Annotated in this window: 97 protein-coding genes and 2 pseudogenes (1 of these 99 running past the window's edge); 42 read left to right on the top strand and 57 right to left on the bottom strand. The window is 61.2% G+C overall.

The window, feature by feature from the left end; translation table 11 throughout:
* Positions 1-846, bottom strand: partial view of an alpha/beta hydrolase gene (locus P3C29_RS22780; protein WP_201125263.1) — the 5' portion only. The gene continues 174 nt to the left of window position 1, outside the view; 846 of the gene's 1,020 nt are visible here — the first part of the coding sequence; the start codon lies at positions 844-846; its stop codon lies off the left edge, out of view.
* A gap of 205 nt (positions 847-1,051) precedes the next feature.
* Between P3C29_RS22780 and P3C29_RS22775 the strand changes: the two genes are divergently transcribed.
* Positions 1,052-6,667: a DUF6543 domain-containing protein gene (locus tag P3C29_RS22775; RefSeq protein ID WP_275965502.1), complete on the top strand. Its 5,616-nt coding sequence runs from the start codon at positions 1,052-1,054 to the stop codon at positions 6,665-6,667.
* A 135-nt stretch (positions 6,668-6,802) separates the two neighbouring features.
* Entirely contained in the window at positions 6,803-7,720 is a 918-nt protein-coding gene (gene metR / locus P3C29_RS22770) for a transcriptional regulator MetR (protein ID WP_010170229.1), read from the top strand.
* Positions 7,721-7,768: 48 nt separating this feature from the next.
* Here the strand turns inward: metR and P3C29_RS22765 are convergent, their stop codons facing one another.
* Positions 7,769-8,179 carry an NUDIX domain-containing protein gene (locus P3C29_RS22765; RefSeq protein ID WP_177116181.1) on the bottom strand — a complete coding sequence of 137 codons (411 nt, stop codon included), beginning with the start codon at positions 8,177-8,179 and terminating at the stop codon, positions 7,769-7,771.
* Between the two features lie 48 nt (positions 8,180-8,227).
* On the bottom strand, positions 8,228-9,574 hold the full coding sequence (locus tag P3C29_RS22760) for an HD domain-containing phosphohydrolase (protein ID WP_275965501.1): 1,347 nt from the start codon (positions 9,572-9,574) through the stop codon (positions 8,228-8,230).
* Between the two features lie 258 nt (positions 9,575-9,832).
* Here P3C29_RS22760 and P3C29_RS22755 point away from each other — a divergent pair, with 258 nt between their 5' ends.
* From P3C29_RS22755 to P3C29_RS22740, 4 genes are all read left to right on the top strand, one after another.
* Positions 9,833-11,707 (top strand): GGDEF and EAL domain-containing protein, encoded by a 1,875-nt coding sequence (locus tag P3C29_RS22755; protein ID WP_275965500.1) that lies wholly within the window; start codon positions 9,833-9,835, stop codon positions 11,705-11,707.
* Between the two features lie 81 nt (positions 11,708-11,788).
* Positions 11,789-12,721, top strand: a complete 933-nt coding sequence (locus tag P3C29_RS22750; RefSeq protein ID WP_275965505.1) for a cytochrome c peroxidase — start codon at positions 11,789-11,791, stop codon at positions 12,719-12,721.
* Positions 12,718-14,523: a DAHL domain-containing protein gene (locus P3C29_RS22745; protein ID WP_275965499.1), complete on the top strand. Its 1,806-nt coding sequence runs from the start codon at positions 12,718-12,720 to the stop codon at positions 14,521-14,523. The genes P3C29_RS22750 and P3C29_RS22745 overlap by 4 nt, the downstream gene beginning before the upstream one ends.
* A gap of 2 nt (positions 14,524-14,525) precedes the next feature.
* Positions 14,526-15,932 carry an ATP-binding protein gene (locus tag P3C29_RS22740; protein ID WP_275965498.1) on the top strand — a complete coding sequence of 469 codons (1,407 nt, stop codon included), beginning with the start codon at positions 14,526-14,528 and terminating at the stop codon, positions 15,930-15,932.
* A gap of 25 nt (positions 15,933-15,957) precedes the next feature.
* Here P3C29_RS22740 and P3C29_RS22735 read toward each other — a convergent pair whose 3' ends face one another.
* From P3C29_RS22735 to P3C29_RS22725, 3 genes are all read right to left on the bottom strand, one after another.
* Positions 15,958-16,230, bottom strand: coding sequence for a type B 50S ribosomal protein L31 (locus tag P3C29_RS22735; protein WP_010170240.1), 273 nt, complete (start codon positions 16,228-16,230; stop codon positions 15,958-15,960).
* Between the two features lie 100 nt (positions 16,231-16,330).
* Positions 16,331-17,656: an APC family permease gene (locus P3C29_RS22730; RefSeq protein WP_275965497.1), complete on the bottom strand. Its 1,326-nt coding sequence runs from the start codon at positions 17,654-17,656 to the stop codon at positions 16,331-16,333.
* A gap of 156 nt (positions 17,657-17,812) precedes the next feature.
* Positions 17,813-18,634 carry a carbon-nitrogen hydrolase family protein gene (locus P3C29_RS22725; protein ID WP_201125270.1) on the bottom strand — a complete coding sequence of 274 codons (822 nt, stop codon included), beginning with the start codon at positions 18,632-18,634 and terminating at the stop codon, positions 17,813-17,815.
* A 94-nt stretch (positions 18,635-18,728) separates the two neighbouring features.
* Between P3C29_RS22725 and P3C29_RS22720 the strand changes: the two genes are divergently transcribed.
* Positions 18,729-19,493 (top strand): LuxR C-terminal-related transcriptional regulator, encoded by a 765-nt coding sequence (locus tag P3C29_RS22720; protein ID WP_275965496.1) that lies wholly within the window; start codon positions 18,729-18,731, stop codon positions 19,491-19,493.
* Here the strand turns inward: P3C29_RS22720 and P3C29_RS22715 are convergent.
* On the bottom strand, positions 19,441-19,881 hold the full coding sequence (locus P3C29_RS22715; protein ID WP_275965495.1) for a hypothetical protein: 441 nt from the start codon (positions 19,879-19,881) through the stop codon (positions 19,441-19,443). The two genes, P3C29_RS22720 and P3C29_RS22715, sit on opposite strands and share 53 nt — an antisense overlap.
* 192 nt (positions 19,882-20,073) lie before the next feature.
* On the opposite strand from P3C29_RS22715, the gene P3C29_RS22710 reads away from it, so the two are divergent.
* From P3C29_RS22710 to P3C29_RS22700, 3 genes are all read left to right on the top strand, one after another.
* Positions 20,074-21,693: an FMN-binding glutamate synthase family protein gene (locus tag P3C29_RS22710; protein ID WP_169386217.1), complete on the top strand. Its 1,620-nt coding sequence runs from the start codon at positions 20,074-20,076 to the stop codon at positions 21,691-21,693.
* 68 nt (positions 21,694-21,761) lie between these two features.
* Positions 21,762-22,058, top strand: coding sequence for a cupin domain-containing protein (locus tag P3C29_RS22705; RefSeq protein ID WP_201125273.1), 297 nt, complete (start codon positions 21,762-21,764; stop codon positions 22,056-22,058).
* A 142-nt stretch (positions 22,059-22,200) separates the two neighbouring features.
* The gene (locus P3C29_RS22700; RefSeq protein WP_275965494.1) at positions 22,201-23,325 is read left to right on the top strand and encodes an OpgC domain-containing protein; all 1,125 of its coding nucleotides are present in this window, start codon (positions 22,201-22,203) and stop codon (positions 23,323-23,325) included.
* A gap of 45 nt (positions 23,326-23,370) precedes the next feature.
* On the opposite strand, the gene P3C29_RS22695 is transcribed toward P3C29_RS22700, so the two are convergent.
* Positions 23,371-24,783: an amino acid permease gene (locus P3C29_RS22695; protein WP_275965493.1), complete on the bottom strand. Its 1,413-nt coding sequence runs from the start codon at positions 24,781-24,783 to the stop codon at positions 23,371-23,373.
* A 618-nt stretch (positions 24,784-25,401) separates the two neighbouring features.
* Here P3C29_RS22695 and P3C29_RS22690 point away from each other — a divergent pair.
* Positions 25,402-25,860, top strand: a complete 459-nt coding sequence (locus P3C29_RS22690) for a transposase (protein WP_275965492.1) — start codon at positions 25,402-25,404, stop codon at positions 25,858-25,860.
* A gap of 167 nt (positions 25,861-26,027) precedes the next feature.
* On the top strand, positions 26,028-29,138 hold the full coding sequence (locus tag P3C29_RS22685; RefSeq protein ID WP_275965491.1) for a transglycosylase domain-containing protein: 3,111 nt from the start codon (positions 26,028-26,030) through the stop codon (positions 29,136-29,138).
* Between the two features lie 85 nt (positions 29,139-29,223).
* Here P3C29_RS22685 and P3C29_RS22680 read toward each other — a convergent pair whose 3' ends face one another.
* The 9 genes from P3C29_RS22680 to P3C29_RS22640 are packed head-to-tail and all read right to left on the bottom strand — an operon-like array spanning position 29,224 to position 36,927.
* On the bottom strand, positions 29,224-30,198 hold the full coding sequence (locus P3C29_RS22680) for a fimbrial protein (RefSeq protein ID WP_275965490.1): 975 nt from the start codon (positions 30,196-30,198) through the stop codon (positions 29,224-29,226).
* Between the two features lie 41 nt (positions 30,199-30,239).
* Positions 30,240-30,788, bottom strand: coding sequence for a fimbrial protein (locus tag P3C29_RS22675; protein WP_275965489.1), 549 nt, complete (start codon positions 30,786-30,788; stop codon positions 30,240-30,242).
* 11 nt (positions 30,789-30,799) lie between these two features.
* On the bottom strand, positions 30,800-31,279 hold the full coding sequence (locus P3C29_RS22670) for a fimbrial protein (RefSeq protein WP_010170269.1): 480 nt from the start codon (positions 31,277-31,279) through the stop codon (positions 30,800-30,802).
* Positions 31,280-31,292: 13 nt separating this feature from the next.
* Positions 31,293-31,790 (bottom strand): fimbrial protein, encoded by a 498-nt coding sequence (locus P3C29_RS22665; protein ID WP_275965488.1) that lies wholly within the window; start codon positions 31,788-31,790, stop codon positions 31,293-31,295.
* A gap of 10 nt (positions 31,791-31,800) precedes the next feature.
* Positions 31,801-32,382 carry a fimbrial protein gene (locus P3C29_RS22660; protein ID WP_275965487.1) on the bottom strand — a complete coding sequence of 194 codons (582 nt, stop codon included), beginning with the start codon at positions 32,380-32,382 and terminating at the stop codon, positions 31,801-31,803.
* A 21-nt stretch (positions 32,383-32,403) separates the two neighbouring features.
* Positions 32,404-33,165, bottom strand: coding sequence for a fimbria/pilus periplasmic chaperone (locus P3C29_RS22655; protein ID WP_275965486.1), 762 nt, complete (start codon positions 33,163-33,165; stop codon positions 32,404-32,406).
* A complete protein-coding gene (locus P3C29_RS22650; protein WP_275965485.1) occupies positions 33,162-35,774 on the bottom strand; it encodes an outer membrane usher protein in 2,613 nt (870 codons plus the stop codon). Before P3C29_RS22650 ends, P3C29_RS22655 begins: the two co-directional genes overlap by 4 nt.
* Positions 35,775-35,793: 19 nt before the next feature.
* Positions 35,794-36,354 carry a fimbrial protein gene (locus P3C29_RS22645; RefSeq protein ID WP_275965484.1) on the bottom strand — a complete coding sequence of 187 codons (561 nt, stop codon included), beginning with the start codon at positions 36,352-36,354 and terminating at the stop codon, positions 35,794-35,796.
* Positions 36,355-36,405: 51 nt separating this feature from the next.
* Positions 36,406-36,927, bottom strand: coding sequence for a fimbrial protein (locus tag P3C29_RS22640; protein ID WP_275965483.1), 522 nt, complete (start codon positions 36,925-36,927; stop codon positions 36,406-36,408).
* A 530-nt stretch (positions 36,928-37,457) separates the two neighbouring features.
* Here P3C29_RS22640 and P3C29_RS22635 point away from each other — a divergent pair.
* Both P3C29_RS22635 and P3C29_RS22630 read left to right on the top strand, forming a co-directional pair.
* Positions 37,458-38,021, top strand: a complete 564-nt coding sequence (locus tag P3C29_RS22635; protein WP_010170285.1) for a PadR family transcriptional regulator — start codon at positions 37,458-37,460, stop codon at positions 38,019-38,021.
* A complete protein-coding gene (locus P3C29_RS22630; protein ID WP_275965482.1) occupies positions 38,018-38,791 on the top strand; it encodes a siderophore-interacting protein in 774 nt (257 codons plus the stop codon). Before P3C29_RS22635 ends, P3C29_RS22630 begins: the two co-directional genes overlap by 4 nt.
* Before the next feature lie 3 nt (positions 38,792-38,794).
* Here the strand turns inward: P3C29_RS22630 and P3C29_RS22625 are convergent, their stop codons facing one another.
* Together P3C29_RS22625 and P3C29_RS22620 are read right to left on the bottom strand one after the other, a co-directional pair.
* A complete protein-coding gene (locus P3C29_RS22625) occupies positions 38,795-39,421 on the bottom strand; it encodes a Pr6Pr family membrane protein (protein ID WP_275965481.1) in 627 nt (208 codons plus the stop codon).
* A gap of 1 nt (position 39,422) precedes the next feature.
* Complete coding sequence (locus P3C29_RS22620; RefSeq protein WP_003216406.1) at positions 39,423-39,659, bottom strand: VF530 family protein; 237 nt, start codon at positions 39,657-39,659, stop codon at positions 39,423-39,425.
* Positions 39,660-40,034: 375 nt separating this feature from the next.
* On the opposite strand from P3C29_RS22620, the gene P3C29_RS22615 reads away from it, so the two are divergent.
* Positions 40,035-42,053, top strand: coding sequence for a TonB-dependent receptor (locus P3C29_RS22615; protein ID WP_275965480.1), 2,019 nt, complete (start codon positions 40,035-40,037; stop codon positions 42,051-42,053).
* Between the two features lie 142 nt (positions 42,054-42,195).
* Here the strand turns inward: P3C29_RS22615 and P3C29_RS22610 are convergent, their stop codons facing one another.
* The 3 genes from P3C29_RS22610 to P3C29_RS22600 all read right to left on the bottom strand — a co-directional run bounded on the left by P3C29_RS22610 (position 42,196) and on the right by P3C29_RS22600 (position 47,121).
* A complete protein-coding gene (locus tag P3C29_RS22610) occupies positions 42,196-44,220 on the bottom strand; it encodes a c-type cytochrome (protein ID WP_275965479.1) in 2,025 nt (674 codons plus the stop codon).
* Between the two features lie 286 nt (positions 44,221-44,506).
* Positions 44,507-46,114: a 5-guanidino-2-oxopentanoate decarboxylase gene (locus P3C29_RS22605; protein WP_275965478.1), complete on the bottom strand. Its 1,608-nt coding sequence runs from the start codon at positions 46,112-46,114 to the stop codon at positions 44,507-44,509.
* Positions 46,115-46,230: 116 nt separating this feature from the next.
* Entirely contained in the window at positions 46,231-47,121 is an 891-nt protein-coding gene (locus P3C29_RS22600; protein WP_275965477.1) for a LysR substrate-binding domain-containing protein, read from the bottom strand.
* A gap of 245 nt (positions 47,122-47,366) precedes the next feature.
* Between P3C29_RS22600 and P3C29_RS22595 the strand changes: the two are divergent.
* From P3C29_RS22595 to P3C29_RS22550, 10 genes and pseudogenes are all read left to right on the top strand, one after another.
* A pseudogene (locus P3C29_RS22595) lies at positions 47,367-48,131 on the top strand (ATP-binding cassette domain-containing protein); the annotation flags it as partial.
* Between the two features lie 46 nt (positions 48,132-48,177).
* Positions 48,178-48,951: a transporter substrate-binding domain-containing protein gene (locus P3C29_RS22590; protein WP_010170304.1), complete on the top strand. Its 774-nt coding sequence runs from the start codon at positions 48,178-48,180 to the stop codon at positions 48,949-48,951.
* A gap of 18 nt (positions 48,952-48,969) precedes the next feature.
* Positions 48,970-49,683, top strand: a complete 714-nt coding sequence (locus P3C29_RS22585) for an ABC transporter permease subunit (protein ID WP_010170306.1) — start codon at positions 48,970-48,972, stop codon at positions 49,681-49,683.
* A 12-nt stretch (positions 49,684-49,695) separates the two neighbouring features.
* Complete coding sequence (locus tag P3C29_RS22580) at positions 49,696-50,385, top strand: ABC transporter permease subunit (protein WP_010170308.1); 690 nt, start codon at positions 49,696-49,698, stop codon at positions 50,383-50,385.
* A 27-nt stretch (positions 50,386-50,412) separates the two neighbouring features.
* Positions 50,413-51,594, top strand: a complete 1,182-nt coding sequence (locus tag P3C29_RS22575) for an aminotransferase class I/II-fold pyridoxal phosphate-dependent enzyme (protein ID WP_010170310.1) — start codon at positions 50,413-50,415, stop codon at positions 51,592-51,594.
* A gap of 162 nt (positions 51,595-51,756) precedes the next feature.
* On the top strand, positions 51,757-53,493 hold the full coding sequence (locus P3C29_RS22570; RefSeq protein WP_275965476.1) for an amidohydrolase: 1,737 nt from the start codon (positions 51,757-51,759) through the stop codon (positions 53,491-53,493).
* Positions 53,490-54,407 carry a GTP-binding protein gene (locus P3C29_RS22565; protein WP_275965475.1) on the top strand — a complete coding sequence of 306 codons (918 nt, stop codon included), beginning with the start codon at positions 53,490-53,492 and terminating at the stop codon, positions 54,405-54,407. The genes P3C29_RS22570 and P3C29_RS22565 overlap by 4 nt, the downstream gene beginning before the upstream one ends.
* A 58-nt stretch (positions 54,408-54,465) precedes the next feature.
* Positions 54,466-54,951 (top strand): GNAT family N-acetyltransferase, encoded by a 486-nt coding sequence (locus tag P3C29_RS22560; RefSeq protein WP_275965474.1) that lies wholly within the window; start codon positions 54,466-54,468, stop codon positions 54,949-54,951.
* 69 nt (positions 54,952-55,020) lie between these two features.
* The gene (locus P3C29_RS22555) at positions 55,021-55,518 is read left to right on the top strand and encodes a hypothetical protein (RefSeq protein ID WP_201125294.1); all 498 of its coding nucleotides are present in this window, start codon (positions 55,021-55,023) and stop codon (positions 55,516-55,518) included.
* A 73-nt stretch (positions 55,519-55,591) separates the two neighbouring features.
* Complete coding sequence (locus tag P3C29_RS22550; RefSeq protein WP_169386239.1) at positions 55,592-56,296, top strand: hypothetical protein; 705 nt, start codon at positions 55,592-55,594, stop codon at positions 56,294-56,296.
* A 121-nt stretch (positions 56,297-56,417) separates the two neighbouring features.
* Here P3C29_RS22550 and P3C29_RS22545 read toward each other — a convergent pair whose 3' ends face one another.
* From P3C29_RS22545 to P3C29_RS22525, 5 genes are all read right to left on the bottom strand, one after another.
* Positions 56,418-57,503, bottom strand: coding sequence for a pyridoxal phosphate-dependent aminotransferase (locus P3C29_RS22545; RefSeq protein ID WP_275965473.1), 1,086 nt, complete (start codon positions 57,501-57,503; stop codon positions 56,418-56,420).
* A 149-nt stretch (positions 57,504-57,652) separates the two neighbouring features.
* Positions 57,653-59,095: a c-type cytochrome gene (locus P3C29_RS22540; protein WP_275965472.1), complete on the bottom strand. Its 1,443-nt coding sequence runs from the start codon at positions 59,093-59,095 to the stop codon at positions 57,653-57,655.
* Positions 59,096-59,098: 3 nt separating this feature from the next.
* Entirely contained in the window at positions 59,099-60,688 is a 1,590-nt protein-coding gene (locus P3C29_RS22535; protein ID WP_169386242.1) for a GMC family oxidoreductase, read from the bottom strand.
* Positions 60,689-60,702: 14 nt separating this feature from the next.
* On the bottom strand, positions 60,703-61,254 hold the full coding sequence (locus P3C29_RS22530; RefSeq protein ID WP_032881916.1) for a sugar dehydrogenase complex small subunit: 552 nt from the start codon (positions 61,252-61,254) through the stop codon (positions 60,703-60,705).
* 241 nt (positions 61,255-61,495) lie between these two features.
* A complete protein-coding gene (locus P3C29_RS22525; RefSeq protein WP_275965504.1) occupies positions 61,496-62,851 on the bottom strand; it encodes a serine hydroxymethyltransferase in 1,356 nt (451 codons plus the stop codon).
* A 277-nt stretch (positions 62,852-63,128) separates the two neighbouring features.
* Between P3C29_RS22525 and P3C29_RS22520 the strand changes: the two genes are divergently transcribed.
* Positions 63,129-63,734 carry a helix-turn-helix transcriptional regulator gene (locus tag P3C29_RS22520; RefSeq protein WP_010170334.1) on the top strand — a complete coding sequence of 202 codons (606 nt, stop codon included), beginning with the start codon at positions 63,129-63,131 and terminating at the stop codon, positions 63,732-63,734.
* Positions 63,721-64,617, top strand: coding sequence for a queuosine precursor transporter (locus tag P3C29_RS22515; protein ID WP_169386244.1), 897 nt, complete (start codon positions 63,721-63,723; stop codon positions 64,615-64,617). Before P3C29_RS22520 ends, P3C29_RS22515 begins: the two co-directional genes overlap by 14 nt.
* 40 nt (positions 64,618-64,657) lie before the next feature.
* Here P3C29_RS22515 and queC read toward each other — a convergent pair whose 3' ends face one another.
* The 6 genes from queC to cyoA all read right to left on the bottom strand — a co-directional run bounded on the left by queC (position 64,658) and on the right by cyoA (position 70,280).
* Positions 64,658-65,350 (bottom strand): 7-cyano-7-deazaguanine synthase QueC, encoded by a 693-nt coding sequence (queC, locus tag P3C29_RS22510; RefSeq protein ID WP_010170336.1) that lies wholly within the window; start codon positions 65,348-65,350, stop codon positions 64,658-64,660.
* A gap of 102 nt (positions 65,351-65,452) precedes the next feature.
* The gene (cyoE, locus tag P3C29_RS22505) at positions 65,453-66,340 is read right to left on the bottom strand and encodes a heme o synthase (protein WP_275965471.1); all 888 of its coding nucleotides are present in this window, start codon (positions 66,338-66,340) and stop codon (positions 65,453-65,455) included.
* 11 nt (positions 66,341-66,351) lie between these two features.
* Positions 66,352-66,687 (bottom strand): cytochrome o ubiquinol oxidase subunit IV, encoded by a 336-nt coding sequence (cyoD, locus tag P3C29_RS22500; RefSeq protein ID WP_003216374.1) that lies wholly within the window; start codon positions 66,685-66,687, stop codon positions 66,352-66,354.
* Positions 66,687-67,313, bottom strand: a complete 627-nt coding sequence (locus P3C29_RS22495; RefSeq protein WP_008435616.1) for a cytochrome o ubiquinol oxidase subunit III — start codon at positions 67,311-67,313, stop codon at positions 66,687-66,689. The genes cyoD and P3C29_RS22495 overlap by 1 nt, the downstream gene beginning before the upstream one ends.
* 3 nt (positions 67,314-67,316) lie before the next feature.
* Positions 67,317-69,335: a cytochrome o ubiquinol oxidase subunit I gene (gene cyoB / locus P3C29_RS22490; RefSeq protein WP_010170338.1), complete on the bottom strand. Its 2,019-nt coding sequence runs from the start codon at positions 69,333-69,335 to the stop codon at positions 67,317-67,319.
* A gap of 3 nt (positions 69,336-69,338) precedes the next feature.
* Complete coding sequence (gene cyoA / locus P3C29_RS22485; RefSeq protein ID WP_275965470.1) at positions 69,339-70,280, bottom strand: ubiquinol oxidase subunit II; 942 nt, start codon at positions 70,278-70,280, stop codon at positions 69,339-69,341.
* 27 nt (positions 70,281-70,307) lie between these two features.
* Here cyoA and P3C29_RS32635 point away from each other — a divergent pair.
* Positions 70,308-70,522, top strand: a pseudogene (locus P3C29_RS32635) (hypothetical protein).
* Positions 70,523-71,079: 557 nt separating this feature from the next.
* Here P3C29_RS32635 and P3C29_RS22480 read toward each other — a convergent pair.
* Together P3C29_RS22480 and hmpA are read right to left on the bottom strand one after the other, a co-directional pair.
* Positions 71,080-71,586, bottom strand: a complete 507-nt coding sequence (locus P3C29_RS22480; RefSeq protein WP_275965469.1) for a disulfide bond formation protein B — start codon at positions 71,584-71,586, stop codon at positions 71,080-71,082.
* 246 nt (positions 71,587-71,832) lie between these two features.
* Positions 71,833-73,014 carry an NO-inducible flavohemoprotein gene (hmpA, locus tag P3C29_RS22475; RefSeq protein WP_275965468.1) on the bottom strand — a complete coding sequence of 394 codons (1,182 nt, stop codon included), beginning with the start codon at positions 73,012-73,014 and terminating at the stop codon, positions 71,833-71,835.
* A 147-nt stretch (positions 73,015-73,161) separates the two neighbouring features.
* Here hmpA and norR point away from each other — a divergent pair, with 147 nt between their 5' ends.
* On the top strand, positions 73,162-74,706 hold the full coding sequence (norR, locus tag P3C29_RS22470) for a nitric oxide reductase transcriptional regulator NorR (protein ID WP_275965467.1): 1,545 nt from the start codon (positions 73,162-73,164) through the stop codon (positions 74,704-74,706).
* 125 nt (positions 74,707-74,831) lie between these two features.
* On the opposite strand, the gene P3C29_RS22465 is transcribed toward norR, so the two are convergent.
* Positions 74,832-75,743, bottom strand: coding sequence for a DMT family transporter (locus P3C29_RS22465; RefSeq protein WP_010170346.1), 912 nt, complete (start codon positions 75,741-75,743; stop codon positions 74,832-74,834).
* A 138-nt stretch (positions 75,744-75,881) separates the two neighbouring features.
* On the opposite strand from P3C29_RS22465, the gene P3C29_RS22460 reads away from it, so the two are divergent.
* Positions 75,882-76,757, top strand: a complete 876-nt coding sequence (locus tag P3C29_RS22460) for an AraC family transcriptional regulator (protein ID WP_010170348.1) — start codon at positions 75,882-75,884, stop codon at positions 76,755-76,757.
* A 170-nt stretch (positions 76,758-76,927) separates the two neighbouring features.
* Here the strand turns inward: P3C29_RS22460 and dacB are convergent, their stop codons facing one another.
* The 7 genes from dacB to P3C29_RS22425 all read right to left on the bottom strand — a co-directional run bounded on the left by dacB (position 76,928) and on the right by P3C29_RS22425 (position 84,572).
* A complete protein-coding gene (gene dacB, locus P3C29_RS22455) occupies positions 76,928-78,385 on the bottom strand; it encodes a D-alanyl-D-alanine carboxypeptidase/D-alanyl-D-alanine-endopeptidase (protein WP_201125301.1) in 1,458 nt (485 codons plus the stop codon).
* Positions 78,386-78,486: 101 nt separating this feature from the next.
* A complete protein-coding gene (locus P3C29_RS22450; protein WP_050543206.1) occupies positions 78,487-80,913 on the bottom strand; it encodes a TonB-dependent receptor in 2,427 nt (808 codons plus the stop codon).
* A 110-nt stretch (positions 80,914-81,023) separates the two neighbouring features.
* On the bottom strand, positions 81,024-81,959 hold the full coding sequence (locus tag P3C29_RS22445; protein ID WP_201125302.1) for a glutathione S-transferase family protein: 936 nt from the start codon (positions 81,957-81,959) through the stop codon (positions 81,024-81,026).
* A gap of 75 nt (positions 81,960-82,034) precedes the next feature.
* Complete coding sequence (locus tag P3C29_RS22440) at positions 82,035-82,310, bottom strand: GIY-YIG nuclease family protein (protein WP_010170353.1); 276 nt, start codon at positions 82,308-82,310, stop codon at positions 82,035-82,037.
* A gap of 36 nt (positions 82,311-82,346) precedes the next feature.
* On the bottom strand, positions 82,347-82,817 hold the full coding sequence (locus tag P3C29_RS22435; protein ID WP_275965466.1) for a nuclear transport factor 2 family protein: 471 nt from the start codon (positions 82,815-82,817) through the stop codon (positions 82,347-82,349).
* A gap of 99 nt (positions 82,818-82,916) precedes the next feature.
* Positions 82,917-83,552, bottom strand: coding sequence for a response regulator transcription factor (locus P3C29_RS22430; protein WP_029615874.1), 636 nt, complete (start codon positions 83,550-83,552; stop codon positions 82,917-82,919).
* Positions 83,553-83,753: 201 nt separating this feature from the next.
* Complete coding sequence (locus P3C29_RS22425; RefSeq protein WP_275965465.1) at positions 83,754-84,572, bottom strand: response regulator; 819 nt, start codon at positions 84,570-84,572, stop codon at positions 83,754-83,756.
* A gap of 387 nt (positions 84,573-84,959) precedes the next feature.
* Here P3C29_RS22425 and P3C29_RS22420 point away from each other — a divergent pair, with 387 nt between their 5' ends.
* From P3C29_RS22420 to P3C29_RS22390, 7 genes are all read left to right on the top strand, one after another.
* Positions 84,960-85,571 (top strand): DUF1120 domain-containing protein, encoded by a 612-nt coding sequence (locus tag P3C29_RS22420; protein ID WP_201125304.1) that lies wholly within the window; start codon positions 84,960-84,962, stop codon positions 85,569-85,571.
* A 45-nt stretch (positions 85,572-85,616) separates the two neighbouring features.
* Positions 85,617-86,237 carry a DUF1120 domain-containing protein gene (locus tag P3C29_RS22415; RefSeq protein WP_201125305.1) on the top strand — a complete coding sequence of 207 codons (621 nt, stop codon included), beginning with the start codon at positions 85,617-85,619 and terminating at the stop codon, positions 86,235-86,237.
* Positions 86,238-86,273: 36 nt separating this feature from the next.
* Positions 86,274-86,894 (top strand): DUF1120 domain-containing protein, encoded by a 621-nt coding sequence (locus tag P3C29_RS22410; protein ID WP_201125306.1) that lies wholly within the window; start codon positions 86,274-86,276, stop codon positions 86,892-86,894.
* A gap of 69 nt (positions 86,895-86,963) precedes the next feature.
* Complete coding sequence (locus tag P3C29_RS22405) at positions 86,964-87,704, top strand: fimbria/pilus chaperone family protein (protein ID WP_010170366.1); 741 nt, start codon at positions 86,964-86,966, stop codon at positions 87,702-87,704.
* A 93-nt stretch (positions 87,705-87,797) separates the two neighbouring features.
* Positions 87,798-90,254 carry a fimbria/pilus outer membrane usher protein gene (locus P3C29_RS22400; RefSeq protein ID WP_275965464.1) on the top strand — a complete coding sequence of 819 codons (2,457 nt, stop codon included), beginning with the start codon at positions 87,798-87,800 and terminating at the stop codon, positions 90,252-90,254.
* Positions 90,255-90,264: 10 nt separating this feature from the next.
* Entirely contained in the window at positions 90,265-91,404 is a 1,140-nt protein-coding gene (locus P3C29_RS22395; RefSeq protein WP_201125308.1) for a DUF1120 domain-containing protein, read from the top strand.
* Between the two features lie 20 nt (positions 91,405-91,424).
* A complete protein-coding gene (locus P3C29_RS22390; RefSeq protein ID WP_275965463.1) occupies positions 91,425-92,072 on the top strand; it encodes a DUF1120 domain-containing protein in 648 nt (215 codons plus the stop codon).
* Between the two features lie 9 nt (positions 92,073-92,081).
* On the opposite strand, the gene P3C29_RS22385 is transcribed toward P3C29_RS22390, so the two are convergent.
* Both P3C29_RS22385 and P3C29_RS22380 read right to left on the bottom strand, forming a co-directional pair.
* Positions 92,082-93,362: a CynX/NimT family MFS transporter gene (locus P3C29_RS22385; protein WP_201125310.1), complete on the bottom strand. Its 1,281-nt coding sequence runs from the start codon at positions 93,360-93,362 to the stop codon at positions 92,082-92,084.
* Positions 93,352-94,011 carry a FadR/GntR family transcriptional regulator gene (locus P3C29_RS22380; protein WP_275965462.1) on the bottom strand — a complete coding sequence of 220 codons (660 nt, stop codon included), beginning with the start codon at positions 94,009-94,011 and terminating at the stop codon, positions 93,352-93,354. Before P3C29_RS22380 ends, P3C29_RS22385 begins: the two co-directional genes overlap by 11 nt.
* Positions 94,012-94,170: 159 nt before the next feature.
* Between P3C29_RS22380 and P3C29_RS22375 the strand changes: the two genes are divergently transcribed.
* Both P3C29_RS22375 and P3C29_RS22370 read left to right on the top strand, forming a co-directional pair.
* Complete coding sequence (locus P3C29_RS22375) at positions 94,171-94,482, top strand: type II toxin-antitoxin system MqsR family toxin (protein WP_275965461.1); 312 nt, start codon at positions 94,171-94,173, stop codon at positions 94,480-94,482.
* Positions 94,479-94,964: a type II TA system antitoxin MqsA family protein gene (locus P3C29_RS22370; RefSeq protein ID WP_275965460.1), complete on the top strand. Its 486-nt coding sequence runs from the start codon at positions 94,479-94,481 to the stop codon at positions 94,962-94,964. Before P3C29_RS22375 ends, P3C29_RS22370 begins: the two co-directional genes overlap by 4 nt.
* 53 nt (positions 94,965-95,017) lie before the next feature.
* On the opposite strand, the gene P3C29_RS22365 is transcribed toward P3C29_RS22370, so the two are convergent.
* The 4 genes from P3C29_RS22365 to P3C29_RS22350 form a co-directional block, all read right to left on the bottom strand.
* Entirely contained in the window at positions 95,018-95,782 is a 765-nt protein-coding gene (locus P3C29_RS22365; RefSeq protein ID WP_003171943.1) for an amino acid ABC transporter ATP-binding protein, read from the bottom strand.
* 10 nt (positions 95,783-95,792) lie between these two features.
* Complete coding sequence (locus tag P3C29_RS22360; RefSeq protein ID WP_003216325.1) at positions 95,793-96,890, bottom strand: amino acid ABC transporter permease; 1,098 nt, start codon at positions 96,888-96,890, stop codon at positions 95,793-95,795.
* A gap of 10 nt (positions 96,891-96,900) precedes the next feature.
* Positions 96,901-98,082, bottom strand: coding sequence for an amino acid ABC transporter permease (locus P3C29_RS22355; RefSeq protein ID WP_177088555.1), 1,182 nt, complete (start codon positions 98,080-98,082; stop codon positions 96,901-96,903).
* A 72-nt stretch (positions 98,083-98,154) separates the two neighbouring features.
* Positions 98,155-99,186: an amino acid ABC transporter substrate-binding protein gene (locus tag P3C29_RS22350; RefSeq protein WP_010170392.1), complete on the bottom strand. Its 1,032-nt coding sequence runs from the start codon at positions 99,184-99,186 to the stop codon at positions 98,155-98,157.
* Positions 99,187-99,533: 347 nt separating this feature from the next.
* Here P3C29_RS22350 and P3C29_RS22345 point away from each other — a divergent pair, with 347 nt between their 5' ends.
* The 3 genes from P3C29_RS22345 to P3C29_RS22335 all read left to right on the top strand — a co-directional run bounded on the left by P3C29_RS22345 (position 99,534) and on the right by P3C29_RS22335 (position 103,083).
* A complete protein-coding gene (locus tag P3C29_RS22345; RefSeq protein ID WP_010170394.1) occupies positions 99,534-100,190 on the top strand; it encodes a carboxylesterase in 657 nt (218 codons plus the stop codon).
* Positions 100,191-100,286: 96 nt separating this feature from the next.
* The gene (gene rhlB, locus P3C29_RS22340; protein WP_275965459.1) at positions 100,287-101,762 is read left to right on the top strand and encodes an ATP-dependent RNA helicase RhlB; all 1,476 of its coding nucleotides are present in this window, start codon (positions 100,287-100,289) and stop codon (positions 101,760-101,762) included.
* A gap of 175 nt (positions 101,763-101,937) precedes the next feature.
* Entirely contained in the window at positions 101,938-103,083 is a 1,146-nt protein-coding gene (locus tag P3C29_RS22335; protein WP_275965458.1) for an FAD-binding oxidoreductase, read from the top strand.
* On the opposite strand, the gene P3C29_RS22330 is transcribed toward P3C29_RS22335, so the two are convergent.
* The 8 genes from P3C29_RS22330 to P3C29_RS22295 form a co-directional block, all read right to left on the bottom strand.
* Positions 103,070-107,860, bottom strand: coding sequence for an RHS repeat-associated core domain-containing protein (locus P3C29_RS22330; protein WP_275965457.1), 4,791 nt, complete (start codon positions 107,858-107,860; stop codon positions 103,070-103,072). The two genes, P3C29_RS22335 and P3C29_RS22330, sit on opposite strands and share 14 nt — an antisense overlap.
* A gap of 69 nt (positions 107,861-107,929) precedes the next feature.
* Positions 107,930-109,900: a hypothetical protein gene (locus tag P3C29_RS22325; protein ID WP_275965456.1), complete on the bottom strand. Its 1,971-nt coding sequence runs from the start codon at positions 109,898-109,900 to the stop codon at positions 107,930-107,932.
* 270 nt (positions 109,901-110,170) lie between these two features.
* Positions 110,171-110,623 (bottom strand): molybdopterin synthase catalytic subunit MoaE, encoded by a 453-nt coding sequence (gene moaE / locus P3C29_RS22320; RefSeq protein ID WP_275965455.1) that lies wholly within the window; start codon positions 110,621-110,623, stop codon positions 110,171-110,173.
* A gap of 2 nt (positions 110,624-110,625) precedes the next feature.
* Positions 110,626-110,868: a molybdopterin converting factor subunit 1 gene (gene moaD, locus P3C29_RS22315; protein WP_275965454.1), complete on the bottom strand. Its 243-nt coding sequence runs from the start codon at positions 110,866-110,868 to the stop codon at positions 110,626-110,628.
* Positions 110,865-111,338: a cyclic pyranopterin monophosphate synthase MoaC gene (moaC, locus tag P3C29_RS22310; protein WP_275965453.1), complete on the bottom strand. Its 474-nt coding sequence runs from the start codon at positions 111,336-111,338 to the stop codon at positions 110,865-110,867. The genes moaD and moaC overlap by 4 nt, the downstream gene beginning before the upstream one ends.
* Before the next feature lie 142 nt (positions 111,339-111,480).
* Positions 111,481-112,875 (bottom strand): PhoH family protein, encoded by a 1,395-nt coding sequence (locus tag P3C29_RS22305; protein WP_010170407.1) that lies wholly within the window; start codon positions 112,873-112,875, stop codon positions 111,481-111,483.
* A 348-nt stretch (positions 112,876-113,223) separates the two neighbouring features.
* Positions 113,224-114,348, bottom strand: coding sequence for a polysaccharide deacetylase family protein (locus P3C29_RS22300; protein WP_201125318.1), 1,125 nt, complete (start codon positions 114,346-114,348; stop codon positions 113,224-113,226).
* Between the two features lie 811 nt (positions 114,349-115,159).
* On the bottom strand, positions 115,160-115,343 hold a 184-nt coding region (locus tag P3C29_RS22295), incomplete at its 5' end, for a hypothetical protein (protein WP_275965452.1).

The following is a 115,343-nucleotide window of genomic DNA, read 5'->3' as shown; positions in this document are numbered from 1 at the left end:
CAGATGCACGCCGTGCATCACCGGCAACAGCGGGTCGGCGGTGCCGTGCACCACCAGCGTCGGCACCCGCAGCTGGTTCAGCAACGGCACCCGGCTGGGCTCGGCAAGGATCGCCATGATCTGGCGCTTTACACCGTCGGGGTTGAACGCCCGGTCGTAAGACTGCGCCGCCTGTTGCAACAGCACCTTGCGGTCATCCTTCACATAAGGGCTGCCCAACGCGGCCAGCAGGTCGGCCTGTTGTTCCAGGGCCACTTCGCGATTGGGTGCGCTGCGCCGCGACAACAGTTGCACCAGGGCCGCACTGGGGGCGGGCAGGCCTTCGGCGCCGGAGCTGGTCATGATCAGCGTCAGGCTTTCCACCCGCTGCGGCGCCATGGCCGCCAGGTGCTGGGCGATCATCCCGCCCATGCTTGCGCCCAATACGTGGAATTGCTGGATGTGCAGGCCGTCCATCAGCCCCAGCGCGTCGTCGGCCATGTCCGTCAAAGTGTAGGGCGCCGCCACCGGCAGGCCGAGTTTGTAGCGCAGCACTTCGAAGGTCAGGTTGGCGCTGGCGGGCGCCTGGCGCCAGGTGGACAGGCCGACATCGCGGTTGTCATAACGAATCACCCGAAAACCCTGCTCGCACAGGGCAACCACCACTTCGTCCGGCCAGTGGATCAACTGCCCGCCCAGGCCCATCACCAGCAGCAAGGCAGGGTCGGACGCACGCCCGATACTCTGGTAGGCGATGCTTACCTGAGCCAGGTCGACCGTTTGGGTCGGGACATTGACATCACATCGAGACGCCGCAAAAGACGGCAGGCCGAACAGTAAAGCGGCCAGTAAAAACAACACGCGCATGAAAAACACCGAAACGCAGAACCCCAGTAGAGCGCGAGTCTGATGAAGTTTGTTCAAGCGCGCTGCCACAGTTCCATGACAGTTTGATGAAGAGTGCCCAGCGGTCATTGCGACATCGGGATACCACTTCATGCCCTGCGCACTCACGTGTAATCGCAGGCTTGAAGAGGAGCATCCCGCCCCTCCCCACGTAACCCATCTCACTATGACTGACGAACACAACACAACAGAGCGCTTCGCGCGCATCGACGAGTTCAACTATTCAAGCCACCTGGGGCGCCTGTGGGTCGATGAAAGCCTGTTGCTTTCGGCGACCCAACGCTGGGCCGACTGCCAGCAGGCAATGCTCGACCTGATGGCGGGTATTCCCGACACCCCGGGCCTGGTCACGCGCCTGCTCAGGGAGCAACTGGACGTAGATGGCAATACCGCCGGCCTGCGCGGCACCAACAACGCGTTTATCAGCTTGAGCAATGCACTGGTCTTTGTGCAGCAGAACCCGATGCTGCCTGCCTCGCTTGACCAGGATTACATCGTGGTCGGCCTGGACCGAAAACACCGACTGTTTGAGCTGTCCCCGCGGCAACTGCTCGACCACCTGAAGACCGCTGACCTGAACCGCTTCGTCGCTGAGCACTGGGACCGCTACTGGAACGCACGGGCACCGCACACGCCGGTTTCGCGTCGGACCCGAGTCAACCAACTGTATAAAAGCCACTTCGAAGCCGCTGCCCAGGTGGCCTTTGCGCTTGGGCAGCTGAGTACCGATCAACTCAAGCCCGTCCTCACGATGCTGGACCTGCCCAACGCCCCTGACCGCACCGTGTATGCCGAGCGGCTGAGCTTCAAATCGGCCGATGGCCGGGCCCTGCCCCTGCACACCGCGCTGGTACTGAGCATCGACACCGTGCCCTTGACCGCCCAGTTGCTGTACACGCCCTTCAGGCAACCGGTGTTCCAGCTCTTCAGCGAACGCACCGAGTTGGAAAGCTGGTTGATTGCGCAACAGGATGAGCTCCTGGGATCGACCCCAAAAAAACCGGCCAGTGAAATCGACTACACACTGACCACCGCCCACCTCACCGACGCCATGGACGCCTGGCTTGCCGAACGCGGCTCCCGGCTACAAGCAGCGCTGAGCGAAAACACTGGCACTGACCTGGCCACCCATGGCCCCACAGCCCTGGACGCCGCCGACCAGCGCTACCGCAACCTGCGCGTAGAGGGATTTTTCACGGCAGTGCCGTCCTCCCCCACTCCGATAACGGAAGACCCAGACACTACCCCGCAACCCTTTGGCCTGCTCAATGCCGACCTGCCGCTCAACGTGCGTCTGGCCACACTCAGGCAGCAGCGCCTGGCCCTGGAAGCCCTGCTGGACCCTGAACACGCCGACCCATTGCACAACCTGAAACCGCATCTGGACACCTTGAGCGCGGCACAAAATGCCGCCGAAACCGCCGCCACTTTGCTCCTGAAAAACAAAACCGGCCTGCAGCTGCGACAGCTGCGCCACACCCTCGAACCGGCCTACCACGCGCTCCACGCAGCGCGCCTGGAGGGTGTGCGCGCCGAAGCCGAGATCCAGCAACTGCTCGGCCAAATCAGCCACGACGAATACCTGCGACTCAAGGCCGTACTGGATTACCCCAATCGCCGGGATCGCAGCCTGCCGGTGGCCGCCTGCCGCGTGGTGCTCAGCCAGAGCACACGCAGCGTTGATCACGGCAGTACCGTCGTGCGCAGCCAGGATCTCAATGGCCCGCTGGCGATCATCGACGCATCCGCGCTGATCGAGCCCGTGGCAGACGTGGCGTTATTGCTCTACTGGCCAGGCCAGGCGGGCGGCCTGCAACGTTTTGCCTCGCTGCAGGCGTTGCAAGCCAAGCTGTTCGGCATTCACGGCGACGATGATGTGCTCAGCTTGCACCTCGCGGAGGTGCTCACCGAACCGTTCGACTACAGCCTGCAAAGCCAGCTGCAGGATTGCGCGCAAAAAGCCGTGCAGATCATGGCCCTGCACCCTGACGCAACCCAGCAGTCCCAACAAACCGCCGCGCTGAACGCGCTGGTGGAAAAAAGTCTCCCGGAATGGCAAGTACACCGTCACGCCGCACGGGAGCTGGCGTACACACAACTGCTGGAGCAACAACGCAGCGTCGAACTGGCCCGTCAACGTCCGCAATGGGTCAGTGCACTGTCCAATGACCAGGTGGCCGAACTCAAGCCGGCGATCGCCGCCAGTGTTGATGCCATGCGCCACTCCCAACAGTTGTTTCAGCGAGACCTGCCCTCCGCCAAAAGTTTCAGCCAGCAGCAGGTGGATCAACGCCTGCGCCGGGACTTTTCCCTCAAGCAAAACTTTACGCTCACGCTGGACCTGCCGGAAAAGGTTGAACAGCAGGTACTCGTGGGCAAAGGCGCACCCGGTTCTTTTTCACCACGAACCGTGAACAAACCAAGTGCCGCGCGCAGCAAGGTCAAGCTCCACGAACTGGCACTGTTTACCGTCGACAAAGCCTTGCAGGATCGCCTGGAGTTCATGAAAGTCGAAGTCACCAGCACCGATGAAGCCGAGCGCCAACGCCTGCTCAGAGGAGTCGACGCGCCGTACGCAAGACGGCTGATTTCGGAGCTGGACGTCGCTCAACAATACGAAGACCGGATCGTCGCGACCTTCCTCGGCCGCCCCGGCCAGTCCACTTTCAGCGACGAATACCAAGCGCAAACACTGCTGGAGAACTGGCGCTTGCTGCTCCAGTTGCAAAGCCGTATCGCGCAGGTGCGTGGCCACCTCAATGCCGACGCACTGCAGATCCTGGGCATCGCCATCGACGCCAACTCCCCTGAAGCCTGGAACGCAGGTAACCGCCGGATCGTGCTCAAACCGGCGTCTCTCACCGTCGGCGGCAGCGACACTGGGAGCTACAGTGCCACGTTGCTCGGCGTGACCTTTATCGAAGAACAGACCAGCGGCGTCACCCTCCTGTATTTGCCGGACCGCATCGACGGCCAGTTTTTTTATCGTTTCGACAACCTGGAATCGGCCCGCAAAGCCCTGTTCAACTGGTGCCTGCGCGACGAAATGAGTCAGTACCTGGCAGGTCGGGCACTGGGCGGCGAGGTAGAGAAACATGCCCACCGTATCAAACAGGCCGTGCTCAGAAATTACGATGCAATCATGGGTGTTGGCGTCCCCTGGCCCGCCTCGACCTCGCTGGCGAAAAACCTGCTCAACGTCCACATGGGTCAAGTACTGGAAGCCCATCGCGCAACGTCGCGTTCCAACAGCACGCAACTGATGCGCGAGCTGGCGGGCAGCGGCGCCCAGGCGGTGTACTTCATCAAGCTGGCCATGGGTTTCGTGCCGTTTATCGGCACCGCCATTGGTCTTTACGATGCGTGGGTGATGGCGAACCTGGCCGTGGCGGCGTTCCTGCGCGGCGAGTTGCAGGACGGTTTTGACGCCCTGGCTTCGTGCCTGCACGCGCTGATCGACGCCGGCGTCGACCTCGGCACCGGGATGGGCGTCGCCCAAAACGCCAGCAAATCCCGCGTGCGCCTGCGCCAATTGGAAGGGCTGAGCCAGAGCGCGGGCGCCTTGTCCCCGCCTTCGTTGCGCAAGTCGTTAAACATCGCTGGACGCTTCGCCGGGTACGAATACGAACAACCGATCTCCCTGCACGGCCTGCAACCTCACCACGAAGGCATCTACCGCAACGTTTATCGGCACCCTCAGGGGGATTTCATTCTCAGCCAGGGCCGTGTCTTCGAGGTGCAACTGGATGTCGACCTGCACACCCTGCGCATGAAAGGCACCCGCACCCGCAGCTACAAACAGCCGATCGTGCTTGACGAGGCCGGCGAGTGGAACACCCACGGTGCGGTGTACGGCACCCTGGTCAACGGTGGCCTCGCCGGTGGCGGTGGCGTGCTCGGGCACCTGGCGGACCGGCTTGATCCGATCTGGCCGCTGGCGATTCGTGAGCGGTTGCCGGTCTGGTGGACGGATCGCGCCTGGCGCCAGCAGTTGCGTCTGCAGGACGAAGCCATGGCTCTGGGTAATGAGCTAAGCAACCGGATCCAGCGGGCGAAGCGACTGGAATTGATTTACCTGAATGCAGAACCGCAAAACAAACCGACTGCCCGGAACGAACTGTACGAGTCCTTGCGCGCTGCGAATGATGTGGCGATCCGTCACGATCGTGCCGTAGAACAACTGCCCAGGCCGGTCGGCCGGGAGGCGATCAATGGACGACAGGGCCTGCGCCAGGCCAATGCCGCAATCATCGTGAGAAACAGCATTGAGCTTGCCAAAGGTGCTCGCCGCGACCTGCAGGTGCAAGTCACGCAATTCGGCGCACTGACCATCGACAGGATCGACACCGCCAGCGTGATCAACCTCCTCAAACAACGCAAAACCATCAGCATCAAGGTTCGCGAGACGCTCGATGACCTGGAGCAACACGCTCAAACGGCCAACGCCTGGCACGATAAAATCAGAAACGAGCGGGAGTTCCAGTACACCGAAACCGATCACACGCGCTTGCCAGACCACCGCAGATCCCATACCGAGCTGAGCGCTGATCTGGCAGAGTTGAACACCAATTTCGGCGCGGATTATCGCCGCTACCTCAGGTTCAGTTTCAGCCTCGAAACGCTTCACCACTTCGAAACTATCAGCGAATTTTCCTGGTTCTATTTGCGCCAACAGACACTACAACGCCATATCGAAGTCGCACGCACCCTCTATGTCCACTACACACTGGACCGCTCCAACGCGACCCGCTCTCAACGTGTCACCCTCCTGGAAGGCTGCATCCAGGGCTATGAGACATTCAGCCGCGACCTGAAAACCTGGAACCTGGGTTATCCGCAACATTTCGACCAACCGCGCCTCATCGAACTGCTCACCGACCTGGAAAAAATGGTCGAGCTGGCCCACCGAGACATGGGCCTCACGCCCACCCGGCCGCGAAACGCCACGTTCAATGTATTTACCACCGACGAAAACCAATTGCTGATCGGCACCGAAACAACGCCCCCGAATAGCAGAACGCGCCAATTCACCATCGAAAATCCTGCGGGCCCGATCGAAACCTGGAACGTTGACCCACAGAGCAACCGCGCACGCCTGGATGCTCCTCCCCCTCGGCAATCCGCGCCGACCACCGACAGCAGCCTTGCACGCAGCACCCTGGTCAATGAAGCGCAATCCCGGCTCAATGGCCTGGACGGTTACAAACACAAGATCCAGAACTATGCGCAGCAGAACACGGCACCTGTGGACCTGGAGTACATGCTGGTCAGCGAAGCCGGCGAGCTGACGGTGCGCGCCAACCGTATCCAGCGCGTGGCGCCCGACGAAGCCATCATTGGTCAACTGCGCAGCAAAGCCCAAGAGCTGACAGCGGCCGGGCGCAGCCTGCGTATTCAGCAGTCGATGATCAGTCAAACACCGACCGGCGCGTACCTGGACCACCTGCTTACGCCCCATCCGACGGACCCAAAGCGCTATGTACGCCTGAACAAACTGGGTGAACGTATCGCCAACGGAAGACGCCAGGACGGACGCCCGGACTTTTACCAGGAGTACGCCGTACATGACCTCACCCAAACCGGCGAGCCAGTGCTGTGGTACGCCCACGCCCATTACGACTCGGCGAGCACGCCGTTCGACACCGTGGTCAAAGCCCACCTGAAACTGCCGGAGCAGCGCAACCTGGGCCTGGAATGGCAAAAGCAACAACCCGCCCACAACCCGATTTGGCGCGGTGATATCAGCCGCACGCTGTTCATCAAACACTTCGCCAACCTCTAAACCTGCATGCACCACGCCGCCCTCCCGGGCGGCGCGGTCGCCATTTAAACAACCGCTCCACTGTCGACAGGCATCGCAACATGAGACAAACTCACCCTATTCGAATTTGTCACAAGTTATATTCATGGAGAGCCCGTGCTCGAAATCCGTCATCTCAAGACCCTGCACGCCCTGCGCGAAGCCGACAGCCTGGTGGAAGCCGCTGAACGCCTGCACCTGACCCAGTCCGCGCTTTCCCACCAGTTCAAGGAGCTTGAGGAACGCCTGGGCATGCCGTTGTTTGTGCGCAAGACCAAGCCGCTGCGCTTCACCAGCGCCGGGCTGCGCCTGCTGCAACTGGCGGACGCCACCCTGCCCCTGCTGCGCGGCGCCGAGCGTGACATCGCACGCCTGGCCGGCGGCACGGCCGGTCGCTTGCACATGGCCATCGAGTGCCACAGTTGCTTCCAGTGGCTGATGCCGACCATCGACCAGTTCCGCGACGCCTGGCCGGAAGTCGAGCTGGACCTGGCCTCCGGCTTCGCCTTCGCGCCGTTGCCGGCCCTGGCCCGTGGCGACCTGGACCTGGTGGTGACCTCCGACCCGCTGGAGCTGCCGGGCATCACCTATGTGCCGTTGTTCACCTACGAGGCCATGCTCGCGGTGGCCAACCAGCACCCGCTGGCGAACAAGCCGTACATCGTGCCCGAAGACCTGATCAGCGAAACCCTGATCACCTACCCGGTGGAGCGCGACCGCCTGGACATCTTCACCCGCTTCCTGGAACCGGCCGATGTGGAACCGGCCCAGGTGCGCACCTCGGAGCTGACGGTGATGATGATGCAGTTGGTGGCCAGCGGTCGCGGTGTGTGCGGCATGCCCCATTGGGCACTGCATGAATACAGCTCCCGGGGGTATGTGAAAGCCAAGCGGCTGGGAGAGAAAGGCCTGTTTGCCACGCTGTACGCCGGGATTCGCGCCGACATGCTCGACGCGCCGTACATGCGCGACTTTTTGCTGACGGCCAAGGACACCTCGTTCTCGACCCTGGATGGGGTCAGCGCCGTACGCTGATGAACAGCGGGTACCTGTGGTGAGGGAGCTTGCTCCCTCACCACAGTTTCACGCACCCGTTAGAGACGCGCGGTAGAACGGCAGGATCAGGTCCCGGGTCAGGGGCGCAAGGTGCAAATCGCCGTCGCCGGCCGGGTCGATCCAGCGCACCTCTTCAATCTCGGCGGCCGGGGTCACCGGCACGTCGATGTGCACCTGGAACAACTCGGCCTGCACCACAAACCCCGGCTCATTCGCCGCCGGGGCCGAGAACTGGCCCAGGTACACCGCCGCCGCCGGATCAATCCGCAGGCCCAGTTCTTCGTGCAGCTCGCGGGCCAGGGCCTCGGCAGGTTGCTCGCCGGCGTCGATCTTGCCGCCCGGCTGCATAAAGGCCTGGGTGCCGCGCTTGCGCACCAGCAGGGTCTGGCCGTCGCTGCCGATCAGCAGGGCGGCGGCGATGCGAATGGTGGAGGTCATGGGAGGGTCGCCTTCGATACAAAGGCGCAAGGATCCCATGAACCGGCCTCAACCCGAAAGCAGCGCCTCATCCGGCGCTTTGATAAACACGCTGTACTTCGCCCCCTCCATGGCCTCGAACGCAATCAGCTTGTCCACCAGCGGCAGGTTCAGCACCTTGCCGGCGTTGAGCAGCAACATGCCGTTGTCGGCGTTGAGATTACGCGCCAGTACCATGCCTTCGGCCAGCTCGCGGGTGGTCAGGACTTTCACGGTCGGGTCGCCCAGGGTCACGTCGCTGAGGAATGCGGCGCAGGCCTGGACAAAGTCTTCCACCATGTCCGGGTCGTAAAGACGCCCGGCGTATTTGCGGATGTAGAGCAGCGCTTCGTCGCTGTTCATTTGCCGCTCCAGGATCAGGCCGCGTTGCAGTTCGATAAAGTCCACCGCCAGCTTCAACAGGCGCGAGCCGAACGGAATCGCGTCACCCTTGAGGTGGTCGGGAAAGCCGCTGCCGTCCCAGCGCTCCTGGTGATGGCGGATCAGGCGCGCGGCATCTTTCATCGGCTCCAGGGTCATCAGCAACGATTCACTCTGAGCCGGGTACGCGCGGTAGCGTTCACGGTCGGTGCTGTGCAGCAGGTCGGAGGGCGACACCATCATGCTGTCGCTCCAACTCAGCTTGCCGATGTTATAGAGCGCGGCGGCCATGGTCAGGTCGCGCGCGCTGGCTTCGTCCATGGGCTGGAACTTGCAGTACACGCGGATCAGTTCGATCAATTGGCGGTTGGTCTGTTTTTCCTTGGGCAGCCGCAGGTTGGCCAGCAGCGAAAACACCTCGGTACCGGTCACGTAGCTGCGCTTGAGCTCATCGTAGGCCAGGTCGAGCATGTCGGCGGTCTGCTGCAGCTCGGAGGTGCGCGCCACGACGCGTTTTTCGAGGGTCGCATTGAGGGCTTTCAGCTGGTCGTTCTGCTCGCGGGTCAACTGTTCAAGGCGCAGCCGCTCACGCTCGGAATGCTGGTGCTCCAGGGACTGGCGCAAGGTCAGGAGCATTTCCTCGTCGTTCCAGGGTTTGCTGATGTAGCGGTGGATCTGCCCTTCGTTGATCGCCTTGATCATCATGCTCATGTCGGCGTAGCCGGTCAGCAGGATGCGCGTGGTGGCCGGGTACAGCCGGTGGGTCTCGGCCAGCAGCATCGCACCGTCCATGGCCGGCATGCGGGCGTCGGTCATGATCAGGTCGATGGGCCGGGCCGCCATGATTTCCAGGGCCTGGGCGCCGCTGCCGGCCAGCAGCACGTCATAGGGTTGGCCACGCAGCAGGCGGCGCAGGCTGTTGAGGATCGACTCTTCGTCATCGACCAGAAGAATCGTGGGGGTGTAGGGGGCAGTCGTAGCAAGTTGCTCGTCCATGGCGACACCTCCTCTCAATGACACAAAATTGCACCATTGCGCCCCGGTCATCATCAATCGCTGTACTTGCAGGTGCATTGAGCGCTAGATGAAGACGGGGGTAACTGGCGTTGATTTGACGCCAACTGGCCGACTTATTCAAGGGAGCCAACTATGCTTGTGGCATGAAGCCCATGACCGCCCCTGTTTACCGATGCACTCAAGGTAAGGAAGCCACATGCGCCAGAAAATGCAGTTGAGCGCCTCCCGGAACCGCTCGTGAACCCGCGCTCCACACGGGCCAACCGGCGAATCCTGATCGTCGACGACACCGCGTCGATCCACGAAGACTTCCGCAAGATCCTCGAGGCCGACGCCAACGGCGGCCAGTCCCTGGACAGCATCGAAGAGACCCTGTTCGGCACCGCCCCGGCGGTGCGCCAGACGTTCCTGCTGGACTCGGCCTACCAGGGCCAGGAAGCGCTGGCCCTGGTGACCAGGTCCCTGGCCGCCAACACGCCCTACGCCCTGGTGTTTATCGACATGCGCATGCCCCCGGGCTGGGATGGCCTGGAGACCATCGAACAGCTGTGGGCCGTCGACCCGCACCTGCAAATCGCCCTGTGCACGGCCTACTCCGACTACTCCTTCGAAGCCATCGAGGCGCGGCTCAAATACGACGACCAACTGCTGATCCTGAAAAAACCCTTCGACAACCTCGAAATCCGCCAGATGGCCAGCGCCCTCACCTGGAAATGGCAACTGGCACAAGATGCCGCGCTCAAGCTGATGGGCCTGGAGCGTACGGTGGAGGAGCGGGTGCAGGAACTGCTCAAGGTCTCGCACCTGCTGCAATACGACGCCCTCACCGAGCTGCCCAACAGCACCTTGCTGGGCGATCGGCTGACCCAGGCCATCGCGGTCTGCAGGCGCCACGACACCCAGTTGGCGGTGATGTTTATCGGCCTGGACCGCTTCAAGCGCATCAACAACGCCCTGGGCCACCCGGTGGGCGATGAAGTGCTCAAGCAAGTCAGCCAAAGCCTGGTGGCGACCGTGCGCGAATCAGACTCGGTGTTTCGCTATGGCTCCGACGAGTTCGTGCTGATCCTCAACGACGTTCATCATCCCCAGCAAACCCAGCACATTGCCGAAAAAGTCCTCAAGGCCGTCAGCCACATTCGCTACGTGGCCGGCCACGACCTGAGCGTCACCGCCAGCCTGGGCATCAGCATTTACCCCAACGACAGTTTCAGCGCCGTGGAGTTGATCAAGAAAGCCGAAACCGCCATGCACGCCGCCAAGGATCATGGCCCCAATGACTTCAGCTTTTTCATTGATGACATGAACCGCCGCGCCCAGGAACAACAAAGCCTGGAGACCGCGATTCGGCTGGCCCTGCAACGCGATGAGTTTGTCTTGCACTACCAGCCGAAACTGGATTTGAACAGCGGGCGGATCGTCGGCGCGGAGGCCTTGATTCGCTGGCATCAGCCCGACCATGGCTGGGTCTACCCGTCGGCCTTTATCCCGGTGGCCGAAGACAGCGGCCTGATCGTGCCCCTGAGCCAATGGGTACTGGGCCAGGCCTGCGAGCAAGCCCAAGCCTGGCAGGCCTGCGGCCTGACCCCGTTGTGCATTTCGGTGAACATCTCGGCCATCGATTTTCGCCAGCGGGATTTTGTCGCCAACCTGGCGGCCATCCTCGAACGCACCCACCTCGCGCCGGGCTTGCTGGAGCTTGAGATTACCGAAAGCGTGCTGATGCAAAACGTCGAGGACACCCTGACCACACTGCGGGCAATCAAGACCATGGGCGTGCGCCTGGCGGTGGATGATTTCGGCACCGGCTACTCCAGCCTCAGCTACCTGCGGCGGTTTCCGATTGATGTGCTGAAAATCGACCAGTCGTTCATTCGCGGCTTGAGTAAAAACACCCAGGACGCGCAATTGATCAGCGCGATCATCAGCCTGGGTAAAAGCCTGGACCTGAACATCATTGCCGAAGGCGTGGAGACGGTGGAGCAGCTGGATTTCCTCAAGGCCCACCACTGCGAAGAGGGCCAGGGTTTCCTGTTCAGCAAGGCCGTGCCCGCCGAAGAGTTCGCCCAACTGATGCAAGCCGGGCGACGCACCCTGATGCCCAGCCAATAACCTTCTGCCCCAAGGAATCATCGCTTGAGCGACGCCACGCCACGCTACGTTCTCCGGTCTTCCCGGGCGCCCGGGCTCGCCATCACGCTTTGGCTGGCGACCTGCCTGCCGGTGATGGCCGCACCGCTGGATGAACCCCTCAAACCGCTGCCGCCGCTGCCGTTGCTGGACGTGGCAACGGTGGAGCTGGGGCGTCAGTTGTTCAATGAAACACGGCTGTCGGTCAATAACACCAAGTCCTGCGCCAGCTGCCATGACTTGCAAACCGGCGGCGTCGACAACCGGCCCTTCTCCCTGGGTTTCGACGGCAAGCCGGTGGCGCTGAACACCCCGACCGTGTTCAACGCCAGCCTGAACTTCAAGCAGTTCTGGAATGCCCGGGTCGACACCCTGGAGGCACAGGTCGAGCAGGTGGTCACCAGCCCGATGGAGATGGGCAACGACTGGCAAACGGTGGTGACAACCTTGTCGGCACTGCCCCATTACCAGGCCACATTTCAGCAGATCTACCCCGACGGCATCACACCCGCCAATGTGCAAAACGCCCTGGCGACCTATGAGCGCACCTTACTCACCCCGCATTCGCGCTTCGACCAATACCTGGAAGGCAACACCGACATCCTCACCCTTAAAGAAAAATACGGCTACCAGCGCTTCAAGGAATACGGCTGCATCGCCTGTCATCAGGGTGCCAATATCGGCGGCAACATGTACCAGAAGTTCGGCGTGATGGGCGACTACTTCAAGGCCCGTGGCAACCCCACCGAGGCCGACCTGGGACGCTACCTGCTGACCAAGGACGAGGAAGACCGCAACGTGTTCAAAGTGCCCAGCCTGCGCAATGTGGCGGTCACCGCACCGTACTTTCACGACGCCTCGGCCAAGACCCTCGAAGAAGCCGTCGACGTGATGTTCAAGTACCAACTGGGTCGCGTTCCCTCGGCTGAAGACACGACCCTGATCGTGCTGTTCCTGAAAACCCTGACCGGCGAATGGGCAGGCAAGCCACTATGAAACTCTCACGCCGCGCCACCCAGCTCATGCTCAGCACCATGACCCTGATACTCGCCTCGACCCTGGTTTTTTTGTACCTCAAGTCGTCGAGTGACCAGACCACCACCTACACCGAGTCCCGCGACCTGATCCGCGAAATCAAGCAACTGAACTCACAATGGGACAGTGAAGTGCTCAAGGCCAGGATTGCCCTGACCCACAACTACGACCCACTGGTGGCGCCCCTCAGCGAAATGAACCGCCTGTGGGCCAGCCTGGAGCGGCGCGAATCGCAACACCGTCACGAAGACCCGGCCCGCTGGCAGGCCGGCCAGGACGCCTATCGCCAGGCGATCCAGGAAAAGGCCCGGCTGGTGGACCAGTTCAAGTCCCACAACGCGGTGTTGCGCAATTCCCTGGCCTTCCTGCCCACCGCCGAGGACGATATCCAGGCGCAGTTCCTGGCGCTCACCGACACCGACAAACTGCTCCAGCAAAGCATCGCCACCGACACCTACGACGTGCTCCTCAGCAGCCTCGAATTCGCCCAGGTGACCAGCGACGACAAGGCCGCCGACATCCTGGTGGGCCTCAATAAACTGGCGATCAACAAACTGAGCCTGCCCGAGTCGTTCCAGGTGCCGGTGGAGATTCTCAGCAATCACATTTCGCTGATCCTGCGGGAACAGCCCGTGGTCAACGGCCTGCTTGAACGCATCGCCGCCGTGCCGCTGGCCGAACGCCTGGACGACCTGACCAACCAGCTCAACCAGGACCAGACGGCGGCCGACCTGCTCGACCAGAAATACCACCGCTATCTGCTGGTGTTTTCCACCTTGCTGGTGGCGCTGCTGCTGTACCTGGCGATTCGCCTGTTGCGCAGTTTTGCCGAGATCAACCGGGTCAACCGGGCCCTGCATGTGGTTAACGAAAGCCTTGAGCAGCGCGTTGAAGAGCGCACCCGGGAACTCAAGGATGCCCAGGGCGAACTCCTGGACAGCGCGCGCCAGGCCGGCATGGCAGAGATCGCGACCAACGTGCTGCACAACGTCGGCAACGTGCTCAACAGCGTGAACATCTCTGCCGAGCTGGTGGCGCGCAAGCTGCGCACCAGCAAGGCGCTGGGGCTGGGCAAGGCCATGCAGTTGATCAACGAGCACCGCCATGACCTCGGCACCTTTCTCACGGAGGATGAAAAAGGCAAGCTGCTGCCCGGCTACCTGAACCAGTTGGTCGAGGCCATCGCCACTGAACAGCAGGGCCTCACCGAGGAACTGGCGCAACTGAGCAAAAGCGTCGACCACATCAAGGACATTGTGTCCACCCAACAGTCCTACGCCGGTGCGTCCACGCTGCTGGAGCCGGTGCATATCAGTGCGTTGATGGAAGATGCCCTGCGCATGAACTCCGGGGCCCTGAGCCGCCACCATGTGACGGTGGTCAAGGACTACCACGACGTGCCCGAGATCATGGCCGACAAGCATCGGTTGCTGCTGATCCTGGTCAACCTGATCAGCAACGCCAAGTACGCCATGTCCAACCTCACCGACCGCACCCGGCAAATGACCCTGACGGTGCTGCCGCTGGACGACGGCACCTTGCAGATCAGCGTCAAGGACGAGGGCGAAGGCATACCGGCAGAAAACATGACCAGAATCTTCACCCACGGTTTCACCACCCGCAAGGAAGGCCACGGCTTCGGCCTGCACAGTTGCGCCCTGGCCGCCCTGGAAATGAAGGGCCGCCTGACCGCCCACAGCGACGGCCCGGGCAAAGGCGCGGTGTTCACCTTGCACATCCCCCTTGACCCCGCACGGACATGAGCATGAACCAACCACCGAACCGGCGAATCCTGCTGATTGATGACACCCCGTCGATTCACCAGGACTTCCGCAAGATCCTGACGCCGCTCGTGGAGTCGAACCTGGAACTGGACGAGATGGAAACCGCGCTGTTCGGCGACAGCGTCAAACCCCAGGCCCAGGCGTTCACGCTGGATTCAGCCTACGGTGGCCAGGAAGGGTTGCAGCTGCTGTGCCAGGCCATGCAACAAGAGCGCCCCTACGCCCTGGCCTTTGTGGACATGCGCATGCCCCAGGGCTGGGACGGCGCGCAAACCATCGAAGCGCTGTGGAAAGTCGACCCGCACCTGCAAGTGGTGGTGTGCACCGCCTACTCCGATTATTCCTGGGAAGAACTGCTGTTTCGCCTGCACGCCCATGACCGCCTGCTGATCCTGAAAAAGCCCTTCGACAACATCGAAGTCCAACAGATGGCCAGCACCCTCGCTGCCAAATGGGACATGGCCCGGCGCGCGTCCCTGCAAACCAGTCACCTGGAGCATCTGGTGGAGCAACGCACCCAGGCGTTGACCCTGACCAGCCAGGCGCTGCAACTGGAAATCGATGAGCGCAAGCAACTGGAAAGCCAATTGGTGCAATCGGAAAAACTCGCGTCCCTGGGCCAGCTCGCGGCGGGCGTGGCCCATGAAATCAACAACCCGGTAGGGTTTATCTCCTCCAACCTGAGCACCCTGGACGGCTACTTCAAACAGTTGCAACAGATGCTCGACGCCTATCGGCAGGCCGAAGAAGCCCTCGCGCCCGGCGAATGCCTGACGCACTTGCAAAGCCTGCGCAAGGCCATGGACCTGGAGTTTCTCAAGGAAGACATCCCGGTTCTGATCCACGAATCCAAGGACGGCATTGGCCGCGTGGCCCAGATCGTCAAGGACCTGAAGGATTTCTCGCGGGTCGACAACGACGAGCAATGGCAGTGGGCAAACCTGCAACAGGGGATCGACTCGACCCTGAACATCGTCGCCAGCGAACTCAAGTACAAGGCCGATGTGGTCAAGCATTTCCAGGTGCTGCCGGACATTGAATGCCTGGCCTCGCAGCTCAATCAGGTGGTGATGAACCTGGTGATCAACGCCGCCCAGGCCATGGGCCCGGAACGCGGCACCATCACCCTCAGCAACGGCGTGGAGGGCGACAAGGTCTGGCTGGAAGTGGCGGACACCGGCTGCGGGATCGCGCCGGAGAGTGTGCAGAAAATATTTGACCCTTTCTTCACCACCAAGCCGGTGGGCGAAGGCACAGGCCTGGGGCTGTCACTGTCGTACGGGATCGTGAAGAAGCATCACGGGACGATTTCGGTGAACAGCGAAGTGGGCAAGGGCACGACGTTTCGGGTGGTATTGCCGATTCGCCAGACGGCAGATCCCCTGTAAAGGCGCGCCTCTACAGGGGACAGGCTCAGGCTTCGGCGTTCTTCGGGGCCGAACCAAACGACGCAAAACGCTTGTTGAAGCCGGCGATGCGGCCTTCGGACTGGGTCTTGCGCTGCTGGCCGGTGTACACCGGGTGCGAGGCGCTGGACACGTCGAGGAGCACGTAAGGGTAGGTGTTGCCGTCGCTGTGCTTTTGCGTACGGTCGGTTTCCACGGTGGAACCGATCAGGAAGAACACATCGGCGGCGGTGTCGTGGAACAACACGGTACGGTAGTCGGGGTGGATACCAGGTTTCATAAGGCCTCCGGGGCGTCTGGGTGATCAATCAGTGTTATACAGTAACACAAATGATGCGCCCAAACGAGAACCGATTGCAATAAGAATAGACCTCAAGCTTCTATGCGGCTTCCTGGAAATCCATCTCCGGTGGTTGCTGCGAAAAGCCCCGGGTCAGGAAACCCAGGTACACCAGGCCAATCGCCAACCAGCTCAGGCCCAGGTAAATCGCCAGGTGATCGAGGCTGACCATCAACCACACATCCGCCAGCAGGCCGATGGTCGGGAACACCAGGAACAGCACCAGCTCCCGCAGCCCAAGCTGTTTGGCGCCGATCCAGTAGTGGAAGATCACCGACAGGTTCACCAGGCTGAAGGCCAGGAAGGCGCCGAAGTTGATGAACGAGGTGGAGGTGGTGACGTCCAGCTTCAGCGCCAGCAACGCAACCACGGCGCACAGCAGGATGCTGTTCACCGGCGTACCGAAACGCGCATGCAACGTGCCGAAGAACGACTTGGGCAACACCCCGTCGCGGCCCATCGCAAACAGCAACCGCGAACCGCTGGCCTGGGCCGACAGCCCCGAGGCGAACTGGCCGACGATCAGGCCGATCAGGAAGATCGACACGAACAGGTCGCCGCCAATGTTGCGGGCAATCTCATAGGCGGCCGAGTCCACGTCGGTAAATTCGAACGACGGGTGGGCGATCTGCACGAAGTACGACACGCCGACGAAGATCAGCCCGCCGATCAGGGTGATCAACATGATCGCCCGGGGAATGGTGCGGCGTGGGTCACGGGTTTCCTCGGTCAGAGTGCTGACCGCGTCGAAGCCCAGGAACGAATAGCAGGCGATCGCCGCGCCGCTCATGATCAGCGGCATTTGCATCTGGCCGTTGAAGAACGGGGTGATGGTCCACAGCGGCTTGCTGGCGTCACCGCCGATGTAGTGGATGCACAGCGCGACGAAGGCAATCAGCACCAGGAACTGCACCAGCATCAGCAAGGCGTTGATGCCGTTGGCGAGTTTCAGGCCGATGATATTGATCACGCTGGTGACCCCGATAAACGCCAGGACCCATACCCATTGCGGCACGGCCGGGAAGGCTGAATGCAGGTAGGCCGCGCCGATCAGCCAGATGGCCATGGGCAGGAACAGGTAGTCGAGCAGCACCGCCCAACCGGCGATAAACCCGAGCTTGGGGCTGATGGCCTTGCGCACGTAGCTGTAGGCCGACCCGGCCACCGGGAACGCCGAGGCCATGCGGCCGTAGCTCATGGCGGTGAAGAACATCGCCACCAGGGCGGCCAGGTAAGCGGCCGGGACCATGCCGGCGGTGGATTGCGCCAGGATGCCGAAGGTACCCAGGACAATGATCGGTGTCATATAGGCGATGCCAAACAGCACCACCGACCCTAACGACAGGGTGCGTTGCAAACGAGCCATGAGCGATTCTCCGCGCAATTATTAGAGTTATGGCAGAACTGAAGTCGGTGTTGCGAATGTCTTTATTTTTTATGTAAGGCACAGCCTTTGTGGTGAGTGGGCTTGCCCCGCGCGAGGCAAGCTCGCTCACCACAGCAATTCCATTTGCCAGTGAGATCAGGCCTTGGGGATCAACAACTCCCGTGTACCGTCCTCGCGCTCAATCACCTCCCCCGGCAATTTCAAGCGCTGGTCATCCAGGTAGCGATAGTCCTGTCGCGCTGCCGCCAGTTGTCCAAGGTCCAGCTCGACCCTGAACTGGCCTTCTTCACGCCCGGCTTCAAACAGCAAGGTGCCGAACGGGTCCACCAGGGCACTGCCACCGGCGAACATCAGGCCGTCGTCACCCGCTTCCACCCGGTTGACCATCAGCGCAAACGCCTGGTTTTCCTGGGCGCGGGCCATGATCGCGGTGCGGTGAGTCGGGCCATAGGGGTCCATGTTGCCGTTGGTGACGATCAACACTTCAGCGCCCACCTGCGCCAGGGCGCGGGCGGTTTCCGGGAATTCGATGTCGTAGCAGATCAACAGGCCCACGCGCACGTCGTTCCACACGCAGGTGGCGTAGCGATCACCCGGGGTGAACACGCCGCGGTCCGAGGCCCACAGGTGGGTCTTGCGATAACGCAGGGCGATGCCTTCGGGGGTGATCATCAAAGTGGTGTTATAGAATTGGCCCGCGTCGTTCTCGGCCATGCCGATGACCACGGCGATGTTGCGCGCTCGCGCAGCCTGGATAATGGCCTGCACGGTCGGGCCGTCCACCGGTTCGGCGACGTCCGCCACGGTGCTGGCGGTCGGGAAGCCCATCAGGTGGGTTTCCGGGAACACGACCAGTTGGGTATCGGCCGCACACGCGGCAATCGCCGCCAAAGCGCGCTCAAGGTTGTAAGCTGTGCCGTTATCGCGGCCTGCCAGTTGGGCAAATTCGACCTTCATGGTGTGTCCTGTTGTTTTAACTGTGGCGCAGTATGCGCAGGCCGCAATCACTCGGGAAATCACGCAGCCGGGTTAACCCTATGGGGGTAGATGCATGACATTGTCGCTGGAAGACATCGCCTGGCACCGTTCGGTGGGGCAAATGATAGACGCCCTGGACCAGCCCAATTTCTGGACGCAACTGGTCCGGTTGCTGGACCAGTACGTGCCGTTCGACAGTTGGGTGGTGTTGCTGTTCAGCAGCGAGCACAAGCCGTTGGTGTTCGCCGAATGCCCCGGCCAGGACGGCGAGCCGGACCATCTGTTCCAGGACTACCTCAACGGCCTGTACCTGCTCGACCCCTTCTACATCGCCAGCCGCGAACACTCGCGCACCGGACTGTTTCGCCTGGCCGAAGTGGCACCGGAGCATTTCGAGCTGACCGAGTACTACCAGCGCTACTTCCGGCTGAACGTGGTGGCCGATGAAATCCAGTTCAATTGCCAGCAACCGGACGGGCGAACCTTATGCCTGTCCCTGGGTTCCAAACAGCGTTTCGCCCCACAGCAGATTGCCCTGCTGTCGCTGATCCAACCCTGGGTCTTGAGCCTGCTGCGCCAGCGCCTGCCCCATGAACTCAACCAGGTGAGCGCGCCGCAGGCGCCGATCCAGAACGATGACTGGGGTGCACAGTTAACCGCACGCGAGCTGGATGTGGGGCGCTTGATGCTCAGTGGCTGTTCCAGCAAGGAAATTGCACGCAAGCTGGAAATCTCGGTGGAAACCGTGAAGGTCCACAAAAAGCACATGTACAGCAAGCTGGGCATCAAATCCCAGTCGGAGCTGTTCTCGATTTTCCTGCAGGCTCAGACGAGCTAGATCGGCCCCAGGAACTCAACCAGTCGAGGAGTTTGAGCACGACTTCCTTGACGAACGCCGGTGTGGCTTCATTTTTGGCGACGGCCTCGGCATAGCCTCTGAAGATTGACATCAGGTTCCCCTGTGCGGCGCCACGGATCGACGTTTCCAGGCCGTCGTTCAGGGTTTTCTCCAGCCCGGTTTTTGCACCGGCCATCATGCCGGCGGCGCTGCCATCCGACTTTTCTACACCCAGGGCCATGTTGCTGAGGCCGGGGAACATCCATGTTTTGTTGCCGACGGCACCGGCGATGTTCTGCGTCATGTTCTTCGGGCTATCGTCGGGTTTTCCCGACGGCGCAAACGGCGACGGATAGCGATCGGGAGCAACTGAAGCACTGATTCTCATAAGTAATTCACCCAAGGACAAAGTTGACGTACGGGGTTCGCGCCCCAAGCCCGTAGTGGCAATTTCCCAAGGAACGGTTCCGGAACCAAGGCCTGTAAAACGCGCACCAGAGCGGTCAATCCTTGTCCGGGCTTTGAGTACTGGCGCAGAATGGCGGATCGACCTGTAGAGTTGAACCTGAGGAAAAACCGTATGAGCCTGTCGTTACTAAGCCGTTACGCGTTCTTTGCCGTCTGCGTCATTTTCACCCTCGCCAGCATGCCGTTTATCGAACACGAATGGCTGTGGCCGATCGCCGTGGTCACCGGCATTCTCAGCCTGATCGGCATTTTCGACCTGATGCAAAGCCCCCACGCGGTGCGCCGCAACTACCCGATCCTGGGCAATATCCGTTACCTGGTGGAAGGCATCCGCCCGGAAATCCGCCAATACCTGCTGGAATCCGACAGCGACGCCCTGCCATTCTCCCGGGCCCAGCGCTCGCTGGTCTACTCCCGCGCCAAGAATGAAAGCGCCGACAAACCGTTCGGCACGCTGATCGATGTGTACCAGTCGGGCTTCGAGTTTATCGGCCACTCCATGCGCCCCGCACCGTTGAGCGACCCCAGCGCCTTTCGCGTGATCGTCGGCGGCCCGCAGTGCAAGCAGCCGTACTCGGCCTCGGTGTTCAACATCTCGGCCATGAGCTTCGGCTCGTTGAGCGCCAACGCGATTCGCGCCCTCAACCAGGGGGCCAAGCTCGGCAACTTTGCCCACGACACCGGCGAAGGCAGCATCAGCCCCTACCACCGGGAAAACGGCGGCGACCTGACCTGGGAACTGGGCAGCGGCTATTTCGGCTGCCGCACCAGCGACGGCCGTTTCGACCCGGAACGCTTCGCCGTGCAGGCGCAGAACCCGCAGGTGCGGATGATCGAAATCAAGATGAGCCAGGGCGCCAAGCCGGGCCACGGCGGGATCCTGCCCAAGCACAAAGTCACCCAGGAAATCGCTGATACCCGCGGCATCATGATGGGCGAAGACTGCATCTCGCCGTCGCGGCACAGTGCGTTTTCCACCCCGATCGAGATGATGCAGTTCATCGCCCAGTTGCGTGAACTGTCGGGCGGCAAGCCGGTGGGTTTCAAGTTCTGCCTGGGCCACCCGTGGGAATTCATGGGCATCGCCAAGGCCATGCTCGAAACCGGCATCCTCCCGGACTTTATCGTGGTGGACGGCAAGGAAGGCGGCACCGGCGCCGCGCCCGTGGAGTTCACCGACCACATCGGCGTGCCGCTGCGCGAAGGCCTGCTGTTTGTGCACAACACCCTGGTGGGCCTGAACCTGCGGGACAAGATCAAGCTGGGCGCCAGCGGCAAGATCGTCAGCGCGTTCGACATCGCCAGCGTCCTGGCCATCGGCGCCGACTGGGCCAACTCGGCGCGGGGTTTCATGTTTGCCATCGGCTGCATCCAGTCGCAAAGCTGCCACACCAACAAATGCCCCACCGGCGTGGCCACCCAGGACCCGTTGCGCCAACGCGCCCTGGTGGTGCCGGACAAGGCCCAGCGGGTGTTCAACTTCCACCGCAACACCCTGAAGGCCCTGGCCGAAATGCTCGCCGCCGCCGGCCTCGATCATCCGTCGCAACTGTCGGCCAAGCACCTGGTGCGGCGCATGTCGGCCACCGAGATCAAGCTGTTCTCGCAGCTGCATGTGTTCCTCAAGCCTGGGGAACTGCTGACCGGCGAAGTGAATGGCGAGTTTTATTCGCGCATGTGGCAGATGGCTCGGGCGGACAGTTTTGAGCCGAATGAAATCGCGGCGGCCTGAGTCGCCTACACTGAAAATCCCGCTGAACCGGACCACCGAACGGCATCGTTGAAACAAGGAGCTTCACCATGCCGTTACTGGACTTCACCGCCCTCGCCGCACAACTGCCAGCCACCTGGAAATCCACCCGCCTGGGCCAGGTCGGCCCGGCGCGGATCAAGGTGCTGCGCATGGATGCGCAGGCCTACGCAGAAGAAACCCACGACTACAACGAAGGCCTCCTGGTGATCGACGGCCATTTGCGCCTGTCGATCGGCGAGCAGGCCGTCGACGTCGGCGCCGGCCAGATGTACCTGGTGGAAGCCGGCATCGCCCACGCCGTACTTGCCGGCAGCCACGGCACGCTGGTGATCATCGATGTTTAAACGCCGCGATGAGACATTCAGTAAAAACTGAGCTTTGCAATTGCTTACAAATACCGCCAACCTGCGCCCGCCCGACGTACGGCACGACTAAAGCCGTCGCCTGCTTGTCATTACTAAACCCCTTGTTCAAGAGCCCGCTGCCATGCTGAACGGACGCGACCCGCGCATCGATTTTTTTCGGGGCCTGGCGTTGATCTTCATTTTCTGGGATCACGTACCCCACAACCCTCTGGGCCAGATCACCCTGCGCAACTTCGGTTTCAGTGATGCAGCGGAAGTCTTTGTGTTCCTGGCCGGTTATGCGGCGGTGCTGGCCTACGGCAAGATCCTGCAGCGCGACGGCTATTTGATCGCCTGCGTGAAGATTTGGCGGCGCACCTGGGTGCTGTATGTGGTGCATATCTTTCTGCTGGCGATGCTGATGGGCATCGTGTTCTTCGCCAACAGCCATGTGGAAACCCGCGACCTGGTCGAAGAGATGGGCCTGACGCATTTCGTCACCCACCCCCAGCAAGCGTTGGTGGATGAGCTGCTGTTGCGCTTCAAGCCCAACCTGATGGACCCGCTGCCGCTGTATATCGTGCTGCTGGGTTGCCTGCCGCTGGTGCTGCCGTTGCTGCTGCGCAAGACCTGGGCGGTGGTGGCGGTTTCGCTGGCGGTGTACCTGTTGGCACCGCACCTGGGCTGGAACCTGGCGGCGATCGCCGACGGTGTGTGGTACTTCAACCCGGTGACCTGGCAGTTGCTGTTTGTGCTGGGCGGTGCGGCGGCGATTCATGCACAGCAGCCACGCCCGGCAGAAACCCGCAGGCTGCTGCGTCAGCCGTTGTTCGTGGCTGCGGCGGTGTACGCCGTGGTGGCGGGGGTGCTCACGATCTCGTGGCGCTGGCCGGAGATCCACGACGCGCTGATGCCGTCGGTGCTCAGTGACCTGCTGTACCCCATCAGCAAGACCGACCTGTCGCCCGTGCGTTTGCTGCACTTCCTGGCGCTGGCCTATGTCACCGCCAAGCTGCTGCCCGGCCATGGCTGGACGCAAAACTGGCTGGCACAGCAAACCTGCCGCATGGGGCGTTACTCCCTCGAAGTGTTCTGCCTGGGGGTGCTGCTGGCGCCGCTGGCGGACATGATCAATGCGATCACCGGCGATGCCTTCGCCATGCAAATCTTCACCGCGATGGTGGGCGCCGGGCTGATGGCGCTGCTGGGGGCCTGGCTGGACTTGAACAAGCGGCTCACGCAACCGACACGCGTCGCTACCGCCTGAAAAACAAAAAGCCCCGAAAGGGGCTTTTTGTTGAGCACCGAAAAATCAGCTCGCGGTGCGCGCCGCAGCCTGGGTCGGCTGCAACTTGAACACGTAGAACAACACGGTCAGCAGCACCAGGAACGCCGGGCCGACATACAGCGCCACGCGGGTATCCGGGAAGTACGCCATCAGGCCCACCACCAGCAGCAGGAACGCCAGCGCCAGGTAGGAACTGACCGGGTACAGCCACATGCGGTACTTGAGGGCTTTTTGCTCGGCCGGGCTCAGGCTCTTACGGAATTTGAGCTGGGCCAGCAGGATCATCAGCCAGGTCCAGATCGCGCCGAAGGTGGCGATGGAGGTCACCCACACAAAGACTTTTTCCGGGACCATGTAGTTGAGCAGCACGCCCAGCAACAACACGAAGATCGACAGCAGCAGCGCCTTGCGGGGTACACCGTTGCTCGACGTGGTGCCGAACGTGGCCGGGGCCTGGCCGTTCTGCGCCAGGCTGTAGAGCATGCGCCCGGTGCTGAAGATGCCGCCGTTGCATGACGACAACGCCGCAGTGATCACCACGAAGTTAATGATGCCGGCGGCGGTCTTGATGCCTAGACGCTCGAAGGTCATCACGAACGGGCTGCCCTGGGTGCCGATTTCGTTCCACGGGTAAATCGACAGGATCACGAACAACGCACCGACGTAGAACAGCAGGATGCGCCAGAACACCGAGCTGATAGCACTCGGGATGGTCTTCTGCGGGTTCTTCGCTTCACCGGCGGTCAGGCCGATCATCTCGACGCCCAGGTAGGCGAACATCACCATTTGCAGGGACATCAACACGCCCGTCACGCCGTTGGGCAGGAAGCCGCCGTGGGCCCACAGGTTGGAAATCCCCAGCGCCACGCCGTCGTTGCCGAAACCGAACGCGATGATGCCGACGCCGCCGATCACCATGGCAATGATGGTGACGATCTTGATCAGCGCGAACCAGAACTCGAACTCACCGAACGCCTTGACCGCGATCAGGTTGATGGTGCCCATGCTGACCAGTGCGCCAAGGGCCCAGATCCAGCGGGGCACATCGGGGAACCACACGCCCATGTACACGGCGACTGCGGTGATTTCCGCGACGCAGGTCACCAGCCACAGGAACCAGTAGTTCCAGCCGGTGAGAAAGCCCGCCAGCGGGCCGAGATAGTCTTGTGCATAACGGCTGAACGAACCGGCGACCGGGTTGTGCACGGCCATCTCGCCGAGGGCGCGCATGATCACCAGGATCGCCAGGCCGCCGATGATGTAGGACAGCATGATTGCCGGGCCGGCCATTTCAATGGCCTTGGCCGAGCCCAGGAACAGACCGACACCGATACAGGCGCCGAGGGCCATCAAGCGAATATGCCGTTCGCCGAGTTCGCGTTTCAGCGGACCGCCCTGAGCGGTCTCGCCATGGGGCAGGTGATTGCCAGCTGGCATAGGGATACAACCTCGTCTTGTTATTGGATATGAGCCACCGAGTCCGGGGCGTCGCGGCGGGTGGCCGGGGCGCCCTGATAGCGGGCCTGCCTTTTGGGCAAGACCGTCTGGCCGGGCCAGATCAGCGGGGGTGCAGTATAAAAAGCTAAACCCAGGGGTTTTCACTCTATAAACGACAAGATTCAGCGGGAACTCGCGGTAAAGCCCCCTTTGGCGGAGGAGCATTACCTGTTCCGCGTAGGAATCATCGCCAACAAACGGCGGCGAGTATTGCACGGTAATGGTGCAGCGTCATGCCCCTACCTTTGGCGGATTTACCGGTGGGGGGAGGCTCTAGGGCGACAGTTGTGGGTCATACGCATGACCTGTGGCGAGGGGGCTTGTCCCCCGTTGGGCTGCGAAGCAGCCCCAGTAAAGACACCGCATTTCTTCAGGCAGATCCTCATGGCAGGTTTTGGGGCTGCTTCGCAACCCAACGGGGGACAAGCCCCCTCGCCACAGACAAGCCCCCTTGCGACAAAAAGGTACCTACGCGAAACACGCTGACACTGAACTGCAAGGGAGCACTCCACAGCAACTGCTAGCGTCAATTGACTACTTCCCCCAAGGAGCAACGGAATGCTTCCCCAGCCCAACTCTCGTCTATTACGCCGTGGTCGATATTCAGAATCAGGCCGCCCTTACCTGATCACCGCCGTAGTTCACAATCGACAGCCCCTGTTCAACGACTTCCACTTGGGAAGACTACTGGTAGCAGAATTCAGGAAGACCCATGAATTGGGCATGGTTGACTCTCTGGCATGGGTTGTCATGCCAGATCACTTTCATTGGTTGTTTGAGCTGCAGGATACAAAGTTGTCGCACGCCGTGGGACGGACCAAATCCCGGAGCACCCTCACCATTAATCGCGCACGCGGAAGCAAAGAGCGATTCTGGCAACTCGGCTACCATGACCGAGCAGTGCGTACCGATGAAGACCTTCGCAAAATTGCCCGCTATATCATCGCCAACCCGTTGCGTGCGGGTCTGGTCGAGAACATTGGTGACTACCCGCTGTGGGATGCTGCCTGGCTCTGATTTTTCCTGTGGCAAGGGGGTTTGTCCCCTCACCACAAAAAGCCCCTTCCCCACAGAACGAACCATTTCGTCTCAGGAAGCGAATATTCACAAATCCCCCCCACTCGCCCACCACCGTCTAAGCTTCAACCAAGTCCGATCAATCTACGTAAATGGATCAATCGACTATGGGCGCTTTATGGCAAAACGCTTCGACCAAGGCTGCGGTATCCACCGATAGCCCGGATGAACAGCCGTTGCCACAAAGCCCTCCTCCCCGCCGGCGATTGTGGTGGCGGCTGGTCTGGCTGGTGCTGCTGATTGCGCTGGTCGCCCTGGGCTTTGCCGCCCTGCGGGAAATGCACACCTCACGGCTGCAGGCCAAAACCTTCACCGACCTCGCCTCAACCCTCACCTACCAAATGCATGCAGGCCCCAGTGATGCGCGGGTTTATCCCGGGGCCGGGCCGTTCGACAAGCGCCTGGGCTACAGTGCCCTGGGCGAGTTCCTGCCGCGTCTGATCAAGCGGGACTACCTGATCCAGGCACAAGCACGCTTCTCCCCTGATCTGATGGCCTACGCCCAGCGCGGCCTGTTTGTGCCCTACCCGGAAAAAATCCAGGCCGGCCTGACCATCACCGATTGCCGCGCCGCACCGCTGTATCAGTTCACCTATCCACAGCAGTTCTACCCACGCTTCGCGGCGATTCCGCCGGTGGTGGTCAGCAGCCTGCTGTTTATCGAAGACCGCGACCTGCTGGACCCGAAAAATCCCCAACTCAACCCCGCCGTGGATTGGCCACGCTTTGCCAAGGCCGCCTGGTCACAGGTGGCGAAGCTCTTGCACCTGCCCGGCCAGACGGCGGGCGGCAGTACCCTGGCCACTCAATTGGAGAAATACCGCCACTCGCCCGACGGCCTGACCCTGTCCGGCGGCGAGAAAATCCGCCAGATGATTTCCGCCAGCGTGCGGGCTTACCAGGACGGCCCGCAAACCCTCGCCGCGCGCCAGGACATCGTGCGCGATTACCTCAACAGCGTGCCCCTGTCGGCAGTACCCGGCCACGGTGAAGTGCACGGCATGGCCGAAGGTCTGCGCGTGTGGTACGGCGCCGACTTCAACCAGACCAATGCATTGCTCAACAGCACCGACCCCAAACAGCTGCCACAAAAAGGCCTGGCCCTGCGCGAGGTGTTGTCGCTGATGATCGCCCAGCGCCGCCCGTCTCATTATTTGTCCAAGGGCCACAAGGAACTGGCCGACCTCACCGACAGCCACATCCGCCTGCTTGCGCAAAACAACGTGATCGACCCGGCGCTGGCCAAGGCTGCCCTCGCCAGCAACGTCACCTACCGCGACTGGCAGCAGCAGCCAACGATCCAGCCGATCGAAAGCAACAAGGGCATCACCGTCGCCCGTACGCGCCTGGCCGCGCTGCTCAACCAGCCGCTGTACGACCTTGACCGCCTCGACCTCGCCGCCACCAGCACCTTGCAAGCCGACCTGCAACGCCAGGCCAGCGCTTACCTCAAGCACCTCGCCGACCCGGCCTTTGCCACGCAGATCGGCCTGATCGGCCCGACCTTGCTGACGCCCGCCAGCACCGCCCAGGTGCGCTACAGCTTCAACCTCTACGAGATGACACCCGACGGCGCGCGGGTGCGGGTGCAGACCGACAGCACCGACCAGCCCTTCGACATCAACGAGGGCAGCAAGCTGGAACTGGGCTCCACCGCCAAGCTGCGGGTGATGACCACCTACCTGCAAATCGTCAGTGAACTGCACGACAAATACGGCGCGATGCCGGCTGCCGAGCTGCGCACAGTCAAGGTGGACGACCAGGACCGCATCACCCGCTGGGCCCTCGACTACCTGACCCAGAACAGCGACCGCAGCCTGCCGGCCATGCTCGACGCGGCCCTCAATCGCCAATACTCGGCCAACACCAGCGAAGGTTTTTTCACCGGCGGCGGCCTGCATCACTTCCACAACTTTCGCAGCCAGGACAACGGCCGTAACCCGACGTTGATCGAAGCGTTGCGCGAGTCCATCAACCTGCCGTTCATTCGCCTGATGCGCGACCTGGTGCGCTACAGCACCTACCAGGGCCCGAACAACAGCGCCGAATTGCTCAAGGACGACAACGACCCGCGCCGCCAGGAATACCTGGCCCAGTTCGCCGACCGCGAAGGCACCACGTTCCTGCTGAAGTTCTGGAAAAAGTACCGCAACAAGAACACCCAGGCCCGCCTCGACACCTTCCTCGACAGCATGCACCCCACCGCCATACGCCTGGCCGCCGTGCACCGCTACCTGCTCCCCAACGCCAGCCAGGCGAGCTTCAACAGCTTTATCCGCTCACACCTGAGCAGCGTTAAAAGCACCGAAAAACTCACCGACGAGCGCCTCGACAAGCTCTACCAGAACTACGGCCCGGGCGCCTACGACCTGCCCGACCAAGGCTATATCGCCAAGGTCCACCCGCTGGATTTGTGGCTGATGGGCTACCTGCTGAACAACCCCGACGCCACCTTCACCCAGGCCACCGCCGCCAGTGAACACGAGCGTCAGGAGGTTTACAGCTGGCTGTTCAAAAGCCGCCACAAGAGCGCCCGCGACAGCCGTATCCGCACCATGCTGGAGATCGAAGCCTTCCTCGATATTCACCAGCGCTGGCAAAAAGTCGGCTACCCGTTCGACCACCTGGTGCCGTCGCTGGCCACCGCCATCGGCAGTTCCGGCGACCGCCCGGCCGCCCTCGCGGAACTGGTGGGGATCATCCTCAACGACGGCGTGCGCCAACCCACGCTGCGCATCGACAGCCTGCGCTTTGCCGCCGACACGCCCTATGAAACCCGCCTGATCAACGACCCCAATCGCGGCAAGCGGGTCATGCCATCGGAGGTCGCCACCGCCCTGCGCGGGGCCTTGTCGCAAGTGGTGGACGCCGGTACCGCACGCCGCGTGTCCGGCAGTTTCAACCTGGCCGACGGCACACCGCTGGCCATGGGCGGCAAGACCGGCACCGGCGACAACCGGATCGAAGCCATCGGTGCCGGCGGGCGGATCCTCAGCTCCAAGGCGATCAACCGCACGGCAACGTTTGTGTTCTATATCGGCGACCACCATTTCGGCGCGCTGACCGCGTTTGTGCCCGGCGCCTCGGCCCAGGGTTTCAAGTTCACCTCAGCGTTGCCGGTGCAGGTACTCAAGGGCATGGCGCCGATTCTCACGCCCTATTTGCAGCCGGGAAACAACACCCTGTGCCAGACTCCGACCACCACCGCCGCGCGCTGAAAGGGAGGCGGTTGGCATGAGCAATCGGCAGGCAGGGGCCACCACAAGCCTCTAAACACCACCGTCATAGGTCGAGCGGGCCTTGTCAGGGCACGCCCATTACCAGCACGCCGCTCCCGTTTATGGGCCCGGCGGCAGGCAGGGTCCCCGCTCGCTTGACCAGCGCAAACGTCACATCGTCGCCCCCCGCGTTGTTGGTAATCTGGCTCAGGAACGAACCGTTTACCCTAACCGCACTCCCCCCACGGACAAGGGCGGTCCCCACATCCGGATTGCTCATCGTCAGCAGGTTGGTGTTGAACGAGGACGGGGTGCCTTGGTAGGTGATGGTGATCGGGCTGGTGATGCTCCCCGGGCCCGGGCATGAGTAGTTCAAACGGCGGTTAGTGCGGACGGTCGATGTCAGCGGGTCGGTGCCGATTGCCCGTTGGTGCACATCGTTGAAGTCGATCACGATTGGGTTGTTGTTGTTGATCGTGCAGGTTGAGGGGGAGACGGTGAAGTTGTTGGCCGCGGTGTAAGTGAGCGTGAGCGGCGACCCAACCTCAATGGGTATTGAATTGTTTGTCTGGTGAATACGTAACGTTCCGAGATTGTCCCCTATTCGAATATCAATAGGCGTCACCGGACTGTTACGCGTCAAAATATAGGGCGTTATATCGATCGGGTAAGTCACCGCGTTGTCAGGCATGGTGTTCGTTCGGATGCCAATAGGAACAGGGGTGTTTCGGAACACGCCGTTTATTCGTAACCCTGTGCCTTCGCGAGCAAATTTGGGGCCGGGCGTCCAGGGTGCGCCGTTTCCGGTTGTCCAGTAGTCCTCTCCTCGAGACGGTGTCTGAGGGCCGATGGTGTATCGGCATTCGAGCCTCGCCCCTTCAAGGGAGATTCGGTCCGGACCGGTCTGCAGCACGACGGTGACGGGAACCTGCAGATTGATAACCCCGCCGTTGCCTACCGTTACCCATCCTCCGCCATTCACACGGCAACTCACGGCTGCCGCGGTTGTGGTAACACTCATCAGGGAGAGGAGCACAATGGCTCCATAGAGTCGTTTCATGTTGTTCTCTCGTTGCTCCGCCTGCGAACTGATGTTCACGACTACGGATAATCCAGCGTAAAAATAGAGCTGACCCTGTAGGCACCATGCCCAATGGTCTGATCCCTGATGGCGTTCGGCTCACCCTGCACAAAGGCTTTGAGCTCAATGACGTTGTTGCCATTGCTCAACCGCTGTTCGTCGCTGACGGTATTCACGGGCAGTAGCTTATTGCTCAGCGTTTCTATACCGAGCCCGATACCTGAGGCGCCGCTTCCACCATCCAGCGCAAACAACCCGGGCAATTCACGGTTTTCCACACCGCCGAAGGTGATGCTGACCGACTCGCTGATGGTGGTGTCACAGTCGTCCAGGTGCAGCCTGAAACCTTTGCCGACCGTGCGCGTGTTGATATAGAGGTGCTTGCTGGCAACGTCCCAGAGTTCCAGCGTGATGGCCTCGTCTCCCGGCCGGATCGTGCAAGCCTGCTCGACCAGGTTGCCCTTGAACCTCAGGTTATCCACCGCATGCCCAGTGGAGGTCAGGCCGAAGGTCAGCAGTATTGCCAACCCGGCACATGACCAGCCCTTATGAACCCTTTCATGTCGCATAGACTCGACTCCTACTGGTATTCGGCCAACAACGTGGCCACCGCCGTAAACCGGGCGGGGGCCAGAACAGAACCCGGCTGCTTGACGGGTACCACTTCCAATGTCGGCGGTGACGACAAGGTGATGTCCAGCGGCGTATTGAGTCGAAACGGCAGGTTGTTTTGAAACAGCCGAATACCCAGCTCGGGCACACTGGTCTGCACCGCCGAGTTGTCAAACGTCGTGGCGGTGCCGTTGATGCTCAACCTCAGCAACCACGGCAGCGTGGAGGGGCCGCATCGGATGGTGTAGCCGACCGTCCTGCGGTATTTCACGCCGTCGACACGCTTTGTGCCGACATCGCCAAAATCCACTTCAATCGTGCTTCCAGAATCAATCGTGCAGGGCGGGGGTTCGTTCAGCGTTCCAGTGAACGTCACGTTGGCCGACGCACCACTGCAAAGGCCGATGGAACACAAGGCGAGCAACGCTCGCTGCGACCAAAAAGTCATTGATCGTTCCTCATTATTGGTACTCGATCACGAGGGTGGCGGTGGCATCAAAGGCCCCGCCGGTCAGCGTGCTGCCCGCCCGTTTGACCGGCACTGCCTGCACGACGGGAAAGTTGGGATGGGTAAATCTCACCGCCGTATTCAGCGGCCAGTCAGCACCGTTGACGAACAGCTTGACCCCAAGGTCCGTCTTGCGGGTCAAGAGCACGTTGCTATCAAACGCCGCGCCAATGCCCTTGAGCTCCAGGGTCATCGCATTGCTGTAGACGGGGGGCGTGCAACTGACGGTATACGGCACATCCCGGCGATACGTGACGCCATCAATGCGCGTCGTATGCAGGTCATTGCCGAACGGCACATTGAGCGTGCTGCCGCCGTTAATCACACACGGCGGCGGCGCAATGATGACCGCGCGGATGGTCAGGTTGGTTGCCGCCTGCCCACTCTGGCTGACCGCCCACAACAGGCACCCACCGATAAACATGGCTCGCGAGCCGGTTAACTTAGCCATCGCTCTGCCCTTACTCATAGTTGAGCCTGAAATCCACCACAGCCCGAAATGCCCCGCTGGTCAATGGCGCGGAGGTGCGCGTGGGCTGCACATTCCAGGTTTGAGTGCTGTCGCCCAGAGGCAAAAACAGCGGCTCGCCCCTTGAGCCCAGCTGTACATCCCGGCCCTCGACATCGGTCAAACGCAGGCCCATCCCGGTGATGCCTTGCACCTTGACCAGCCGCGGGTCATCGGCATCGGCAGGCGCGTTGAACGCCACCGACAGCACGGGTTGGTGGGCACTCCATGTCAGGTTCCCCGTACGCTCACTGGCGATTTTGCCGGCGGTGCGCTGGCAATCCTTGAAACGCAGCTGAAACGCCTTGGCGGTCGCCTGATCCCCCGGCCGTTGCAACTGGCCGGCAGAGATGGCGCCCAGGTCGATCGTTTGATGGACGGACGTAATCTCCAGGCTGCACGGCATTTCATGCATGGCCCCGCGGATATTCAGCCGGCCCACCATGCCCTCGATATCTTCTTCATCCAGGGCGTGGGCGCTCGCCATCAAGGCCAGTAACAGACAGCCCAAGACCTTCACGTTGTCTAACTTCATGACTTTCTCCGGCAGCAGGCACTACTGAATAGGCTGCGAGGCTTGCACGTTCACGTTGCACGTTTCGCCACTGCAGGTGAACGCCAGCAGCGGGCGTCCGCCGTAATCATTCACGTAGGCCAGATAGGGGGTTGTGCCGAGTGCCTTGGCCGTTGGCCCCATAGTTTGCGAACCTCTGGGCGGGACCATCACCGGCTCGAAACCTTCCACGGTGTTGCCGTCCTTGCTGCTGCGTGCATCCACCAGGGTCACGTAGTAGGGCGTGGGGTTGTTCACCTGATACAGGTCGCCTTGGCGGGTAAGCGTCAGCTTCTCCTGCCAGGGGGTGGACAGGTCTTGCTGGCTGGGCGCAATGGCTTTGGGCCGGTAAAACAACTTGATCCGGGTTTGCAGGGCAATTTGCAGGGTGTTGGCCTTGTCGCTGCGCGGCGGAATTTCCCTCAGGTTGAAGTAGAAGACGGTCTCCCGATCCTGGGGCAGCGACTTGACCGCCGGCAACGCCTGAACTTTCACCTGGCTTTGTTTGCCGGGCTCCAATCGTTGAACCGGCGGCAGTACGATCAAGGGCGAGGTTATTTTTTTGCCCGCTTCATCCTCGATCCAGCCCTGGGCCAGATACGGCAATTGGGTGTTGTTATTGGTGATGTTCACGCTGGTGGCATCCTTGCCGCCATCAAAAATCACTCGGGTACGGTCCAGGGCAACCGCGGCGTTGGCGCCCTGGCTCAAGGCCAGGGCCAACAGCGCGAAGGCCTGGCAGGTGAGGCGTATGTTCAGCATCATGAGGGTGTGTTCTCCATATCGTTACGCTCGCCGGTCAGCGCTGCTGGCTCGGACAAGGATTGATCCACGGCTACCATTTGGCAGCGCAGTTGCAGGGCATCGGTCAGGCCATCGGCCGGTAAAATCACAGGCAGTTCGATGAGGCACCGTTCGGCGCCGCCCCAACTGACGATCATCTTCTCGCCGGCCTGAATGCCGCTCAGGTAGACATCCCCGCCGTCATTCACCACGCCGGTATCCTGCTGTTTCATGTTCTGCACCGTCGCGCCAAAGGGCGGTGCACTGCCATCCGGCAGGCGAAGAACAGCCATGGCTTTCATACCGCTAATCACCTCCAGCGACCGGTAACCAATCGCCCCTTCGGTGAGGGTCAGTTGGGTCACGGATTGAGTGGCTTCGACGTTGTTCGGCAAGCGCTCCAGATCGACGCTGGCCGCCGTACGCTGATAGCTGCTGATATCGGAAATGACCGCCTTGCCGAAGGCGTTACTGCGGGTCGGCGTGCCATAACCCCGTATCGGCACGTCGGGCACACCCCCGGTGTCGACCATCAACCGGGTTCCGCCGGCACTGGTTGTACGGTGGAGCGCCCCGCCGTAAGGCGTGAGCGTGCCGCCGCCGCGAACAGACGCACTGAGGGTTCGGTTATTGCCTTGTTGGGTACTCGCGCTCAGGTCGATGTCGGCCTGGTCCCCGATATGACTCAGGTAACCGTTGGCGGAGTTATCGCTGGCCCCCAGCTGGTAGCTGTTACGCTCGTCGATGCGGTCGCTGAAGCGCGTTGAAAAGCTGTTATCGCCCCCGTTTCTACTGGCATCCATCGAGAGTGTGCCGCTGCGCCCGAACGGCAAACTGACTGTCAGCGACATCCCGTTATCCTTATGGTGGTACTCCCGGGTGCGGTAGACGTTCAGCGACATGTTCAGGTTTTTGACGGTGCCAAAATTGAAGTAGCGTGACGCCGACAGGTTCCAGCGCTGGGTCTGCGGCCGGTTCCAGTACGTTTGTTTGTTGTAGCTGGCGTAGACGGTGGCGCCCAGGTCACGGAACTGCTTGTTCACCGTGACCGTATAAAGGGCCTTGTTGCCGCCAATCGGCCTCCAGTGTTCAACAAGCTCACCGTTTTGGTCATACACGCCCCGCCCGCCGAGTTCGCCGTTCATCCCGTAATGCTTGGCATCCAGGTATTGGCTCATGCTCAGGAAGTTTTTTTCGGAGAACCGGTAACCCGCGAAGGTGACCTGGCTGTCGTACTGTTCGAAGTGCTTGGAATATTGAAGCCGGTAGGATTTACCCGTGAGCGTCTCGTTCCAAAGGTGTGCGCGGGACTCTGTCACGTCCACCGAGATGGCCCCGAACGCCAGCAGATCACGCCCCACCCCGGCCGACAGCGCACGGTAGTTGTTATCCAATATCGCACCGCCCAACAGCGACCAGCCGTTGCTGATGCCCCAGGAGAACTCCCCGGTACCAAAGAAGGCACCGTCGTCGTGGTATTGAAGGTTGGACGGCTGCCCGGCAGACAGCTTGTAACGCACCTGCCCGGGACGCGTCAGGTAGGGAACACCGGCCGTATCGAGCTGGAATTTCTGTACCGAACCGTCCTGCTCTTCCACCCGCACATCCAGCCTGCCGGACACGGCGTCATTCAGGTCCTGGATACGAAACGGTCCTGCCGCCACCAGCGTTTCATACAGCACACGGCCCTGCTGGCTGATGATGACTTTGGCATTGGTCTTGGCGACGCCAACCACTTCCGGCGCGTAACCGCGCAAGTTGGGTGGCAGCTGGCTTTCATCCGACTTGAGCCCGGCCCCGGTAAAACGAAAGCTGTCGAACAGGTCCGAATACAGGTAGTCCTCGCCCACCACCAGGCGCGCTTTCATCTCCGGAAGGGCGCGATACGCGTAGTAACGGCTCCATTCCAGTTTTTGCCGCCGGGCCGACGATTCCCGGTCTTTCTCGACACGCCCCTGCCAATCCGCCCTCAGGCGCCAGGCACCCGCATTGGCCCCGACGGTTCCGTTACCCGTGAGGTCATTGCGGGTACCGTCGTGCCGGCGGTAGCTCGACTGCGCCGTCATGTTGTAGTCAACCAGCAGCCCGGGTACCCCTTCATCCCAACGCGAAGGCGGGTCCCAGTTGATGGCGCTGTATTCCAGATAGGCCTGAGGCAGGCTGATGCTCAGCGTGGAGGTGGCCAGATCGGCGCTGACCTCCATACCGGGCAGGCCTTCAGGGTCCAGGCACTGGCCGTCTTTCCACCAGCGCAGTTTGGCCACGCCGGACTGTTTCAGGCCCAACTGCTCTACAAGTTCCGGGGATAAACAGGCCTGACTTCCCTTGGGATCATTATCAGGAGGATAGAACGCCACTGAGTATTCAGTCATTGGCTGGGTATTTAACTGCACCACCATCGCGTAGTTGCCGGGCAAGATAAACCCGCTGCGTGCAAACCGAGACAAGTCAATATTGGTGCGGTCACTCAGATCAAGCACGTCGGTATTGAACTCAATATCCCCGGCCCCCATTGCAGTTCCTGCCAGTGATATCAACCCGCCAAAGAATCCCGGGCGAAGCGTATTTATGACTTTCGAGGCATTCCACATGCAAGCAACCCATCACTCTTCAAAAGTATTCCAACTTGAACCGCACCGCGGCCGTGTGATCCCCCGCCAATAGCGGCACTCCGTTGCCCACCAAGTGCACCGTGTAGTTGAGCGTCATGTCGCCATCAACCACCGGATGCAGCGCCATCGGCACTCCCGGAACACTCTCTTCACCCGCCGCATCCTGAATATGGAAGGCAACCCCTTGGGAGCCGCCAAAGGCAGCAAAGGAGCGCCCGCCCCTGTCGGCAGGGCCGTCGAATGTCACGCGCAAGTGTTCCCAATCCGGCAGCGTTACACCGGGTCGCGAGGGGTCGGGACGAGTCACCGAGCAGTTCACCAAACGCAACTGGAAGGGCTTTTTTTGTCCCTCCCCGTCTCGTAAAAGCCGGCCGATGGGTTCGGAATCCATCTCGATGGTTTGATCGACAGTGGCCGCTTCCAGCCCGCAGGCTGAATCGATGATCACGCCTCCCAGCGTGACGACCCCATCGCCTTGCGCATCCGTCTGTGCGAACACCCAAGGGCTGATGAACATCGTCAATGAGGAGGCGATAGCGAGACTTATGAATGTTTTCACCTGAACCTCCCGCCAGCTTCCCCCCGCCACCTGAAGTGGCGGGGGAAAAACTTACTGATAAGCCAAGGTGAAATTCGTGACCCCGCTGAACACACCGGGAACGATTGCGCCGGTGGCCTGGCCTTGTACGAAGGCACCGAACTCCAGCGTGTTACTACCCTCGGAAATGACTTGCGGGGTCGTAGGGGTGCCCAGCACGACAGGTCGGCCGCCGTGGGTCATCATGATGCCGATGCCGCCCGCGTCACCGACAGTGCCGAGCGCGCCAGGAACAATGCTCGACGGCGCGCCAGTGAAGGCAGTGGTCACCGTCTTATCGGTGAGGCTGGACAGATCGCAGCCTTCAAGCTCAATGTAAAAGCTCCGGGCTGTCGACTTGCCGCCAGATTCCAGCTGATGCTTTGCGATCGCACCGAGGGGAACGCTCTGATCTACGGATTCAGGTTTGATAGAGCAAGCACCCGAGTGCACAGACCCCAAAAACGTAACCGTTCCATCCGCAGCATTGGCAACAGAGGTCGAACCTGCCAGCAGGCCGAGAGTTAACAGCGCAGTTTTCACTTTAGAACTCATTTGCAGACGCTCACATAATATTAAATATCACAACGGTATCCTGTCGCAGTTGCACGCAGGACTTGTTAAGCGTTTAACGCTTTCCAGAAAGCCATTTGAAGTATTGGTTTTTCCAACTACTTGCATTGCATTTCTGTCACTCGTTCGACGCCGGGCAATTATCCATGGCGATATTTAATAAAAAAGCCGTCCGATTCGCTGACGTGTGTAGCTTTGTCATACCAAGACACATAGGAAAATTATGGCACTTTGCCAAAACTAAAAAATAGTCTGTAAGAACTAGACTACATGCAATTTAATGAGAATTATTTGTAAGCGGGAAGTCTGTAAGAATAGGATTACACCTTATAAAAAACAATAGTCATTACTTATAAAAACCAACTAACGGGTTGAGGAATAGGCCGACTGAATCGGCTTCGGGAGGGAGGCGAGCAAACGTTCAGGTGGGATGACCGTTCGTCTGGTCAGGTTGCTCGCTCATAAAGATATATCTTAAGTTGTATCTAAACCAAGAGAGAGAGCACCTGGATATGAGAGACCATCATTCCCACCGCGAGGGCCGCGACGGCTTCGAGAAACGCCCGGGCCGCGAACGCGGCGGCCGCGGCCCGCGGGTATTCGCCCCCGGCGACCTGAAACTGCTGCTGTTGGCGCTGATCGCCGAACAGCCATGCCACGGCTACGACCTGATCCGCCAGATCGAAGGCCTGTTCGACGGCGCCTACAGCCCCAGCCCCGGCGTGATCTACCCGACCCTGACCTTCCTTGAAGAAAGCGAAATGATCAGCGGCGACGCCGAAGGCGGAAAAAAACGCTACACAATCACCGACGCCGGACGTCTTTCCTTAAGTGAGCAAGCAATTGCCCTGGAAGGCGTGCGCATGCGTATCGACGTCAGCAAGCGCTCCCTGCGTGGCCATGACCGCCCGCCGGAAATTCACGAGGCGGTGCACAACCTGCGCCATGCCTTGCAGCTTCACCACGGACGCTGGAGCCCGGAAGAAATCGTCCGGGTTGCCGCCCTGCTCAACACCACGGCCCAGGCCATCGTCGACGGTCCGGCTGTTCAACCTGTACCGGAGCAAGCCCAATGACTGAACCGAATAAACTCGAAATCCACCGCGTCATGCACGAGATCAAACGCCGCCGCCTGGAAGTACTGAAGGTGGTCGATATCACCCCGCGCATGCGCCGTATCACCGTTGGCGGGCCGCAACTGGCCGGGTTTGTGAGCCTGGGTGCCGACGACCATATCAAGCTGCTGTTCCCGCAGAACGCCGCCGAGCAAGCGGCGCTGGACGACCCGAACTTCAGCCTCCAGGGCGACGGCCCTGCACCCGCCATGCGGGACTACACCCCACGGCGTTTTGACCTGGAGGTTGGCGAACTGGAGATCGATTTCGTGCTGCACGGCGATGGCCCTGCGTCCACCTGGGCCGAACAGGCCAAGGTCGGCCAGCACCTGCATATCGGTGGGCCACGGGGTTCGCTGATCGTGCCGGATATCTTCGACAGCTACTTGCTGATCGGCGATGAAACCGCGATTCCGGCCATTGCCCGGCGCGCCGAGGAATTACCGGCGGGGCGCAAGGTATTGGCGGTCATCGAGATCGAAAATACGGCGGAACAGCAGCCGCTGCACAGCGCTGCCGAGGTTGAAGTGATCTGGGTGGTACGTGGCCAGGACGACCTGCTTGAAACGGTGAAAAATCTCACTTTGCCGGGCGGTTCGCTGTACAGCTTTGTCGCCACCGAGGCCAAACTGTCGCGCCAGGTACGGCGGGTGTTGCTGGATCAGCACAAGGTGAATGAGGCGTCCCTCAAGGCCGTGGGCTACTGGCGCGCCGACGCCAGCGAGGAATAGAACTCAGCGGTGGCGGCTGGCAAGCCTGTCCAGCCCCACCACTGCCAGCGCCACCAGCACGAACCCCGCCAGAATCCCCCCGGCATTGATAAACACCTGTGGATAACCCAGCTTGTCCACGTCAATGAACGGGTACTGATACAGCCCCCACACATACCCGCGCAACAGCGCATACGCGAAGTACACCACCGGGTAGATCACCCACAGCCCGATGTGCTTGAGCCGCAGGCTGCCCTTGGGTACGCAGCACCACCAATACACCACAAACACCAACGGCATCACGTCGTGCAGCAACTCGTCCGCCACAAACTGCAGGCCTGCAGGCGCCCACATATGCCGCAGCAACAGGCTGTAGGCGAGGCTGACCACCACAATGCTCACGGCGATGCCGCTGCTGACCACCGGCCCGAGGAAAAACCGGCTCGCTGCGGTTGGCCGTTGCACCCAGGCATGGGTCAACACCACCGCCACCAGGGTGTTGGTGAGCACGGTGAAGAAGCTGAAAAAATTCACCAGGCCCGGCAACAGGCTCGCGCCATCAACCCAGCGAAAATAGAAAATGATGTACTGCTGCAGCGCCAGGCCAGCCCAACCGCCGAGGGCTGCCAGGCCGATAAGGTGACGTTTCACCTCAATCCTCGACCGGCCGCTTGGTGCGCATCAGCTTCACGTACAAACCCTCGACCTTCTCCCGCGCCCACGGCGTCTTGCGCAGGAACGACAGGCTCGACTTGATGCTCGGGTCACTGGAAAAACAGCGAATGTTGATGCGCTCGGCCAGGCCTTCCCATTGGTAATGCGCCACCAGTGCGGTGAGGACCTGTTCCAGGGTGACGCCGTGCAGTGGGTCTTTGTTTGTCGCGGTCATGCCGGGCCTTTTGCAGAAAAGAAGAAAACCAAGCCGCGCACCTTAGCGGACGGGCCGGGCCGGTGGAAGCACCGCTTTAACTGTAGACGCATTCGATCGTTCCCACGCTCTGCGTGGGAATGCCGAATTGGACGCTCTGCGTCCTGCGGTCGACGCGATTTCTTGCCCTGCGCAACGGTGACGCAGAGCGTCACGGGATGCATTCCCACGCAGAGCGTGGGAACGATCAGAGTGGGAATGATCGAGCAGGTTTTCGGGAAAGTTCCCCTTGGCAGGGAAAAAAGTGATGTTATATTGTAACGATAACTATCAAGGGGTATCGAATCCCTTACCGTTTTCAGCCTTCTCTTTTTGCCGTTTGCCAAGGAACGACCGATGTCCCTCTCTTCTCTCTGGCGCCTCACCCCGCTGGCCGCCGCCCTGTTGATCACCTCCCAGGCCAATGCCCTGGAGTTGCAACCCCAAGTCATCACCGGCAACCCGCTGGGCAGCGAAACCCTCGCCTCGCCCACCACCGTGCTGGAAGGCGAAGACCTGACCCTGCAACAAAAAGGCAGCCTGGGTGAAACCCTGAACAAGCAACCCGGCGTGTCATCCTCGTACTTCGGCCCGGGTGCCAGCCGGCCGATCATTCGTGGCCAGGACGGCGACCGCATTCGCATCCTGCGCAACGGCGTCGGCGCGCTGGACGCTTCGTCGCTGTCCTATGACCACGCGGTGCCGCTGGACCCGGTCAACGTCGACCGCATCGAAATCGTGCGCGGCCCGGCCGCCCTGCTGTATGGCGGCAGCGCCATCGGTGGCGTGGTGAACACCTTCGACAACCGCATCCCCACAGAGGTCATTGAGGGCATTCACGGTGCCGGTGAATTGCGCTACGGCGGCGCCGACACCACCCGCAGCAGCGCCGGCAAACTGGAGGCCGGCAACGGCAGCTTCGCCTTGCACCTGGACGCCAACGCGCGGGAATTCAACGACCTGAAAATCCCCGGGTTTGCCCGCAGCCGCCATGCGCCGGAAAGCGAAGACGGTGAAGGCAAGAACGGTCGCCTGGGCAACAGCAACGGGCGTCAGGACGGCGGTTCGGTCGGCGGTTCCTACACGTGGGACGACGGTTACGCCGGGCTGTCCTACAGCAACTACGACAGCAACTACGGCTCCCCGGCCGAGCAGGATGTGCGCATCCGCATGAAGCAGGATCACTACGCCTTCGCGTCCGAGATCCGTAACCTGCAAGGGCCGTTCACCTCGGTCAAACTCGACGCCGGTTATACCGACTACAAGCACATGGAAATCGAAGGCGGCGAGACCGGCACCACCTTCAAGAACAAGGGCTACGAAGCCCGCGTGGAAGCCCGGCACTTGCCGATCGGGCCGTTCAACGGTGTGGTGGGCGCGCAAGTCAGCCGCAATGAATTCTCGGCCCTGGGTGAAGAAGCCTTCGTGCCGCAGACCGACACCAATGCCGGCGCGCTGTTTATCCTCGAAGAAATGCAGGCCACCGACCGCCTCAAGCTAAGCCTCGGCGGGCGCCTGGAACACACCAACGTCGACCCGGACGGCAAAGGCAACGCGCGCTTCGCCAATGCCAACAAATCCGCCGACTTCACCGCCGGCAGCCTGTCGTCCGGCGCGGTGTACACCCTGACGCCAATCTGGTCGCTGGCTGCCACCCTCGGCTACACCGAACGCGCCCCGACCTTCTACGAGCTGTATGCCAACGGCGCCCACGTCGCCACCGGCACCTATGAACTGGGCGACGCCAACCTGTCGAAGGAAAAAGCCGTGTCCAGCGACCTGGCACTGCGCTTTGACAACGGCACCCACAAGGGCAGCTTCGGAGTGTTCTACAGCCACTTCTCCAACTACATCGGCCTGCTGGGCAGCGGTCGTACCCTGAACGACGAAGGCGAGGAAGACGCCGGCGGCATCCCTGAGTACAAATACTCCGGCGTGCGTGCGCGTTTCGCAGGGTTTGAAGCCCAGGACCACATCAAGCTGGGAGAAGGTGCCTACGGCAAGTTCGCGCTGGAGCTGTCCGGTGACTACACCCGTGCGACCAACCTGGACACGGGTGAAGCGTTGCCCCGGATTGCGCCGTTGCGTTTGAACAGCGGTTTGTTGTGGGAACTGGATCGTTGGCAGGCGCGGATCGACGTTGAACACGCTGCGGGCCAAGGGCGGGTACCGGATAACGAAAGCGGCACCGACGGCTACACCACCCTGGGCGCCAGCGCCGGCTACCGCTTCAATGTGGGCGGCAGCCAGTGGCTGGCGTTTGTCAACGGCGAGAACCTGACGAACCAGACCGTGCGCTATGCCAGCTCGATCCTGCGGGACATCGCCCCGGCACCGGGCCGGAGTGTGCAGGTCGGTCTGCGTACCACCTTCTAACTGACTGCACTCGGTTAAAAATGTGGGAGCGGGCTTGCTCGCGAAAGCGGAGTGCCAGTCAACACATGTGTGACTGACCCACCGTATTCGCGAGCAAGCCCGCTCCCACATTGACTGTGCTCGCTTCAGGTTTGTGGTGGGGCTAGTACCGCGCATCCATCGGCTTACCGCCCTTGGGCCAGTCCTTCACCTTGTCCGGAAAGTCCGGGCGAGGTTGCTGGGAGAAGTACGCCGCCACATCCACCGCCTCCTGATCCGACAGCCCACCCTGCCCCAACGGGAATTTCTCGTGGAACCCGATCGGCATGTTGCGCTTGACGAACGCCGCCGCCGTGTACAGCCGCGCCATCCCCGCTCCGATATTGAACGACTGCTCGCCCCACAACGGCGGGTACACCGGTTCGCCATCCGCCCGTGTCAAACCCTGGCCGTTGTCACCATGGCACACCGCGCACTGCCTGGCGTACACCTGCTTGCCATTCTCCATGTCCGGCTTGATCGCAGGGTCGACCTTGCCGACCCCGCGCCCCGCCACTTTGTCTTGCGGTTTAGTGTTGTTTTTCATCCAGTCGAAGTACGCCACCATCGCCTGCATCTCCGCTGATTCCGGGGGCAACGGCGTGCCATTCATCGAGCGCCGGAAGCAGCCGTTGATCCGCTCTTGCAGGCTCACCACTTTGCCCGCGCGCGGCGCATAGCCGGGGAAAAACGCCGAGACGCCCACAAACGGCGAACCGTCGGCCACGGTGCCTGCGTTGAGATGGCAACTGGTGCAGTTCAGCGCGTTGCCAACGTTATTGGGCAGCAGTTCCTTGGTTTGCAGGTGCAAGCGCATGCCGCGTACCACTTGATCGGCATTCGGCGCCGCCAGCAATTCAGCCAGGCGCGGGGTTTCGAACGCGGAAGAATCGGTGGTGACCGGGTTGAGCTGCCCGCGCATTTTCTTCACCTGGACAGCCGTGATGGGCGTGCCTTCGTTGCCCCAACTGCTGCGCACAAAGCTGAGGATTTCAGCGATTTCCTGGTCCGCCAGCCGGGCAAACCCAGGCATGGTGTAGACCCGTGGATGGGTTGCCGTTTCAGCGGTTTCCCAGCCGGTAAGCGTGATGTGCAGCAGTGACGTCGGGTTGTTCGAAGCAACGCCCGGGTTGCCCGCCAGCCTCGGGAACAAGCCCTTTACCCCGCCGCCGTCGCTGCGGTGGCAGTCACTGCAAAACTGCATGTAGCCCAGGCCGCCACGGCTGGTAAACAGGTCCTTGGGCGGCGCGGCAGGCTCGTGGGCCACGGCGGGCATCGGCAGGTCGTCCTTGCCCGGCGGCAGGGATTTCAAATAGGTCGCGATAGCCGTCAAGTCGGCGTCGGTGAAATGCTGGGTGCTGTGATGAATCACATCCGCCATGTTGCCCGAGACCGTGGCAAAGCGGTTCTGCCCGGTCTTGAGCAATTGCACGGTGTCGTCCACGGTCCACAGGTTGCGCAGGCTCAAGGCGCGCCAATGCTCCACAGTCTCCCCGGCCAGGTAATGCTGGCCGCTGCGGCCGGCATCGCTCATGGCCTTTTCCTGGAAGGCGATGCCGCGCGGAGTGTGGCAGGAACCGCAATGTCCCAGGCCCTGGACCAGATACGCGCCACGGTTCAATACGTCATCCCTGGCCGGGTCCGTTGCAAACGGCTGCTTGTCCAGAAACGCAAAATTCCACAACGCCAGGCCCCAGCGCTGGTTGAACGGGAAACCCATCTCGGCCTCCAGATTCGGTTTGTTCACCGCCTCCACGCCCTGCATCAGGTAGGCGAACAGGGCGCGCATGTCGCCTTCGCTCATCTTTGCGTAGGACGGATACGGCATCGCCGGGTACAGGTTCTGCCCCGCCGGCGTCACGCCTTCACGCATTACCCGGTCGAACTGCTCGAAGCTGTACTGGCCGATGCCGGTGTCGCGGTCGGGGGTGATGTTGCTCGAATAAATCGTGCCCATCGGCGTGCTCAGTTCCAGCCCGCCGGCCATTGGCGCGCCCTGTTTGGCGGTATGGCAGGCGATGCAGTCGCCCAGTTGGGCAACGTATTTGCCCTGTTCGATCAGCGTGGGGTCGGCTTCGTTGGCGTGCAGGGGAAGAGACAGACACAGCATCACCCCCACAAGGCCCAGACGTGACAGGGGAAAAATCATCGCACTATTCCTTTAATAACCCGGGCCTGGGGTGGTCCCCTCGACGCAGGTCTGCAATCGTTTTTATTGGGTCATCAGGCGGATAACCGGGGCATGGTCAGCCCCAGCTTCGTTGTAGCGGATTTTTTGTGCGCGGCCCTTGATGTGGGTCAGGGCCGGGAGGGATCACACACCTGTGGGAGCCGGGCTTGCCCGCGATGCAGACGACTCGGTACATCAGTAACACCGAGGTGACGCCATCGCAGGCAAGCCAGCTCCCACAGTTGATCTGCGGTGTTTCAGAGGATCAGGCGTTTTTCAGGTAGCGGGCGGCGTCGAGTTCGATCATCACCGGCTGGCGGGTGCCGGCCAGCTCCTGCAGCAAGGAGTGCAAGGCCTGTGGGGTATCCACCGCGTGATGGGCGATATGGAAACTGCGGGCCATGGCAGCAAAGTCCGGGGTCATGATGTCGACCCCCAGCGGCGGTATTTCCCGCGCTTCCATGTAGTCGCGAATCTCGCCGTAGCACTGGTTGTTCCACAGCACCATGATCACGCCCACATCGGCCTCGCGGGCGGCGATCAGTTCGGCGCAGGAGAACTGCATGCCGCCGTCGCCCACCAGCGCCACCACCGGGCGTTCGGGCCTGGCCAGTTTCGCGCCGATGGCCGCCGGCAAGCCGTAGCCGAGGGTGCCGTAGCCGGTGCCGGCGTTGAACCAGCTGTTGGCGGCCGGCGCCTGGTAACCCACCGCGCCCTGATACACCGGCTGGGTTGAATCGCCGACGATCAACGGGTCCACCAGGCTGTCGCGCAGCAGGTCGAGCAAGCCTTGCAGGCCCTGTTGCTTGGCAGTCCAGCTGTCGCGCTCGATCCGGTTGATCCGTTGCACGCCATCCTGCGCCCAACTGCCGGACGAGGCTTGCGGGGCGACCTGTTCCAGCAACGCCTGCAAGCCTTCGCGGGCATCGCCCACCAGGCCGACATGGGCCCGTTGCACGCCCATGACTTGCATCGGGTCGATGTCCAGGCGAATCAGCGGCGCCTTGAATTTCAGCGGGCCGAGGCCGAAGAAATCGTAGTCGGTTTCTCCCAGTTCGGTGCCCACCGCGAGGATCACATCGGCCTCGTCAAACAGCGAACGGCCATGACGGGATGACTGCACGCCGTCCAGCAACAGCGGGTGATTCATCGGCAGCAAGCCACGGGCATTGGTGGTCAGCGCCACCGGTGCCTGGAGGCGCTCGGCGAGTTGTTGCAACACCGGGGCGCAGTCCCGGGCACCGCCACCGGCGAGGATCAACGGGCGGCGTGCTTCGTCGAGCAACCGCAGGGCGGCGGCCAGCGAGGCCGGTGCCGGAGCCGGCGCGCCGGGCAAGCTGCGGGGCATCAGGTTGAGGTCGACAGCGGGCATGTCCAGCACGTCCAGCGGGATTTCCAGGTGCACCGGGCGCGGGCGTGCACATTTGAAAACCGCAAAGGCCCGGGCGAGGATTTCCGGGAGTTGCGCCGGGGATTGCAGGGTGTGGCTGAAGGCGCACACGCCGGCGACCATCGCGCGCTGGTCCGGCAGTTCGTGCAGGTGGCCATGGCCCAGGCGCAGGTGTTCGCGGCGGTTGGTGGTGGAAATCACCAGCATCGGGATCGAGTCGGCGTAGGCCTGGCCCATGGCCGTGAGGATGTTGGTCATGCCCGGGCCGGTGATGATGAAACACACGCCGGGCTTGCCGCTGGCCCGGGCGTAACCGTCAGCCATGAAGCCGGCGCCCTGCTCGTGGCGCGGGCTGATATGGCGCAGGCGGCTGCCGTGCAGGCCACGGTAGAGTTCAACGGTGTGCACGCCGGGGATGCCGAAGACGGTGTCTACGCCATACCCTTCCAGCAGGCGCACCAGTGACTGGGCACAGGTGGTCATTGCTCACTCCTTTTTTATTGTTCTGTGTCGATGTGCGGGACCATAGGGCGCGCAAGGAGGCGCAACAATCGAAAAATTTCACCACCACTGCCGAAAAAAATTCACAGGTCACGCCCTCAACTGAGTAAACCGCTGCCCAACTGCAACTTCACCCATTCCCCAAACGCCTGCACCACCGGGCGCTCGACCTTCTGGTGATCGGCCACCAGGTAATACCCGCGATTGGACTCGATCTCGGTCTCGAACGGCCGCACCAGCCAGCCCTTGGCCAATGCCTCCCCGCTGATCAGGTTGTCGCCCATGGCAATCCCCTGGCTGGCAATGCACGCCGACTGCACAAAATGCGCATCGGCAAACACGATGCCGCGCTGCACATCCACATTCGGCGCCCCGGCGGCGGCCAGCCACACGCGCCAGTCGGAGTAGTCGATCATGTGCAGCAACGGCGCGCCCACCAGGTTTTCCGGGGTCTTGAGCCCGCCCATGGTGTTGACCAGGCGCGGGCTGCACACCGGGAAATAACGCAACGACACGATCTTCTGCACATGCTGGTTCGGCCAGTCGCCCATGCCGTAGGCCACGAACAGGTCGGCGTTCTGGTCGCTGGTGTCGTCTGGCGTACGAGGGGAAATCAGGTGCAATTCCACCTGTGGGTACAGCGCCTGGAAATCCGCGATGTGGGTGCACAACCAATACGTCGCAAACCCCGCCGGGCTGCTGATGCACAGGCGCCCGCTGACCTGCTGGCCGTCAAAGCGCTGCCCGGCTTCGAGGATATTCGCCAGCAGCTGGTGGATGTCCCGGGCATAGCGCTCGCCCTGCCAGGTGATGCGAATGCTGCGCCCGGTGCGCTCGGTCAGGGCAAACCCCAACGTCTGCTCCAGGCTCTTGATCTGGTGGCTGATGGCGCTGGGGGTCAGGTTCAGCTCGGTGGCAGCGTCCGACACGCTGCCCAGCCGAGCCACCGCGTCCAGCGCCCGCAAGGCGGTCATGGAGGGGTAGCGCATAGGTCTTCACCGGCGGGTATTTTTGCGCACCATAGCCGTTATCCACCGCCAGACATAGCCACAGCACCGGGAAATTTTCAGCAGGACAGTTGAATTAAATTTCAAGGTCGGGCGAAAAATCCTCGATTGACCTCAAAGGGCCAGTAGCTATTCTCGACCTCCATCACGGCGCACCCGTGAGGCCGCTTACCTTACAAAAACAAGAGGGATAACCCTTGCACGCGCAGCCCAATTCCGTCACCCCGGTGGTCGCCATCGACGCTCTGCACAAGAGCTACGCCGCACACCACGTTCTCAAAGGCATCTCCCTGCGCGCCAACGAAGGCGAAGTGGTGTCGCTGATCGGTTCCAGCGGCTCGGGCAAAAGCACCCTGCTGCGCTGTATCAACCTGCTGGAGATCCCGTGCAGCGGCAGCCTGCGCATCAACGGCGAAGAAGTGCGGCTGAAAAAAGACCGCGCCGGCAACCCGCGAATCGCTGACCCCGACCAGGTGGCACGGCTGCGTACCCAGCTGTCGATGGTGTTCCAGAGTTTCAACCTGTGGCCCCACCGCACCGTGCTGGAAAACGTCATCGAAGCGCCGGTGTACGTGCTCGGCGAAGACCGCAAGGACGCCATCGCCCACGGCGAACACCTGCTGGAAAAAGTCGGCCTGGCGGACAAGCGCGATGCCTTCCCCGCCTTTCTCTCCGGCGGCCAGCAACAGCGCGTGGCCATCGCCCGCGCCCTGGCCATGCGCCCCCGGGTGCTGCTGATGGATGAACCCACCTCGGCCCTCGACCCGGAGCTGGTGGGCGAAGTGCTCAAGGTCATCCAGGGCATCGCCGAAGAAGGTCGCACCATGATCCTCGTCACCCACGAAATGGCCTTCGCCCGCGACGTGTCGAGCAAGGTGATGTTCCTGCACCAGGGCTTGGTAGAAGAAGAAGGCACGCCACAAAAAGTCTTCCAGAATCCTGATAGCGAGCGCTGCCGCCAGTTCGTCATGGCCCAGGACAATCGCGTTTGATCGCTCCAACACTGCCCCCAAAAAACAACTCAAACAGGGTAATCCCATGCAAAAGCTGATCAAGACTCTCACCGCCGGCTGCCTGTTCGCGCTCGCCGCCCACAGCGCCGTGGCTGCCGAAAAAATCGTCTTCGGTATCGCCCTGGAACCTTACCCGCCGTTCTCCGAGAAAGCCGGCAATGGCGCCTGGAGCGGTTTCGAGCCGGAACTGATCAAGGCCTTGTGCGAGCGCCTGCAAGCCCAGTGCCCGCTCAAGGAAGTGTCCTGGGACGGGCTGATCCCGGCGCTGACCTCCAAGCAGATCGACGTGATCCTCAACTCCATGAGCATCACCGAAGAACGTGAAAAGGTCGTCGACTTCACCGCGCCGTACTATCAGACGCCGGCCATGTGGGTGGCCGATGCCAGCCTGGACCTGACCACTACCCCCGAAGGCCTCAAAGGCAAAGTCATCGGCGTACAAGGCTCGACCTCCAACGCCACCTACCTCAAGGCCTACTACGCCAAGGGCTCGACCCTGCGTTACTACACCACCCAGGACGACATGACCGCCGACCTGCAAAGCGGGCGCATCGACGTGATGCTGGCCGACGCGCTGACCATCGAGCCGCTGCTCAAATCCTCCGGCGGCAGCGGCCTGGCCGACAAGGGCCTGGCGCCGAAAGACCCGCTGTTCGGTTCGGGCATCGGTGCGGCGGTGCGCAAGGGTGACGACGCCCTCAAGCAGCAACTCAACAGCGCGCTGGCTGCGATGAAGGCCGACGGCACCTACGACAAGATCCGCAGCCGCTACTTCAGCGTCGACATCTCTGCGCAGTAACACCCGGCGGAAAAACTCATGATTTCTTTGTCCGAACTCTCCCAGCTGTTCGTCGCCGACGGCTGGCTTCACGCCCTGCTCCAGGGCGCGGTGGTGACCTTGCAGATCTCCGCCGGAGCCTTTGTGCTGGGCCTGGCCATCGGCTTGCTGGTGGCCATGATCAAACTCAAGGGCCCGCGCTGGCTGGTACGCCTGGCCAACGCCTACACCACGCTGTACCGCGCGGTGCCGGAGTTGCTGCTGATTCTGCTGCTGTACTACGCGGGCACCGACCTGCTGAACATCACCATGGCCGCCATGGGCCGCGACAGCGTCACGGTGAACGGGTTTGCCGCGGCCGTGCTGGTGCTGGGGATCGTGCAGGGCGCGTATTCGGCCGAGATTATTCGCGGCGCGATCCAGGCGATTCCGGCGGGGCAGATTGAAGCGGCACGCGCCTTCGGGATCGAACGCTGGTTGCTGCTGCGCCGGGTGCTGCTGCCGAGCATGTTGCCGTTTGCCATGGCCGGCCTGTCGAACCTGTGGCTGGTGCTGGTCAAGGACAGCGCATTGATCAGCATCGTCGGCTACAGCGAATTGCTCTCGGTGGGCAAGCAGGCGGCGGGCTCCACCAAGCATTACCTGGTGTTCTACCTGGCGGTGGCGGCGGTGTATTTCGTCATCACGCTGATTTCCAACGGCGCGTTCCGGGTGTTCGAGCGCCGGATCAACCGCTGGATGCCACAGCACTGAGGAGCACGGCGGATGGACTTTTCCTGGATCAACAGTTTTGCCGGCGAGCTGCTGCACGGCCTCGGCATCACCCTGAAGTTGCTGGTGCTGTCGGGCATCTTCGGCTTTGCACTGGCGGTGCTGGTGGCGTTGGGGCGCTTGTCGTCCAACCCGCTGATCAGCGGCCCGTTGCGCGCCTACACCGCCGTGTTTCGCGGCACGCCGCTGCTGGTGCAGATCTACATCCTGTACTACGGCGTGGGCAGTGTGTTCGCCAGCTACCCGCTGATTCGCGGCAGTTTTCTCTGGCCATACCTGCGCGAAGGCTTCTGGTACGTGGCCCTGGCGCTGATTTTGTGTGTGGGCGCCTACGTTGGCGAAGTGCTGCGCGGCGCCTTGCGGGCCGTGCCCAAGGGTGAGCTGGAAGCCGCGCGGGCCTATGGCATGAAGCGAATGATGGTGCTGCGCCGGGTCTGGTTGCCCCGTGCCCTGGAGCTGGTCAAGCCCACCCTGGTCGGCGAGACGGTGCTGCTGCTCAAGGCCACCGCGCTGGCCTCCACCGTGGCCGTCACCGACTTGCTGGGAGCCGCCAACCTGGTGCGGGCGCAGACCCTGCGCGTGTATGAGCCGCTGCTGGCGGTGGCGCTGATCTACATTGTGTTGGCGTTCGTGATCGAACACGGCTTCTCGCGCTGGGGCAAAGTCCCGCAGCGCCAGGCTTGAATCAATTTTGCTTTAAGGAGAACAAGGATGCGTTATTCCCCGTTTGTCGAACGCATTAGCGGCGAGTCCGTCAGCGCCTGGGATATTCACTACGCGGCCGTCGAGGCCCGGGGCCGTGGCGAGGACGTGATCGTGCTCAGCGTGGGCGACCCGGACTTCGCCACCGACAGCGCGATTTGCGAAGCCGCCGTCGACGCCCTGCGCGCCGGCGACACCCACTACACCCACGTGCTCGGCCGCCCGGCCCTGCGCGAAGCGATCGCCATCAAGCAAAGCCGGCTGCAAGGCGTTGCGGTGCACGCCGACAACGTCGCGCTGGTGGCCGGCGCGCAGAACGGTTTGTTTGCCGCCTCGTTGTGCCTGTTCAGCCATGGCGATGAAGTGCTGGTGCCGGAGCCGATGTACCTGACCTACGAGGCCTGCATCCACGCCTCCGGGGCGCGCATCGCGACCATCGAGCAACCGGCGGCCAACGGCTTTCGCCTGACCCGCGCCGCGCTGGAAGCGGCGATCACCGACAAGACCCGGGGCATCGCCCTGGCCACGCCCTGCAACCCGACCGGCAACGTCTACAGCCGTGAAGAGCTGGAAATGGTCGCCGAGGTGGCGCGCCAATACGACCTGTGGGTGATCTCCGATGAAGTCTACGGGCAGATCACCTACGACCATGAACACCTGAGCATCGCCTCGTTGCCGGGCATGGCCGAGCGCACCGTGGTGCTCAACAGCCTGTCGAAAACCCACGCCATGACCGGCTGGCGCGTGGGCTGGGTGGTGGGGCCCAAACCCCTGATCGGGCATCTGGATAACCTGCTGCTGTGCATGCTCTACGGCCTGCCGGGGTTTATCCAGGAAGCCGCGATCAAGGCGCTGGACGTGGATGATGCGGTGGTCAGCGATGCACGGGCGGTGTATCGCCGGCGGCGTGACCTGGTGGTGCAAGGCTTGAGCGCGATCACCGACCTGGACTGCCGCGTGCCCCAGGCCGGGATGTTCATGCTGGTGGACGTGCGCCGCACCGGGCTGACCAGCATGGACTTCGCCTGGCAACTGTTCCGCGCCACCGGCGTCTCGGTGCTCGACGCCCAGGCCTTTGGCGCCAGCGCCGAGGGGTTTGTGCGGATCTCCTTCACCGTCGCCGATGACACCCTCAAGGACGCTTGCCAGCGCATTGCCGGGTTTGTTCAGGGCCTGCGGGCCAATCGCTGATCCACTGACGAAACCCAATCACTGTGGGAGCTGGCTTGCCTGCGATGCAAGCACCTCGGTTTCTCAGTAACACCGAGGTGATCCTATCGCGGGCAAGCCCGGCTCCCACACAGCCAGTTCCCACAGTTGATCGTCGCCGCTTTGAATATCGAGGTTTACCCCGTGACTGCTTCCGACCAATTCAATTCCACCCACTCCGCCGTCAGCCCTCACGCCGACCTGGTGCTGCACAACGCTCGCCTCTACACCCTCGACCCGGCCCAGCCGTGGGCCGAGGCCGTGGCGATTCGCGACGGGCGCCTGATCGCCGTGGGCACCTTCGCAGACGTGCAAAGCCTGATCGGCCCGCACACCCGCCAGCATGACCTGCAAGGCGCGTTCTGCATGCCGGGCCTGCACGACATGCACACCCACCCCGACCTGGCACTGGCCCCGCGCTACAGCGATGACCTGGACGTGGGCCTCGAAGACCCGACCCCGGAGCAACTGGCGGCGGCGATCCACGCCTACGCCGACAGCCACCCGGGCAACGGCTGGATCTACGGCCAATACTGGGTGCGCTACACCTTCCGTGAAGCGGGGCTGACACCGGGGCGCGACTGGCTCGACAGCATCATGCCGGACCGCCCGGTGGCCCTGCTCGACCGGATGTGGGGCACCATGATGGTCAACTCCAAAGCCCTGGAACTGGCCGGCATCGACCGCCACACCGCCGACCCGCGCAACGGCTACATGGAGCGCGACGAACTCAACGGCGAGCCCACCGGCCTGCTGATCGACGGCGCCTACGCGCTGATCCACGCCGCCATGCCGCCAACCCCGGTGGACGTGCTGCGCCGCGCCTATCGCGATGGCGTGCATTTCCAAAGCTCCCGTGGGGTAACGGCGACCAAGTACGTGCACGTCTGCGAGCGGCGCCTGGACGCCCTCAAGGAACTGGACGACGCCGGCGAACTGACCCTGCGCGTGGAAGCCGCCATCAGTTGGCAGGATGATATTTTCCCGGTGCGCCGGCGCTGGGAATTGCTCGGCGGCGAGCGTCACTACTACCGCAGCGCCCGGCTGAATGCGAACGCGGTGAAGTTCCACTTCGACGGCACCGTGGAGCCAAAATCCTCGTACCTGATGACCCCGTGGGAAGCCAATTCCACGTGGCGCGGCAAGCTCAACCTGACCCCGGAACACATCACCGACATGGTGGTGGACATGGACCGTCGCGGCCTGCGGGTGATTGCCCACTGCACCGGCGACGGCGCCTCCGACGTGTTCCTGGATGCGGTGGCCGAAGCCCGGCGGGTCAATGGTGACAGCGGGATTCGTCACCAGTGTGCCCACAGCACGTTGCTGCACCCGGGCAACCTCAAGCGCTTCAAGGCCCTGAACGTGATCGCCGAATTTTCCCCGGCCGCCTGGTACCCGACACCCTTCGCCAGCGGCGCGCGCAGCGGTTATGGCCAGGAGCGCCTCAAGCGCATCTACGACTTCAAAGGCGTACTGGCCGAAGGCGGCCTGGCGGTGATGGGCACCGACTGGCCGGTGGCGTCGATCGACCCGTGGCTGGCCCTGGAAACCATGGTCACCCGCCAGAACCCGTGGAACCAGGAGCCGGAATGCTTCGGTGAGCCGATCACCCTCGAACAGGCGCTGCAAGTGGCGACCCTCAACGGCGCCCACGCCATGGGCCTGGAACACACCACCGGCAGCCTGCAAGTGGGCAAGTCGGCCGACCTGATCGTGCTCGACCGCGATCTGTTCGCCGAGCCTGCACGCAACTACATCCACCAGACCCAGGTGCAACTGACGTTTGTCGAAGGCCGCCCGGTGTACGACCGCCTCGGCATCTTCGCCGACACCTCGCTGCAAGCGGTGTGGCAAGGCCTGCCGCCGGTGATCGAATGAACGCCGCGAGCATCGCGGTGACGGTGGTCGCCGGGTTCCTCGGCGCCGGCAAGACCACCCTGCTCAACCGCATGGCCCAGCAGCCGCAGTACGGGCGCATGGCGGTGATCGTGAATGATTTTGGCGAGCTGAACATCGATGCCGCGATCATTGCCGAAGTCACCGACGCAGTGGTCAGCCTGCAGAACGGCTGCATCTGCTGCACCGTGCAGGAAGACCTGCTGGCGCAGCTGGTAAGCCTGACGCAGATGCGCCCGCGCCTGGACCGGATCGTCATCGAGTGCAGCGGCGTGTCCGACCCGCAACGCATTGTGCAGACCCTGGGTTATCCACAGCTCAAGGCGCAGTTGCACCTGGACACGGTGATCACCCTGGTGGACGCCAGCGGCTACCGCGCCCTGGAAGGCGAGTTCGCGCGGCTGTCCCGGGCCCAGGTGGCCTGCGCCGACCTGGTGTTGCTGAACAAGGCCGACCTGGTCAGCGCCGCTGAACTGGAAACCCTGCGTGCCGAGATCGGTGGCCGGGCACGGGTGCTGAGCACGGTGCAGGCGATGGTGCCGGACGCCCTGCTGCTGGGGGAGCGCGGCGAGCGCAACGGCCTGAGCCCGGTGCTGCCGCGCCATGACCAACTGTTTGAAAGCTGGGTGTGGCAGGGCAACCAGCCCCTGCCCGCCAAAGCCTTGCGCGACTGGCTGGCACAACTGCCCAAGGACCTGTTCCGGCTCAAGGGCCTGGTGCATTTGCAAGGCAACGACCAACCGTTCTGGCTGCAACACGTGGGCAGTCGCAGTCAGTTCACCCTGGCCAACGGGCAAGCGCCGGAACTCGCGGTGCAACTGGTGTTTATCGCCCGGCGCGGCAGTGGCTTGCGTGAAGGGCTGGAAGCTCAGCTGAGTGCCCTGCAAGGCTTGTGATGCCTGTGGACAACAGGCATAAAGACGCTCCCTTCCCGGTTCGTTTCAAAGGAGCAGCATGTCCCAAGGATTGACCTATCGCCAGGCGCACCTGGATGACCTGCACACCCTGTGCGTGCTCGGCCAGCCGTTGAACCGCCTGCACCACCAGGAACGGCCCGATATCTACCGTGACGCCACCGAGCAGGTGGAGCGCGACCAGTCCCATTGGCGGCCCTGCCTCACCAGCCGGGTCCAGGCGGTGTTTCTGGCGGAGTTGCAGGGTGCGGGCGTCGGCTTTATCACCGTGCAAATCATCGAGACGGCCAGCCCGTTGCTGCAGCCGCTGCGCGTCGCCCGGATCGGCTCGGTCTGCGTGCTGGACGCCCAGCGCGGCCAGGGCATTGGCCGTGAGCTGATGGCACTCGCCGAGCGCTGGGCGGTCCGCCAGGGCGCCGGGGATTTGCGCCTGACCGTCTGGGCCTTCAACGAACCGGCCCAGCGGCTGTACGAAGAGTTGGGCTATGAAAAGCGCGCCTTCGAAATGGGCAAACGTCTCGGTTAAATCGATGGACAAGCCCCTCGTGGCCCGGCGACTATCAACGCCCTCCTTCATCAGGCACGGACGCTGACTATGCTCGATATTCTCCAGGGCACGCCCCTTTGGGTGTACGCCGTTTATCTGTGGATCTGCTGGTACGGGATCAAGGCCACCCGCGGCAGCCGCGAAACCCGCCGGTCGCTGGTTATCCTGCCGGTGGTGCTGGTGATCTGGTCACTGATGTCCATTGAACACTCGGCACTCTCGATCGCCTGCTGGCTGGGCGGTGCGGCCGTCGGCAGCCTGTTGGCGATGGCGCTGTTCACCGCCCGGGGTGCAAGCCTCGATGGCAGCACGCTGGTGCTGCCCGGCACCTGGAAAATCCTGCTGATCTCCCAATTGTTCTTCGGCGTGAAGTATTACCTCGGCTATCAACAGGCCGTGCATCCGTTGCTGTCGAGCACCGCGCCGATGCTGGCCCTGGCGGGCGGGGCTGCGGGGTTCACGGTGGGCCTGTTTTGCGGGCGGGCGATCAAGCTGCGGCGGGCGTTGGCGTCATTCAGCCGCGATGAGGGCATTGTGCTGCCTTGACCTGATCCCCCTCCCCGCTGAAAATGCGCGACGCTTTTCCCGTCTCCCCGTTTACTGAAGTAGTGAAATTTCAATGTCTGATTCCCGTACCGAAGAATCCGTAGTCGCCTTGCAGTCCAAAGCTGAATACGAAAACGCCATCAATCTTTCACAGCACGTGCCGGCGGCCAAGACCATCAGCGAGATGGTGCTGGACGCGTTCCACACCTCCAAGGAAAGCGACCAGATCCGCGAACTGCGCGTGGCCATCCGCCAGGCGCACGATGCTTTCGATGACGACAAGGCCTACGACCTGATGGGCGAGCTCAAGCAGCTCAAGGACGCCGAAGCCGCTGACAACGCCGCCCTCGAAGACCTGAACAGCAAATTCTCCATCAGCCGCATCCTGTCCAGCTTCAAGGACGACCCGGAGTTTCAGGAGCTGGTCTACGGTTTGGCCCTCAAGGTGCTGAACCAGACCCACCAGGCCATCAGCAACCCGAGCGCCGGCAAAGGCAAGGCTTCCCGCCCGAAGAAGGAAGCGGAAGTGTTCGCCATCAGCAAGGACGGCATCAGCGTCACCCTGCCGATGCGGTCGCCACGCTCCAAGCCGAATGTCGACCGCGAGGCGTTTGAGTTCCTCGGCTTTACCTTTGTCGGTGAAGGTGACGAGGCGGAACTGGAAGTTGAAACCTTTGTGGATAACTCGGGCGCCGAGCAGCCACTGACACGTAAAAGCATCATCACGGCGCTGCAGCAGCAGACCGCGTTTGAGGGCTACAGCATCGCCCAGCAGTAACCCGATCTAAATGTGGGAGCTGGCTTGCCTGCGATAGCATCACCTCGTTGCAACTGACACACCGAGGTGCCTGCATCGCGGGCAAGCCCAGCTCCCACATTGGGTCTGCGTCGCAGCGAATTCAGCCTACGACCTGAGCCGCAAACACTTCGCGAAACCGCCGCATCTCGTCAGCATTCCCCACCGTGACCCGCACCCACTGCGGCCAGTTTTTCCACACGCGCCCGATCTTCACGCCCTGTTCGCCCAACTGCTCGATGACCTGTTCGGCCGGACGGCGCACGTCAATCATGAAGCAGTTGCTGTGAGACGCCGTGCAGGTGAATCCCCGGCTTTTTAGCCACGCCACCGTTTCATCCCGCAACCGTGTATTCAGCGCCTTGCGCGCGGGCACCAGTTGCGTATCCGCGAGGCTGGCGCGGCCGGCGAGCAAGCTGGCGGCAGCCGGCACGTTATCCCCGCCATACACCGCCAACTGTTCCAGCAACGCCGGATGACCGATGGCCAGCCCCAGGCGCGCGCCGGCCAGGCCGTAGATTTTCGAGAACGTACGCAGCACCAGCAAGTCGTCATGGTCCCTGACCCACGCCACGCAACCGGGCGCATCGCTGAAGTCGATATAGGCCTCGTCCACCAGCAAAATGCTGCCTTTGGGTTTGTTCGCCAGTGCCTGTTCGATGGCCTTGGCGGGTGTGAGGGTGCCGGTGGGGTTGTTCGGGTTGCAGAGGTAGATCAGGCCGGGCTGCCGGTCAATGGCGAGCATGGCGGGAAGGTCATGGGCGTGATCGGCGGTGAGGTCTACTTCGTGCACCTTGGCCTTGCGCGATTCGGCAGCCTCGCGCGGTACTTCGTAGGAAGGCGTGGCCATCACCAGGCTGCGGGTTTCGCTGGTAAACGCCAGCACCGCGTAACGCAACGCGGCCATGGAGCCGGCGAACACCGCCACCTGCTCCTCCAGAATGCCCTGCTGTTTGGCAAACTGTTCGACCAGCGCGTACATGTCCGGATAAGGGTAGCGCCCCGAGGCGGCAATGCCGCGCTGCATCGCCTGCCGCGCAGCCGGCGAGGGGCCGTAGGGGCTTTCGTTGTAGTTGAGCAGCACCTCGGGCGCCGCCACAGCCGGACTTGCTTCAGCCCACTCCAGGCGCCCCAGCAAGGGCAAGGCCGCGCCCAGTGCGATCAGGGAACGACGACTCACGTTGACCATGAAGATCTCTCCTTGTCGGCTCGCAGCTTCAGGTGCGGGATTCGCCCCCGTTCCTGCCATTGGGTATGACGAGGAAAACACCCGGTGATTTACCCGGCCAACAAAAAGCCCCGCGCTTCAGACCGAAGGCGGGGCTTTTGCGTTTCTACCTACTTGGAATGAAAACGCCGGTTCAATGCGATCCGCTTGGCCTCCACTTCCCGCAGGTGTTTGCGGTGACGGCGCCACAGCACCAGCACGATGATCAGCACCAACACCACAAAACCACCGCCCCACAACAGATACGGCATGGCAGTGATCAACAACGGCACATCCCCGCCGCGACGCAGGCTGGTGACTTCTTCGGAACTGACGCTCAGCGCCGGGTTGCCGAAGGTGTGCAGGCTGTAGTTGGCAATGGCGGCGATTTGCGCGTCGTTCAGGTCGCCGCCCAGGGCCGGCATGCTCACGGCACCATCGGCCCCTTTGCGGTCGATGCCCGCGATGATCGCCATCACCAGGTTGTTGGCCTGGTTGCCGTTGAGCGCGGTGTTGAGGCTCAGGGACGGGTAGAACTTGTCGGCACTGCCCTGCCCATCGCGGCCGTGACAACTGGAACAGGCCGAGTTGTAGAGGCGTGCGCCATTCAGGCCGGTGGCATCGGCCAGTGAGGCCTGGTCGCCCTGGCCGGTTTCCAGGGTGCTCATGTCCACGGGTGTGACCTTGCGCACGACGCGCTCGGTCTGCCCGGGGTCGCGGATCGGCGGCACGCTGTGCAGGTAGGCGGCCATGGCGTGCAGGTCGCTGTCGCTGAGGTAGCGGAAGCTGTTTTCCACGGCTTCGGCCATGCCGCCTGCCGCCTGGGCCTTGTCGGCGAGGTGACCGTTTTTCAGGAAGTTGACCAGGTCGTCGTCGCTCCAGTCCCCCAGGCCACTGACCTTGTCGGAGGTGATGTTGGGCGCGACCCAGCCCCCCAGTTTCGCACCGGCCAGGTACTGGCTGTTGTCCTCGGCCATCAGGGCATTACGCGGGGTGTGGCAGGCGCCGCAGTGGGCCAGGTTGTCCACCAGGTACTGGCCACGGTTGACCTGTTCGGTGGCGCCGGGCTTGGGCACAAAGCCCTGGCTGTCGAGGAACACCAGGTTCCAGCCGAACATCAGTTGGCGGATATTGAACGGGAACGCCAGGTGGGTTTCCGGCACCGGCTGGTCCACGGCTTTGACGCCCTGTTGCAGGTACACGTACAAGGCGTGGATGTCGTCATCGCTCATGCCCTGGTACGAGGTGTAAGGCATCGCCGGGTACAGGTGCTGTCCCTTGGCGTTGATGCCTTTGCGCAAGGCGTCCGCCAGTTGCTGCTCGGTGTAGTCGCCAATGCCGTAGGCCTTGGACGGGGTGATGTTGCTGGAGATGATCTTGCCCATGGGCGAGTCAATCACATACMCACCGGCCAGCGGCGCGCCGCCGTTTTCAGCCGTGCGGTGACAGGCTTCGCAGTCACCGGCACGGGCCACATAGGCGCCTTTCTGGATCAGCGCGGCGGTGTCTTCAGCGGCAAACGCCGGCAACGCGATGAGCAGCAAGGCCAGCAACGGAAATTTAAGCAATCCCATGACCTAGACCTCCCGCGCAATGATGTCGGCCATACGGATACTCAGCGCCACGCCCGCCAGGGTCGGGTTGATGGTGCCGGACGCCGGGATCACTCCGGTGGTGGCGAGGAACAGGTTGGCGTGGTCGTGGGTGCGACACTCGTGGTTGACCACCGAGTCCTTGGGGTTGGCGCCCATGATCACGGTGCCCATCAGGTGGTCGCGGTTCTGGTAGCCGGTGTTGTCTTCCACCACCGTGCCGCCCATCAGTTGCACGAAGTGCGCATAGTCTTCGGTGACGCCGGCCTTGGCCGCCTTCACGTAATCGCCCACCTCGTAGTTGACCACCAGCATCGGGATGCCCAGGGCGTCCTTGCGGGTGCGGCTTGGGCGCACGGTGTTGGTCTGCAACGGCAGGGTTTCATACACGGTGGACACGTCGACCCAACGCGCCGCGTCGTGGCGGATGCGCTCGTCCAGCTCCTTGCCGTACACGCCCTGGGCGATCAGCCGTTTGGCCACGGCAATGTTCGGCACGTTGTTGGAGATCGAGTGTTTGACCGAAGCACGCTCCTTGCGGAACTCACCGTCGCGGCGATTGAAAATCCCGCCCTGTTGCACCGCTCCGCGCCCCGGCCACAACGGCTCGTCGGCGATAAATTGCAGGCCCTGGCCGGTGTGGTCCATCAGGTTGCGACCGACCTGGTCGGAGGAGTTGGCGACCTCGGAAATCAGCAACAGCTTGGGGGTTTCCAGGCCATGGGCGGCGACGATGAAGTACTTGGCCGTGAGCCGCACATCGGCGCCGGTGGAGCTGCGGTAATGGATCGCGACGATCTTGTCATCAGCGCCTTTTTCCAGCTTGTAAGCGGTGGCGTCGGTGATCAGCTTGGCGCCGGCCTGTTCGGCGTGGCGGGCATGCACGTCGCCGCTGTACATCGCCCCGATGGGGCAGACCGGCATGCAGTTGTTGTTGCCGCTGCACGCCGGGCGCCCGTCGTAGGGTTCAGTGGCGCGGCCGTTGGGCTCATGGATAAAGTGATACCCCGCCGGGGCCATGCGTTCACGCAGGCGCTGGAACAGGTAGGTATCGCCTTCCGGCGCCATCGGATAGGGGCTTGAGCGCGGCGGAAACGCGCCGCCGCCCTGCCCGCTCTGGTCCTGGGTGTCACTGCCGCACACGCCCAGGGCAATTTCTGCGCGCACGTAATAGGGTTCCAGCTCGCTGTATTCCAGCGGCCAGTCGCGACCTACGCCGTACAGGGTCTTGAGCTTCATATCGTTGGGCAAGTAACGCCAGCACGCCGCCGCCCAGTGCCAGGTGGTGCCGCCCACCAGTTTCAACATGCCGGGGCGGAACTCGAAAGAACCGGTGTTCTCGATGTATTGCTCATCATAAGAATGATGGGCCCACGGCTCATTCGGATACGGCGAGTTGTAATTGCCCTTGTTCGACGAATTACGGAAGTTCTCGACTATCTTCCAGCGGGGAATATGTTCACCCGCTTCCAGAATAATCACCGACTTGCCGTGTTTGGCCAATTCAAATGCTGCGTTACTGCCTAATGCGCCGGAGCCAACCACAATGACATCGGCGTCAAAATCCTGATTCATAAAAGTGCCTTGTCTTAGTCGTTGGCCAGCGTGGCCGGAGGATTAACCCAGTAATTGGTTTTTCCCCGGGAGTACGTTGGGATCACCGTGGCGTCTGCGGTCGGCGCGTAGGCCAGGGCGCCGGTGAAGGTCACCAGCCGCGTGCCGTCGGTGGCGCGCAGGGACACCGGGGTGCCGGTGTAGCCCAGGTACCAGGCCGAAACGATTTTCTGCGTCGTGTCCTTGACCACCGGGTCGCGGTAGAACGGGCTGCCGGACAACTGGCTGACGCTGCGCAGGTGATGCTGGCCGACCTTGCTCCACAAGGCTTTGATCTTCTCGGGGAATGCAGGGTCGTTCTGGGTGCACTGGGCCAGGATGCGCAAGGACAAGGCGGCATCCAGGCTCGGGCGTTCGAGGAGGAACATCGACAATTGGCGGAAGGATTCAATGTCGTCGCTGGCGGCGCTGCTGACGTCCTGCGCCAGCGCGGCACCGGCCCACAGCGGGGCAAACAGGCCGGCGCCGGTCAAGGCTGCGCCTGAATAAAGAAGTTTTCTTCGGGTTATCACGGGGTATCTCCTCATGAGTCGAACAACGATCGGCGCAGAGGCCAAGTTCGACTTCACTGCAAAAGGCTGAGTACTTCGTTCACGGAGGTTGAACGGACTTTAAGAGCCCTTTTTATAACTGCCAGGAGAACGTCAAGCTGTCGTGCAGCTTGTTAATTATGGATATAAGCAATAGCGCGACCGTCTATAACACTCGCTTAAACACCGTACAGCAATTTATCCCGCAATAACATGAAACATCCCCCGGGGTAATGACTCAGTCAGGCAGGTAATCCGCGAGCGGGTACTTCGCGCACAAGGTTCGGGCCTGTAAACGCAGGGATTCCTGCGCGACGGGATCGAGGCTGTACTTGTACTCGTTGAGGGGCGTGACGGCGTCGAGCACCCGGCAAACCAGCTCGACCACCTGACGGCATCCATCGGCGTCCACGTGGCGTTGCGCCAGGGAGCCGCTACCGATACACAACCCGTTGGCGACAAATGACGGTCGCGTCTCACCCGGTGCGCGATGTTTGTCCACGATGATGCCGCATTGCTCCAGCGCCGCCTGGGCGACAGAGCCGGTGATGCCGCCACGCAGGCGGATCAGGATCGAGTGGTTCTCACTGCGCCCGCCCACCACCTCGTAGTCACAGGCCTGAAACGCACTGGCCAGTTCATCGGCGGTGGTGCGAGTCCGCGCCATCCAGGCGTCGAATTCCGCCGACATGGCGTAGCCGAACGCCGCCGCTTTCGCCGCGATCATGTTGAAGGCCGGCGCGCCCTGCATCCGCGGGAACACGGCCTGGTCGAGAAGACGACTGAAGGTGGTCTTGAGGCCGGGCACCTTGGTTTCCGCGTCGCGCCCGGCAAGGATCAGGCCGCCGCGCGGGCCGCCCAGTTGCCTGTGGGTGCACAGCGTGGTGACGTGGGCCGCGTCGACCGGGCTCGGATGGCGCCCGGTGGAGACCAGGCCGGCGATGGTCGAGATATCCGCCAGCAGGATCGACCCGGCTTCGTCGGCAATCGCGCGGAACCGTTCAAAATCGATGAGGTGCGAATAGGCCGTCGCACCGCAGATGATCACGCGCGGGCGATGGGCCAGCGCCTGTGTGTGCACCTGTTCGTAGTCGATAACGCCCTTGGAGGTGGTGCCGTATCTGAGCGCCTTGTAGTACGCGCCGGTGAACGCCACCGGGCTGCCATGGCTCAGGTGCCCGCCATGATCGGTGGCCATGCCGAGCACCGTGTCGCCGGGCTCGAGCAAGGCCGCCAGCACCTGGTAATTGGCCGTCGACGCGGAGTGAGGTTGCACGCCGGCGTATTGCGCGCCGAACAGCTCACGCGCCCGGCGGACCGCCAGGGCTTCGACCCGGTCGGCATTCTCGCAGCCGGCATGATGACGCCAGCCAAGGGCACCCTCGGCGGTCACGTTGACCAGCACCGAGGCGGACGACGCCAGGATGTGCGGCTTCACGGCGCAGGACGAAGCGGCCAGTGACAGGGTTTGGTGCTGACGCGTGACTTCCGCATCCAGCAGTCCCGCCAGCTCCGCGTCTTCTGCCCGAAGATCCGTCCGCCCTCGTTGCAACAGGCCGGCGTGGTGAGTAAGTGGTTGCGTGTTGACTGTCATAGTCATGTGTTCCTTCCCTGAAAATCCCGAGCACCTTTCCGTTGGGCGCAGGGCAATTAAGCAGAAAAATGAACATTTTCCAAATTAAATGATTCTTTTTGCCGGGGTACGGGGGGACAAGGCGCGGTTTTCCCTGGCTGGATGCTGGCCAATCGCCAAAAAACTGATCACGGTCTTTATTCTTGTAGCGGGCGCATGCAACACTTCGCGCCGCGGCGAAGCCCGCAACCCGGCCAGAATGGACGCTCGGTGTGAAACATAAGGAAGTGGTGGGCATTTGATTCATAGAAAAGAACGCACCGAGTATTTGAAGAGCAATATCAAATACCTGATCAAAAGCCGCGGAGAGACGCAGCTGTCGTTGTGCAACGCGGCCGGCCTGACCAGAACCACGATCTACAACATTCTGGAAGGCAAGGTCGTCAACGTACAGCAGTCCACCGTCCGCAAGATCTCGGATTTCTTTGGCGTCTCCTACGAAGAAATCGAGACCCTCGACTTTGAAGAAAAAGAAATCATCGACAGCAGTATTTCCCCCCAGGGAAATATGAACCCGGCTGCCGTGCCGATCATCAAGCAAAGCCTGGTCATGGCGAGCATGCACAAGCGCATTGGCGAACTCGCCACGCTGTACCCGCTGACCTACTACTTCGGCACCTCCTACAACTTGATCGCTGTTCTGCTGGAACATGAAATTGCCGGCGTCAACGAGCCGGGGGATTTGTTGATCGTGCAGAAGGGCTCGTCGAGCGACGATAAGGAAAAGTTGGTGTACGACTGCGTCAGCAAAACACTATTCATCACGGATGAAGCGTGTGTGAGCTCGGATCGTATCTGTGTGGTGGGAGATATCATCGAGGAGCGCTTCAATGACCACGTATGAACACGACGTCGAGAACAGCAAATACAAGTTGCTGGGGTTCGAGAATGACAAGAGCCTGGCGGTGATCATGGTGATCGCCACGGGCAAGGTCATTCGAGTAAAGCTGAGCGAAGTGCTGAACAGCGAAATCATGGACAATTTAAATAAAATGGAAGTCAAGAACATGTACAAGAAGTTCTATTCCCAGGGCGGGGCGCTCACCGCGTACGAGCTCAATGACCGCAATGAGAACTCATGGATGATTTATATCATCCTGAACTTGCTGCTCTTTACGTTCTATATCTTTACCAGCATCGCCGCGACCAAACCGATTTACCTGGAGTCGCTGGGCATTATCGTCACACCCGGCACGTTTCTGTACCCGCTGACATTCCTGATCGTGGACTTGCTCAACGAGCAGTTCGGCCTCCGGCTGGCGCGAAGGGCCATCCTGTTTGCGTTTGCCAGCAACGCGATGATCATCATCCTGCTCTACGGCTCGACCTTCCTCCCCGGCTTGCCCGGCTGGAAGCTCGACGGGCCTTACAACGACGTGATCATCCAGGTGTCGTCGGTGTTGATCGCCTCTTCGGTTTCGTTCCTGGTGTCGGAGAACATAAACTCGTACCTGCTGTGCAAGATCAAAGAGCTGACCAACTCCAGGTATTTATTCCTGCGAATTTTCCTGAGTACGTTTTTCGCGGTGATTATCGACAGCTTCCTGTTCTGCTTCATCGCGTTCTACGGCGCGATGCAGACCAGCGACATCCTGAACATGATCTACGTGCAGATCGCGATCAAAGTCTGCTTTGCCTTCTTCAACATCCTGCCGGCCTATGGCGCCCGCTCGTTGTTCAAGCGCTACATCACCGGCGATAACCAGGCTGCGCAGCAAGCCAACTGATCGGTGAACGTTCCCGTGCTCAGCACGGGAATGCTCGGCATCAAGCCAGTTTGCTTTTCAGGCTCTGCAGGACGGCTGCCTTGTTTTCCAGGTAGTCGTTCAGGCCACGTGCGCGAAGGTTGCACGCATCGCAGTTGCCACACCCCGTACCGATGATGCCGTTGTAGCAGGTCAGGGTCTGGTTGCGGATCAGGTCCAGCTGGTGGTGATAGTCCGCCAGGGCCCAGGTCTCGGCCTTGTTCAGCCACATCAGCGGCGTTTCCAGGCGCACGTCGTACTCCATGCCCAGTTGCAGCGCTTTATTCAGCGCCTTGACGAACTCGTCCCGGCAATCCGGGTAACCCGAGAAGTCGGTTTCACACACGCCCGTGATCACGGTTTCTGCCTTGACCTGATAGGCGTAAATCGCCGCCAGGGTCAAAAACAGAATGTTCCGGCCCGGCACGAAGGTGCTTGGCAAGCTCTCGCCCGAGCTGTTCACCGTGGGCACCGGAATGTTGTCGCGGGTCAGGCTGCTGATGGCCAGCTCGTTCAGCAGGGACACGTCCATCACCTTGTGAACGGTGGCGCCCAGTTGCTTGGCGAGTTTCTGCGCGACTTCGATTTCTGCCACATGCCGCTGGCCATAGTCGAAGGTAATGCAGTGCACCTCGTCATACAGCGGCAGTGCCTGGATCAGGCAGGTCGTCGAGTCCTGCCCACCACTGAATACGATAACGGCTTTTTTACTCATCACGCTGCTTCCTGCATTTGTAAGATTTGGCATAGTTTAAAGGCCCCTCAATAAAAAACCCCGCGCTTCTTTCGAAGGCGGGGTTTTTTACTGTTTGATCACTCAGTGGGCGTACGTCAGCAGCAACTCTTTCGGCACCTGGAAATCCAGGGACATCATCACGCTCAAGGCGGTGATGGTGAAGATCGAGAAGACGAACAGCTTGCGTGCCCAGACGCTGTCATCCACCGCCTTGTAGCCCGTCCAGGCCATGTACAACCAGTACATGCCCATGGCGGCGGCAACGGCGAGGTAGCTCATGCCGGCGTAGCCACTGAAGGTCAACATCAAGGTCGCCACGAGGAAGGCCAGGATGTAGAGCAGGATGTGTTTCTTGGCGACCCGGATGCCACGCTTGACCGGCAGGACCGGAATCGAAGCAGCCAGGTAGTCGTTGAAGCGGAAGATCGCAATGGCATAAGAGTGCGGCATCTGCCACAGGCTGAACATCACCAGTAGCACCAGCGCGGCCATGTCGAAGCTATTGGTCACAGCCACATAACCAATCACCGGCGGCATCGCCCCCGACAGACTGCCCACCAGCGTGCCGTGAACCGACTTGCGCTTGAGGTACAGGCTGTAGAAGCCGACGTAGATGACAAAACCGATCACGGCAAACAGCGCCGCCAGCGGGTTGGCCACCTTGTACAACAACACCACGCCTGCGATACCCAAAACGGTCGCGAAGATCAGTGCCAGCTTCAGGGAGATAAGGCCCTGCACCAGCACACGATTCTTGGTGCGCTCCATCTTGATGTCGATATCGCGGTCGATGCAGTTGTTGAATACACAACCGGAAGCTACCACCAGGGACGTGCCGATCATCGCAGCCAGGAATATGGCCAGATCGACATGCCCCTTGGAGGCCAGGAAGAAACCGCCTGCCACAGAAAGCACGTTACCGAAAATGATCCCCGGTTTGGTGATTTGGATAAAGTGCTTAAGCGACATCGGGTCTTACCTCACTTCGCCATCATGAACGTATGGATGCTGAACATGATCCATACCGACAGGCCAACCAGCAGGAGGATCACCAAGCCTGCGAACACGAACGCAATCACGTTATCGCGTTGAGCCTTCGAGCGGTCCAGGTGCAGGAAGTACACCAGGTGAACCAGCACCTGAATCACCGCGAACGCCAGGACGATCATCAAGGTGATCGACTTCGGCAAGGTTGGGTACATCACCAGGCCGAACGGGATCAGCGTCAGGATGACCGACAGGATGAAGCCGATGGCGTACGACTTGACGCTGCCGTGGCTGTCATCGTGGCTGTCATGGGAATGTGCATTAGCCATTACAGAGTCCCCATCAGGTAGACAACGGTGAAGACGCAGATCCAGACCACGTCCAGGAAGTGCCAGAACAGGCTCAGGCAGCTCAGGCGAGTCTTGTTGGTGTTGGTCAGGCCATGTTTGTTGACCTGATACATCATGGTCGCCATCCAGATCAGACCGGCAGTCACGTGCAGACCGTGGGTGCCTACCAGCGTGAAGAACGCCGACAGGAAGCCGCTACGGTGCGGGCCGTAACCTTCGGAGATCAGCAGGTGGAACTCGTTGACCTCCATGCCGATGAAGCCCAGGCCGAACAGGAAGGTCAGTGCCAACCAGCTCAGGACGCCTTTCTTGCTGCCCTTGTAGAAGGCCAGCATGGCGAAGCCGTAGGTGATCGAACTGAACAACAGCAAGGCGGTTTCGCCGAGCACGTAAGGCAGTTCGAAGATGTCGTGGCCCGACGGGCCACCCGCTACGTTGTTTACCAGTACCGCGTACACCGCGAAGATCGACGCAAACAAGATGCAGTCGGTCATCAGGTAGAGCCAGAAACCGAAGACGGTCATTGGCCCCGAGTCGTGGTGATGGTCATCGTGCCCATGGTCATCGACATGGGCGTGTCCAGCATTGGTCACTAAGTTCGACATGGTTTAAGCCTGTTCCAACGAGGTTTCAACACGGTTGGCCGGGATCTTCTTCTCGGCAACCAGGCGAGCGTGTTGCTCGGCTTCGATGCGTTCGATCACGTCGACCGGCACCATGTAGCCTTGGTCATCACGGGCAGCGTGAACGATGAAGTAGCCGATGGTGCCCACCAGGCTCACGATGGCCAGCCACCAGATGTGCCAGATCATCGCGAAACCGAACACGGTCAACAGCGCGCCCATCACCACGCCAGTGGCGGTGTTGTTAGGCATGTGGATCGGTTCGTAACGCGCAGGCTTCTGGTACGCAGTACCGTCTTCCTTGGCTTCGGTGAACGGATCGATGCTGTCAGCCTTAGGCAGTACGGCAAAGTTGTAGAACGGCGGTGGCGACGAGGTCGACCATTCCAGGGTGTGTGCATTCCATGGGTCGCCGGATTCGCACAGGTTCTGCTTGCGATCACGCACGCTGACATACAGCTGGATCAGCTGGCAGGCGATACCGACAGCAATCATCAGTGCACCGACCATGGCGACGTACAGGTACGGCACCCACTCAGGGTTGGTAGTGGCGTTCAGACGACGGGTCATGCCCATGAAGCCCAACGCGTAGAGCGGCATGAACGCGACGAAGAAGCCCGAGATCCAGAACCAGAATGCAGCCTTGCCCCAGCCTTCGTGCAGCTTGAAGCCGAACGCTTTCGGGAAGTAGAAGCTGAAGCCTGCGATGTAGCCGAATACCGCGCCGCCGATGATCACGTTGTGGAAGTGAGCAATTACAAACAGGCTGTTGTGCAGTACGAAGTCAGCACCCGGGATGGCCAGCAGTACGCCGGTCATGCCGCCGATCGCGAAGGTCACCATGAAGCCCAGGGTCCACAGAACCTGGCTGGTGATACGCAGACGGCCGTGATAGATGGTGAATAGCCAGTTAAATAGCTTCACCCCCGTCGGGATGGAAATCAGCATCGTCGCCAGTCCGAAGAACGCGTTGACGCTGGCCCCCGAACCCATGGTGAAGAAGTGGTGCAGCCAAACCATGAAGCCCAGTACCGAGATCGCGCCCGAGGCGTAGATCATCGAGTGGTGACCGAACAGGCGCTTGCCCGAGAAGGTCGAGATCACTTCAGAGAAGATACCGAACGCTGGCAGGATCAGGATGTACACCTCAGGGTGACCCCATGCCCAGAACAGGTTCACGTACATCATTGGATTGCCACCAAGTTCGTTGGTGAAAATGTGGAAATCCAGGTAACGGTCAAGCGACAGCAACGCCATGGTTGCAGCCAGGATCGGGAACGATGCAACGATCAGTACGTTGGCCCAGGTGCAGGTCCAGGTGAAGATCGGCATGTCCATCAGCTTCATGCCCGGGGCGCGCATTTTCAGGACGGTGGCCAGGAAGTTGACCCCCGTCAGTGTCGTCCCGAGTCCTGATAACTGTAGCGCCCAGATGTAGTAATCCACACCCACGCCCGGACTGTAAGCCAGGCCCGACAACGGCGGATACGCAACCCAACCGGTCTTGGCGAATTCGCCGACGCCCAGGGACAGGTTGATCAGCACCACGCCGGACACCAGCAGCCAGAAGCTCAAGGAGTTCAGGAACGGGAACGCAACGTCACGCGCACCGATCTGCAGCGGCAAGGCAAGGTTCATCAGGCCGGTGAAGAAAGGCATCGCCATGAAGATGATCATGATCACACCGTGGGCGGTGAAGATCTGGTCATAGTGTTCAGGAGGCAGGTAGCCAGGCGAACCCTCGGTGGCCATGGCCAACTGGGTACGCATCATGATGGCGTCGGCAAAACCACGCAGCAGCATGACCATGGCAACGATGACGTACATGACGCCGATTTTCTTGTGGTCGACCGAAGTCAGCCACTCGGTCCACAGGTAGGTCCACTTCTTGAAGTACGTGATACCTGCAAACAGTGCCAGACCACCCAGCGCGATCATGGCGATGGTCACCATCACGATCGGCTCGTGGAACGGGACCGCATCCCAACTTAATTTACCAAACATCGTTTACTCCTCTGCCCCAGCAGTTGAATGCGAGCCCGTGTCAGAACCTTCAACCGCGGCCACTTCTTTCTTCTCGTGCTCGATCGGCTTGCCTGGTTTCATACCTTCGTACTTGTCGACGATTTTCTGAAACAGGTCCGGCTCGTACGTGGAGTACAGGGCGACTGGGTTGTTCTGGCTTGGTTTGGCAAGGGCGTCGTATTCAGCTTGATCAAGCTGTTTAGGTGCGGCCTTGACTTCGGCTACCCAGGCGTTGAAATCTTCCTGGCTCGTCGAGATCGCTTTGAATTTCATGCCGGTGAAGCCAGCACCGCTGTAGTTGGCGGAGATGCCTTCCATTTCAGCTTTTTCGTTCGCGATCAGGTGCAGACGGGTCTGCATGCCTGCCATCGCGTAGATCTGGCCACCCAGTGCAGGGATGAAGAACGAGTTCATCACGGCGTCGGAGGTGATCCGGAAGTTAAGCGGGGTGTTCTCCGGAAACCGGATCTGGTTCACAGTGGCGATACCCAGGTCCGGGTAGATGAACAGCCACTTCCAGTCCAGCGCGACCACTTCGATGTTGATCGGCTTGACGTCGGAGTCCAGCGGACGGTACGGGTCCAGCTCGTGGGTCGACTTATAGGTGATGTAACCCAGGGCGATGATGATGAGGATCGGAACCAGCCACACCGCGATTTCAATCTTGGTGGAGTGCGACCACTTCGGCGCGTAGGTGGCGCTGGTGTTCGACGCGCGGTATTTCCAGGCGAAGGCGAACGTCATGATGATCACGGGCACTACAACCAACAGCATCAGCAGAGTGGCGGTGATAATCAGGTTTCGTTGATCCAGACCGACCTGACCTTTGGGGGCGAGCAAGGTCCACTTGCAGCCTCCCAGCATTAACAGCATGCCGAGCAGCGGCAAAAAGCCTAGTAATCGGGGGTACCTGTTTTTACTCATCTCACGACCTCTAAAGCAGCTTGCGCAATGCAGTTGGGTTTTGATCGCCAACACTTCACCCTGCCAAGGGTTGGCATTTCTCTTCGATTGAATAAGGGCCTGCCCGTCGCACCTTGCGCGAATCGACACGTCCCGGGCTAGCGGTGAGTTCTTATTCGAATTCGTTGGTCAAAGGCCTTGTTACAGACCAATTCCATTTGGTGCGGATAGTTGAAAGGCTGCCGGCACCTGGGGTCGCATGAAACGTTACATCCGCTTCTCGACCGCCCTAGTTTGCTCAGGGGTGAGCAGCACCGGACATTCAGTGCGGGCGATTGTAGTTAGCTAGCGATGTATAAACCATGTCTTATCCAGAAATAATTTTTATCGTTTCCAGCAATAATCCTTCACCATTATTGCAAAGGTCCGCGATCGTATCGCGTTTGATTCTCGACAAAAACCACAAAAAATGCCGTGTTATTGGGCAGTTTGCCACATCCCCTACAGGCTGTAAGGGCATCGAAAACGGATCCAAGTGCCCTGAAAACAAGGCATTCGGACTTCCGCCAATGTCGCTGACCTCACGCCATTCGCGGCGTCGGCCAGGCGACGAACTGACAGCCATAAAACGCCGCCTCATGCAAATTTATGCCGCGTTTACGGGCATCAGAAACGTCCTGCGACAGCGTCCGTGTGACAACATGTCGCATGCTGCGCGCACCCAAACTTGCCCCGCGTCACGGTCCCTTCACAAAATGCCTACAAACAAAAACGCCCCGGCCTTCTTTATAGGAAGGCCGGGGCGTTGACGGGCTACCGCTTAGGCTTTGCCCTGGCGATTACGGTAGATGCCCAGCGGCACCAGGATCACCGTGAGCACAAAGGCCACCAGCGCCCACTGCGCCAGGGACAGGCCGAGGACAGGCGGGTACGGCGTCTCGCAGAAACCGTCGACCTGGAACCCCAAGGGGAACACCGAGGCCAGCGGCAAGCCATCGACAATCGGTTGCAGCACATCGATGCCACAGCTGACCTTCGGAAAGAACTGGATGTACACGTGATAGCCGGCTGCGGCGACGCCACCGAGGGCGCTGAGGGCCACCAGCGCTTCAAACACCGTGACACTGCGGGTGGTGCGCATGGCGGCACCGATGAAGGCGAAGAGCGCGATCAGCAGCAAGGCATAACGTTGCAGGATGCACAGCGGGCATGGCGCCTCGCCCAACACCACCTGCATGTACAGCGCCCCGCCGATCAGCGCCAGGCAGATGATGCCCAGCAGTACCAGAAAGCGTCGCTCCCTGCCCAAACGCAATTCGTCGATCATCCCCGTTTCCCTTTAGCCAATTGTGGTTGTGCCAATGGCCGCAAGTTTACACGCGGACGGTGAAAGTTGAGCAGTTGGCGTGAGGAGGTTTAAACAGGGAGGGTTAACAGCGGATTAATCTGGAGAAATAGAAATCACAATGTAGGAGCGGGCTTGCTCGCGAATGCGGTGTATCAGAAACACATTCAGTGACTGACACTTCGCCTTCGCGAGCAAGCCCGCTCCCACATTTTTTGACCGAGTGGATTACTCCAGCGCCGACGCCGGCCCAAAGAACTCATACCGGCTCTGCTGCTCCGGCACACCCAGGGCCTTCAGGTGACGCTTGATCGCCGCCATGAAGCCTTTTGGCCCCAGGAAGTACGCATCCACGTCACGCTCCTGCGGCAACCACGCCGCCAGTTGCTCCTGGCTGAGCAGGCCAACCTTGTCCGCCGCCGGGCTCACGCCATCATCTTCGGCGTAGCAATAGAAGCGCTTGAGTTGCGGATGCTGCGCAGCCAGGCCGTCCACCCAGTCGCGGAACGCATGCACGCCGCCGTTACGCGCGCAGTGGATAAAGTGAATCGGACGCTCGGTGGCCAGGGCCGCTTCAAGCATCGGCAGGGTTGGCGTGATACCGACGCCGCCGCTGATCAGCACCAAGGGCTTGTCGCTGGCCGCCAGGGTGAACTCACCTGATGGTGGGAACAGGTCGATGCTCGCGCCCACCGGGAATTGGTCATGCAGGTAGTTGGACACCCGGCCACCGGCTTCGCGCTTGACGCTGATGCGGTACTGGCCCGAGTCGCCACGCGCCGACAGGGAATAGTTGCGGCGCACTTCCTCGCCATCCAATACCAGCCTCATGCCGATGTACTGACCAGGCTCGGCGGCCAGGATCGGGCCGTTATCCACAGGCGCAAAGTAAAACGAGATGATTTCCGCGCTCTCCTCCACCCGCTTGACCAGGGTGAACGCGCGCGCACCGCGCCAGCCGCCCGGGGCCTCTTCCTTCTCTTTATAGATAGCCGCTTCGGCACCGATCAGGATGTCGGCCAACTGGCCATAGGCGGCGCCCCAGGCGCTCATCACTTCCGGTGTGGCGATTTCGCTGCCCAGCACTTCGGAAATCGCCCGCAACAGGCAGGTACCCACAATCGGATAATGCTCCGGCAGGATTTGCAGGGCCACGTGCTTGTTGATGATCTTCGCCACCAGGTCGCCCAACTGGTCCAGTTGGTCGATGTGCCGGGCGTACATCAGCACGCCATTGGCCAGGGCCCGGGGCTGGTCGCCGCTGGCCTGGTGGGCCTGGTTGAACAGTGGGCGAACTTGCGGGTACTCGGACAGCATCATGCGGTAGAAATGGGTGATCAGGGCTTCGCCGCCGCTTTCCAGCAGGGGCACGGTGGATTTGACGATGGCACGGTCTTGGGCACTTAGCATGGCAGACTCCTGAGTCTTCTTACTGAATACCCTTTACTACTCAGCATTCATGCCAACTAATAAATCCTTATAAATCAGTATCTTGAAAATAACATAGTCAATATGACTTCCTACACCTTATAGTCACTATGACTACAAGGAGTCATTATGACTGCGCAACCGCTGCTCACCACCCTGCTGCCCCTGGTCGCCGACCTCTCCCGCGAGCTGCCCGAAGGCGAGCGTTACCGGCGCCTGCTCCAGGCCATGCGCGCCCTGCTGCCCTGTGACGCCGCCGCCCTGCTGCGCCTTGACGGCGAATGGCTGGTACCGCTGGCGGTGGACGGCTTGAGCACCGACACCCTGGGCCGGCGCTTCAAAGTCAGCGAGCACCCGCGCTTTGGCGTGCTGCTCAGCAGCCCCGGCCCGACCCGTTTTGACAGCGACAGCGAACTGCCCGACCCCTACGACGGTCTGGTGGACGGCCTGCACGGCCATCTTGAAGTCCACGACTGCATGGGCTGCCCGCTGTTTGTCGATGACCAGCCCTGGGGCCTGCTGACCCTCGACGCCCTCGACACCGAGCGTTTCGAGCGGGTGGAACTGGACGCCCTGCAAGCCTTCGCCAGCCTCGCGGCGGCGACGGTGAATGTCGCCGAGCGCATCGAACGCCTGGCCCTGCGGGCCGAAGACGAACACCAGCGGGCCGAAATCTACCGCCAGGCCAGCGGCCAGCAGCACAAGGAAATGATCGGCCAGAGCAAGACCCACAAACGACTGGTGGAAGAAATCAACCTGGTGGGCGGCAGCGACCTGACGGTCCTGATCACCGGCGAGACCGGCGTGGGCAAGGAGTTAGTGGCCCAGGCGATCCACGCCGCCTCCTCGCGGGCCGAGAAACCGCTGATCAGCCTCAACTGCGCCGCGCTGCCGGAAACCCTGGTGGAAAGCGAGTTGTTCGGCCATGTGCGCGGGGCATTTACCGGCGCGCTGAATGAACGCCGGGGCAAGTTCGAACTGGCGAATGGCGGCACGCTGTTCCTGGATGAAGTGGGCGAACTGTCCCTCACCGTGCAGGCCAAGCTGTTGCGGGTGCTGCAAAGCGGCCAGTTGCAGCGCCTGGGGTCCGACAAGGAGCATCAGGTGGATGTACGCCTGATCGCCGCCACCAACCGGGATTTGGCCGAAGAGGTACGAAACGGTCGCTATCGTGCGGACTTCTACCACCGTTTGAGCGTCTATCCGCTGCAAGTGCCCGCGCTGCGGGAGCGTGGCCGCGACGTGCTGTTGCTGGCGGGCTTTTTCCTTGAACAGAACCGCTCACGCATGGGCCTGGGCAGCCTGCGCCTGACCAGCGATGCCCAGGCGGCACTGTTGGCTTACGCCTGGCCGGGGAATGTGCGCGAGCTGGAGCACTTGATCGGCCGCAGTGCATTGAAAGCGTTGGGCAACTGCCGGGAACGGCCGAAGATTCTCAGTCTGGACGCGACAGACCTGGACTTGCCGAACGTCACTGCGCCGCAGGCCGAGGAGCAGCCAGTCGACGTGCCGGACGTCAGCGGTGACCTGCGCCTGGCCACCGAGAACTACCAGCGCCAGGTCATCAATGCCTGCCTGGAACGCCACCAGCACAACTGGGCCAGCGCCGCCCGCGAGCTGGGCCTGGACCGGGCCAACCTGGGGCGGATGGCCAAGCGGTTGGGCCTGAAATAACGAACGAAAGAGATCAACTGTGGGAGCTGTCGAGCTTTAGCGAGGCTGCGATGGCATCACCGCAGTGCACCTGCAAGACCGCAGCGCCTGCATCGCAGCCTCGCTCGGGCTCGACAGCTCCCACACTAGACCTGCTTCGCCTTGTAGATCGGATTGATTGGCGCGCCAGCCTTGGGCTTGCGAAACACCAATACATTGCCCGCCATCACCAGCACCAGGCCGGCCAACGCCGGTGCGGTCCACTGATAGCCCTCGGCAAAGGCCGAGACGTTCAACGCCACCACCGGGAACAGCACGGTGCAATACGCCGCCCGCTCCGGGCCCATCCGCCCGACCAGCGTCAGGTAGGCGGTAAAGCCAATCACCGAACCCGGTATCACCAGGTACAGCAACGAACCGATGTAGCGACTGTTCCATTCCATATCGAATGGAATGCCCTGTACCGCGCAGTACATCGCCAGCATCGACGCGCCATAGGCCATGCCCCAGGCATTGGTGGTCAGCGGCTTGAGGCCGGCCTTCTGTTGCAGGCTCGACAGTAGGTTGCCCGCCGAGAAACACATCGTGCCGAGCAACGCCAAACCCAGGCCGAGCAGGGTTTGCGGGCTGGCGGTGTGGCCCACCAGTTCCGGCCAGAACAACAGCCCCAGGCCGAGCAAGCCAAGGCCACCGCCCATCAACACATTGCGTGCGACTTTCTGGCCGAAAAACACCCGGGCGTTCAGCGCGTTCCACAAGGTGGCCGTGGAGAACACCACCGCCACCAGGCCGCTGGGGATCCATTGGCTGGCGGTGAGGAAGCACATGAAGTTGACGCAAAACAGGCACAAACCCTGAGCCAGGCAGATCAAGTGCCCGCGCCGGTTCATCACCTGCAGCTTGCGGCTGAGCAGCAACATCACGAACAGCACCAGCGCCGCCAGGCCAAAGCGATAGACGATGGACACCGGAATCGCCACCACGCCCAGCTGCCATTTGAGGGCAATCCAGGTGGTGCCCCAGATCAGCACGGTGAGTAAATACAGGAATAGGTTCATGACGGGCTCCTTGGGGTTGAGCCACAGTTTCGCCCCGGACGGCATCCAGCCTCTTGCAGATTCTTGCGCTTTTGTCGGCTGCCGGGATCACAGCCGCCGTCGCTGGGAGTAGGATGCAAGCCGTCAGAGAGTACGAATATGCCGCCACTGGAAACCCTGCAAGTCTTTCAATCCCTCAACCGCTCGCCCAACGCTCGCCTTGAGCTGTGCGCCGAGCTCGGTGACGGCTTGTCTGCAGCCTTGTGGAGCAACCATCACGACGCCCAGGATTACGAAGCCCCTGACCACCACACCCTGTCCTGCTACATCGGCGGCGGCACCGGCACCTTTCGCCGCGACCAGCCCGGCACCAAGGGCGGCCCGGACAAGCTGTGCATCCTGCCGGCCGATCATCAGTCGGCCTGGGTGATCAACGGCGAAATCCGCCTGGCCCACGTGTATTTCAGCCCGGAGCAATTCGCCCTGGGCTGCGTGACACTGCTGGACCGTGAGCCGCGCGAGTTGCTGTTGCGTGAGAGCACGTTCCTCGACGATGCCCAGCAGGCCCGGCGTTTTCACCAACTGATCAGCCTGAACTGGAAAGAACCCGGCGAACGCTTGCTCACCAGCAGCCTGGCCCATGAAATGCTCAGCCACACCCTGCTCAGCCAGGTGGGAATGCGTGAGGGCCTGCGCTTGAAGGGCGGGCTCGCAGCCCACCAGCGCCGGCAATTGGTGGAGTACATCGACCAGCAACTGGCCGAGCCGGTCAGCCTGGGGCAGTTGGCGGGGTTGTGTGCGTTGTCGGAGTACCACTTTGCGCGGATGTTCCGCGAGAGCTTTGGCCTGCCGCCCCACCAGTACCTGCTGGCACGGCGACTGGCCCGCGCCCGGGAGCTGTTGCGGGGCGGGTCGTTGCCCCTGGGCGAGATCGCCCTGGCGTGTGGGTTTTCCAGCGCCAGCCACTTCACCAACCGGTTCCGCCAGGCGATGGGCGCGACGCCCGGGGAGTACCGGCAGGCGTTTCTGCCTTGAAATGCAATCTGCCTAATGGCTCAGGTCCAATGTGGGAGCGGGCTTGCTGTGGTGAGCGGGCTTGCCCCGCGCTGGGCTGCGAAGCAGTCCCATCAATCTGTGGTGAACCCGACGGGGGACAAGCCCCTCACCACAGCAAGCCCGCTCCCACAGTTGATCTTCAGCGTTCATTAGTCCGTGCTGTTGGCCAATACCGTGGCCAGGCGGTTCTCCAATGCCTTGATGCGCGCGCCTTCGACCACGTAATTGTTGGTCACCACCGCAAACACCAACTTACGCCCATTGGCATCGGTGACATAACCGGTCAACGACGATACGCCAGTCATGGAGCCGGTCTTGCCGTGCAGGTTGTTCTCGGCGGCAGTGCCCCGCAGGCGATAGCGCAGGCTGCCGCCCGCCATGCGCTCCGGATTGCCGGCAATCGGCAACGCGTTGTACCAGGCGTTGAACCAGGGCTGTTTGCTGGCGGCCAGCAGCAGGTCCGTCAGGTTTTGCGACGACACCAGGTTGCGTCGCGACAGCCCTGAACCGTCCACCTGGCTCAAGGCTGAAGCATCAATCCCCTGACGCTTGAGGAACCCTGCCACCGCCGCCACACCCGCCTGGGCCGTCCCGGCATTGGCCGTCTTGCGGCCCATGGTCTTGAGCAATGCTTCAGACATGTTGTTGTTGGACAGCTTGAGCAGCGGCGTGATCAATGCCTGCAACGGCGCCGACTCGTGCATCGCCAGCACCGTCGCCGTGGTCGGCGTGACACCGCCGATAACACGACGCCCCAGCACGCTAATCCCTTGCTCCGCCAACGCCTGCCCGAACAGGTTCGCCACCAGTTGCGTCGGCTCCCACACACTGACCAGTTGCGGGCTCTGTTTGCCCGGTGCCAGCGCGCCACTGAGGCGCAACAGGTTGGTGCCATGCTGGCGGTTGATCCCGTAGCTATTGCCCGCCCCGCTGACGGCACGGTTGCTGATCTGCACGTAATCGGTGGCCGGGAAGAGTTCCACCGTCACCGGGCGCCCCGCCGCCACCGGCGCCCTGGCCGTGACCAATAGGGAGCCCGCATCAAAATCCGCATTGGGCGACACCGTCAGCGCCGAAATCTGCGCGCCGTAATAGGTGCTTTCGTCGTCCTGGGACCAGTCGACGCCCAGGCGCTCGGCGTCGAAAAAGCTGTCATCGAACACCAGGTTGCCCTGCACCTGCCTGATGCCCTGCTGCGCCAGGCTGGCGGCCAACGCCTGGTAATCCGCCCACTGGACCGTCGGGTCGCCCTGGCCGCGCAGGTACAGATTGCCGTCAAGCACCGCACCCTGGCGCAGGCCATCGCCCAACAGTTGGGTGGAAAACCGATACTGCGGCCCCAGCACATCCATGGCCGCCGAGGTGGTCAGCAGCTTGAGGCTGGAGGCCGGGGTCAGCCGCGTGCGCGGGTTGTGTTGGTAGAGCGTGCTGCCACTGCGGGCGTCGCGCACCATCAGCGATACGCTGGCACCGTGCAGTGCCGGGTCGGCCAGCAACTGGTCGAGGCTGGCGCTGGTGGAGTTTTTCGGCGCCGTGGCGCAACCGCCCAGCAACAAGCTCAAACCCAGCAGCAGCCCGCTGGCGTGTGTCCATCGTCCCAACTGCATCGGTCTTGTGTTCCCGCAAAGTCATTAAAGGCGGCAACGCTAGCAGCTCGACAACTTTATGGCGAGGTAACCCGCTACATCGCCATAAGGTGTCACCGAATTTAGAAGGTCAGGGTGCTGGACACCGACACCTGCCGCGCATCGCCAATGGACACGAACTGGGTGTTCACGGCAGAGGTGTAATAGGTGCGGTCAAACAGGTTCTTCACGTTGAGCTGGAACTTGACCTTCTGCCCATCGACCTTGGTGTCATACGTGGCAAATGCATCGGCCACGGTATAACCCGGCAGGTCGAAACTGTTGGCCGCATCGCCCGAGCGTTCGCCCACATAACGTGCACCGGCGCCCACCCGCAGTTGGTCCCCCCCGAGGATGCTGCCGAAGTCATACACCGCCGACAGCGAGCCGGTGTTTTTCGCGACGTTTTGCAGGCGGTTGCCCTTCAGCTCCGGGTCTTCGGTAACGACCGCGTCGGTGTAGGCATAGCTGCCGATCACGCTCCACTTGTCCGTCAGCTGACCGCTGGCATCCAGTTCCAGGCCACGGGAGCGCACCTTGCCGGCGACGCTGTAGACCGAGGTCAGGCCATCGCCCACCTGGACCAGCACGTTACGTTTTTCGATGTTGAACAACGCTGCGCTCGCGGTGATGCGACCCGGCATGTCGAGCTTGGTCCCCAGCTCCCAGGACTTCGACTGTTCCGGCTCGAGGCTGCCGTCCAGGATCGTTTTGTTGGCGAGCGGCGCGATGGTGGAGTTGGGTTTGAACGACTCGGTGTAGCTGCCGTAGAACGACAGCTCGTCGGTGTAGCGGTACACCAGGCCAACGCGGGGTACCCATTTCTGGCCATTGCCGTCGGTGTTGGCGGTGAACGGGACGCCCTTGCCGGCGTATTGGTCGTACATCTGATAGCGCGCGCCGCCAACCAGGATCCACTGATCGGTGAGGTGGATCGCGTCCTGCATAAACAGCGAGTCGCTGCGCAGCAGGTCGGTCTGGTTGCTGTCCGGCGCGCTGACGGTGGTGCCCGCCACTTCATTGCCATAGACCGGATCGTTGTAGTTGAACGTGCCACGGGGCGATTGGCGGATCAGGTCGGCCCGGTAGATTTTGCGGTACTCGTCATCCAGGCCGAAGGTCAGGTCGTGCTGCATGCCGGCGACGTTCACCTTGCCTTCAAGGCTGGCGGTGGCGAAGCGGTCCGTGGTCAGCGCGCCCTGGGTGCCGTCCATGCTGCGGGTCAGGGTGCCGTTGGTGTTGACCTTGACCACACGCACCTGACTGGCGTCGTAGGTCTCGCGGTTCCAGCTGTAGCCGAAGTGGGCTTTCCAGTCGTCGTTCAGGTCGTGGTCGGCTTCGAAGCGGTACAGGTCGGAGCGGCCTTCCATGTTGTTGAAGGGCTCATCGAGACGGCGAGTCGACGGGATATTCAGCGGGTGGTTGGTCTTGGGGTCGATGGCGGTGCCCCGGTCGAACGGCGAGAGAAACTCCCGATGCTCATAGGCAAATAACAGCTTGGTGCTGTCGCCATACCAGGCCAGCGACGGAGCAATCAGGCTTTCGCGGTGAGTGCCGTAGTTGCGCCAGTAGTCTTCGTCTTCATGGTCGACAATCAAGCGGTACGCCAACCCGCTGTCACCGATGGGGCCAGTGGTGTCGAGGTTGCCGCCGCTGCCGTTCTTGCCGTCACCAAAGGTCGAACCGCGCACGGTCAGGGAGGTGGATTGGACCAATTCCGGTTTCTTGCTAACGATATTCACCACGCCGCCCGGGTCCTGGATGCCGTACAGCAACGACGACGGGCCCTTGAGCACTTCGACGCGCTCGGCGGTGGAGTTCAGCGCCCGGCCCTGCACCAGGGGCATGCCGTCCTGCATGATCGAGCCGTTACGGTTATCGCCAAAACCGCGCAACATCACCGCATCCTGGGTGCTGCCCAAGGTGTTGGCCTGGGTGATGCCGCTGATGTTGGTCAGGGCGTCGTCGAGGTTGCGCGGCTGTTGATCGCGCATCACCTGGGCCGGCACCACGTTGACGGTTTGTGGGGTTTCCAGCAGCAGGCCGTGGGAACGCATCACCGAACTGGTAGGCGGCGGCTGATAGCTGGTGGTATCCGAGGCCAGTGCGGCGCCGTTGATAGTCGTAGCGCCGAGGTTCAGCGCGCCGTCGGTCGGCAGCGGCTCCAGGGCCAGGGTGCGGGCGTCGATCTGGCGGAAGGTGAAGCCGGAATTGCCCAGCAGGCGCTGCATGGCCTGGGTCGCGCTCATCTGCCCAGTGATGGCCGGGGCCTTGATCGCGTAGGGCGCTTCGTCGGTGTAGACCACGCTGATGCCGGTCACCCGAGTGAAATCACTCAAGGCCTGGGGCAGCGGCTTGGCGGCCAGGGCAAAGTTGAACAGCGTGCTCTGTTGCTGCGCCTCAGCCGCCTGCGCCACGCCCAGGGGCAGCAGCGCCAGCCCCGAAACCGCCAATACCGAGGCTCCCAACCACTGTTTAACCGAACCCGCCGACGTTGCCCTGGACTTCATGCTTGAGAACCCGTGTGTAAAAAGCGCTGTTAATGCGAATTAATCGCAGTTTCAAGCACTACACGGATGGCCGACAGGTTTACCTCACACCGATTTGAAAATAATTTCAGTCATACCGGTTGGATCCGAAATCCGAAGCGTGGAAAGTGCACATGCACGGTGCCGCCACGTTCGTCGGTGCGCCGCACAATCAGCTGTTCACGGCCGGTGAACAGCAACTCGCCGGCCACTGGATCGACGCCGTAATCGGTAGCACTGAGGGTCACCTGCTGGCCGGGCTTGAAGCCGTTCGGGTCTTCGAAGATTTCTTCCGGCAAGTTGGCTGGCGTGGCATTACGCGCGACGTCCAGGGCTTGTTCGGCGGTCATCTGGCTAGACGTGCCATGGCCGAAACCCAGCACCCGGGCCAACCAGGCGGCCACGGCGGGATAGGTTTCCACCAGCGGCGACGTCACCGGCGACCCCATGAGGAACCACAACGGATGCGCCAGGGCAAAGTCGGCAATCGACGGCTCGCCGAACAGGAAGTCGCCCTGCTGATGCTGCAACTGTTGATTGATACGGCCGATGATCACCGGCCATTGGTGTTTGGCCTGGTCCAGTTGCACACGGGTGGCCGTGCCACCGCTGAACAACTTGCTGCGGTCGGCCACCAGCACCTGGATCATTTCCGGCGGTACCTTGGCGAACTTCACCGCCAGGGACTCCGGCTGGAACACCAGGCTCACCGCATGGGAGAACACCGTCGAATCGGCCCAGGCGGCGAAACCCTGGCTGACCAGTTCGAGGCCTTGGGGAAACAGCGCCGGCGCGGTCTTTTCCTGTTCCAGGCGGCGGGCGATCAGCGCGGTGTCACAGTAGATATCGGCGCCGACCTGCAGCACCGGGGTCTTGCGATAGCCGCCAGTGAGGGCGGTCAAGTCAGGCTTGGGCATCACCGGTGAGATATGCACCGAGCGCCAGGACAGGCCTTTGAAGCCCAGCAACAGGCGGGCTTTTTCAGCAAACGGGGATTGCGGGTAGTGGTGGAGGATCAACTCAGACATGCCAGGCTCCGCTCAATGAGTGAGCGTCCAGCTTAGCCTGCAAACCCGGCAAAGGCGCGCATGGGAACCTATCAGTCAAATTGATGGACCGATCGCCGCCAGGCACTCCTTGGCGCTTTTCTTCAATTTCTTGATCAGCCGTTCCTGGCGCAACGCCTCGGCCTTGCTGGCACAGGCTTCGGTGTACACCAGCGCCACGGCGGGGCTTGAGAGAAAAAACCGTGCGCCCTTGCCGCTCTGGTGAGTGGCAAAGCGGCGCACCGGGTCATTGCTGATGCCGCAATAGAGCGAGCCATTGGCGGCACGCACCAGGTACACAAACCACGGCTTGGCTTCAGAGGGAGTGGTCACGGATCAATTCGGCAAACCAAAGGAACGCCAATCTTATCAACGACTGGCCTGGAACGCCTTCAAGCCTTTCAGCGCCTGGGCCCGCACCGCGTTTTTCACCAGCGGCGTCCAGCCCAGCAACAGGCCTTTGGTGCCCAATGCCTGGCGCGACCAACGCCACAGGTCGAAGTGGTCGTGATGCTCGCAGATCTTGCCCTCACGAAACACAAAACGCGCCCGGATGTCGTTGACCACGGTGTTGCCCGTCGCACTGAACAGGTAAGTCGCCACCCAGTGCGCGCTGCCGGTGATTTCGTCACTGCGCACGCTGTCGAAGGTCAGGGAAAAGTCCTTGGCGCGGGTGGTGAGCATGCGCCACATGTCGCCCGCATCCCGGCCACGCAGCTCGCCGAACGCCGGGTCGCTGAACACCACGTCGTCGGTGTAGCAGGCGCTCATGGCCTCGGCATCCAGGCGCTGGAAGGCACTGTAGAACTCGGTGATCAAAGCGTTATGGGCGTCGCTCATGGGCAGGTTCCGCAAAAGGGGTTGGATGGCCGTTACGATAATCCCCAACGTCCGGGAACACTACTGGCATCAACGCCAGGAATACCCCGTCCCACACATTCAGGGAACCATTCCGCTGCTGCGAGCATAGGCGAACAAATCCACATCGGTGGAGATACACAGGCGGTTCATGGCCGTGCTTTTCTGCTTGCTGATGGTGGAAATGCTGCGGTTGACCCGTGCGGCAATCTGGCTGACGGTCATGCCGCTGGCCAACATGCGCACCACTTCCCGCTCCTTGCCGGACAGTTGCGGCGGCTGCAACTGGTCGCCGGTCCCGGCCTCGACCAACTGCACCCGCAGGCATTCGCTGACAAACGTCTTGCCCTCGCTCACCGCCTTGATCGCCGAAGGCAACTCTTTGGCGGAGGCGTTCTTCGCGACGATGGCCCTGGCGCCCTGGGCGAACGAGGCACGCAAGGTGGCGATATTGGCAAACATCGTCACCAGGATCACCGGCAACCCGGGGTACTGGCGTTGCAACAACCCCAGCAGAACATAGCCATCCGCCTGCTGGTTTCCGGGCATGGCAAAGTCCGTTACCAGGATATCGCAGGGGGTGGAAGCCAACACGCTGAGCAACTCATCAGGACCGTTGGCCTCACCCACCACCTTGCACCTGCCGTCCGCTTCGATCACTACCTTTTGTCCAATACGAACAATGGGATGATCGTCAGCAATAATTACGCGAAGCATAGAAACCCACGAATGATGGCAAATTGATTGGCGCAAAATACCCCCGTCCGCAGCGGGCAACAACCGCCTGTTCGAGACTGGTTTTCACTTGGGTCCCGTGTTTTTAAGTGATCGACTTTTAGCTTACAAAACAAAAGGAAAACACCTACAAAACAAACCTACCCACAACCGAAGAAAATCCTACAAACCCCTTTGCCGATGTCATAAATCTGCCAAATAACGCAGATACACGATCAGCTCTTTTTCAAACCGTTGCAGGTCACGCCGGTTGACCAGAACTCCGTGATCACGCACGCGGTCGATCAGGTGCCCCGCGCGAGTGTCCAGGTCCGTGCCGCCCAGGAACGCCAGGCTGCCCGCCAGTCGGTGCAGGCATTCGAGCGTCCCTTGCCGGTCCTGCTTGCGGAAGGCGCACACCAGGCTCGCATAATCCGAATCGGCCTCCCGCAGCAGGCTGCCCAACATCAGGTCCACCACCTGCCCGTCTCCAAACATCTCGATCAGCCCGGCACGGGTTGGCCAGTTTTTTTGTGGGGCCTCGCTGAACGGGTGGCGTACCTCCCCCGGCCGCTGCGGCAACCAGCGTTCCAGCACTTCACGCAACCGCTCCTGGGACAGCGGCTTGAGCAGCCAGTCATCCATGCCGGCCTCAAGGCAGCGCCGAGCATCGTCCGGCCCCAGCTTTCCGGTGAGAGCGATCACGGGGACACGCTCGCGGCCATCGGTACGCTCACGATGGCGTATCGCACGGGTCATGCTGTAGCCGTCCATCACCGGCATCCGGCAATCGCTGATCACCAGATCAAAACGCCTGTGGGCCATGGTGCTTAACGCGGCTTGCCCATTCTCGACCAGTACATGGGCCAGTTCGAACTTCTGCAAAAACCAGCCCATCAAGGCGCGGTAGGTCTGATGGTCGTCGACGACCAGGACACTCAGGAGCCGCCAGTGAGCAGGAGGGCTACGCCATGCCGGCGTTTGCCGGTTCGGGCCGTCGCCTGCAAAAACGCTTGGCACCATGGCCACCTCGGTATCAACGCAGAGGGCCAGCGTCTTTGTTTGCCACGGGCCCATCTTCAAGAGAGGGGCACTCCCGGCAGCGGTCAACAACCACTCACACGACACCCATTTAAAAAACAACCTATCCAAATGAGCGTGTTCGTGGCGATACAAGAACTACGAAAATACAGGTTTTCCTACACCCACAATCGCCTATTCCGACTTGATCCGGAGCACGTAGAGGGACGCGGCGGATTCTCGTAATTGTTGTATTTCCCCTCCCCGACCCGACCGCTAAATTGCGCCCCACCCCGATTGGGGCAACGGTCCGCTTGACCCTCGCCGCCAGCCCGCAAGGTGGAGAAGACCTCACCGGCCAACGGCGGCCCCTCACAAAGGTTTAACCACATGAAGCGACTTGTTCCGGCAGTCCTAGCCTCGGTACTGACATCGTCGGTCTGGGCTGCCAGCACTACCGATCTGAACGTCCGGGGCAGGATCACCCCCAGCTCCTGCAACCCCACGCTTTCTGGTGGAGGAGCGGTTGATCTGGGCAAGATTTCGGCGGCCGAGTTGAAGCCCGATCAGCACACCGCGTTGCCGACACGCGCGATGAGCTTGAGCGTGCGCTGTGAAGGCTCGACCTTCTTTGCCATGGGCATGATTGATAACCGCTCGGGCACTTCCTACATCGAAAGCCTGCACGGCTTGGGCATGACCAGCACCAACCAGAAGGTAGGGAGTGTGGCGTTCGGGCTTTCCAACGCGGTGGCCGACAGCGCGCCGGTACGCCCGATTTTCTCAACCAATGGCGGGGCCACCTGGGTCCCGGCGGCCTATGTAGGGCACGCCGCCCTCACCTCCGTTGCGGCCATAGGCGGTGCGGACACGCCCCTCGCCCTGCAAAACCTGGATGCGGACCTGCGCGTCTACTCCAACATTGCACCGGCCGACGGCTTGACCCTGATCGATCAGGAGTCCATCGACGGCCACGTCACGCTGCAATTGAAGTACCTCTGATCCACAACCCTCCCCATCCCGCTTTAAACAAAGGAAGTTTTTACCGTGAACACGCTATTCAAAACCGTTGCCAGCACCCTGTTGATCGCCTGCGCTCCCGCCGCATTTGCGGCGTCCACCGTGGACTTGACGGTGACTGGCCTGATTACCCCCAACTCGTGCACGCCGCAGTTGTCCGGTGGCGGCCAGGTCGATTACGGCAAGATCTCCGCGAAAGACCTCAAGATCACAGGGTCCACCTTCATCGGCGCACAAACCCTGCAAATGACCGTGAGCTGCGACGCGCCAATCCTGATTGGCCTGAAGGCTATCGATAACCGGCCCGGATCAGCATCAATGAGCCAAGGGATGGGGCTGGGCCTGATCAACGGTACTCAAAAGCTGGGTTTCTACTACTTGTACTTGCGTAACCCGATCGCCGACACCGTGGCCGTCCAGCCCATCATTACCGAAGACAACGGGATGTCCTGGTTTAACGATGCGTTCTGGAACCCACAGTTTTTGTCCTCGGTCGCGGCCATGAGCGATGACTCGCAACCGCTGCCGGTGCAGAACCTGACCGTAGACCTGGAGGTGATGACATCAATCGCCCGCACCGATGGCCTGGACCTGAGCAACGAAGTGCCCCTCGACGGTTCGGCGACACTGGAAGTGAAGTACCTGTAACCCCTGGCCCGACACTGAAAAGGAGTTCGTTTCACCATGAACAAGATGCTCAGCATCATCGCGCCGGTCCTGTTACTGGGCGCCCTTGATGCTCACGCGGCCTCGACCGTGGACCTGGCAGTCAAGGGACTGGTTACACCGAGTTCCTGCACGCCAACGCTCACCAGCGGCGGTGTGGTCGACTACGGCAAGATGTCCGCCAAGGACCTGCGGCCCGACCGCGCTACCTCCCTGGCCAACGTCAACCTGCAACTGGCAATTGCGTGTGAGGGCAGCACGTTGCTGGCCTTGCAGGGCAACGATAACCGTGAAGGCTCGGACCACCGGGGCGACGCGATGTATTACGGTTTGGGGTTGATCAACGGCAGTGAAAAACTCGGGGCCTTCGAGCTGAGGTTTTCCTCACCCGTCGCCGACGGCATAGCGGTGCATACCATCGCTTCGCCGAACAACGGCGGCTCATGGTGGGCCGAACCCAATCTTGTTCGGGGTGACATTCTCAGTGTTGCCTATATAGGTTCTCTGGTACCGATTCCCGTGCGCAGCCTGACGGCGGATGTGCGGGTCGGTGCGGAGATCGCGCCCACCCGCCAACTGACACTGGATAACGAAGTGCCGCTGGATGGTTCGGCGACGATCACCGTCAAATACCTTTAACGTTCTCGCGACCCGCACCTCAGGCCTTGCGCCTGGGGCCGGGTCATGAATGACCTGACGAGACACGTCATGACCCCGTTATTATCAAAACCCGATGTGCGACACGTTCTGAGCCTCGGCCTGTTCAGCCTGCTATGGAGCTGTGCGGCCCTGGCCGACGGCATGGTGCCGGAAACGTCCGTGGTGATCGTCCATGAGGCAGAAGGCGAAGCCTCCGTTTCGGTGACCAACACTGACTCGCAGGTAGCCTTGCTGCACGTCACCCTGGAAAACGTGCCCGAAGACACCGAGAGCCTGCTGGTGGTCACCCCGCCGCTGGCCAGGGTGAACCCCTCTGCATCCCAACTGGTGCGCTTCATTTTGCAGAACCGGCAACCCCTGACCACTCAACGACTCAAGCGCGCGATCTTCGAAGGCATGCCCCAGGACCGGGCGCCCGCCGAGGCCGGGCATGCACGGGTTGGCGTGACCGTGCGCCAGAACCTGCCGGTGATCATTCACCCCAAGGGCCTGGCGCAAAATCGCACGCCCTGGACCGGCTTGAGCTGGTCGCTGAACAACAACGAACTCAGTGTCCTCAACGACACCCCGTATGTCGTGCGCCTGGCCCAGGAGCTGCAACTGCTGCCCGGCAAGCAGCGGGCGATGCTGCCCCGCACCTACATTTTGCCCGGCGAACACCTGACGATGGGTGTCGCTGCGCAGGCCGCGAGCAGCGTGCGCCTGCAACCGGCGACGGTATACGGCTTTGCGGTCGCCGCCTATGACGCGCCGATTGCCCCTCCACTCAAGAGATCCGACGCACCATAAAAATGAAGTGACCGCGCCATGACGGTCACCACCCAACAGGCCGGGAGCCGCACGCAGCGAGGCTGCGCGCCCCCAACAATCCGAGTGTCCTTCGTGAAAACAGTATTGAAGTACCGTGACGGCGAAGCCGTGCGCGACGGTTCGCAACGCACCCTGGCGCGTACGCTCTTAAGCAGGGCCGCGCTCCCGCTGATCAACCTGCTCTGGCTTGCCCCGGCCTGGGCCGACAGCCAGGGCCAGTTCGACGCAAAGACCTTGCACCAGCGCGGCATCGATCCGGCGCTGGCCAAATTGCTGCTGGAAACACCCCGCTTCACCGCTGGCGTGCACGCCGTCAGCCTCGCTGTGAACGGCCAGCGGCAAGGACGAATCAACGCACAGTTCGATGAGCACGGCACCCTGTGTTTTGATCGCCCGCTGCTCGACGCGGCCAACCTGATCGTCCCCGACGACAACCCGCGCTGCCATGATTTCATCAAGGCCTATCCGCAGACCGTGGTTGAACAAGACCCCGCCACCCTCAGCGTGGCGCTGGTGGTGCCGACCGACGCCTTGCGCCCGCGCCAGCAAGACATTTCCGGCTACCAGACCGGCGGTGTCGCCGCCCTGCTCAACTACGACATGAGTGGCGTCTACAACCGGTTCAATGACGACAGCAACCGTTTCGGCTCCGCCAACACCGAGGTCGGCTTCAATGCCGGCGACTGGATCGTGCGCAGCCGGCAGGTACAGACCTGGCAGGATGACCGCTCAAGCAGCACGCACCTGGAAGCCTATGCGCAACGCACCTTTGCCCGTCATCAGGCGGTGCTCCAGACCGGCCAGATCAACCTCTACAACCCGGTGCTGCCGGGTGCGCAGATCACCGGCACGCAGGTGTTCACTGAACAGGCGCTGCAGGATCAGCACCAGGGCGCAACCATTGACGGCATCGCCAACAGCCCCGCCCAGGTGGAAATCCGCCAGAACGGTGCACTTATCCACTCCACCGTAGTGCCCGCCGGCCCATTTTCCCTGACCGATGTGAGGCGCCTCAATAACCGTTCGGATGTGGAAGTCACGGTCAAGGAAACCTCGGGTGGCGAACGGCGTTATACCGTGCCGGCGGCCCTGCTCGGGATTGGCCTGCCTGCACCCGGCTATTCAATCGGGGCCGGGCGCGTACGCAACGTCGGCGACGCCGATGGCAGCGATCCCTGGGTCGTCAGCGCCGGCTGGAGCGGTGCGCTGCACCCGCGGCTGAGCCTGGGGGCCGGCACGTTATTGGCCAGTGATTATCGCTCCGCCGGGTTGAACCTCGGCTGGCTGCCGTGGGCCGATGGCCAGATCCAACTCTCCACCCAGGCCACCGACGCACGGCTGGACGAAGCCGAACGCGGGCTGCAAACCGACCTGTCCTGGACCCAGCGGCTGGGCGAGCAATGGTCATTCACGGCAGCCAACTCCTACCGCACACCCGGGTATCGTGAACTGGAAGAAACGGTCTACCAGAACGAGCGGGAAACCCGCCGCAACACCCGCCACCGTTACCGTGACCAACAAAGCCTGGCGCTGTCCTGGACCCATCCTTGGCTGGGCGCATTCAGCGGCGGTGCGTCTCGCTCCAGCACATTTGACGGTGATGACAGCAGCCGCCTCTTCGCCTCCTGGGGCACCAACGTCAGGGGCGTGTCGATTTCCGCCAGCGGCGAACGCCAGATGGGCGGCCAGAATTATCAGGACAACGCGTTGTACTTCACGGTCAGCGTTCCATTGGGTGAGAACCGTCGCGGCCGTTCCTGGCTGCGCAACTCGGGGGGCGAGCACCGCATCGGCGTGGGCCTGAACGAGCAGGTCAATGACCAGTTCAGCTACCGGGTTGCCGCCGAGCACGACAGCCGTGACCAGGAAGTGGAAAGCTCGCTGGGGGTTTCGTACTTGCCGCGCTACAGCCAGTTCGACTTCAACTACACCCGCTCCAACGCAGATCAATCCAGCTATCAGGGCGGTGCCCGCGGCGGCGTGGTGGTGCATGACGGCGGCGTCACCCTGTCGCCTTACCCGGTACGCGAGACCTTCGCCGTGCTGTCGGTCGGCGACATGCCCGGCATCAAGGTCAACACCCCCAGCGGCCCGGTCTGGACCGACTGGCAAGGCCAGGCCGTGGTGCCGCAAGTGACGGCCTATGGCAGCAGCGCGGTGGAAGTGCAGACCCGTTCACTGCCTCGCAACGCCGATATCAGCAACGGCCTGGCGATGGTTTCTGCCGGACGCGGAGCGGTGGACAAACTCGACTTCGGCGTGACGATGACGCGCCGCGTGTTGCTCACCGTCAGTACGGATCAGGGCCAACCGCTGCCTCGCGGTGCGTCGGTGACCGACGATCAGGGGGCGTTCGTGACGCTGGTGCAGGACAACAGCCAAGTGTTTTTGCCCAACGTGCTCGATCAACCTTCGCTGTGGGTAAACGCCCCCGGCATGAACCGCTGCCGGTTGCGCTTCAAACTCGCGGAAAAGGCTGACCCGCAGGTGTATTTCGAAACCGCCCCCGCCCGCTGCCAGACGCCTTGAGGACTGTGCCATGAACCTTGATAAAACCCTGCAACGACTGGCGACCTTACTGCTGCTCGGCATGGCTTCCAACGCCCAGGCGCTGGACGAGTGCCAACTGAACCTCAGTGAATCGCTGCTGGATTTCGGCCAACTGAGCCGCACCGCCCGCCACGACCCGGCGGGCCAACAGCTGGTCGGCGAACGCCGGCTGAGCCTGACGCTCAACTGCCCGCAGCCCACCGACTTGAGCCTGTTCTACCGTGGCCTGGCGGCCAGCGCCGAGCGGCTGCGGTTTACCGAACGCGGCAACTTTCAGATACAGCTCAGCGACGCCGTCGTCGACGGCCAGGCCGTGGAGCTGGGACTGTTGAGCGCCCCGGGCCAATCACCCACCGACACCAGCGCGGTACTCAACTGGCGGCCTGGCTATGGCATCGCGCCGGTGCGGGCCGGCGCGGTGGTGCCGGGCAACAGCCTGGCGCTGCAATTGACCGTACGCGCCTGGGCCGATGCGGGCGCCACCCTGGTCCAGGACGCAACCTCATGGGAAGCCAGCGGCCTGATCGATGCGGTCAACACCGGCCGTGCGCGCGAGCTGGCCCTGCGTGCACACGTCGTGCCCGCCGCCTGCGTCCCGAGCTTGTCCAACGGTGGCGTGGTGAGTTACGGCACGCTGTCGGCCAAGGCGCTCAACGTTGAAAGAGAAACCGTGCTGGCGACCAAAAACCTGCTGTTTTCCGTCGCCTGCGATGCCGCCACCCCGTTCGCCGTGCGCATGCAGGACAACCGCAACGGCTCGGCCACCGGCGGCACCGATGAAACCTCCTACGGCCTGGACCTGGACGGCGCAGGCAACAAGATCGGGCGCTTCTACGTGCAGGTCGACCCCGCGAACTTCAGCGCCGACACCCTAGCCTCGCTGTACCGCACCGACTCCACCACCGCCGGTCGCGCCTGGAGCACCTCCAGCTCCCAGACGATTCCCCTCGGCGCCAACAGCTACCTGGGGTTCACCGACCGTGCCGGCGACAACGGCGGCCCGGTATCCATCCAGAACCTCTCCGGCAGCCTGCAAATCAGAGCGATCCTGGCCCCCAGCCAAACCATGGACCTGCGCAACGATGTGCACCTGAACGGCTCGGGCACCATCGAAATCATTTACCTGTAACGTCTATCGAGGACCCACCCATGAACCTTTACGGCATTGCACTCTCCACCGCACTCTTGCTGATCCCGCCCATGGCACACGCCGCCTCCACCGTCGAATTGACGGTAAAGGGCCGCATCACCCCGCTGGCCTGCACCCCGACGCTGTCCGGTGGGGGCGTGGTCAATCTGGGGAGAATTTCCCATCAGGACCTGAACATCGAGACAGGCACACGCCTGCCCCTGCGCCAATTGAGCCTGGGCATCAGTTGCAACGGTCCGACCCGTTTCGCCCTGCTCATGACGGACAACCGCGACGGCTCGGCGAACGTCAACAGCGAGATCTACTACGGATTGGGCCTGGATAACAGCGGCAACAAGGTGGGCCTGTTCTCGGTGAGTTTCGACCCGACACTCACCGTGGTCGACAGCGTGGCGCAAATCTATGGCACCGAATCCACCACGGGCGGCGTCGCCTGGCGCCCGGCCAACCTGCGGCCTATCGACATCGGTTCACAGAGCTACCTGGCCTTTACCGACACCGAAGGCAGCACCGCCGGGCCGTCAGCGATTCAGAACCTGAATACCTTGCTGAAGGTCGAGGTGGTGCTCGCGGCCCTGAAAAACCTGGACCTGAGCACCGACGTACGCATCGATGGCTCGGGCAGCCTTCAAATCGTGTACCTGTAGCCCTGCGCGCTAAACCTTTTCGCTGGTCACCTGAACGTACCGCGAACGTCCCGCGCCCAGCCCGGCGACAATCGCACCCAGGCCGATCACCGCGAAAATCCAGCCCACGGCGGCCCAGCCGCCGGTCCAGTCATGCACCAGGCCCACCGCGAACGGCCCCATGGACGCCAGGGTATAACCGATGCCCTGGGCCATGCTCGACAGGTTGGCGGCGACGTGGGCATCGCGCGAACGCAGCACGATCAAGGTCAGTGCCAGGCTGAACGTACCGCCCTGGCCCAGGCCCAGCAGAATCGCCCAGCCCCACAAACCGTCCAGCGGCGCATACAGGCAACCGAACAGGCCACCCAGCGTCAGCACCATCACCACCACGATGGCCAGGCGCTGATCCTTGCCGCGAGTGGCCAGCCACGGCGCAGCCAGGGAGCTGGCCAGTTGCACGATCACCGACCCCGAGAGCACCAGGCCGGCCTGGGTGGCGGTCAAGCCACGCCCGATCAGGATGGAAGGCAACCAGCCAAACACGATGTAGGCCAGGGACGATTGCAGGCCCATGTACAGGGTCACCTGCCAGGCCAGCGGGTCACGCAACAGGCCCTTCACCCGATAAGCCACAGAGTGCGCGCCGTGCTTCTGGCCGATTTGCGGCAGCCAGAACAGTGCAGCGATCAACGCCGGCAGGATCCAGAACCCCAGGCCGATGTTCCAGCTGTCGCCAAAGTAGTGACTCAGCGGCACCGTGGACCCCGCCGCCAGCGCCGCGCCCAGGCACAGGGCCATGGTGTACACGCCAGTCATGGTGCCCGCCTGTTTGGCGAAGTCGCGCTTGACGATGCCGGGCAGCAACACACCGATGATGCCAATGCTCGCACCCGCCAGCAGGCTGCCGGCGAACAGTCCGACCTCACCGAATGAACTGCGCAGGATGATGCCGCCCGCCAGGGTCAACAGGATCCCCAGCACCACGCGCTCGGCGCCAAAACGCCGGGCCAGGATCGGTGCCAGCGGCGCAAACAGGCCCAGGCACAACACCGGCAAGGTGGTCAGCAGTCCGGCCTTGGCCGCCGACAAACCGAGGCTGTTCGATACCTCAGCCAGCAGCGGCGACATGCTCGACAGCGCCGGGCGCAGGTTCAGCGCCACCAGGATAAGGCCCAGCAGCAACAACCACGGGCGACTCACCACCGGCGGGCTGTGCTGGACCTCATCGTCGTCGGCTTCGGCATCGATCAGCAGTTCTTCAAGGGCGTTTTCTGAACGGGGCATGAGGTTCTCGGGTTCAAGGTTCATTGATCAACTGCCGGGACAGGGCCTTGGCGCGCTCCGGGTCCTGTTGCTCCACGGCATCGAGCAAGGCGCCGTGCAAATCGAACACCGCTTGCCGACGGGGCTTGATGTTCAGGGTCTGGCGCAGTTGCGCGCCGACGATGCTGGAGAAGTACTGGTACAGCTCGCTCAAGGCCGGGTTGTGGGCGGCGTCCACCAGGCGTTTGTGGAACACCAGGTCGCAGCTGATGTAGTGCTCCAGGTCGCCGTGGTAATGCTCGCCGCTGGCTTTCAGCGCCGCGCGCAAGGCGATCAGGTCTTCATCCGTACGCCTTGACGCCGCCAGTCCTATGGCCTCGACCTCAAGAATCTGCCGTGTCTCCTGGGCCTGGGCCAGGGTGCAGTGGGACAAGGCTTTCATTGCGCCCAGCGGGTCGGTCATGGAGCGCAGGTAGCTGCCGTCGCCCTGGCGGATCTCGATCAACCCGGAGAACGCCAACACCCGCATGGCTTCGCGCACGGTGTTACGGCTGATGCCCAACTCGGCAGACAACTCGGGCTCGGTGGGCAGGCGCTCGCCGATCGCCCACACGCCTTGGGTGATGCGCTGGCGCAACTGGTCCAAGGCCAGGTCGACGAGGGAGCGTTTGATGAGAGGGGCGATGTCTGTCATGGGATCTGAGCTTTCGTCCAATCATAGGATGAATTTTCCCACAGCCTATTAGGAGTTGCCTACAAAGGCAACGCACTAGGGTTGGTTGGGTAACAAATGGAGCGGGATTTCCGATTGATAAAATTACCCTTAGAGGGTAATTTCGGCCTCAGGTGTCTTATGGAAAAGTACACACCTCATTACGATTTGGCGGCGATAAAAGCGGATGTCAGGCGGCTTGGGAAGAAAGCATTTACCAATACCGCAGAAAGGACCGGCCAGGAGATGGGCCTGACTATCGAAGAGATGCAGGAAGTCATTTTCGAGCTGCAAACCAAGATGTTGTACAAATCGATGACCACCCATGAAGACCATCGAGTGTGGCAGGACGTGTACCACACGAACTCAAAAGATCTGGAGATTTATATAAAGGTGACGTACCGCCCTGCCGGCGGCCCACCCGTAATCTCCTTTAAGGAGAAAAACCCATGAAAACCCAGCAATGTTTCAGCTGCGGCGCGCGTGAGGGCATGACACATTTCGAAGGGCGCGGCGAAACCATGAGCATCAAGGGCATGGAGCGCCGTGTCGATAATCTTTCTGGTTGGGAGTGCCAGACGTGCGGAGAAATCGAATGGGATCCCGAAAGCTCGGAGCGCCACGGGCAAGCTGGCGATGAACTGGTTATCGCGGCCCGGCAAATGATCGGCGCCGAGATGAAGCGTATCCGTCGCAAACTACACCTTACGCAAAAAGAAACCGTGCAACTGCTGTCCGGTGGCGGCCACAACGCATTTTCGCGTTACGAGCGCGGCGAGATTCTTCCGCCAAAGGCATTGATGCTGCTGATGCGCCTCCTGGATCGTTACCCGCATTTGCTCGCTGACGCAAAGGCCCTGGCCGAAGGTGCCGACCTGCGAGGAGCGTTTAAATACACCGAGCACAAAGAACATGAAAGTCTTACGGTGGCCTGACCCGCAAAAAACCCGGCACAAGGCCGGGTTTATTTTTAAGCGTTACTCCCGCATCAATGCAAAATCTGGCTCAAGAACAACTTGGTCCGATCATTCTGCGGGTTGTCGAAGAAGTCATTCGGCGCCGCCTGTTCAACGATCTCGCCCTTGTCCATGAAGATCACGCGGTTGGCCACGGTGCGGGCGAAGCCCATTTCGTGGGTCACGCAGAGCATGGTCATGCCGTCTTCCGCCAGCCCGATCATGGTGTCGAGCACTTCCTTCACCATCTCCGGGTCGAGTGCCGAAGTCGGCTCATCGAACAGCATGATTTTCGGCTTCATGCACAGCGCACGGGCAATCGCCACGCGCTGTTGCTGGCCGCCGGACAGTTGCCCCGGGAACTTGTGGGCCTGTTCCGGAATACGCACACGCTCAAGGTAGTGCATGGCAATTTCTTCGGCCTTGCGCTTGGGCATCTTGCGCACCCACATCGGCGCCAGCGTGCAGTTCTGCAGGATGGTCAGGTGCGGGAACAGGTTGAAGTGCTGGAACACCATGCCGACTTCACGACGAATCGCTTCGATCTGCTTGAGGTCGTTGGTCAGTTCCACGCCATCGACCACGATGCGGCCCTGCTGGTGCTCTTCCAGGCGGTTGAGGCAGCGGATGGTGGTGGACTTGCCGGAACCCGACGGGCCGCACAGCACGATACGCTCGCCCTGCTTGACGTTCAGGTTGATGTCTTTCAACACGTGGAACTGGCCATACCACTTGTTGACGCCCTGCATCTGAATAATGCCTTCAGGGCTCACAGGCTGTTTGATCGCTTCACTCATCACAAAACTCCTAACGCTTGTGGCCTGTGTCCAGCTTGTGTTCCAAATGAATGGAATAGCGGGACATACCAAAACAGAAAATCCAGAACACCAGGGCGGCGAACACGTAGCCTTCAGTGGCCATGCCCAACCATTTCGGGTCGGCGGCGGCTTGCTTGACGCTGTTGAGCAGGTCGAACAGGCCGATGATGATCACCAGGCTGGTGTCCTTGAACAACGCGATAAACGTATTGACGATGCCCGGGATCACCATCTTCAGCGCCTGGGGCAAAATCACCAGGCCCATGCTGCGCCAGTAACCCAGGCCCATCGCGGCAGCCGCTTCGTACTGCCCCTTGGGAATCGCCTGCAAACCGCCGCGCACCACTTCGGCCACGTAGGCCGACTGGAACAGGATCACGCCGATCAACGCCCGCAGCAACTTGTCGATGCCCATGCCTTCCGGCAGGAACAGCGGCAACATCACCGACGACATGAACAACACCGTGATCAACGGCACACCGCGCCAGAACTCGATAAAGGTCACGCAGACCACACGAATCGCCGGCATGTTCGACCGCCGCCCCAGCGCCAGCACAATGCCCAATGGCAAGGCGCCGGCGATGCCGACGGTGGCGATCACCAGGGTCAGCATCAGGCCGCCCCACTGGCTGGTGGCAACGTTGGTCATGCCGAAGATCCCGCCGTGCAGCAGGAAGTAGGCAACGATCGGGTACACCACCAAAAAGCTCAGGCCGTAGACCGCCTTGCGGGTAAAGCGCGAGATGAACAACGGCGCCACGCCGACAATGGCCAGCCACACGGTCAGGTCCACGCGCCAGCGCAGGTCGCCGGGGTAGTAGCCGTACATGAACTGCCCGAAGCGCTGTTGGATAAACACCCAGCAGGCGCCTTCCTTGGTGCAATCGGCGCGCGTAGTCCCGACCCAGTTGGCGTCGAGGATGGCCCAGTGCAGGATCGGTGGCACGACCAGGTAGATCAGGTAAAACGCCAACAGCGTCAGCAGGGTGTTGAGCCAGCTGGAAAACAGGTTGGCGCGCATCCATGCCATCGGCCCGAACACTTTGTTCGGCGGCGGCATATCAGGTTTGAATGTATGCGTACTCATGCAGGCTTCCTCACCGCTCGATCAGCGCAATGCGCTTGTTGTACCAGTTCATCAGCAGGGAAATGCTGATGCTGATCGCCAGGTACACGCTCATGGTGATGGCAATAACCTCGATGGCCTGGCCGGTCTGGTTGAGCACCGTGCCGGCAAACAGCGAAACCATTTCCGGGTAACCGATACCGGCGGCCAGTGACGAGTTTTTCGCCAGGTTCAGGTATTGGCTGGTCAGCGGCGGGATGATCACGCGCAAGGCTTGCGGGATGATCACTTTGCGCAGGGTCGGACCGTTGCGCAGGCCCAGGGAGCGCGCCGCTTCGGTCTGGCCGTGGCTGACCGACTTGATGCCTGAACGCACGATCTCGGCAATAAACGCTGCCGTGTACACGGTAAGCGCCAAGGTCAATGCCAGCAGCTCAGGGATCAATACCCAGCCGCCGACAAAGTTGAAACCCTGCAACTTGGGCATTTCCCAGTGCAGCGGTGCACCGAAGATCAGTGAACACAGCGCAGGAATCACCACCAACAGGGCCAGGCCCGCCCAGAACTTGTGGAAGGGAACACCAGTGGCTTCAAAGCGTTTGTTGGCCCAGCGGGCCATCAGCACAATGGCGACGATCGCCACCACGACGCTGATCACAAACGGCCAGAAACCGTCCGCCATCAATGCGGCGGGCATGTTCAGGCCACGGCTGCTGACAAAGAACGTGTCACCGAAGTTGTGGCTGTTGCGCGGCCCCGGCATCGTCAGGAACACGGCGAAATACCAGAACAGGATTTGCAGCAGCGGCGGAATGTTGCGGAACACTTCCACGTACACGGTCGCCAGCTTGTTGATCATCCAGTTGGGCGACAAACGCGCCACCCCGATGATGAACCCGAGGATGGTCGCCAGGACCACGCCGATCACGGTCACCAGCAAAGTGTTGAGCAGACCGATCACAAAGACCCGGGCATAGCTGTCCGATTCGGTGTAGTCGATCAGGTGCTGAGCGATGCCGAAGCCGGCACTGCGCTCAAGAAAGTCGAAACCCGAGGTAATGCCCCGGTGTTGAAGGTTGGTTTGCGTGTTGTTGAACAGGTACCAGCCCAACGAGACCACCGCCACAATCGTGATGATCTGGAATAGCCACGCACGCACTTTTGGATCACTGAAGCTGAGCTTCTGTTTTGGTGCGCCGATTTGATTTTGCATTAAGTGCCCCAGGAATAATGGAACAGAACATCACCCGGCGGTTGGCCCACCGGGTGACAGAACCATCAGCGATCAGCGCACAGGTGGTGCGTATTGAATGCCACCGTTGGTCCACAATGCGTTCAGGCCACGATCGATTTCCAGAGGCGTGCTTTTGCCGAGGTTTTTCTCGAACACTTCGCCGTAGTTACCGACTTGCTTGACGATCTGTACGACCCAGTCTTTCTTCACTTTCAGGTCTTTGCCGTATTCGCCGTCAGCACCCAGCAGACGGGCAACGTCCGGGTTCTTGGTGGACTTGGCTTCAGCTTCGACGTTCTTCGAGGTGATACCGGCTTCTTCAGCGTTGAGCATGGCGTAGCCAACCCAGCGCACGATGGCCAGCCACTCGTCGTCGCCGTTACGCACGACAGGGCCCAGCGGTTCTTTGGAAATGGTTTCCGGCAGTACCACGTAGTCCTTCGGCGAGGCCAGCTTGCTGCGCTGTGCGTAGAGCTGGGACTTGTCGGAGGTCAGTACGTCGCAACGACCGGATTCCAGCGACTTGGCGCTTTCATCGGAGGTGTCGAACGTGATCGGGGTGTACTTCAGGTTGTTGGCGCGGAAGTAGTCGGAAACGTTCAGCTCAGTGGTGGTACCGGCCTGGATGCAGATGGTTGCACCGTCCAGTTCCTTGGCGCTTTTCACACCCAGCTTGTTGTTAACCAGGAAGCCAACACCGTCGTAGTAGGTGATGAAGCCCGGGAATTTCAGGCCCATGCCGGCATCGCGGGAGCTGGTCATGGTGGTGTTGCGCGACAGGATGTCGACTTCGCCAGACTGAAGCGCGGTGAAACGCTCCTTGGCATTCAACTGGCTGAATTTGACCTTGGTTGCGTCACCGAATACGGCAGCAGCAACAGCACGGCACACGTCAGCGTCGATCCCGAGGATCTTGCCGCTGGCATCCGGCACCGAGAAGCCCGGCAGACCGTCGCTCACGCCACACTGCACAAAGCCTTTCTTCTGCACGGCGTCCAGGGTAGCGCCAGCCTGGGCGAAACCACTGACACCCAGTACGGCAGCCGCGGTCACGATGGCCAGGGTGGATTTCAATACCTTCATTCAAACCTCCAGTTTTGCTCTTGTTGTGTCGGAGCTCGAACCCCACCGCACCCTTATGAGGCGACATCGACCCGTGTTGGCTTTTTTTGGGGTCAAACAGCATGAGGTTTTTGCTTTAAGTCCAGTTGCTATCCCACAGGCGTCAGTCACTGATAGTGTTACCGCCTGGGGTGAGCCTTGACATCGGGTTTCTCATAGCAAGCCCCGTACCAGACTGGTGGCTGAGTCGTTTCAGCCCATGGTCAAGAGCAAAAGATTCAACCTTGCGACATTCTCTTAACAGATCAACCCGTCGCGCACCGTTCCGACGCACTCAATCGGAGCGCACGCACATTTATGGAGCAGACATGACCGAACCCTTGATTCTTCAGCCCGCCAAGCCCGCAGACGCCTGCGTAATCTGGTTGCATGGCCTGGGTGCCGATCGCTACGACTTCCTGCCGGTGGCTGAAGCCCTGCAGGAAAAACTCCTGACTACACGCTTTGTTCTGCCCCAGGCGCCGACACGCCCGGTAACCATTAATGGCGGCTATGAGATGCCCAGCTGGTACGACATCAAGGCCATGAGCCCGGCGCGCTCCATCAGCCTTGAAGAACTGGAAGAGTCGGCCAGAATGGTCACCGACCTGATCAAGGAACAAAAAAGCAGCGGAATAGACGCCTCGCGGATTTTCCTCGCCGGGTTTTCCCAAGGTGGCGCCGTGGTGTTCCACACCGCGTTCCTTAAATGGCAGGGCGCATTGGGTGGCGTGATTGCCCTTTCCACCTATGCTCCGACCTTCGGCGACGAGCTTGAATTGTCGGCCAGCCAGCAACGAATTCCGGCGCTGTGCCTGCATGGCCAATACGACGATGTGGTCCAGAACGCCATGGGACGCAGCGCCTATGAGCATTTGAAGTCCCGCGGTGTCACCGTGGCATGGCAGGAATACCCAATGGGCCACGAAGTGTTACCCCAGGAGATACACGATATCGGTACCTGGTTGGCCGCCCGCCTCGGCTGAAAACCACACATTGTGTAGCCGTATGACCAACGCACTACGCCGCGCCCGATTCTTGCATTACACTGGCCGGCGTACATTCCTTAACCAATTGATGAGATGACCGTGCTCAAAGCACTCAAGAAGATGTTCGGTAAAAGCGAGGCTGAGCAGCTCGCGCCAGGTTCCAGTGCCCCCGCCCACGCCCAAGGCAACCGCAATGACGGTCAGCAGCCCGGCCGGACCGCACCTGTAGCCTCGCCAAAAAAAGAGCCGGTGACCACACCCGCCACGGTTAACGTCGCTGAAGAACCACCCGCCGAGAAGCCACGCCAGGAAAAGCCGCGCCGCGAACGCGCGCCAAAGCCTGTGGTTATCCCCTGGAAACGGGAAGACTTCGTTGTCGAACCCCAGGAAGGCAAAACCCGCTTTCATGACTTCAAGCTCGCCCCGGAACTGATGCACGCCATCCAGGACCTGGGTTTCCCGTACTGCACGCCGATCCAGGCGCAAGTGCTGGGCTTCACCCTCGCCGGCAAAGACGCCATCGGTCGCGCCCAGACCGGTACCGGCAAGACCGCTGCCTTCCTGATCTCGATCATCACCCAGTTGCTGCAGACCCCGCCGCCCAAAGAACGCTACATGGGTGAGCCGCGCGCACTGATCATCGCCCCGACCCGGGAGCTGGTGGTCCAGATCGCCAAGGACGCCGCCGACCTGACCAAATACACCGGCCTCAACGTGATGACGTTTGTCGGTGGCATGGACTTCGACAAGCAACTCAAGCACCTGGAAGCGCGTCACTGCGACATCCTGGTTGCCACGCCGGGCCGCTTGCTGGACTTCAACCAGCGCGGCGACGTGCACCTGGACATGGTCGAAGTGATGGTGCTGGACGAAGCCGACCGCATGCTCGACATGGGCTTCATCCCGCAGGTGCGTCAGATCATTCGCCAGACCCCGCCGAAAAACGAGCGCCAGACCCTGCTGTTCTCCGCGACCTTCACCGAAGACGTAATGAACCTCGCCAAGCAGTGGACCACCGACCCGTCCATCGTCGAGATCGAGGCCCTGAACGTTGCCAGCGAGAACGTCGAACAGCACATCTACGCGGTGGCCGGTGCCGACAAATACAAGCTGCTCTACAACCTGGTCAACGACAACGGGTGGGAGCGGGTGATGGTGTTTGCCAACCGCAAGGACGAAGTGCGGCGCATCGAAGAACGCCTGGTGCGTGACGGCGTCAACGCCGCGCAACTGTCCGGCGACGTGCCACAGCATAAGCGCATCAAGACCCTGGAAGGTTTCCGCGAAGGCAAGATTCGCGTGCTGGTGGCCACCGACGTGGCCGGGCGCGGGATCCACATCGACGGCATCAGCCACGTGATCAACTTCACCCTGCCGGAAGTGCCGGACGACTACGTGCACCGCATTGGCCGTACCGGCCGCGCGGGCGCTGCGGGCGTGTCCATCAGCTTTGCCGGTGAAGACGATTCGTACCAGTTGCCGTCGATCGAAACACTGCTGGGCCGCAAGATCAGCTGCGAAACGCCGCCGACGCATTTGTTGCGCCCGGTGGAGCGTAAACGCCCTTAAGCTGGAATGCGGTAGAACATGTGGGAGCTGGCTTGTATGGGAGCTGGCTTGCCTGCGATAGCATCACTTCGGTTTAACTGACACACCGAGGTGCCTGCATCGCGGGCAAGCCCGGCTCCTACACAAGCCCGCTCCCACATTTGGTTTCAGCGTCTTCAAATTCAAGGAGGAACACATGAACGAGGCCGACTACATCATCATCGGCGGTGGCATCGCTGGTGCATCCGCCGGTTACTGGCTGTCACAACATGCCCGCGTCATCGTGCTGGAGCGCGAGTCGATGCCGGGTTACCACTCCACCGGCCGCTCCGCCGCCCTGTACATCGCCGCCTACGGCACGCCCCAGGTTCGTGCACTGACCCTTGGCAGCCGCGCCTTCTTCGATCACCCGCCCACCGGTTTTGCCGAGCACCCGCTGCTCACCCCGCGAGGCGAATTGCTGGTGGACTTGACTGGCGACCCGGACGAATTGCAGCGCCAGTACCTGAGCGCCAAGGCCCTGGTGCCGGAAACGCGCCTGCTCGACGTCGATGAATCGATGGCCATGATGCCAATCCTGCGCCGGGAAAAGGTCCATGGCGGGATCTACGACCCCACCGTCTGCGACATCGACACCGACGCGCTGTACCAAGGCTATTTACGTGGCATTCGACGCAACGGCGGTGAAATCCACACCGACAACGACGTGCAAAAACTGACCCGCGACGCCCAGGGCGTGTGGCAAGTTCGCACTGCGCAACAGCACTTCAGCGCCCCGGTCATCATTAACGCCGCAGGTGCCTGGGCCGACCACATCGGTGAGTTGGCCGGTGCACAGAAAATCGGCCTGCAACCCAAGCGTCGCAGTGCATTCGTGTTCGCCGCGCCCGCTGAATTCAACATCCATGCATGGCCGGAACTGGCAGCCCTCGACGGCTCGTTCTATATGAAACCCGACGCCGGTATGTTCCTCGGCTCACCCGCCAATGCCGACCCGGTGGAGCCCCACGATGTGCAGCCGGAAGAGCTGGATATTGCGACGGGCATCTACCACATAGAAGAAGCCACCACCCTGAGCATCCGCCGGCCTGCGCGGACCTGGGCCGGGCTGCGCAGTTTTGTCAGCGATGGGGATCTGGTCTGCGGCTTTGATCCACAGGTGGAGGGCTTGTTCTGGATTGCGGCCCAGGGCGGCTATGGGATTCAGACGTCACCGGCGATGGGTCAGGCCAGTGCCGCGCTGGTACGCGGGAAACCATTGCCCGCACCGCTGCAAGAGGCAGGGCTAAGTGCCGCAATGCTCTGCCCCGCACGCCTGGGACGCCCTCTCATCCCTGATTGAGCTCACCGAGGATTGGCCGTCGAATAGCCGCAGCCACCTCACTGAACGACTCATGGAAGCTACTGCTGCTGCCCTGCATATCCACAAAGCGGCTGGCATGCGTCGAGGGCTGAGGGTGGGCACCGGGCGGGCCGTCCGCCTGAGGAACGGCGCCCCCCTGCAGGCTTTTGACCCGGGCGATGACCCCTCGAGTGAAATTGAACGACCTCAAGGTAAAACCCACGACGCCGTACGTTCTGGAGAACCAGGTCAGCCCGCTCTTCTGCGTGAATTGATAACTCAACCCCGTAATTTGTTTGGCCGCCGTGCTGACGGCAGAACCGATCGGGGTGTCGAAAAGACTGGCGTAGCCCGAAAACTTCTCATTGTTGGCCGCCAACGCAGCCCGGCCAAACGCGCCTTTCGCGGACAGAAAAGCACTACTGAAACTCGCCCCCCATGACGCGATTCCAAAGCCGGTAGACGCCCAGCCGAGGTTCTTGATGTGCTGTGAACGATCCCAGCCCATCTGCTTGTCGACCGCCGCAACCCCCAACGACGCAACAGCCAGCGTCACGCTCACCAACCCCATCGACGACGCGGCAACCCCCAATACCTTGGCGGCAAGCGCCGCCCCCACCACCGCCTTCGCTCCCGCTGCCGCAGTACCCGCCGCAATCGCTGCGTTCATCGCCAATACACCTGCCAGCCCCGCCACACCGAATCCCAGGCTCACAATCGAGAAGGCCAGCGCAGTCCCCGTCAATGCCCATGACAACCAGGAAGGGAACAACCCGTCGGCGTCCGTCATGTTGACCGGATTACACCGGCAGTAGGCATACCCGTTGATTCCGCCCTCGCCAAACGGGCTCAGCGGATCGGGAGAAACAAATACGCCCAGCGCCGGATCATAGGCACGGGTACCGTTACCCAAATGATAAAGGTTGACCCCCACATCCAGGCGCTCCCCGTTGAATGCCGGGAGTTGCAAATCCACCAGGGTGCGGGACACACCGTCATCCAGGGCAATCTTCGCATCACCGTAGGGCGTATAGTGCCGGCGCTTGAGCGGCTGGCCGGCACTGACCAGTCCGCGCACGCTGCCCGCGCTATCGTTGATGTGCAGTTGCTCGCCTTCCGCGCCGCCGGTGCGGGCCAGCACCTCCTGCGCACCATTGAGAAAACGAATCTTTCTGGAGCCCTGAACCAGGCCGTCGAGACGATCACCGGAATAAGCCAGCATCACCGGCTGTTCGCTGCCGCGATGGGTGATGACTTGCCGAGCCTCGGCATCGTATTGATAGCTGTAGGTGAAAGCGCCGGTCTGCACACTCGTCAGTTGGTCAAAGCCGTTGAAAGCCAATGTACGGCCCGCCGTGCTTCCCAGCAGGTTGCCCGACGCATCGTAGCTCAGCGTTTGATCCTGTACTGGGTTGGTGTGGGTCAACCGTGTCAGGCGCGCAGGATCGCTGCCCTGGAAATAACGGGTGCAGGTGTCTTGGCTGCCATTGGCAAAGGAAGTCACTACGCGCGTCATGTTATCCAGAACGTCATAACTGAACACCTGGCCGACAATCCCCCGCCCCTGCTGGTCCTGTGGTTGCTCAGTCCCCTCGCAGCGGTACGTCGCCAAACGGAAATAGCCATCGTAGGTAAACGTTTCACTGACGACGACCTGGCTGTTGGCGCCCTTGATTACCCGGGTAGCCAACAAGCTGCTGGTGTAATAGGTGCTGGTGATGCTCTCCAGCAATGCTGTGTTTTGCTCGATACGACGCTCGACTTCCCGCCCCAGGTCGTCATAGGTGATTTTTGCCACGATGCTGATGGTGCCGTGGGTCGTCGTCAGGCTCGCCAGCCGGCCGAACTCATCGTAGCCCTGTTGTGCCACTACTTGCCCGGTAGTGGTTTTAACCAGCCGGCCGCGGGCGGGGTCATATTCCAGCTCGCTGCTCTGGCCGGCCGCCGACGTGTGATGAATCAAGCGCCCGGCTGGGGAATAGCGGTACTGCGCAGTCAACCGGGTGCCGTTGAGCGACTGCATCTCTTCCCTGGGAGACCCGTTGAGGTCGTATTGCACTTCGTGAATCAAGGTGGACGTGGTCGAACTGCGCAGCAAAGCGGTGACGGGATCGTATTGGCTGTTGACCTGGGGATGCCCTGCCATATCGATCCGGTCCAGCACGTCCAGTTGCGCGTCATAGCGATAATCCTGCCGGTCGCCCCGGGGGGAGACACAGGAGGCCGGCTGTATTGAGCCCGCAGCGTAGCTCCAGGTAGTTGCCGGCGTTGTCCCCCTGGCCTCGGACTTCAACCGGCCCAGGCTGTCGTAGGAGCGAGTGCCCAACGTCTTGCCATCCACGTTGATGGACATGACCAGCTCTTGCGTGGTTCCCGCAGCATAGGCCAGCACCCGTGTGCGCGCGGGCGTTGCCCCGAGTGGCCGCTCGACGACAGTACTCAGGCGATCAAACCGATCGTAGGTGTACTCGGTCAGGTTCTTGTCCACATCGTTGAGTGTCGTGCACCGCCCCAAGCCATCGTAGGTCCGTGATTCCAACTGAATCTCTTTGGCGCTGGTACTGACCCGGTTAACCAGCCTCGGCTGGTTGTACTGGTTGAACCAGGTTTCGATGCGCCCCTCCCCGGCCATTCCGGTCACCGTCATATTCAACAGCGGGTCATACTCATCGAGCGCCACCCGCCCATCGGCATGAGCCACCTGGCTGGGGTTACCCCAACGGTTATAGGCATAACGTGTCACCAGGCTGCGCTCGGCGCCGGAGAGCAGGTCCACTTGAGTTGTTTCTACATGCTGCCCGAGGCCATCGTAACGCTGGGTACTGATCGCCCGTTCACGCCCCTCCAGCAACTGTGCCACGGCTACTGGCCGGCCAGTGCCATCAAAATAGCTGATCACACGGGTGCCCTGGGCATCGGTGGTCACCACGTTGGCCCGGGTGGTGCTCGTCGCGAAGTGATAGGCGTAGGTACGGCGCGCCTGCTGTGGAGTGCCGGGGGAAATCGCTTCTGCGACCAGTCGGCCAATGACATCAAACTCAAAGGCCACGACCACTCCATTGTCCCGGGTCATATTCAGCACACGTCGATTGGCCAGCGACAGCGAGCGCGCCGATTCCAGCCACTGTCCATCCGCCCCCCTCAAACGGCGCGTTTCAGTCATCATGTCGCCGCTGAAGGTGTAATTGACCTCCGTTACATGGGACTGGCTATCAAGGGTCATGGTCGTGGTTTTCAATCGACCATGCAGGGCGGGGTTATCGGCCGCCTCGTAATAGGTTTCCCGGGTCACGACCCCGGTGGAAACGGTGCTCGACTCCATCGCGACAAAATAGCTACTGCCCACTGCCACACGTACGTGGGTATGTTCGGTCACACGGACCAACGGCCCAAGCAACGCCGGGACAATCCGCTCCTGCCGGGTGTATCGCTCAAACAGGCCGTGAGGATCGGGCGGGCAACGCGCTCCGTCGCCCGCAATCGGGTAATAGCTGTACTCGGTACGGATGCCGGACGCATCGGTGCTGCTCAACTCATTGCCAAATTGATCCGTCTCGCTGATGACCTCTTCCTTTCTCACAGCCCCGCCCGCCACTAACCCGAACTGTTTGGTTATCACCCGTGGCAACTGGAGGTTGGCCGGCTGTGCGCTGAAGGCAGCACCGGGTGTGATGTTGTAGGTGATGGTCTGCAGGGTCTGCGTGCCCTCGCGCAGGGTCCGCTCCTCGGTGAGCAGGTGAAACTTGTTGTAGGTGGTTCGCGTCACCACATTAAGTGCAGACGTGGCCCCCAGGAGGGTTTCTTCCGTGAAGTAAACGTAGTCACTGGCCGTGAGGTAGAGGTTGTCCTCTCCCTCACGAAAGCCGCCCGAAAACGGGTAGCCGGTAAAATTTCTGCTGGGACTGTACGTGTAACTACGGGACATGGCCGGCTGAGTGGCGCCGGGTGTATTCAGCCACGTCACCACCCTGGGGATGAACGCACCGTTGGCATATTGATGTCCGTTTTCGACATAGCTGATCTGTTCAACTCCGCCCATCGGTGACTGCACCCGGTTCATCGCAACCAGGCCATTTCTGAACGCCGGGGTATAACCGAACAAATACGCCGCGGCACCGGGCGCTTCGGTTCGATCATAGGGCGCCGTCACACTGGTCAATCGGTCTCCAGTGAATACAAAACGGGTGCGTGCATAGCGGCTACCGTCCACCCGCGCATCGGCCATCTGCAAGCGTCCGCCCGAATAGGTCAGTACCAACAGTTCCTCTTGTTTGTGATTAAGGATCCGTTCCAGAGACCCGCTGCTGGTGTACCGCACGTCCAGGCTTTCGCCATTTTCAAAGCGTATGGCAACAATCCGGTACGGCACCGTGCTGTTGGTACGGCGCAGGGTTTCGACGGTGCCGTCCTTATAGATCACCTGCAATGTGGTGCTGTCCACCCGCTTGACCGCCAGGTCTTTCAACTTGCGATCCTTGATCACCAGCGTGCCGCCTACGGGCGGCAGACTCTGGGTTTGAAACTGCTCGCCACTGAGCAGAGTCAGCCTGGAGGTGGCCACGTCGAACTCGGTATTGCTCAAACGCCAACCCAGGCCGTAGACACCGCTGGTGGTATCCATCATTGAAAATGACAGCGTAAAGTCCCGGCTGACCTCCAGGGGACCCTGAGGGCACAACGTTGCCAGGCGGATCAGACAACCGTATTGGCCGGTGCGCAAGTCGACGGAACCGTTGAAGTGAGAGCTAAAGTTAAATGCGTTCGAATAGACATTCATGAGGGGGGTCCATTAGTTACACGCATCGACCGATGCCTTATAAACACGCAACGTACACTTCAAATTTGCTCAGTAGTCTTTCAACACGATTGCATTACCGCCGTTCTTCCAATCCAGCCAAAAAACATGTTCGCAACCAAAGTTATCCCATAAGCGCCAAGGACTCCTGGTATCGTAATTGGTATAATTTGACTCAGCCTCCAATTTCACAGCGCGCATAATAGTATCCCTCTCATGAAACCGCACATAAGAGTTGAGCCAAGGGATATTCTGGTGCAGATCACTCATCTGAACTCGCGAGCCAGGAGCATCCTTGCCCATGACAACCCCTCCTTTTCTAAACTTTTTATTGAAGCTCCCCGTTCCCATATTAGTGTAAGAAGTTTGAAAGAATGGACCTTCATTCCTGATCGCCAATGGACTGTCGAGCCCTCTATTTACAAGAAACTTCAATCCTGACGGAGGCGTGTAGTAGTACACATCCACATCCGCCACGGGAACATCAAGCGCGTCGTAATCAACGTACTCGACAAGATCCACGACTTTCAGGGCATAAGGCCTGACAGGCGTTATATTTATCCACGCATCAAAAGCGACATCATCCAACTTCATATTGGTGGTATAGACTTTTCCATCCACCTCTATTCTCGCCATAAACCGATGAGGCTCAATGGCCTGCGTAGAATTGAAACGCATGTACCTGCTAATGACTTCATTGGCCGCACTTTCCGGGAGTGGTGCTTCCTTTTGTTCCTGCCGTTCTATGGCACCTCGATTCCAAAGGCCGGTGTCGTATATGTTTTTTTCCCGATCACAACTCCAGCCCGCAGGAAGGGGTTGATCCCGATTCGCAGAATATAGAGTCACCGTCGCACTGGCGCGTTCGGCATCAGTCAACGGTACACCAATCCAAGTAGCAGTCTCGGGAACATATTTTTCCTTGATCGCCTCGATTTCCACTTTGCATTGATGACGGCCATTGGCATACAACGAACTGGTCGAGGTACCACCACCCGGCAGCGTGATGTGCAAATACTGAATTTTATACTCTGCGTCATTGCCCAAATCACCCAGGGTGATGGACTCTCCCGTGTCTTGGGTATTCAAGAAAAACACATGTTCAGTGCCAAAATTATCCAACAGCCGCCACGGCGTCTTCGTGTTGATTCCCTGGTCAAGGCGCATCCAGCCTTTCAACCGGATAGCACGCATAATCGTGTTTCTTTCATTAAATCTCACCGAGGCATTCGCGGGTGCCCCTTTTCCATGAACATCGCTGTAAACCAATTGCATGGCGAACGTGTTATTACCTGGGATCACCCCGGCCTTGGTCGGAACGTCGGACCCCGTATAAAAGTAAGAACTCTGAAAATGACTCCCCTCATCAACTAACGCTATAGGCGAATCAAGACCACGATTTTCTAAAAATGTTAGACCCGCGGGTGGAGTCCAATAATAAACATCCATTTCCACCATACCGGAACGAAAGGCTCCATGGTCGACGAATGAGACCATATCAACGTTAGCCAGCCGTTCAGGAGGCACCGGGGTTATCGTTAACGACGAACCCTGCTCCCTTTCTGCACTGGAAAGGTGGCTCGTATAAATTTTTCCATCCAGAACAGCTCGAGCCACGAACGTTACCGACTCCAAAGGCAGCTCCGAATTGAAACGCAGGTAACGGACAACCGTTTCAACAGGCGCCTGATAGTCTGAAGCCGCTGCGTGCCTTGCCGCTATGGCTCCACGACGCCAAAGTCCGAGGTCATAGATATTCCTTTTCTCATCACAACTCCAGCCAAGCGGAAGTTGTTGATGATCAACTGACGTTACTACCGTCACGGTTACACAGGAACGTTCGTCATCCGTCAACCGTGCATGGCTCCAAACACCGTTATCACCCTTCACCTCTTTAACCAGCTCAAAAATCACCGCGCATTGATGGCGACCATTGGCATACAGCGCATCAGTCGAGGTCGCGCCATTGGACGAACTAATGTTAAGACGTGATAACCGGACACTTTCTTTATCATTTTTCATTGCTGCGCTCCCAGTACCCAACCAACCTGAATAAAAGAGCGACAAAACAACAAAGAACAATAGAAACTGTTAAAAGTCGACGCCCAGCCATATTAAAGGCGCTAACGAAACCCCACGTAACTGTTAGAATTAACAGTTACGTGGTGCTTTCTAAGAACCATTTGAAATGACAGCCAGGGTGATTATTCCCATAGCATCAGGAAAGCCCGCACGAGTGATCAAACTCAGCGGGGAACACAGAACAATCACAGTCGAGAGGGGTTAAAAAACCTAGTGCGTCCAGCGGTCAGCAGCCGCGTGATCGCTGTGGCGCCCTTCCACCCAGCGCGGGCCCTCGCTGGTGTTTTCTTTCTTCCAGAACGGCGCCCGCGTCTTCAGGTAGTCCATCACAAACGCGCAGGCATCAAACGCGGCCTGGCGATGAGCACTGGCCGCTGCGACGAATACGATCGGCTCACCCGGCTCCAGGGCACCGATGCGGTGCAGCACTTCCAACTTGAGCAGCGGCCAGCGTTGCTCGGCCTCGACGGCGATTTTGCCGAGGGCTTTTTCCGTCATGCCCGGGTAGTGCTCAAGGAACATCCCCGCCACCTCCCGGCCATCGTTGAAATCACGCACATAGCCGACAAAACTCACCACCGCGCCCACGCCCACATTGGCCGCGTGCATAGCGTTAACTTCGGCACCCGGATCAAACGGCTCGACCTGCACCCGAATCGCCATGGTCAGCCTCCGGTCACGGGCGGAAAAAACGCCACTTCGTCGCCATCAACCAGCGGCTCGTCCAGCGAGCACAGTTCTTCGTTGCGGGCGCACATCAAGCCGGTTTCGTTGAGCACTTCAAAGCCGGGGTCCGCCGCCAATGCCTGGCGCACGGCATCGATCGTGACGAACTCGCCTTCAACTTCCAGCGAGTCCAGGTCCACGGCTTCTCGGTAGCGCGCAAAAAACAGTACGTTGATGCTCATTGTTCATCCGCCTTGAAATGCCCACTCTTGCCGCCGAGTTTCTCCAGCAGCCGAATATGTTCGATGGTCATGCCACGGTCCACGGCCTTGCACATGTCGTAGATCGTCAGGGCCGCCACGCTCGCCGCCGTCAACGCTTCCATCTCGACGCCGGTCTGGCCGCTGAGTTTGCAGCGGGCGACGATGTGCACCGCGTCCAGGCCATCGGCGCTGAGTTCAACCTTGACCCCGGTGAGCATCAACGGGTGGCACAGAGGGATCAGGTCACTGGTTTTTTTTGCGGCCTGGATCCCGGCAATGCGGGCCACGGCAAACACGTCGCCCTTGGGGTGGGCGCCGTCGACAATCATTTTCAGGGTTTCGGGCAACATGCGCACCCGCGCTTCGGCCACGGCTTCACGGAACGTCACGGCTTTTTCAGTGACGTCGACCATATGGGCGCGACCTTGGGAATCGAGATGAGTCAGCACAGGGATACTCCTGATCAGGAGCCCCGATTGTAAACCTGCGGGTCAATTTTGCGCACAGCTGAATTTGTAGGAGCCGGCTTGCCGGCGATGGGGCCCTTGAGGACGCCATCGCCGGCAAGCCGGCTCCTACAGTGGTCAGTGGTTACAGGTGAGATTCGGCGTATTCGGCCAGAATCGAACGAGGGACACCTTGCAAGGCGATGTGCACGCCGTTCGGGAAGTCCTTGAAGCGTTCCGTCAGGTACGTCAGCCCGGAGCTGGTCGCGGACAGGTAAGGGGTGTCGATCTGTGCCAGGTTGCCCAGGCACACCACTTTGGAACCGGCGCCGGCACGGGTGATGATGGTTTTCATCTGGTGCGGCGTGAGGTTCTGGCATTCATCGATCAAAATCAGGCTTTGCTGGAAGCTGCGACCCCGGATGTAGTTGAGGGATTTGAACTGCAACGGCACTTTGCTGAGGATGTAGTCGACGCTGCCATGGGTGTTTTCGTCATCCATGTGCAAGGCTTCGAGGTTGTCGGTAATCGCCCCCAGCCATGGCTCCATTTTTTCCGCTTCGGTGCCGGGCAGGAAACCGATTTCCTGGTCCAGGCCCTGCACACTGCGGGTGGCGATGATGCGGCGATAGCGCTTCGTCACCATGGTCTGTTCGATGGCGGCCGCCAGGGCGAGGATGGTTTTCCCCGAGCCTGCCGCACCGGTCAGGTTGACCAGGTGGATGTCCGGATCAAGCAAGGCGTACAGCGCCAGGCTCTGGTAGATATCACGCGGTTTCAGGCCCCAGGCTTCCTGGTGCAACAGGGGCTCCTGATGCAGGTCGAGGATCAGCAGCTTGTCGACCTGGATCTCTTTGATCCAGCCCACAAAACCCTGTTCGTCGATGATGAACTCGTTGATGTGCACGGCCGGCAGGTTGTCGATCAGCTGTACCTGGTGCCAGGTGCGGCCATGGTCCTGACGGGTTTCGACCTTGCTGACGCGATCCCAGAACGAGCCGGTCATGGTGTGATAACCACGAGACAGCATCGATACGTCGTCAACCAGCTGGTCAGTACTGTAGTCCTCGGCAGCGATCCCACACGCTCGTGCCTTCAGGCGCATATTGATGTCTTTGGTCACCAGCACCAGGCGCAGGTCCTTGTCACGTGCGTGCAGGTCGATCAATTGGTTGATGATTTTGTTGTCGTTCAGATTCTCCGGCAGCAGGCTGTTGGGCTCGCTGCGCTTGCTCATCAGAATCGACAGCAAGCCCTTGGGCCCGCTTTTGCCACGCTGGATCGGTACGCCCACCTCGACGTCATCGGGGGAGGCTTCGCCGAGGGTCTTGTCGATCAGGCGGATGGCCTGGCGGCATTCGGCGGCAACGCTGTGGTGCCCGCTTTTGAGTTTGTCGAGCTCCTCAAGCACGATCATCGGGATGGCGACGTGGTGTTCTTCAAAGTTAAGCAGTGCGTTTGGATCGTGAATCAGTACGTTGGTATCAAGCACATAAAGGATTGGCTGGTCGGAAGAAGGGTTACGTCCATGATCATCCATACTCGGTCACCTTTGTGGGAGCCAGTCGACGCAATACCGCGACAGTGCTGCGCCTCGATTCGACCGTCGAACGCACTTGAGGGGCGTCAAGTGCGGTGCACACAAGAGGTGTCTTGGAAGACGCCACCTGTGTTGCAGGTTTCGGCTGTCTGTCTTCGTAATACCGCAAAACACATGACAGGAAAAAGCACTTTGACGCTTTTTTGAAGTTTATTTTTCAGGATGACGAATAGCACTAGGCGAGCCGGCATTGCACCGTTAAAGTCGGAAGTCCGCCTGTATCGAAATATCTCCCAAATCCCCCCCGAAAAAACCTCAGCCCCAACAGGGCCGGGCTCTTCGTGCTTTTCAGCGAAACGCTTCCCGGCAATCCTGCCAGCCGAGTCCACTTTCTGCCGTGGCGTGCAAAAGCCAGGGCAATGCGATGCGCGCCTTGTCCTGGGTGTCGTGGAACACGATCACCCCGCGCCGCCACAGCAGCATCAGCGTCAGCACGCGGTTGGCTGACTCATCGGCCTTGAGCTTGCCGGCTTCGTCTTCTGAATCGATGTCCCACAGCGCCACCTGCAGCCCCTGGGACTGGAAGAAACCCTGGCTGTCGGAGCGTCGCTGGCCGTAGGGCGGACGGAACAGCGGCACGTAGTTTTCCGGCATCAGGCTCTGGGCCAGGGAGGCGCTGCGGGTGATGGAGGACTGCCAGTCGACCCAGTGGCTATGGGAACGGTACTGCCAGCCCTGGATGCCGACGCACTGGCCCTGGTACAGCGCCTGCACGTCGGTGGCCGAGCTTTTTTCAACTCGGGTTTGCAGACTGTTGCCGAGCACGAAGAAGAGGCCGTGCATTTTCTGTTTGCGCAGGTAGTCGGCCAGCCAGTCGGTGTTGCCGCTGACGGGGGAAGGGCCACTGTCGAAGGTCAGCAGGAACATCCGGTCGTTGAGTTCGTCGCCGTTGCGTTCGTGATCGCCGAAGCGCGCGATTTCACTGCTGATCTGCGGGAACAGGGCGGCCTTGCGTAACTGTTCATCCAGGTAGCGCTCGTGGAATACGCGGCTGGGGCCGGCCCAGCCTATATAGAAGGAGCTGTCGCTGACCTGGAACTTGGCGGCTTGTTCGCGCAGGTCGTCCATGTTTTCCACCAGGTAGCAGAAGGAGGCGTCCTGTTCGCAGCTTTGTTGGGCGAAGGTGTAGTTTTCCAACAGCCGTTGCCACAGTTGGCGGCGCAGGTCGTCGATGGACGCCTGGTTGATGATCTTCAGGCCCAGGCGCTGTTTCAGGGCGGGCTCGTCGAGGGCTTCGCTGGCCAGCAGGGTGTGGGCGAACATCAGGATTTCGGCGCGGGAGGCGACATCGAACAGGGCCGGGCTGCTGAGGCGTTCGGGCCAGGTGCCGCGGTCCAGGGTCGCGACATCCACGGGGGCGGCTTGGGCGCCCAGGCAGATGAGCCAGGCTGACAGTAAAAGCGCAATTCGCACGAAGGGTCTCCCTTTCCAGAGTCGTCGGGCACTATAGCCGATCGTGTGGGGGGGCTATTGGGTTGGTGTGTAGATCCGTTATTTGGGTGATGGCTGATATGGGTTCCGCTCTTACAGCGGGTCACTTTTGAAAGGAGCCCAAAAGTAACCAAAAGGCTCTTGCCCCACCACTCGGCACCTCGCTCAGGCTCGGTGTGCCCTCTCTCCGGTACTACTCCGCGGGCCGCCGCGACGGGGCGTCCCTGCCCCGTCGCGGCTAAACCGGCGTCCTGCCGGTTTACCCGCTCCGTACTACCTGCGTTCGGCCAGCGTGGTTTAACGGGGCGCCTAAGATCAAGATCAAAAGCAGATCAACAGCACAGCGGCCTACAGGCCGGCTTGAGTGGTGTGAAGCAAAGGCAAAAGCAAAATCAAAATCTAAAGCGGGCACGGTCCCCCTGTAGGAGCTGGCTTGCCGGCGATGGTCGTTAACGATGACGTGGGCATCCTGATTCAACGCGGCGTTCTCAGGTTTTTCGCCGGCAAGCCGGCTCCTACAGAAAAGCGGCTCTGCTTTGGCTTTTGATCTGGCTTCTACCACTCAAGCCGGCCTGTAGGCCGCTGTGCTTTTGCTTTTGATCTTGATCTGGCTCTGACTGCCCCAATAAGCCCGAGGCCGAACGCAGGTGGTGCGGAGCGGGTAAACCGGCAGGACGCCGGTTTAGCCGCGCTGGGCCAAGGATGGCCCATCGCGGCGGCCCGCGGAGCATCGCCGGAGTGAGGGAACACCGAGCCTAGGCGAGGTGCCGACAGGCGGGGCAGAGCCCTTTGGTTACTTTGGGGCTTTTTGTACGGACCGGACACATGGTTGACGGGTGTGCGGGGACATGGTGGACACTTTTCGGCGAGCTAACTTCGCCGGAAAACCATCATGCCCTGGAATACGAGAGACGCCATGAGCCTGAAAAAAGAGTTCGTTGCCTTTGCCCGGCAGCCCGGCAGCAATAAACGAGAAC

The sequence above is a fragment of the Pseudomonas sp. 1912-s genome (assembly GCF_029269205.1).
Lineage (GTDB): Bacteria > Pseudomonadota > Gammaproteobacteria > Pseudomonadales > Pseudomonadaceae > Aquipseudomonas.
This window is presented reverse-complemented; position numbering and strand designations above follow the sequence as displayed.

Bases quoted from the DNA above. Each gene is read 5' to 3' on its own strand.
- P3C29_RS22775 (WP_275965502.1), top strand. From the start codon at position 1,052: ATGACTGACGAACACAACACAACAGAGCGCTTCGCGCGCATCGACGAG.
- P3C29_RS22765 (WP_177116181.1), bottom strand. From the start codon at position 8,179: ATGACCTCCACCATTCGCATCGCCGCCGCCCTGCTGATCGGCAGCGAC.
- P3C29_RS22760 (WP_275965501.1), bottom strand. From the start codon at position 9,574: ATGGACGAGCAACTTGCTACGACTGCCCCCTACACCCCCACGATTCTT.
- P3C29_RS22745 (WP_275965499.1), top strand. From the start codon at position 12,718: ATGAAACTCTCACGCCGCGCCACCCAGCTCATGCTCAGCACCATGACC.
- P3C29_RS22740 (WP_275965498.1), top strand. From the start codon at position 14,526: ATGAACCAACCACCGAACCGGCGAATCCTGCTGATTGATGACACCCCG.
- P3C29_RS22735 (WP_010170240.1), bottom strand. From the start codon at position 16,230: ATGAAACCTGGTATCCACCCCGACTACCGTACCGTGTTGTTCCACGAC.
- P3C29_RS22730 (WP_275965497.1), bottom strand. From the start codon at position 17,656: ATGGCTCGTTTGCAACGCACCCTGTCGTTAGGGTCGGTGGTGCTGTTT.
- P3C29_RS22725 (WP_201125270.1), bottom strand. From the start codon at position 18,634: ATGAAGGTCGAATTTGCCCAACTGGCAGGCCGCGATAACGGCACAGCT.
- P3C29_RS22720 (WP_275965496.1), top strand. From the start codon at position 18,729: ATGACATTGTCGCTGGAAGACATCGCCTGGCACCGTTCGGTGGGGCAA.
- P3C29_RS22715 (WP_275965495.1), bottom strand. From the start codon at position 19,881: ATGAGAATCAGTGCTTCAGTTGCTCCCGATCGCTATCCGTCGCCGTTT.
- P3C29_RS22710 (WP_169386217.1), top strand. From the start codon at position 20,074: ATGAGCCTGTCGTTACTAAGCCGTTACGCGTTCTTTGCCGTCTGCGTC.
- P3C29_RS22705 (WP_201125273.1), top strand. From the start codon at position 21,762: ATGCCGTTACTGGACTTCACCGCCCTCGCCGCACAACTGCCAGCCACC.
- P3C29_RS22700 (WP_275965494.1), top strand. From the start codon at position 22,201: ATGCTGAACGGACGCGACCCGCGCATCGATTTTTTTCGGGGCCTGGCG.
- P3C29_RS22695 (WP_275965493.1), bottom strand. From the start codon at position 24,783: ATGCCAGCTGGCAATCACCTGCCCCATGGCGAGACCGCTCAGGGCGGT.
- P3C29_RS22690 (WP_275965492.1), top strand. From the start codon at position 25,402: ATGCTTCCCCAGCCCAACTCTCGTCTATTACGCCGTGGTCGATATTCA.
- P3C29_RS22685 (WP_275965491.1), top strand. From the start codon at position 26,028: ATGGGCGCTTTATGGCAAAACGCTTCGACCAAGGCTGCGGTATCCACC.
- P3C29_RS22680 (WP_275965490.1), bottom strand. From the start codon at position 30,198: ATGAAACGACTCTATGGAGCCATTGTGCTCCTCTCCCTGATGAGTGTT.
- P3C29_RS22675 (WP_275965489.1), bottom strand. From the start codon at position 30,788: ATGCGACATGAAAGGGTTCATAAGGGCTGGTCATGTGCCGGGTTGGCA.
- P3C29_RS22670 (WP_010170269.1), bottom strand. From the start codon at position 31,279: ATGACTTTTTGGTCGCAGCGAGCGTTGCTCGCCTTGTGTTCCATCGGC.
- P3C29_RS22665 (WP_275965488.1), bottom strand. From the start codon at position 31,790: ATGGCTAAGTTAACCGGCTCGCGAGCCATGTTTATCGGTGGGTGCCTG.
- P3C29_RS22660 (WP_275965487.1), bottom strand. From the start codon at position 32,382: ATGAAGTTAGACAACGTGAAGGTCTTGGGCTGTCTGTTACTGGCCTTG.
- P3C29_RS22655 (WP_275965486.1), bottom strand. From the start codon at position 33,165: ATGATGCTGAACATACGCCTCACCTGCCAGGCCTTCGCGCTGTTGGCC.
- P3C29_RS22650 (WP_275965485.1), bottom strand. From the start codon at position 35,774: ATGTGGAATGCCTCGAAAGTCATAAATACGCTTCGCCCGGGATTCTTT.
- P3C29_RS22640 (WP_275965483.1), bottom strand. From the start codon at position 36,927: ATGAGTTCTAAAGTGAAAACTGCGCTGTTAACTCTCGGCCTGCTGGCA.
- P3C29_RS22635 (WP_010170285.1), top strand. From the start codon at position 37,458: ATGAGAGACCATCATTCCCACCGCGAGGGCCGCGACGGCTTCGAGAAA.
- P3C29_RS22630 (WP_275965482.1), top strand. From the start codon at position 38,018: ATGACTGAACCGAATAAACTCGAAATCCACCGCGTCATGCACGAGATC.
- P3C29_RS22620 (WP_003216406.1), bottom strand. From the start codon at position 39,659: ATGACCGCGACAAACAAAGACCCACTGCACGGCGTCACCCTGGAACAG.
- P3C29_RS22615 (WP_275965480.1), top strand. From the start codon at position 40,035: ATGTCCCTCTCTTCTCTCTGGCGCCTCACCCCGCTGGCCGCCGCCCTG.
- P3C29_RS22610 (WP_275965479.1), bottom strand. From the start codon at position 44,220: ATGATTTTTCCCCTGTCACGTCTGGGCCTTGTGGGGGTGATGCTGTGT.
- P3C29_RS22605 (WP_275965478.1), bottom strand. From the start codon at position 46,114: ATGACCACCTGTGCCCAGTCACTGGTGCGCCTGCTGGAAGGGTATGGC.
- P3C29_RS22600 (WP_275965477.1), bottom strand. From the start codon at position 47,121: ATGCGCTACCCCTCCATGACCGCCTTGCGGGCGCTGGACGCGGTGGCT.
- P3C29_RS22590 (WP_010170304.1), top strand. From the start codon at position 48,178: ATGCAAAAGCTGATCAAGACTCTCACCGCCGGCTGCCTGTTCGCGCTC.
- P3C29_RS22585 (WP_010170306.1), top strand. From the start codon at position 48,970: ATGATTTCTTTGTCCGAACTCTCCCAGCTGTTCGTCGCCGACGGCTGG.
- P3C29_RS22580 (WP_010170308.1), top strand. From the start codon at position 49,696: ATGGACTTTTCCTGGATCAACAGTTTTGCCGGCGAGCTGCTGCACGGC.
- P3C29_RS22575 (WP_010170310.1), top strand. From the start codon at position 50,413: ATGCGTTATTCCCCGTTTGTCGAACGCATTAGCGGCGAGTCCGTCAGC.
- P3C29_RS22565 (WP_275965475.1), top strand. From the start codon at position 53,490: ATGAACGCCGCGAGCATCGCGGTGACGGTGGTCGCCGGGTTCCTCGGC.
- P3C29_RS22560 (WP_275965474.1), top strand. From the start codon at position 54,466: ATGTCCCAAGGATTGACCTATCGCCAGGCGCACCTGGATGACCTGCAC.
- P3C29_RS22555 (WP_201125294.1), top strand. From the start codon at position 55,021: ATGCTCGATATTCTCCAGGGCACGCCCCTTTGGGTGTACGCCGTTTAT.
- P3C29_RS22550 (WP_169386239.1), top strand. From the start codon at position 55,592: ATGTCTGATTCCCGTACCGAAGAATCCGTAGTCGCCTTGCAGTCCAAA.
- P3C29_RS22545 (WP_275965473.1), bottom strand. From the start codon at position 57,503: ATGGTCAACGTGAGTCGTCGTTCCCTGATCGCACTGGGCGCGGCCTTG.
- P3C29_RS22535 (WP_169386242.1), bottom strand. From the start codon at position 60,688: ATGAATCAGGATTTTGACGCCGATGTCATTGTGGTTGGCTCCGGCGCA.
- P3C29_RS22530 (WP_032881916.1), bottom strand. From the start codon at position 61,254: ATGAGGAGATACCCCGTGATAACCCGAAGAAAACTTCTTTATTCAGGC.
- P3C29_RS22525 (WP_275965504.1), bottom strand. From the start codon at position 62,851: ATGACAGTCAACACGCAACCACTTACTCACCACGCCGGCCTGTTGCAA.
- P3C29_RS22515 (WP_169386244.1), top strand. From the start codon at position 63,721: ATGACCACGTATGAACACGACGTCGAGAACAGCAAATACAAGTTGCTG.
- queC (WP_010170336.1), bottom strand. From the start codon at position 65,350: ATGAGTAAAAAAGCCGTTATCGTATTCAGTGGTGGGCAGGACTCGACG.
- cyoE (WP_275965471.1), bottom strand. From the start codon at position 66,340: ATGTCGCTTAAGCACTTTATCCAAATCACCAAACCGGGGATCATTTTC.
- cyoD (WP_003216374.1), bottom strand. From the start codon at position 66,687: ATGGCTAATGCACATTCCCATGACAGCCACGATGACAGCCACGGCAGC.
- P3C29_RS22495 (WP_008435616.1), bottom strand. From the start codon at position 67,313: ATGTCGAACTTAGTGACCAATGCTGGACACGCCCATGTCGATGACCAT.
- cyoB (WP_010170338.1), bottom strand. From the start codon at position 69,335: ATGTTTGGTAAATTAAGTTGGGATGCGGTCCCGTTCCACGAGCCGATC.
- cyoA (WP_275965470.1), bottom strand. From the start codon at position 70,280: ATGAGTAAAAACAGGTACCCCCGATTACTAGGCTTTTTGCCGCTGCTC.
- P3C29_RS22480 (WP_275965469.1), bottom strand. From the start codon at position 71,586: ATGATCGACGAATTGCGTTTGGGCAGGGAGCGACGCTTTCTGGTACTG.
- hmpA (WP_275965468.1), bottom strand. From the start codon at position 73,014: ATGCTAAGTGCCCAAGACCGTGCCATCGTCAAATCCACCGTGCCCCTG.
- norR (WP_275965467.1), top strand. From the start codon at position 73,162: ATGACTGCGCAACCGCTGCTCACCACCCTGCTGCCCCTGGTCGCCGAC.
- P3C29_RS22465 (WP_010170346.1), bottom strand. From the start codon at position 75,743: ATGAACCTATTCCTGTATTTACTCACCGTGCTGATCTGGGGCACCACC.
- P3C29_RS22460 (WP_010170348.1), top strand. From the start codon at position 75,882: ATGCCGCCACTGGAAACCCTGCAAGTCTTTCAATCCCTCAACCGCTCG.
- dacB (WP_201125301.1), bottom strand. From the start codon at position 78,385: ATGCAGTTGGGACGATGGACACACGCCAGCGGGCTGCTGCTGGGTTTG.
- P3C29_RS22450 (WP_050543206.1), bottom strand. From the start codon at position 80,913: ATGAAGTCCAGGGCAACGTCGGCGGGTTCGGTTAAACAGTGGTTGGGA.
- P3C29_RS22445 (WP_201125302.1), bottom strand. From the start codon at position 81,959: ATGTCTGAGTTGATCCTCCACCACTACCCGCAATCCCCGTTTGCTGAA.
- P3C29_RS22435 (WP_275965466.1), bottom strand. From the start codon at position 82,817: ATGAGCGACGCCCATAACGCTTTGATCACCGAGTTCTACAGTGCCTTC.
- P3C29_RS22430 (WP_029615874.1), bottom strand. From the start codon at position 83,552: ATGCTTCGCGTAATTATTGCTGACGATCATCCCATTGTTCGTATTGGA.
- P3C29_RS22425 (WP_275965465.1), bottom strand. From the start codon at position 84,572: ATGGTGCCAAGCGTTTTTGCAGGCGACGGCCCGAACCGGCAAACGCCG.
- P3C29_RS22420 (WP_201125304.1), top strand. From the start codon at position 84,960: ATGAAGCGACTTGTTCCGGCAGTCCTAGCCTCGGTACTGACATCGTCG.
- P3C29_RS22410 (WP_201125306.1), top strand. From the start codon at position 86,274: ATGAACAAGATGCTCAGCATCATCGCGCCGGTCCTGTTACTGGGCGCC.
- P3C29_RS22405 (WP_010170366.1), top strand. From the start codon at position 86,964: ATGACCCCGTTATTATCAAAACCCGATGTGCGACACGTTCTGAGCCTC.
- P3C29_RS22395 (WP_201125308.1), top strand. From the start codon at position 90,265: ATGAACCTTGATAAAACCCTGCAACGACTGGCGACCTTACTGCTGCTC.
- P3C29_RS22390 (WP_275965463.1), top strand. From the start codon at position 91,425: ATGAACCTTTACGGCATTGCACTCTCCACCGCACTCTTGCTGATCCCG.
- P3C29_RS22385 (WP_201125310.1), bottom strand. From the start codon at position 93,362: ATGAACCTTGAACCCGAGAACCTCATGCCCCGTTCAGAAAACGCCCTT.
- P3C29_RS22380 (WP_275965462.1), bottom strand. From the start codon at position 94,011: ATGACAGACATCGCCCCTCTCATCAAACGCTCCCTCGTCGACCTGGCC.
- P3C29_RS22375 (WP_275965461.1), top strand. From the start codon at position 94,171: ATGGAAAAGTACACACCTCATTACGATTTGGCGGCGATAAAAGCGGAT.
- P3C29_RS22370 (WP_275965460.1), top strand. From the start codon at position 94,479: ATGAAAACCCAGCAATGTTTCAGCTGCGGCGCGCGTGAGGGCATGACA.
- P3C29_RS22365 (WP_003171943.1), bottom strand. From the start codon at position 95,782: ATGAGTGAAGCGATCAAACAGCCTGTGAGCCCTGAAGGCATTATTCAG.
- P3C29_RS22360 (WP_003216325.1), bottom strand. From the start codon at position 96,890: ATGAGTACGCATACATTCAAACCTGATATGCCGCCGCCGAACAAAGTG.
- P3C29_RS22355 (WP_177088555.1), bottom strand. From the start codon at position 98,082: ATGCAAAATCAAATCGGCGCACCAAAACAGAAGCTCAGCTTCAGTGAT.
- P3C29_RS22350 (WP_010170392.1), bottom strand. From the start codon at position 99,186: ATGAAGGTATTGAAATCCACCCTGGCCATCGTGACCGCGGCTGCCGTA.
- P3C29_RS22345 (WP_010170394.1), top strand. From the start codon at position 99,534: ATGACCGAACCCTTGATTCTTCAGCCCGCCAAGCCCGCAGACGCCTGC.
- rhlB (WP_275965459.1), top strand. From the start codon at position 100,287: ATGACCGTGCTCAAAGCACTCAAGAAGATGTTCGGTAAAAGCGAGGCT.
- P3C29_RS22335 (WP_275965458.1), top strand. From the start codon at position 101,938: ATGAACGAGGCCGACTACATCATCATCGGCGGTGGCATCGCTGGTGCA.
- P3C29_RS22330 (WP_275965457.1), bottom strand. From the start codon at position 107,860: ATGAATGTCTATTCGAACGCATTTAACTTTAGCTCTCACTTCAACGGT.
- P3C29_RS22325 (WP_275965456.1), bottom strand. From the start codon at position 109,900: ATGAAAAATGATAAAGAAAGTGTCCGGTTATCACGTCTTAACATTAGT.
- moaE (WP_275965455.1), bottom strand. From the start codon at position 110,623: ATGGCGATTCGGGTGCAGGTCGAGCCGTTTGATCCGGGTGCCGAAGTT.
- moaD (WP_275965454.1), bottom strand. From the start codon at position 110,868: ATGAGCATCAACGTACTGTTTTTTGCGCGCTACCGAGAAGCCGTGGAC.
- P3C29_RS22305 (WP_010170407.1), bottom strand. From the start codon at position 112,875: ATGGATGATCATGGACGTAACCCTTCTTCCGACCAGCCAATCCTTTAT.